The sequence below is a fragment of the Psychroflexus salarius genome (assembly GCF_900129035.1).
Classification (GTDB): domain Bacteria; phylum Bacteroidota; class Bacteroidia; order Flavobacteriales; family Flavobacteriaceae; genus Psychroflexus; species Psychroflexus salarius.
The window spans coordinates 173,015-283,648 of sequence record NZ_FQTW01000003.1; the positions used below are offsets into that span (position 1 = coordinate 173,015).

Consider the following 110,634-nt stretch of genomic DNA (forward strand, 5'->3'; position numbering starts at 1 on the left):
TTTGAGTCTGAACATTCAGCTATAAGTTGCTCATATTTAGGTAAAGCATCTTCATAATTTTTAACCTTAGCACTTTCATTAAATAGGCTAAGTGTAACCATACAATCTTGTGCCATTGCAGCTACACTAAAAAACACACTCAATAATGTAAATAATAACTTGTTACGTTTCATAATAGCAATTTTAATTAAATTTTGATTTAATAAACCATTTGTCGTTAAAAGAAAAGCTTAAGAAGACACTTAAGTAATTCTCTTCAATTAAATTATTGTTTTTTGTTCCGCGGGTAAAGTATTCAACACCAATATTTGCATTAGTAAATACACGACCAGCTGGTATACCTACACCAAAAGTTATACCAAACTCATTAATATCTTCACCACGATAGTTTAAACCTGTTTCTTCAAAACGAATTCCAGCACGATAGGTTAATCTATTGTAAAAGCGTACAGGATCATTGTAACGCGGTGTAAAAAAGCCGCCTAATTTGAAGGTTTGGGATGCGTTGTAGGACACATCGCTATTAAAATTGAAATCTAAATCGTTAAAATTAGATGCATCTTTTGCAACATAATCAGCACCGATGTACCACTTTCGTGTTTCTCCTAAACCTAAACCAAGTGTTGTTTCAGATGGGATAGTTAAGGTTGAGGTGTTTTCAGGAAGCTTATTTTCATCAATAACAACCACATTATTATTTGTAAATATTTGTACAGAAGCCAAGCGTCTATTAATTGTGGCATCAAGTTCTGCTTCAGGTTGATAACTTGCGGAAGCTCTTAAATAAGTATTCTTAGAAATTTTGAAATCTTTCATCACCCCTAAATCAAAGGTAAAGCCGCGTATTTCATTTTTTATAATTTCACGCGTAGCGTATTGCACTTGTGCTTGTGAGACAATGTTTTGATAATCTAAAGTCCCAAAATTATAATTAACAGAACCACCAATTTTAAAATTGTTAAATAGCTCTGTTCCAGCACTAAAATATACTGAATTCAAGCCTCCTTTACCTTCAAATTGGTTTGAGAATTCAGCGTCTCTAGTTTCAATATTATAACCTACTGAAGTGACAGGCTTTAAACCTACTCCAACACCAAATCGATTAAAAGGAATACCAATGGAAAGGTAATCAAAAGTGGTGTAAGTTTGACTCTCACTTTGAGAATTAGTTTCAGTATTTAAGCTATTTACCGTCATGCTAGCTGCTAAGGCTGTATAGCCTAAATCACCATATGCTGCTGGATTTTGAAGATTAAGGTGAATACTATCTGATGCAGAGGATAAGCCTCCCATAGCTCTATTTTCGGCGGTTCCCTTAAACGAGTCGTTACCAATTCCTAGAAACGAATATGGCGAAAACGTGCCTTCTTGTGCGTAGATGCTGAAGCTTACAAGCAACAAAATAACTGTGCTGAAGTATTTTATCATGAATTTTTATTGTATTCTAAAATGAAATTCAAACCCTTAACTAAAAAATTTGAAGTCGCAAATATGCTATTTTTTAAACGAGTTGACAAGATTTGATGGTCGCCACCTGTTAAAATAACTGTTAAATCTTCATAATCAGATAGATAATCAGTAATAAACCCATCAACCTCTTTAACTAACCCAACTAAAGCACCAACATGCATAGATGTTTCAGTGGTATTGCCAATCAAATCTTTATTTAACTCTTGCTTAGTTAATAACGGTAATTTATCAGTAAACGTATGCATAGCTTTAAATCGCATGTGTAAACCAGGTGATATGGCGCCACCATGATATACTTTTTTTCTATCTATAAAATCGTAAGTTACACAAGTTCCGGCATCAATTATTAAACAATTTTTTTGCGGAAATTCTTTTATAGCCGCGCTTACCAAAGCTAAACGATCTAGGCCAAGCGTTGTCGGTGTTTTATAGTTATTTTTAAAAGGAAACTCACTTTTGTGTGATAAAATATGAAGTTTTGTACGTCTTTCTAATAGTTGAAGCAATTGCGGTTGATCCTGTTTAGTTGAAGCGACGATGCTGTACTTAATAGGGTAATTATTTAGAATCTTTTCTGTACGACTAATTGCTATCTCATAGTTTAAAGTTACGCTTGATATTAACTTATTGTTATTAAAAACAGCCAGTTTAATCAAACTATTACCTGCATCGACAATAAAATTCATAAGTATATGAGTTATTACGCAAAAATACGATTTAAAAAATTTAAAGCTTTTATTTTGGTAGAATGATAAATGCATTTATATTTGCATCCGCAAAACTACCGGTGCCTTAGCTCAGTTGGTAGAGCAAAGGACTGAAAATCCTTGTGTCCCTGGTTCGATTCCTGGAGGCACCACAGTTTTAAAAGCCCCACAATTAGTTGGGGCTTCTTTTTTTTCTGTCGATGCACTTTTTATACATTATATATTCAAAATCACAGGACCGATTTTATGTTGGTGAAACTTCAGACCTAAATTACCGGCTTGAGTTGCATAACACGCATCATTTTAAGGGCAGTTATACTAAAATAGCAAGTGATTGGGCGTTTGTTTTGCAGCATGAATGCTCGAGTAAAACGGAAGCTTTATACTTAGAGCGATTTATTAAGCGAATGAAAAGCAGAAAATTCATAGAAAAAATTATCAATGACCCAAAAATTTTAATGAACATTAGTCAAAGGGATTAATTGTCCCTGGTTCCTCCGATGCTTCGGAGCTGGAGGCACCACAGTTTTAAAAGCCCCACAATAAGTTGGGGCTTCTTTTTTTTCTGTCGATGGACTTTCTATATATTATATATTCAAAATCAAAGGACCGATTTTATGTTGGGGAAACTTCAGACCTAAATTATCGGCTAGAGTTGCATAACACGCATCAGTTTAAGGGCAGTTATACTAAAATAGCAAGTGATTGGGCGTTTGTTCTGCAGCATGAATGCTCGAGTAAAACGGAAGCTTTATACTTAGAGCGATTTACAATAAGATAATTAGGTTAGTATCTATAATTTTAGGTTAGGGTAATTTAAGACTTAATTTTTCTCTTTAAATCAAAACAAAATTAACTACAATATTTTCATTAGAATTATCCATCAAATTTTATTAAAGTATAACTTTATCACATAAATCAGCTGTTTTGACCCTAAAAAGTACGGTTTTTGCTCACTTTTTTTACGGTTTTTGTTCACCAACTTTAATTTTTAGCGATGTATTTTTAGCCTAAAATTTAAAGTTATGTTTAAGGTCTTACTTATTTCTCCTCAACTAAAACCAATAAAGACTCATCTTAACCAATTAAAAATTTCAAATCAGTTTCAATTCATGTATGCTTCAACTGTAAATGAAGGTATTGATTTGGCTATTGATTTCAATTTAAACTTAATTGCCTTTGATATTGATTATTTTAAAGATCAGCTTAGTCAAATTGTACTAGATTTTAATCAATCTTTAATAATTCCACCTAAATTTATTGCTCTTTCATCAACAGAGCATTTGGCATTTAAAGCATTTCAACTAGGGTTTTACGCTTATTTTCTTCAGCCTTTAAGTGCGCTTGATTTTAAAAAATTAGCTTTAAGGTTAAAACATGATTTTCCTGATTTAATTACAGAAACAAAGATATGCTTGCAGTCTCATAAAGACTTTCAATACATTAATACGAATGAAATTTTATTTTTAAAAGCCGATAGCAATACCACTGATATTTATCTTAAAAATGACAAAATAGTAACAGCCTACAAAACACTAAAGGTATTCGAAGAGAATTTACCTATAAATTTCACGCGCATTCACCGAAGCTACATTATTAATAAAAACCATATATCACGTATTAATTTTGGTAAACAACGTTGCACCTTATTAGGAACGGTCATTAAAATCCCTTTTTCTAAAAGTTTTAAGCCAGCCATCCACCAAATTAATCAGCAGCTTTCAGGTTTTGCTTTAAGTGCTTTAAATTAAGTACTTACTCGTATTTTATACCAGTTGACAGCTAAACGTGGTATGTTCACATGATTTTGTTTTTAAGGCCTTTGTCTTCATCACTTTGGCTTTAATTTTACACCTGTCAACAACACAAAAACAAAATTTAATTTAAAACAAGACTTATGAAAACGATTAAAAATTTTGCATTATTAGCCTTATTTACTTTAGGATTAACTGCTTGTACTGAAAACAGTTTTAGCGATACACAAGAACTTAATGATATGAGTGCAGAGCAAAGTGATAATTTTACAGGAGATGAAACTGAAGTTCCTGATGGAAGTAAAGGTTCTCATGACTAAATGATGAATAATTAAATTATAATATTATATTTTTACAAAGTCAGTTGAAATTAATCAACTGACTTTTGTTTTTAATAAGAATTAAGGTTGAAGGTTTTAAGTTTACTTATATTTTTAAGTTTATTTTGGGCTTGCCATAGGCAAGAACCTGAAAAAGTTGTACCTAAAAACTTAGCAGAAGCAATTCAGCAATACCAATCGACTCATGATAAAACTCAACAATTCCAATTATTAAATAAGGCCAAACAACTTATCATTCGTCAACCAGATTCTATTCAAAATCTTTATTTATCACAATTTGCATACGATTATTTAAAATTGGGCAATACGTTTGAATTTAAGCAGCTTAACCAATTAGCGTTTAAAAAAGCGAAAGCAGAAAACAACTGGTTTAAGTTAGGTGATGTTGAGTGGAATTACGCCAGCTATTATAATAACCTACAAGTTTACGATTCTGCATTCTATCATTTTAAAGAAGCTAAAGTCTATTTTACCAGAGCCGACAATCATTATCATGTGGCCCAAATGCTTTACGGCATGGCGTTTATTAAAAGCCGTTTTCGTGATTATAGTGGCACTGAAAATTTAATTTTTGAAGCTTTAAACTTATTAAACAATCAAAAAGAGTATCAATCTTTTTATTACAGTTGTTACTCTTTATTATCGGTCTTATCTAAAGACAAAGGAGATTATCGCCAAGCTTTAGGCTATCAAGAACAAGCCTTAGATTACTTAGATGATTCGTCGGCTTCAAAAAATAAACAAATTGCGAGTTTAAATAATATCGGGATTATTTACCATGAAACAGGTCAATATCAAAAAGCGATTAACCGCTACAAAGAAGCCTTAGCGCATGAAGCCTTACAACTAAACACAAACTTGCATGCTAAATTATTAGATAATTTAGCTTACAGTCAATTAAAACTGGGCGATACCTCTAATGTTCTTAAAAGTTTTAATCAAGCTTTAGAGATAAGAGAAGGTTTAAAAAATGCATCAGGAATTGTAATTAATACGATTCATTTAGCGCAGTATTATGATGTAGTTAATCAGCCTCAAAAAGCAATTTTGCTAGCTGAAAAAGCTAAAGACTTAGCAAAAGACATTGAAAACCCAAGAGATTACCTTGGTGCGTTAAAGCTGTTAGCAAGTTTAGACCAAGAACATGCTAATGCTTACCTCAACCAATATATTAGCTATAACGACAGCATTAATTCAGTTGAGCGTGATAATCAAAACAAGTTTATGCGTATTGCTTATGAAACCGACCAATACAAAGCAAAAACCAAACAATTATCTCAACAAAACTTACAACTTATTATTGTCGGCTTAAGCTTTTTTGTGGTAATTACTTTAGTTTACTTTATTAGAAATCAGTTTATTTTAAAAGAAAAATTAGCCCTTGAAAACGATATACAGAATGCCAATCAAGAGGTTTATTTACTGACTATAAAGCGACAATTAGAGTTAGAAAAAGAACGTTTGCTTGAGCGTAACCGCATTGCCGAAGATTTGCATGATGGTGTTTTAAGTAAGTTATTTGCCACGCGATTAAACTTAAGTTACTTACCTGTAAACCCGAAAGATAACAATTTAGACTTACGCGAAAATTACCTGAACGAGTTACAACAAATTGAACAAGAAATTAGAGATGTTTCGCATACCTTAAGCTATCATTTCAGTGACTCTGAATTGGGTTTCAGTAAAGCATTAGAACTTCTTATAAAAGATAAAGCTAAAATCGCTCAACTAAAAACACAAATTAAAATTGAAGGTCAAGAACAGATTAACCAACTTTCACAAGAACAAAAGGTTAATATTTATCGCATTTTACAAGAAGCGCTTCAAAATATAATTAAACACGCTAATGCTTCTTTAATTTGTATTGAAATTAACTGCAATCTATCTCACTTAGATTTATTGATACAGGATAATGGAAAAGGCATTAATACCAATCTAAAAAATGGTATCGGTTTAAAAAATATGCGCTCTAGAGCCAAAAAAATAAATGGGCAGTTGCATATTGAAAACTGTCGACCAAAAGGAACACAAATTAGCATTTACATAAGACTTTAATTATGCTTAAACCCTACACAATTTTAATAATTGACGACCATCCATTAATAGTTGAAGCCTATAAAACAGCAATTAAACAAGCCGAAACTCAACAAAATCAGTTTCAATTTAAAGTAACTTCAGCTGAAGACGCTGACCAAGCTACAGCCGTGATTAACCAATTTAAACATCAAAATTCTTCACCTGATTTAGTTATTTTAGATATTAAAATTCCGCCTTCTAGCGACGGTAAAATATTATCTGGTGAAGACTTAGCACCAGTTTTAAAGGCTACTTTCAACAATTTAAAACTGATTGTTTCAACCACATTTAACAATAATTATCGGCTTAATAGCATTTTAAAGCAAATCAATCCAGATGGTCTACTGGTTAAAAATGACATCACATCTAAAACGCTTGAAGAAGCGATGATTACCGTTATTAATCAGCCACCTTTTTATAGTAAAACCGTTTTACAGCTTTTAAGGAAAACAGCATCTAATAATTATTTAATTGATGAGATTGACCGGCGTTTATTGTATGAAATTTCTATCGGGACACGCATGAATGAGTTACCAGATGTAATAAACCTCTCTAAAGCAGCACTTGAAAAACGCAAACGTAATTTAAAAGAAGTGTTTAAAGTTCAAAATAACGATGACCGCTCACTCATTATCCAAGCCAAAAAAGAAGGTTACGTGTAATTGAATTAAACAATACTGTAAAAACCGTCAAATTTTTAGCGCTTCCAAATCTTAAAAAAGTCTTAACAAAACCCCAAAAACATAACCTTATCGTGTAAATCAGATGTTTTTGCCCTAAAAAGTACGGATTATGCTTACTTTTTTTACGGATTATGCCTACCGCAAGTTAATTAATAGCTTGTAAGTTTATCGTGTTAATTTAAGTTGTGTCATATTAAAACTAACATAGGGGTTAAAAACGGATTGACCATCCCAAGTCGAAAACTAACGACATAAAAATAATGTAAGAGGAGTATGTGAAAGTTGAAAAGCCTCTTAAGGACATTTTGAGTTACCAAAGTAGCTTAACTTGTTCAAAAAATAGAGTAAACCGAGTTACGAAAATCGAAAGAGTAGAAAAAATTTACTAACTTGGAAAAGTCTATTAAAAATGAAAATGATTTTTCCTTTAAAAATTATAATAATGAAAAATTTATCAAAATTTATTTTAAGTTTAATTGCCATTTTTATTTTCTCTTCTTGTAGCGAAGATAGTGATTCAGTAGTTGAAGATATAACTCTTAAAAATCAAAAAGTAGATTATGGAGAAATGCATAATACTGGATTAAATGCTTACTATAAGCAGAAAGCTGATAAAATTAATTCTAACTTAAATGAATTTTCTCACGAACTAGTAAATATAAACAATTCTTTGTATCCAAAGTATTTTAATAATGTTTCGGATATTAAAATATCCAAATTGTCTCTAAAGTTGTATGGAACAAACGATAAAACCAAGTTTAATTATAGAGAAAGAAGCATATACTTGATTGATGAGTTAGTTGCAGAAAAACAAATCTCAAGAGAATTAGGTAATTTGATAGAGAGTTTTGTTATTTCTAACCCTAATAAAAATCAAATCCTTAATAGTATTTCGCGTTTTAAAAAGAAAGGTGTAATGAAATATAATGACGAAAAGGGACTAGAAATATTTACATCAGTATATTTGGCATCAGATCAATTTTGGACAGAAAGAGAAAATAATTCTTTTGTTTTTAAAAGTGATTGTGATCCTAAAAATCAAGTAAGAATTGCAGACGCAGCTGGTGGCATTTTTGGAGGCTTACTTGGAACAGCTATAGGTGGTTTTGGCGGAATAGTTGGAGCATCAGTTGGAAGTCAAGGATATTCTGCCCTTGTAGAAGAGTTACAAGAAAATAGTGATGGATCAAGAAGTTGTATATAAACTCAATATAAATGAAAAATATTCAAAAAATATTAAATTTTTTAAATAAATACAACTACAATTTTGAATATTATGAAAATCGAAGATTAATTGTAGTTAATTTAGGATTTAATTTATTTTCACATATACAAATTTCAGATAATCAAGAAATAATAAAAATAAGTGATAAATTAGAAGGTTTTAATGGTATTTCAGGGTTTATTCAAACCTCAATTAAAAAATCTATGATATATCAGACAATTATGTTGCTTATAGCCTTTATTATATTAGAATTAACTAAATTTTCTAAATATGATTATGATTATACGTATCTTTTAGTAATATTTATTACAATTAGTTTACTTTGGTTTATTTTTTATTTAGTTAAAAGTGAAATTTTTAAGATGAAAATTGAAAATCTGGTTTAGTAATAAAAAACGTGGTAATAACATAATATAAATTCAATGCCTACAAAAGGTTTAAATGAGTAGCCATTGTTATAGCTAGTTTAATGCGCCACTAAACCTATATTTACAATAACAAAACAATAAACTCAACTTAAATCAATTAAAAGCAGTCTAGATTAAATTCTAGGCTGCTTTTTTAATTTCCTTTTGTTTTACAAAGCTTCTTAAAAAAGTCTTAACAAAACACCAAAAACACAACTTTATCGCGTAAATCAGGTGTTTTTGCCCTAAAAAGTACGGATTATGCTTACTTTTTTTACGGTAAATGACAACCGCAAGTTAATTAATAGCTCGTAAGTTTATCATGTTATTAAAACAAATTGTTATGAACAGTTCATGCACTGCTATTTCCCCAAATGCTTCAACAATGAAAACCGTAACTTACGAAATTTGCGACCCTAGTTTGTTCAATCAAGCAGCCTCAAGTATAAATACTAAACATCAGCTTCATTTTTCGGCAGCTCTTATTAAAAGTGATCAGTCAGACTATTTCACACAACATCAAACACAGCCTCGTATGGGTAGTTTCGTAAGTCTAATCTATCATAATAACCATATAAAAGTTGTAAACGAAACCAATACTTGTTTGGGTTATTTACCTGAAAAATTTCTATACCTCAAAGATTATTTAAAGCTTAAAATAGAATTTGTTGGCATGATTACTTACCAAAATAATAACGACCTTATGGTAGATATTATGCCATTATAAAATAAGCATCGCCCATAGCGGGAACGCCTGTTAAAACAAGATATAAAAGAGGGTACAACAGTCGTCATGACTAAATCTTTGTTCTAACAGGCAATGATGCTTCTTTAAGATGTAAGCTTACACTAAATCTATCTATTTCCTAAGTTGAAATAACTCTTAAACTTCAAACAAAATCTCAAATTTATTCAAAACCTGAGCATAGCATGCAACTTTTAGTTATGTTAATACACGACCAGTTGAAGGCTCTATTAAAATACATCAGTTGAAGTTAAGTTAGCTTCAATCAACTTTTATGGCCTGGAATCTGTCGCTTAACTATTTTAATTGTAAATTTAAAACTTAATTGCATTAAATGTAGACTTGCGTATGACTTCAAAAAACCTAAAAATAATAGGCATTATCATCATCGTATTCGGTTTTTTGGCCTACGTAACTAGCCATTGGTTCGGAAGTACAGCTTGGACATTCATGGGTGGCGCTGGCGGATTTGTGTTGGTTTACATCTTACAAAATAACAAGAAGCCTTAAATAAGCTTTAATTTGTATAATGTTTCAAGCCAAGCGCTTAATTTTGTAACTTCAACTTTTGCCATAAGCTCAATAAAATGACCTATAATTACATTAAAGCCCTACACCTCATTTTTGTCATCACTTGGTTTGCGGGCTTATTTTATATCCCGCGATTATTTATTTATCAAATTGAAGCCAGTTTAAAACCGAAACCAGAATCTAAAATTTTAAGTGAACAATTGAAGCTTATGACTAAACGCTTATGGAATATTATCACTTGGCCTTCAGCTATTCTGGCAACACTTTTTGCTGTTTGGTTATTAATTATTAATCCATATTGGCTTCAACAAGGCTGGATGCATGTAAAACTTGCTTTTGTTATTTTATTGTTTGCTTATCATCTCAAAAATCATTTTATCTACAAACAATTTCAACAAGACGATATTCGTTGGACCTCCAACCAAATGCGTTTATGGAATGAAGGCGCCACGATTATTTTATTTGCCGTTGTATTTTTAGTAATATTAAAAAGCGCTATTAATTGGATTTACGGGCTTGTTGGTTTAGTTGGTTTAGCCGTATTACTCATGTTAGGCATTAGAGCTTATAAAAATTTTAGAAAAGCTAAAGGTGAAGATGTTTAAACGCTCTTTAAGTACACGCATATTTTTATCGATGATTGCTTTGGTCATCGGTGCATCAGTACTTATTGCAATTGTTACAGTTTACCAGTACAAGCAGGAAGCAGAAGATTTGCACCGCGAAAAGCTCAACCGAAAAGAAAATGCCATTCGCGCTAACATCAACTACATTTTAAGAACCACTTATTACACCGTAAATACGGAAAACTTACCACTTATTTTTAAAGAAAAAATTTATGAAATACAAGATATTCACGACACTGAAATTAATATTTACGATACCCAAGGTCACTTATTAAAGTCGTCAATGACCAAGTTTTACCTTGATAGTATATCAACTCAAATGCCCGAAAAAGCATTAATCGCTTTACAAAATTCTTCTAACAAAAAATACGTAAATAGCTTTGTAGAAGACAACCAAAAATACCAATCTTCTTACACTTACATTCTCGATAAATATTTTAAACCTATTGGCATTTTAAATTTACCTTACATAGAAGACGATGGTTTTTTAGAACGTGAGTTAAACGATTTTTTAATCTTATTAGCACAAGTTTATGCCATAATGCTAATAGCCGCTATGGTTTTGGCGTATTTTCAATCTAATTACATCACACGTTCGCTTAAAGCCATCAGTCAAACTTTAAACCAAACCCGCTTAGACCAAAAAAATCCAAAAATTAAAGCTGATAGACTCAGCTCAGAAATCAAGCCGCTCATTCATTCTTACAACGCCATGGTCGACCAGCTTGAAGAAAGCGCAGCAAAACTCGCTAAATCTGAACGTGATGAAGCTTGGCGACAAATGGCCAAACAAGTGGCGCACGAAATTAAAAATCCGTTGACACCTATGCGCCTAAACATTCAAAATTTTGAGCGTCGTTTTAAAGCAGATGATCCAGATATTAAAACCAAACTTAAAGATTTTTCTAGCTCATTAATTCAACAAATAGATACCTTGAGCACCATTGCCTCAGCATTTTCAGACTTTGCGCAAATGCCAGCCCAAAAGTCTGAAACCATCAACCTTGTCGAAACTACTAAGCTGGCCATCGATATTTTTAATGCTAATTATATTCAGCTAACCACAAATCAGTCTGAAATTGATTTGAAATTTGATAAAACTCAGTGGATTCGCATCATTACTAACCTTCTAAAAAACGCAATTCAAGCAACTACTGAGCAATCTGAGCCAGAGATTTTAGTTGAAGTTACCGAACTCGATAATAGGGTTAAAATTTCAGTTCAAGATAATGGTTGTGGCATTTCTGAAGACCATCAACAACATATTTTTGAACCAAAATTTACGACCAAATCAAGTGGTATGGGATTAGGTCTTGGTATGGTCAAAAATTTAGTCGAAAATTATAAAGGCAGTATAAAATTAACCTCTAAACTTAATCAAGGTAGTACCTTTGTGATTTCAATACCTAAAAATTAAAAACTATGAATTTTCAAAACCTAGAACTCAATATTAAAGATGCCATAGCTACATTAGCTATTGCACGTCCCAAAAAACTAAACGCTTTAAATCGTGAAACCATTCAGGAGATTCACACGGCATTTAAACATTTAAAAGACCAAGCTAACGTACGTGTTGTTATTTTAACCGGAAGTGGCGAAAAAGCCTTTGTTGCCGGTGCCGATATTTCAGAGTTTGCAGATTATAATGTTGCAGAAGGCACCGACTTAGCGGCAAAAGGCCAAGAAATTGTATTTGACTATATCGCGAATTTTCCGAAACCTGTGATTGCAGCCATTAACGGATTTGCATTAGGCGGCGGATTAGAATTAGCGATGGCTGCACATTTTAGAGTTGCCAGCGAAAATGCTAAAATGGGTTTACCTGAAACTTCTTTAGGCGTTATTCCTGGTTATGGTGGCACGCAACGTTTACCTCAATTAGTAGGTAAAGGTCGTGCGATGGAAATGATTATGACCGCAGGCATGATTGATGCTAAAACTGCTAAAGACTATGGCTTAGTTAATCACGTTACCACACCAAATGAGTTGCTTGATCTTGCCGAAAAATTAGCGCATAAAATTATGAATAATTCTAGTCAAGCAATTGCCGCAGCAATTAAAGCAGTTAATGCGAATTATGAAGATGGTACCAATGGTTTTGAAACTGAAATCAAAGCTTTTGGAGAAGCCTTTGGCACAGACGATTTTGCTGAAGGAACACAAGCTTTCCTCAATAAACGCAAGCCTGATTTTAATTAAAAAGAAGCTTTTAAAAATGACGATTTTTGTTACAGGTATTGGCACTGATGTTGGCAAAACGGTAGCGGCAGCTATCATTACAGAAGCCCTAAAAGCCGACTATTGGAAACCTATTCAAGCAGGTGATTTAAACAACTCAGATACACATAAAGTCAAGCGCTTAGTGAGCAACGCTCAATCCCAGTTTTTTGATAATGCTCATGCTTTACAAACGCCAATGAGTCCGCATGCTGCAGCTGAAATTGATGAAGTTCAAATTCAATTAAATCAAGTTAACCGTCCAAACACCACTAATCATTTAGTCATTGAAGGTGCTGGTGGTATTTTAGTACCGGTGAATAATACCGAAAATGTAATAAACCTAGCAAAAGAGAAAGACCATATAGTAGTTGTTTCACGGCATTATCTGGGTAGTATTAACCATACATTATTAACTTTAGAATATTTGAAGTCTAAAGGATTTAAGCACATACATTTGCTATTTAATGGTGACGAAAACCCTTCAACCGAGTCGATTATATTAAAGCGATTTCCATTAAATGTTATTGGTAGAATTAATAATGAAGCCGAAATTACAACTGAAGTTATTCAATCTTACGCTAGAACCTTCAGCGAAAACCTGCAACAACTGAAGTCAATTTCATGAATTCGACGCTAGAGCATATCTCAAAATTATTTCAGCCAAACCCATCAATTTCCGCACGTGATGCAAAGCATATTTGGCATCCGTTAACGCAACATAAAACCAGTGGAAAGATGTTAGCGATCAAAAAAGCTAAAGGCGTTTGGTTAACCGATGAATCCGGTAAATCTTACATCGACGGGATTGCCTCTTGGTATACAAGTATGTTTGGGCATTGCCATCCCGAAATTATTGAGGCGGTTCATCATCAAATGCAAACGCTTGATCAAATTGTTTTTAGTGGTTTTACACATGAGCCAGCTGTAAATCTGGCTGAAGCGCTTTTAGATATTTTACCATCTAATCAGCAAAAATTATTTTTTAATGATAATGGTTCAACTGCTACCGAAATTGGTATTAAAATGGCCTTGCAATATCACCACAATCAAGGCCAAAAGCGCCAGGTCATGCTGGCTTTAGAAGAAGGTTTTCATGGTGATACCTTTGGGGCGATGTCCGTCTCTGGCTTATCAGTTTATAATGGTGCATTTGAGGATCATTTTATAGAAGTTGTTCGTATTCCACGTCCTGAAGGCCATAATAACGCTGCTGTTTTAGCTCAGCTAGACCAACTTATTGCAACAGAAGCTATTGCTGGTTTTATTTATGAGCCTATAGTTCAAGGTGCGGCAGCCATGAAAATCTACGATGTCAAAGCTTTAGATGAAATTTTAAAGCGTTGTAAAAAAGCAAATATTATTTGCATTGCAGATGAAGTTATGACGGGTTTTGGTAAAACAGGAACTTTTTTTGCATCAGACCAAGTAAAAACCAAGCCTGATATAATGTGTTTTAGTAAGGCTTTAAGCGCTGGAATGGTACCAATGGGATTAACCTCTTGTACCAAGAAAATTTATAAGGCTTTTTATGATAATGACATTGCTAAGGGTTTATTTCATGGCCATACCTATACCGGAAACCCTTTAGCTTGTGCGGCAGCTATTGCCAGTATAAAATTGCTCAAAAGTGATGCTATTCAAAAGCAAATAGTTGAAATAGCTGAACAGCACAAAGCTTTTGCTTGCCAAATTGAGCAACATCCTTTGGTCAAGTCGGTAAGGCATTTAGGCGTTATTTTCGCTTTAGATCTTAATATAGAAATGTCACGCTATGGAAAAGAACGCAATTGGCTATTTCAATTTTTCATGGAACAAGGCGTTTTTTTAAGACCATTAGGACAAACCATTTACTGTTTGCCGCCTTTTGTCATTAATAACAATGAGTTAGCAAAAATTTATGCTAGTATTAGTAAAGCTTTAAAACTTATACAAGAAAAACGTAACTAAGGTTACATTCAATACTTAATTGGATTACTTTATTTGCAAAAAACCTATAACTATGAATTGGATTTATGAACCTTGGCCTTGGTATATTTCTGGGCCTTTAATTGCCTTAACTATGTTTATTTTATTGTTTTTAGGCAAGAATTTTGGAATGTCATCAAACCTGAGAACTGCTTGTACAATTGGAGGTGCTGGAAAAGTAGCAGATTTTTTTAAGTTTGATTGGAAAACACAACGTTGGAATTTAATAGTTGTGGTTGGTGCTGTAATTGGCGGTTTTTTAGCCAACAATTACCTATCAAATAATTCTGTCAATATTAATGATGATGTTGCTCAAACACTTGAAAGTTACGGTATTGAAAGTGCTGATGACGCCTATTTGCCAAGTGAGCTTTTTTCAGCAGAAGCCTTAAGCAATCCTAAGGTTTTAGCTATTTTAATTGTAGGTGGCTTTTTGGTAGGGTTTGGCGCAAGATATGCTGGTGGCTGTACTTCTGGTCACGCTATTTCTGGTCTAAGTAACCTTCAATTACCATCACTTATTTCGGTGATAGGGTTTTTTATCGGCGGTTTAGTGATGATTCATTTAATTTATCCTTTAATATTTTAAACTATGAAATCAATAATATTTTTAATCGTAGGTGTTTTTTTTGGAATTGTAATGTATAAATCTGAAGCCGCTTCGTGGTTTAGGATTTACGAAATGTTTGAGTTTGGATCTTTTCACATGTATGGCATTATCGGCTCAGCTTTAGCGATTGGTGTTGTAGGTGTTCAACTCATAAAACGTAAGCAAATTAAAGCCTTAAATGGTGCTGATATGCATTTGCAACCAAAAGCAAAATCATTTTGGAGATATATTTTAGGCGGCATTTTATTTGGTTTAGGTTGGGCATTGGCTGGCGCTTGCCCTGGACCGATGTATGTTTTAATTGGCGCCGGATATTTGCCTATTTTATTGGTTGTTGGAAGCGCTATTTTAGGTACATTTGTTTACGGTTTACTCAAAAGTAAATTACCACATTAAACTGTAAAAACAGATAATTTTATAACAAACCAAAGCTTCATTAAGCAATTCAATTTAAAGTTGTAATTTAGGGCAAAACCTAAGAACATGAAAAATTGTATTGCCTTAGCTTGTTTTTTATATTCTGTTTTTTCTTTTCCTCAACAGATTCCGATTAAAGATTCCTTTGCGCATACATTCTCTATTGTTGCGCGTGATGCCGAAACTGGCGAAATGGCCGTTGGTGTTCAAAGCCATTGGTTTTCAGTTGGCTCAGTTGTGCCTTGGGGAAAATCTGGTGTTGGCGTTGTAGCGACTCAATCTTTTGTGAGTGAGCGCTATGGTTATGAAGGTTTACAACTCCTCGAACAGAATTACACGCCTAAAAAAGCGCTTGAAAAACTTAAACAACAAGATCAAGCAAAAGCCTTTAGACAAGTTGCCATTTTAGATGCTAAGGGTGAAATTGCCGTACATACGGGTCAAAAGTGTATCGCTCATGCACAGCATAAAATAGGAGACAACTTTTCAGTACAAGCTAATATGATGCTTAATGAAACCGTTGTTGAAAAAATGTATGAGGCTTTTAAAAATCATAAAAATTTAGCTTTAGCCGAGCGTGTTGTTAAAGCTATGAAAGCAGCGCAAGCCGCTGGTGGCGATATTCGCGGAAAACAATCGGCTGCTTTAATTGTTGTGGGTCCTGAAAAAGCTCAACAGCCTTGGAACGATAAGCGTATTGATTTAAGAGTTGATGATCATAAAACACCCATCAAAGAGCTTGAACGCTTACTTAAAGTTCATCGCGCCTATGATTATATGAATCAAGGCGATGTTGCTATGGAACAAAATAACTTGAAAGCAGCTTTAGAGGCTTACTCAAAAGCTGAAGCCTTAGAGCCCACAAACCTCGAAATGAAATTCTGGAAAGCTGTAGCACTAGCCAATTCAGGAGATGTTAAAACATCAGTCCCAATATTTGAACGCATTTTCGAAATTGATAAAAACTGGCAAAGGTTGTTAAAACGCTTACCAGATGCCGAACTTTTAACAATCGATGAAAAGGCATTAAATTATTTATTAAACCTATAACTTTAACTGAAATGAAAATAATGAAGACTTTACGCCTTAACTTCAACTGTAAACTTTTAAGCTTAATAGTAGGCCTATTTTTAGTGGGTTGTCAAAATTCAGAACCAACTGAAGCTCAATCGTTAAATTCAAATTCCGTAGAAAAAGAAAATGCTTCACAAACATTCGGAATTGCTATTCATGGTGGCGCTGGGACAATTACACGCGAAAATATGACTGATTCTTTACAAAAAGTCTATGAAGCAAAATTAACTGAAGCGGTTGTAGCTGGGCATGAAATTTTAAAGAATGGTGGTAATGCTATTGATGCCGTTCAGGCAAGTATTGTGATTATGGAAAACTCACCTTTATTCAATTCAGCCAAAGGTGCCGTTTTTACAAATGACGAGAAAAACTCATTAGATGCTTCGATTATGGAAGGCCAAACACGAAATGCTGGCGCGGTTGCTGGTGTAGAAACGGTTAAAAACCCGATTAAACTTGCTTTTGAGGTGATGAAAAATTCTCCACATGTTTTGCTTTCAGGAAAAGGCGCTGAGCAGTTTGCCGCTGATCAAGGCATAGAAATTGTTGATCCGAGCTATTTTTTTACGCAAGATCGATTTGATGTTTTGCAACGGGTAAAAAACAAAGAAAAAACAGCTTATACCGATAGTTTTATAGATGATACGAAATTCGGGACAGTCGGTTGTGTGGCTTTAGATCAAAATGGAAATTTAGCCGCAGGAACTTCAACCGGAGGCATGACCAATAAAAAATGGGGTCGCATTGGTGATTCGCCTATTATCGGTGCAGGAACCTACGCTAATAATAAAACTTGTGCCATTTCAGCTACGGGTTGGGGCGAATTTTTTATACGTGGTGCTGTGGCTCATGATATTTCTGCACGTATGGCGTATTTAGGTGAATCTTTAAACCAAGCGAGCCAAAAAGTTATTCAAGAAAAACTTCCAGATTTAGGTGGAAATGGTGGTATTATAGGGATTGATAATACAGGGCAAATGAGTATGGAATTTAATACGCCAGGGATGTATCGCGCCTCAATGAATGCTGAAGGTGAATTGGTGGTCAGAATGTATAAAGACTAAGGCGCATCTTCAACATACTCCAAAATGTCGCCAGGTTGGCATTCTAAAACTTGACATATGTGTTGAAGTGTTGAAAACCGAATGGCTTTAGCTTTACCAGTTTTTAAAATTGATAAGTTAGCTTTGGTAATGCCAATAGCATTGGCTAAATCTACCGACTGCATATTGCGCTCTTTAAGCAACTGGTCTAAATTAATTTTTATGGGCATAGCTTAAATCGTTAAATCTTGTGCTTGCTTGGCTTCAATGGATAATTTCAGCATTTTACTCAGGCGAATAAAACTCAAACCAATTACAAAAAGTAACAAGTTGAGAACAGAATTAGATGGGTCAACTTTTTCCGTAGCAATTTCAATAATATTTGGTGAAGCAAGATATCTGGCCATTAAACTTAAACCTAGAACCACCAAAAATTGCCCACAGCGTTTAAGGTGCTTAACTAAGTTTAAAGATTTAAATTCACCATTGACTATAAAAAGTTGCGCAACTTTTCTTAAATGAAAAGCAACAAACACAAAGGCTATTGAAAATACAAGATTACTTATGAAAAATACAGGATAATCTACAAGAGATTCAGAGGTATGATTAACCGAAAAGACTTCAATTAAACTAAGGATTAAAGTTGAAGCTGTATCAAGAATTACCAAATAAAATAGAATATCAAAAATGAGTTTAAAGCTTGCTTTTTTAAACATTTCGCTATAATTAAATGGTTAATTTTTGGTCGATTTCTAGCGTTCTACCACGATTGATGATTTGAGCTAAAATCAATAAAATGAGCCCCAATGCAAAATGACTTACAAAGGCATGTTCTATATCAAATGCAAGGCTTAGCTCAAATTTACCATGTTCAATTACTTTAAAAACAAAATTTAAAATAGGCGAACCAATTGCATAAATGATTAAAACATAGGCTAAAAAGCGTATTGATTTGGCATTTTCTGGAGCAAAAAAATCCTGATTAAGACAGCGTTTTATAACAGGTACAATTTTATTTAAAGCGCTAAATGCAAATACCCAAAATATAAATACAGGTAAGCTAATTAAGGCAAAGCGTAAATATGATGTTAACATATCATCAATGTCATTAAAAAATAAATAGGTATAAACCACTATACAAGCGCTTAAAACTAGACGTAAAAACTGAACCCCAACATAAAGTAATTTTAAACTTGTTTTCATGAATATTAATTATCGTTTTTCAATAACAAATATATTAATCGTTATTGAAAAACAATAACAAATGAGCAAAAATTAAAAGAAAGCTCTTAACTGAATATTCCCTGTATGAATTGTTGCATTTTGGGGTGTTTTTCTGCCTAAATAGGTAATATTAACATCTAAAAAATTACTCAAACGCTTTTGTAAAAACAATGACCATGTAAAATTATCATCGGGCTGCAAACCTTCTAATAACTGAAAGGCAACAGGAGAATTTGCATTTCCTTCAAAAGCATTTTTTATATACTTCAACTCACCACGAAGACTGTATTTTTGTTGGTTATTGACATTAAAACTTAAACCCAATTCGTGCTGCTCTAAAAGCGCAAATTCTCCTAAACTGGTTTCAGCATTTTTAAAACTATAAAACACATCAAATTGTTTGTTTCCTGCGGGTAAATATGAAAATTTAGGCGAAACTTGGAATCCATCTATTTTAAAATTTCGGTTTTCAAAATTAGCTGAAGCTTGCTCACTTTGAGTAAGTTTTTGATTAAGAGTAAATAACCACAACTCTTTAATTTCATGTTGAAATTGAAGTTCATGTAAACGGTTTAATTGACTTTGCAAACCGACAATTAATAAATTTTTACTTTCGCTGAGGTTGAAGTTATAAGTTGTACTGTATTTGCGCAGACCTCTATTAAAAAATAAGCTATTTCTAATTACATTATTCTGGCCAATTAATTGCTCACCCGATGAAGTAAATGGATTTAATTTGATTCCTGAACCATCGCGTTCTACTTGTTGATCAATAATTAAACTCGTTTGATTATAAAAATGACTTAAAAACTTTAAGGGACGTTCTGTATTAGCAAAGCGCTTAAAATCGACTTGTACTTGTTGGCTAAAACGGTTTCGATTAGTGCGCACAAAATTTTGATTAGGAAGTAAAACTCTAATATATCGCGCTTGGTCTTGAAATTGAGCAACTTCAAACTCGTTTAATTCTTGAATTTCATTAGCATTATAATCAATCCACGTATATTGTCCTTGACCAGGTTCAACTTCAACGTATGTAAAGGCTTGTCGGGCAATGTTTCCACTATTAGTTTCATAAGCTGTGGTTAAATTTAATGCCGAGTTAAACAGACTTTGTGTATAGCGTAAACGACCATTGACAGAAGTTTCGTCAGGAATATTTTGTTGGTTAAATTGTAATTTTCTCCAGCGTCCAAACAGACTTAAATTGGTGTTTTTTTGTTTGATAAGTGTACTTTCAAGACTGAAATTATGAGACGAATTAACACGTTGTAACTTGTTTTGCCGCAAACTGTCATTTTCTCGAAACGTATAAGATAACTTGCTGTAAACTTTAGTACTGTCGCCAACACCAACATAAGCCGAGTAAGCTGCAAAACCTTGACTTAAATTAGAATATTCTTGTGTTTCAACATCAAGTAATTCATTACGTTCAGTATCAAAACTTGTACCTACCCAAGTTTTATTTAAGCTATATTCAGCTGAAGAAAATAAACGAAAGAATTCAGTTTCAAGGGATTGGCTTTCCGTTTCTAAATAACTACCGCGCGCATTAAACTGAAGTTTTTTAAATTGTGACTGAGTTGAAAAGATATGTTTTTGACCATCATAAAACTCACCAAATTGAAGCTTCTCAAAGGCATACCTAGCTTTTAATTGAGCGTTAAAATTGTAAGCACTACCAATTCTATAATAATTTTGGTTGGCATTTAAGGGTGTTTCAATATTCCAATCTCGATTAAACTCAACATTATACAAGCGTTCAATACTCTGGTAGTTTTGGTCTATAAAGTCTATTTGACCTGTTAATTTCAAGTCGTGCGGATTTAAAGAATCAGCTGTTAAAAGGCTTTGATTAAGTTCTACATGAGCCGCAATACCTTCATTATTGTCATCGTCTAAAGTTGAATATAAATTTTCATCATTTCTGCTAGCTGAGAGTTCAAATTTAATGTCCTGATGTTTAAAGGTCTGATAACTTCCGCTAATGTTTCCGATTTGCAATTGTGTAGGCGCAATTAAACGTACAATTGGCTCATAACTACCTTGTGGTATACCATTAACGGGTGCAACATATTCAAAAATTGTAGTAATGGCTTCTTGATCGCTAACAACATAATTACCTTGGTTTTCGCCAACATTCGTAAAGCGAACATTAAAAAGCTCATCTTCTGGGTTATTTGAAAATACATATATAATTTCACCATTTACATTTTCTTGTCTGTATAAAATACGGTTTTCATTGTATTCTGCTGGTGTTGCACTTGGCGCAAACATCAGGCTTTGGTCGTCACCAGCTAGCTGTAAAAAATCAACTTGCGTTTCGGTAAGCGACTGTTGTAGCGGTTGATTTTTAAGATCACTTTCATGATAAACGGATGCTGCTAAACGAAGTTGATTTGTCTCTAATTGGCCGCCAGTTGTAGCAATAACACGTGAATAATTTTGCTCTGCCACTTGATATTCAACGATAATACGCATGCGCGAATCTATTGGGTAATTGGCATTAAAAATGACTTCGCCAGCATTATAATCTATGATGTAGTCGGCATTTTCACCTCGTTTAAGTTTAGTGCCATTTACAAAAACCGATTCGCTTCCAGAAACAATTAAAATGTATTGTTCGCCATTAGTTCCTACAAGTTTATACGGACCTTGATTACCTTCCTGAGCTTGAATTTCGCTACGTTTAAACACGCCGCGAACTAAAGCAGCCGCTGCAAATGCAGCATTAGAACCCTCATCATCAAAATTGGCTTTTATTCTTAAGCCTTGTACACGTTTGGTGTAGGCGGCAAAACGCGATTCAGAATATAAATCAATATCACCAGCGCGAATGGCCCAATTTTTTGCTTCGAGTTCAATAAAAATCTGATCAAATTCATTTAAATTCTGCGTATATCCGCCAGCTTGCGAAGGTAAATTGGCATCTCTAATGGAAGCATTAATTCGTAAATCATTTGCTAATTCACCTGAGATTTGAAGGTCTAATTCAGATTGTACAACAGCATTTTGATTATTGCCAACAATTAAAGAACGTGATAAGTTTCCTGATGTTTGTAAGCCTGAAAACGGATTTTTAAGCTTGGCTTTTGGTGTTTGTAGTTGAAGGTCAACAAGTTTTGTATTTGTATTGGCCGAATTAGGTAAAATATAACTTGAATCTACTGCAGTTGTATTTAGATAAAACAATTTTGGGTATCGTGCATAATAAACATATAATTTTGATGCTTGTTGAATTAAACTAGGCTTTAAACGAAGCTCTGCTTTTGGGAAATCAACTTGATATAATTCATCTGAAACTGTTTCGCCATCTAAGTATTTCAGTTGAAATTGATAAGAAGAAATGCTAACACTATCGAGTTTTACTAATTCTTTAGTTGTAATTTCCTTTGAGAAAAAGCGGTATGAAGTTTCATCTTGTGCGTAATTGGTGCACATGACAAGACTTAAAAGTAAACCTAAAAATAACCGCATTTTAGTTAGCATCGCTTTATGAGAACGAAAATACGGCTTATCAAGTATTGACCGTATAAAAATCAGTTTGAAAAGTTAAGCCTTGATTTAAGTTTCGTTTTTTTTAGTCTTAAAAGCGGTTGCCATTAAATATGCTATGGACTATTGACCGATTGTTGTTTCAAAAAGTTTTAAAATACGTTTATATTCATCTGTCCAACTACTGGGTTGAGTGAAACCGTGGCCTTCAACTGGGTAAACAGCCATTTCCCAATTGTCTTTTTTTAATTCAATTAAGCGTTGTGAAAGCCTCACCACATCTTGAAAATGCACGTTTGTATCTACCATACCGTGAGCGATTAATAATGGATCTTCTAAACCCTCAGCAAAGTAAATTGGTGATGAACGTCTGTAGGCTATTGGGTCCAGATGAGGTTCATTTAATATATTTTTGGTATAGGTATGATTATAATGCGCCCAATCGGTCACCGAACGCAAAGCCGCACCAGCAGCAAAACTTTCAGCTTCGTTAAATAATGCCATTAAGGTGATAAACCCACCATAACTACCGCCGTAGATGCCAATTTTTTCGGGGTTAATATTAAAATTTTCAACTAAGTATTGAGCGCCATCAACTTGGTCACTTAAATCTTTTCCGCCCATGTGACGGTAAATTCCTGTTCGCCAATCACGCCCATAGCCAGCACTTCCTCGATAATCAATATCTAGAACGGTGTAACCTAAATCAGCCAAAAGGTTATGAAACATATATTCTCTAAAATAGCTAGACCACCAATGGTGGGCATTTTGTAAATAGCCAGCACCATGTACAAAAATGACAGCAGCATTATTAGCTTGCTCAGTTTTTGGTTGGTATAATCTTGCGTATGGTTTTTGACCATCTTGCGCTGTGAATTGAATTAACTCTGGTGTACGCCAGTTATAAGCCTTAAATGCATCAGACTGTCCGTTGGTAAGCTTTTTGGGTTTAGCATTAGAGCGATTACGTTTTAAATACAATTCCCAAGGCGTATTTGCATTAGAATATCGAATGGCTAAGTATTTTTCGTCTGGTGATAAGCTCACTTCGTTGCGACCTTTCATTTGGGTAAGTTGTTTTTGTTCTCCACCAAAAACAGGCATTTTGTAATAATGGCGTTCGCCAGGATGTATTTTTGATGAAGTGAAGTACCAATGTTTACCGTTCTTAGAGAGTTTCGGATTAAACACTTCGTAGCGACCTTTGGTTAAAGCGGTTTGTTGTTTGTTGTAGGTATTATGAAGGTATAAGTGTGAAAACCCACTTGCTTCAGATTGATAATAAATGTGTTTGTGGTCTGGTAACCAACCTAAAACGCCACCATTGTAATAGGCATTTATTCCTGGGCCGCCAATCCAAGCCTCATCATGTTGATGGTCTAAGGCTTCTAATTGACCAGTTTTTAAATCAATTAAACTGATGTAACGGTCTTTGTTATCTTGTGTTCTAATATCTACCACGGCTCGTTTTGAGTCACCTGAAAAATAAACTTCAGAATAGGTAACCGATCTTGGTTCTTCTTTCCATTCGCGGTTGGGATATTCTTTTGTGTATTCAGGTAATTGCGAGATTTTAGGTAAGTTAGTTGGGTCTATTTTTGTGACCTCATGTGTTTTGGTATGATAAAGGTATAAAGCTGTTTTACGATCTTGATCGCCAACTTTAGATCGAGCTGGCAGATTTTTAGTATAACCTGAGGCATCAATAAAATCAGGAACTGAAGTCATTTTACTAGAACTTGGCACATAAGTTTGGAAGCTGATGTAATGCCCATCTTTACTGATATTAAAATTATAAGCACGTTCATTTCCTAAATAAAAGGGCTTTACAGAAGTATTGTTTTGTTCACGATAAGTTTTACGAGATTCTTCAGCTTTAACTTGTTGTTGAACTTCAGCGAGTAACTTTAAATTCTCTGATCTTAACCAGGCTTCTTTTTCGTTAAGTTGATCTTGATCTTGAGGCGCTTTTCCTTCAGTTAAAAAACTTAATTGTTGCACTTTAAAGTTCTCTAATTCTAGTTTGTATACATTTCCATCAATTACAAAACCGATGGCGTTTTTGGTTAAAAATTGAGGCGATGAAATGCGTTGAGGTAAGTCTAATAATAATTTTTGTTCATTTTTTTTAATCACATAATGAAACAAATTGCCATTACGTGTAAATACTTTTTCAGTGTGTTTTGCGTTTGAAACAGCGTTTTGTGGTATAAGTTGAGAAGCGTCAGTTGGATTAACTTCAGTAATGGTTTTTTGCTTCAAATTGAACGAATACAAAGAATCGGTTTCATTTTGTTCTGGATTATAGTTGAAGTATATTTTTTCAGATTGTTGTCCCCAATTTATTTGGCTAGGAAAATAGCCCATCCAATTGGGATTTTGAATAATTTTTTCTACGCTTAAAGGTGTTTGCGCTTGGGTTAAACAAACGGCTAAAAGTAAAATGTACCAGAACTGCTTCATAAGTTTTTTATTTAAAATAAAGGCTTAAAAATACGCAAAGCGATTATATTTAAGCAAAATTTAAATTATGACGTCAAAAACAGCTTTTCGTTTAATCTCACTCGTGGTGTTTTGTGTCACTCAGCTAAGTTTTAGTCAGCATAAACAAGCTTATCAGCTTTATAATTCAAATGGTCAAAACCTTGACTATAAAAAAATGATTGATAGTTTAGCGACAGCTGATGTTGTACTGTTTGGAGAATTTCATAACAACGCTATAGCACATTGGCTACAAATTGAAGTGACTAAAGATTTACACCAAAACAACTTAAATATGGTTTTGGGTGCCGAAATGTTTGAAGCCGACCAACAACCTGCCATTGATGCTTATTTAAGCAAAGCATTAAATGTGAAACAACTTAAAGATAGCATTAAGTTATGGCCAAATTTTAAAACAGATTATAAGCCTTTACTTGACTTCGCTCAGCAAAATGAACTTGACTTTATAGCGACTAATATTCCGCGTCGCTTTGCGAGTAATGTTTATAAAAAAGGCGGTTTTTCAAGTCTTGATAGTTTAACTCAACAGCAATTAAAATGGGTGGCGCCACGCCCAATTTTATTTGATCCTGAATTGCCAGGCTATAAAGCTATGCTAGAAATGATGGGCGATCATGCAAGTGTAGATATGGTAAAAGCCCAAGCCATTAAAGACGCCACGATGGCGCACTTTATTTTAAAAAACACCCAAGCTAATCAAGTGTTTTTACATTTTAATGGGAGTTACCATTCTAATAATTTTGATGGAATTTATTGGTACCTCAAACAACATCAACCTGAAATAAACATTCTTACTATTACAACTGTTGAGCAAGCTAAAATTAACCAGCTTGATGCTGAAAACAAACAACTGGCTAATTTTATTATTTGCGTAGATGAAGATGTCACGAAAACTTATTAAAAGTGTTGTTTGATATATTATTTCTAGCGTAATTTTGCGCGCCATCTTTTTAATTGATGGTGTAATATAAATGACAAAATCTTTACTTTCTGAATTAGTTTCAGCTAAAACCAATTCAACTTACGAAGCTATTATTAATGATTTACAATTGAAGCACTTCAGTTGTGTAGACCATTTTTTTAAACCAGAGTTGATCAATCAACTTCGGCAACAGTTACTTGACAAATATCAACAAGACGATTTAAAAAAAGCAGCAATTGGTAATCGCACAAACGAAACGATTATTAACTCTATACGTGGCGATTATATTCAATGGATTAATCACCAATCTAAAAATACCATTGAAGCGGCTTTTTTTAATAAAATTAATCAGTTTATAGAATACCTCAACCGTACTTGTTTTATGGGGATCTTACATCGTGAATTTCACTATGCCGTATATCCTGAAGGCACATTTTATAAACGGCATTTAGACAGCTTTCAAAGTGATCAACGCCGAAAATTATCGATGGTTTTGTATTTAAATGATCATCACTGGAGCATTAAAAATGGCGGTGAATTAGTTATTTATACCCACCAAAACACTACTGAAACAATTATTCCAAAACCAGGAAGACTAGTCGTTTTTGAAAGCCAGTTGCTCGAACATGAGGTTAAAAAAGTTAATAGCGGAAAGCGACTTAGTATTACAGGTTGGCTGAAAACACGTTAAGCATCAAATTGAATTGAGCTTAATTTTTTATACAACCCATTTTCTTGTTGAAGCAAATCTTCATGTGTACCTTTTTCTATAATTTGCCCATTTTCGAGGACCAAAATTTGATCAGCATTTTTTATGGTTGAAAGGCGATGCGCAATAACAATCGAGGTTCGGTTTTTCATTAATTGGTCTAAAGCTTCCTGAACCAATTTTTCAGATTCAGAATCGAGAGAGCTTGTGGCTTCATCTAAAATTAAAAGTTTAGGGTTTTTAAGTACAGCCCTAGCAATGGCAACGCGTTGTCGTTGGCCACCAGAGAGTTGAACACCGCGTTCACCTACTAAAGTGTTGTATTGGTCAGGAAAACCCATAATAAATTCATGTGCGTTGGCACTTTTAGCAGCTTCAATCACTTCATGTTTGCTTGCATTTGGTTTCCCATAAGCAATATTTTCAAAGATGCTGCCGCCAAATAACAACACATCTTGAGGAACTATAGCCATTTGTTGGCGTAATTCATGTAAACCATAATTTGAAGCAGGTTTACCATCAAATAAAATTTCACCGCTTTGAGGTTCATAAAATCGTAAAACAAGCGAGGCTAAAGTTGACTTCCCTGAGCCGCTTGGCCCTGCAATGGCAATCGTTTCACCAGAATTGGCTTTAAAACTAACGGAAGATAGTACCGGAAATTGAGCTCTTGACGGATAAGCAAAATTAACCTGATTGAATTCAATTTGACCCGAAATAATTTTTTTAGTTTCAGTTGAAGTTTCAATAGATTCAGGAATTTCATCAATTAAATCAAAAACACGTTCAGTAGCACCAATCGCTTTTTGTATTTGTGCGTATTGAATGGGTAAACCGCCAATCGATGCACCAACAAAAATGGTATATAAAATAAAAGTGACTAAATCGGCTTGGCTTAAATCGCCTGTATTTTGAAGTTTAACAGCCTGCCAAACCAGTAGTACAATGGCACCAAAAATGCAAAAAATAATAAATGATGAAAATGCACCTCGAGCTAAACCGCCTTTAATGGCTATTGCTTTAATTTTGTTGACCGACTTCTTGTAGCGCTTAATTTCAAACCACTCGTTTGTAAAACTTTTAACGTTGCTAATGCCTTGCAGGCTTTCACCGACAATAGTATTAGATTCAGCCACTTGGTCTTGGGCTGCTTTTGATAATTTTTTGATGAATTTCCCAAAAAAAACGGCGATAATAGCAAAAACAGGAATGGTTGCAAGCATAAGTAATGAGAGTTCTACCGATGTAAAAAACAGCGCCACAATTCCACCAACGACAATAATACTTTGACGTAAAAACTCAGCTAAACCTGTGGTAAATGTATCTTGAATTTGAGAAATATCGGCAGCAACACGTGAGTTTAATTCATTGACTTGACGACTTGAAAAAAATTGCATGGGCATTTTAATCAAGTTATTGTACGTATCTTGTCTAATTGTAGACAACATGTTTTCAGTAACATTAACAAACAAGACGACTCTAAAAAATGAAAAGACAGCTTGAGCTGTAAATAATCCTAGAAGAATTAATCCCATGCGATTAATATCGTCTACAGAAAAATCGGCAGTTTGAATTAAGTCTCCCATTAATTTTGGAAACAATAAGGCGGTAACACCAGTTAGTCCAAGAAAAATCATTCCTATAATTAATTTCCATTTATGTGGACCGATATATGTAAATAGACGCAAAGAGCGTTTAAGATTGCTAGCACTAAGCTTGGCTTTTGGAAGATCGTTCTGAGGTTTGCGTTTCGCCATAAATAAAGCTGCATTAAAACTGCAAATTTAAGTTTTCAGTTCAACTATTAAGATAAAGTACACTTAAAACTTCATTAATCTCTTTTTAATTCTTAATGATTTATTTTTAGTTAAATAAAACAAGATTATCAATTAATAAAGGTGTTAAAATATAAATATTATCAAAATATGAATTTTATTTTAAGTATATTAATAAAAATTAACTTAAAAAATAAAATTTATGGCAATCAAAAATTTTCAAGCGCAACACATCGGTGAAGTTAATGCTAAGGCTGAGAAAATTAGCGTTGCTGATTGTATGACTAAAGCGGTGGTTATTATTGAAGAAGGCCAATCGATTATTGAAGTGGTAGAACAGCTTACAAAACATCGTATATCTGGTGCGCCAGTTGTAAATGAAGATCAACGTTTAACTGGTATTATTTCTGAAGGTGATTGTATTAAGCAAATATCAGATAGTCGGTATTACAATATGCCAATGGAACAGACTAAGGTTGAAAACTACATGACCAAAAACCCAGAAACCATAACGCCTGATGTCAATTTATTTGATGCAGCTCAGAAATTTATTGCTACAAAATTTAGACGATTTCCTGTGGTTGATGAAGGTAAAATTGTGGGTGTTTTGAGTCAAAAAGATGTTTTAAGAACAGCCTTACTTCTCAAAGGTTATAACTGGAAATCTTAATTTAAAACCGGTAGCCTAATAAAAGACCGCCTCTAAAAAAGCTGTCGGGTGTTTTTTTGGTATTAAACGCAAATAGTCCGCCACCCAAATGGACTTGTATAACAATATTATGCTGGGTTAACCATTTATAACCAGCCATAAACCCAAGGCCAAAGTTAGACCAGTTTCCTATTTTTTCACTTTCAGTTAGATTAATAAACCTAAAGCGCTCTCCAAGACTAAATTGACTAAAGGCTTCTATAAAGATACCTGTGTGAGATGTTCTCGGCTGTAGAGAATATAAGTAGTTACGATAAGAAAAGCCTAAAGAAAATTCCTCTTGGTAGTTATTGTTAATCTCGCTATTGAAATTTTTATAAACAAAGGCACCAATACTTTGTTCTTTACCAAGCAAGTACTCGTAATTAAGCTCGGCTGAAGGCGTCACGAGAGCTTCAAAACCATCGAAACTGAGTTCATGAAACTTGGTTTTGTTAACTTCAACCGAAGTAGAGTCTTGGGCATAAAAGTTTATACTCAGTAATAAGCTGCAAAGTCCTAGAACTAATTTGAAATTAAGACGTGTCAAGTTTCACATGATTTAAATTACTTGATACTATAACTTAAAATTCAGGTTATTATTTTAATAATATATATTTTGTGTGATGCGATAGGTATTGGCGTGGGCTTCAATAATATGTTTGATGTCTTTAGAATAGCCGCCGCCCATACTAACTTCTACAGGGATGTTGTGGCTTTTGCATAAGTTTAAAACGTATTCGTCGCGGTTTTTGCAGCCTTGAATACTACAACCGAGTTTCCCTAATTTGTCTGTTGCCAATATATCGACGCCCGATAAGTAGAAGATAAAATCTGGTTGAAGCTTTTTAATGAGTTGAGGTAAGTGTGCTTTTAAAGTAGTTAAAAAACGATCGTCGTTAGTATCGTTTTCTAAAGCAATATCAAGATTTGAAGTTTCTTTCTTGAAGGGGTAATTGCTTTTACCATGCATTGAAAAAGTAAAGACGCGGTCATCGTTTTTAAAAATTTGAGCAGTGCCGTTGCCTTGATGCACATCTAAATCAATAATTAAGATTTGTTTTGCTAAATGGTTGTTTAATAGGTAATAAGCACCAACTGCTTGATCATTAATCATGCAGAAAGCTTCGCCATGACTGCGATAAGCGTGGTGAGTACCGCCTGCAATATTCATAGCAATGCCATTTTTTAATGCAAAGTTGCAAGCTTGAATGGTGCCGTTAGTAATAAGGCGTTCCCGCTCAACAAGTTCTGCCGATAACGGAAAACCAATTTTACGCGCTTGTCGTGGTTCTATATCTAGATTGTAGAGATTTGTAATATAGGCTTCGTCGTGCGCCTGTGTGATATAAATTTCGTTTTCTGGTAATATTTGGGGCTCAAAAAAATGATCCTGTTCGCAAGTTCCTTCGTGTAATAATTGCTTAGGAAGTAAATCATATTTTTCCATTGGGAATCGGTGGCCTTCTGGTAAAGGATGCTTGTATATCGGATGGAATGCTATTTTAAGCATGGTTATTTTTATGTTCAAATTTCATAAAAAAGCGAATTTTAGACTTTTAATTCTTGGTAATTTTATGGTAAAATTTATATTGTTTAAGTAAAATTAACTTAGAAACTCAACCTTAAATTTTAGAAATGCATTGTTAGCATTTAGAAAGTTTTAGCGACTTAATAAAAGAAGTAAAACGATATTTACAAACCTATCTAGAATAACTAATCAATTGTTATGTTGAAAGCCGACGTATTATATGTCGGCTTTTTATGTTGAAACAGGAAAACTGGTTATCTATTTAAATCAAGACTTCATCAGCAGCACCAAGAAGTTCAAAGTCGATGTTACGTTTAATTAAGTCGGCTTTTTTAACGCGAACGTAGACTTCATCACCTAATTGGTACATGGTTTTTGTTCGCCGACCAATAACCGCATAATGTTCTTGGTTAAAGTCGTAATGATCTCCTTTAATGTCTCGTAAACGCACCATCCCTTCGCATTTATTTTCGATAATTTCTACAAAAATTCCAAAGTCGGTTACGCCAGAAATTACCCCTAAGAATTCAGTATCTTCATGGTTTTGAATAAACTTGACTTGCATATATTTAATGGAATCACGCTCGGCATTGGTGGCTAATTTTTCCATTTCGCTGGCATGTTTACACTTATCTTCGTATTCGGTTTCACTTACCGATTTTCCTTGATCAAGATAATGTTGTAATAAGCGGTGAGCCATGACATCTGGATATCGCCTTATCGGAGATGTAAAATGGGAGTAATAATCAAAAGCTAAGCCGTAATGCCCAATATTTTGGGTTGAATAATAGGCCTTACTCATGGTGCGAATGGTTAAAGTATCAACCAGGTTTTGTTCTTTTTTACCTTGCACATCGTTTAATAATTTGTTTAAGGTATTGGCTATATTTTTATGATTTTTAAAATTTAAGTTATAGCCAAATTTAGAAACAACCTTATTTAAGGTTTCAAGTTTTTCGTCATCAGGTTCGTCGTGGCAACGGTAAACAAATGTTTTTTGGGTTTTCTGTTTACCAATAAATTCAGACACTTTTCTGTTGGCTAATAGCATAAATTCTTCAATAAGCTTATTGGCGTCTTTTGAAGTTTTAAAATGAACGCCTAAAGGCGAGTTATCTTCACTTAAATTAAATTTAACTTCAACCTTATCAAATGAAATAGCACCACTACTCATGCGTTTTAGTCGCATTTTTTTAGCGAGTTGATCAAGTTGTAGGATGGCTTCAATAATAGATTTTTCTACCGTGTAAGCTTTTTTAGTAAGACTTGTTTGCGGTGGTATTTGGCCTGATTTTGTTTCAATGATATGTTGGGCTTCTTCATAAGCAAAGCGTGCATCAGAGTAAGTTACTGTTCTACCAAACCATTCATTAACAATTTTGGTATCTGGTGTAATTTCAAAAACAGCCGAAAAGGTATATTTTTCTTCATTTGGTCTAAGCGAACATGCGCCATTAGATAAAACTTCGGGTAGCATTGGTACCACGCGATCTACAAGATAAATAGACGTTGCTCGGTTGTAGGCTTCTTCGTCTAAAATAGTATCGGGTTGTACATAATGGGCTACGTCGGCAATATGAATACCAATCTCAAAATTTCCATTATCTAGTGTTTTGAAGCTCAGTGCATCATCAAAGTCTTTGGCATCAGCTGGGTCTATTGTAAAGGTAAGCGTGTCACGCATGTCACGACGCTTTTTAATTTCTTCAGGGCGAATTTTAGTATCAATTTGGTCTGCAAAAGCTTCAACCTCTGGCGGAAACTTTTCTGGTAAGCCATAATCAGCTAAAATGGCATGCATCTCGGTGTTATGCTCGCCAGGCTTTCCTAAAACTTCAGTAATTTCTCCTGTTGGAGAATCGCTATCTTCTTTCCATTCAAGTAGCCTAACTTTAACCAATAAGCCATCATCGGCGCCGTTAAAATGATCTTTAGACACAAAGATATCAGTATACATTTTTGGATTTTGAACAATAACAAACCCAAAATGGTTCTGTTTTTGAAGCACACCAACAAAGTCGGTTTTATGGCGGTTAAGTATGCCTATAATTTCGCCTTCAGATTTAGATTGCTCTCTTTTTTTAAAGACAAAAACTTCAACTTCGTCACCATCTAAAGCACGGTTCAGGTTTTTTTGTTCAATATGAATATCATGCTCTAGGTCATCTACCATAACGTAGGCATTTCCTCGTGTTGTCATATCAACTTTGCCTGTATATAAATGGTCTTTAGTATTTAAGCTAAAATGGTGATTTTGATCTTGCTTTAGTTGTCCTTTAGCGGTTAATTGCCCTAAAAGTCTAATTAATCGGTTTCGGGTTTTGGTATCTTTTAGGTCTAATAAATCGGCAATTTGGTTAAAGCTGTATGATTTGTCGCGATGTTGGCGAAAAAAGCTTAATACTTTTTGACTAAATTTAGGAGAGTTGTGAGATGATTTTGTTTTTGATCGTCGTTGTTTTTTCTTACTCATAGTTTAATTTAAACGCTGCTAAGTTAGCATTTAATAATTTGATGCTAAACGCACTGCAATAAATCTTTGTTAAGTTAAAAGTAATGGGTAATGATTTGCTAACAATTTATTCATAAAAAGTGTTAAAAATTTTGTAAATTTGATAAAAATTATTTTATGTTAAAAGCTAAAAAAATCTTACTCTTGCTCATCATCATAGCTTTAGTAGGGTTTATAGCCGTTTTTGTCTATCTCAAATTAATCCTCAACCATAGTATCAATTAGCTGAGTTAGGGATTTTTACTTCAATTTTTTTCCTCTTTTTAACTAAATTTAAATCTTGTTTTTAATTAAAACAACGATATTTAAATTATGATTGATTATGTAAAAATTGCAACTTTTACTTATGCTTACGAGTATAGTATAATTCAGCATTTGCTAGAACAAGAAGGAATTAGGTATGTATTTCAAAACGAAACTGTTTTAGGTGTAATGCCATTTTACGCTAATGCTTTTGGCGGAATTTTTTTGAAGGTTCACCCTAATGATGTTCTTGAAGCTAAAGAGATTTTAGAACGCTTTAAGTCGCAGTCGAACTTAGATATTGTTGATTAATATGGAAGATTTATCATTAGCCTACGTGCAAACTGAATTATATTGGGAGCAAGCTGAGCAAAATCGAAATCATTTTGAAGAACTGATAGCAAAACATGCTGCTAAGACTGATATTATTATCTTACCTGAAATGTTTACAACTGGTTTTTCGATGCAAGCTGAAGTCAACGCAGAAGATTTTGAAACACATTTGCGTTGGTTCAATAAAATAACATCAACTTACAATGTTGCTGTTACGGGTAGTGTGATGTGTAAAGTTGGACATCAATTTTATAATCGACTTATTTTTATGAAACCAAATGGTGATTATTCAACTTACGATAAGCATCATTTATTTAGTCTCGCTAATGAGCAGAATGTCTATTCTGCTGGCCATAATATTTGTATGGTTAATTATAAAGGCTGGAAAATTTGTCCTTTAATTTGTTATGATTTACGTTTTCCTGTTTGGTCTAGAAATACACAAGCTTATGATGTTTTAATCTATGTTGCCAACTGGCCTGAAAAGCGTATTTTAGCTTGGGATGCTTTACTAAAAGCACGTGCCATAGAAAATATGAGTTATTGCATAGGTGTTAATCGTATCGGTAAAGATGGTAATGGCGTTAATTATGTTGGGCATTCAGCTGCCTATGACTATTTAGGGCAAGTATTAAGCAAGCATCATCCAGAAGCTGAAAATGTTACACATTTAAAACTGAATTATGAAAGCCAGCAAAATGCACGTCAAAAATTTGCTTTTTTAAATGATCGCGACCATTTTACTTTAAACTGATCCGCTGGACGTAATCAAAAAACGCACGAATTTCAAAAGGTTTTGGCTCATAAAGTACAACTTCAGGCTGTTTAGATTCTAAGTAATTTCCAGAATCCCAAACTCCATTTTTGTTGGTATCATAAATGAGTCTAAAATAATAAGTTCCAGGACTGATGTATCTAAAATTAAAGGTGTTACTGTTAGTATTGTAAAGGGATTTTATTAGTTTACCATCTTGATCAACCAGTTCGCCAATCACAGGAAATGTTATGATACCATCAACGCTTAATTCTAGATTTCCAAAATCAGCATACGAGGCTGTACTTACACGGTAGCTAATCGTATCGTTGGTTTCTTCATAAAAATCGGTAATCGCGCCAGGAAGCAAGTTAATGTTATAACTTGTTTTTTCAACTTTTTCAAAATTGAGTTCTAAAGTATTTTCAGCAGATTTTAGGCGGCTTGAAAAGTTAATTTTGGTTGAATCTTGTGATAAAACACTAATTTTTGAGGTGTCAATAGCTGAAATAGGCGTATTGGCTCTTAGCTTTAAAGCTTCAAAAAAACCAATTGCGCTACTTGGCGATTGACTTAAACGCAGAGAATCAAGCTCAATTTGCTTAGGATTAATTTCTAGCGTGTCAATTAATTGTCCTGCATTTTTAAATGTGAATAATAAACTATCTTTATCGATATAAGGTTTATACCAATATTGTAAAGTATCTTTTTCGGGATGCTTTAAAATGCGTGATTGAAAATTTATGCTATCGTCAAGTTTAGAAATTAATTTAATTTCAGGTGATTCGGGTTGGCCTTTGTATCCAAACTCTAATTGTAAGCGAGAAATTTGTTTTGGTCTGTTGACTTCAACCGGAATAAAGTCTTTAAAAACAATTAAATCATAAGTTTTCTGGGTTGGAATTTGAATTGTATCAGTCAAAAACCCTATTTTATCTGTATCAGATTCAAAAGTATAATTAGCGTTTTTGTCTTTAATGGCGAAGAGTTTATAGCTTCCTGCTTTAATGTTTTCTATTGTAAAAGCTGAAGTTGAATCGGTATAGGCGATATAAGTTGGTGGCGATTGAAACACTGTTGAGTCTGAGTAAGTACTGTCTAATTGGTATAGCACAACCGAAATATTATCTTCAGGTAGTCGCTGTTTAGCATCAAATACGCGGCCGCTAAGTTTCAAAGAATCTAAAATTGGGCCAGTTGAAAACACATATTTGAAATAGGGAAAAACATTAGCTTCATTATAATCTTCAATGCTTGTGCCAAAATTGATGGTGTAAGTTGTATTATCAAGTAAGGAATCGCGAGGCATTTCAATTGTAAATTCTTTACTTGGAGTGCTTGATGGAGTGATAACAGGCTTGTCTGCCAGAGGTGGCGAAACAATAATTTGCTGTCTTGGGTTATTTAGCTGAACAAATTCGTCGAATTTGATTATAACACTTTCATCATTATAATTAATGCTATAATTAGCTGGTTTAGAACTTAAAAATTGTGGTGGTTCTTTATCTTTTGGTCCGCCATCTGGTCTACCGCGTTGGGCACATGACCAAAGTGTGAGTAAAAAAATAAGACTTAAAATTGAGGCAATAATCGGTTTCAATGCGTATTTTTTCACAAAGAAACAATAATTATTTAAGATTTATCTATTCAAAGCCATGGTAGCCAGACTCAATTTGAAATCTGGTATAGGTTTTAGTGCTAAGTAGCAAGACTCTAAAGTAGCACCAGTGGTCGCTAAATCATCAACTAACAAGAGGTGTTTTTCTTTTAAAGTTCGAGTTGAACTGATGTAAAAACTATTTTCAATCATTTCAGTTCGTGCCATGCGATTTTTAAAAACTTGTGTTTTACTGTTAGATCGCCTTAATAATACGTGATCTATATAATTTGCTTTGAGGTGTTTGGCAATGCCTCGGCCGAAACCTTCAACTTGATTGTAGCCACGTTTCCGAAGCCTTTTAGGATGAAGCGGCACAGGAATTACAGCATCGACCGATTGAAAATGCTTACTTTCTTTAAGTAATTCGCCCATCCAATCTCCAAAAAATTCACTTAACTGCGACTGATTTCGGTATTTTAAATTGTGAATGGCTTCTTGTGAAGCGCCATGTTTTTGGAAATAAAACAAACATCGGGCTTGCTCAAAGTTAACACGTCCATAAAGTAAACTTTCAAAAGCAGGTTGTTGTAGTTCAACAGGATATTGTGCTATATTATGAAGGCAATGTGTACACAAAAAGGATTCTCGTGGGTGCAAAATGTGTGTGCATGCCCCACAGATTGTGGGGAACAAAAAGTTAACTAAACTATTTAGCACATCATAAAAGTAACTAAAAAATTAATGCAGCGCAAACCATGGTCTGTATTTTATATTTCTAACTCCTAGAATAATATGGTTTAATTTTTATTCTGCTAGAATAAGTCAATAATTAAAATGGTCTTTTTTAACTAATAATTAATGCGGTATGCCGCTATTTTATATTTTTGTGGCATGGCAAAAGGACAAGACAAATTCAAACAAGTTATTTCGCATGCAAAAGAATATGGATACATATTTTCATCTAGCGAAATTTACGACGGCTTAAGTGCAGTTTATGATTATGGTCAAAATGGTGTTGAGCTTAAAAACAACATCAAAAATTATTGGTGGAAAAGCATGGTGCAAATGCATGAAGAAATTGTAGGTTTAGATGCTGCCATTTTAATGCATCCCAAAACTTGGACAGCTTCTGGTCATGTTAATGCTTTTAATGATCCGTTAATTGATAATAAAGACTCTAAAAAGCGTTACAGAGCTGATGTTTTAGTTGAAGACTATGTTGAAAAATTAGAGCAAAAAGCACAAAAAGAAATCACTAAAGCTAAAAAGCGTTTTGGTGATAAATTTGATGAAGCAGAATTTGTAAGCACGCATCCTCGTGTGGTTAAATACCGCCAGCAGTCACAAGAAATACTTCAGCGTTTAGGGCAATCACTCAACGATGATAACTTAGCCGATGTAAAAGCTTTAATTGAAGAACTTGATATTGCATGCCCGATGAGTGGCTCTAGAAATTGGACCGACGTCAAGCAATTTAACTTAATGTTTGGTACAAAATTAGGCGCTTCGGCCGAATCGGCTTCAGATTTATATTTACGGCCAGAAACAGCGCAAGGTATTTTTGTGAATTTTGCCAATGTTCAAAAAACAGGCCGAATGAAAATTCCGTTCGGAATCGCTCAAATCGGTAAAGCGTTTAGAAATGAAATTGTGGCGCGCCAATTTATTTTTCGTCAGCGCGAATTTGAACAAATGGAAATGCAATACTTTGTTAAGCCTGGTGATGAACTTAAATGGTTTGAGCATTGGAAAGAGATCAGAACCAAATGGCACAATTCATTAGGCTTAGGAGATGATAACTACCGTTTTCATGATCACGAAAAATTAGCCCATTACGCAAATGCTGCTACTGATATCGAATTTAAATTTCCATTTGGTTTTAAAGAACTAGAAGGAATTCACTCAAGAACCGATTTCGATTTAAAAGCTCATGAAAACTTATCAGGAAAAAAACTTCAATTTTATGATCCTGAAATGAAAGAAAGCTATGTGCCTTATGTTATTGAAACCTCTATTGGCCTTGATAGAATGTTCTTAGCAGTTTTTTCAAGTGCGCTTCAAGATGAAGATTTAGGAGATGGTAATTCTAGAACTGTATTGAAGTTGCCAGCTATACTAGCGCCCGTTAAAGCAGCAGTTCTACCATTATTGAAACGAGATGGCTTACCAGAAATTGCACGTAAAATTGTAGATGAGCTAAAATGGGATTTTAATATTGATTATGATGAAAAAGATGCGGTCGGTCGTCGTTATCGCCGACAAGATGCAGCAGGAACGCCATTTTGTATCACTGTTGACCATGACACCAAAGAAGATGGTTCTGTAACAATACGGCATCGCGATAGTATGAAACAAGAACGTGTAAAAATTGAAGAATTAAGCTCAATTATTGCAAAATCAGTCGATTTTAAAACTTGGCTAGGTCAGTCATAATTTATAGCATCTAAAAAGCTGAAGCTATAAAGGCATTTTCATATTTGATTCAACTTTCAGCTAGTTAGGCTTTGCAATAGTTTTTAAGATACTTCAACTTAGCTGCAAATTTTAAAGCTTAAAAAGTTTTTAGTTTCAGCAAATAGTTGATGATTAAAGTTAACTATCAACTTCAGTACATTATATGTTTTATTGTTAAATGAATACTTCAAAATTGCTTTTTTCAGTAGCGGTTGTATATTAAAGGTGCTATCTGTAAGTAGATCCATTTTTTTAACATCATAATAACATATCTAATGTAACAATTGTAACTTTTATCAGTCTTACTATTGCAAGCTAAAATTAAACCTATGATTGAAATTAAAGATTTACACAAGTCATATAAAGTTGGTAAAAACGCATTACATGTTTTAAAAGGGATTAATTTTAGCGTTAAAGAAGGCGAGTTAGTCTCAATTATGGGATCTTCAGGCTCGGGAAAATCGACTTTACTAAATATTTTAGGCATACTTGACGAAGCCGATGAAGGTACTTACCATCTAGATGGTGTGCCGATTAAAAATTTAAATGAACGTATTGCTGCTAATTACCGCAACAAATTTTTAGGTTTTATATTTCAGTCGTTTAACTTAATCAATTATAAATCAGCTTTAGATAATGTGGCTTTACCACTATACTATCAAGGTATTTCTCGTGGCGAACGCAATGATCGCGCCATGAGTTATCTAGAAAAAGTTGGCTTAGCTGAATGGGCAACACATAAACCTAATGAGCTTTCTGGTGGTCAAAAACAACGTGTGGCTATTGCTCGCGCCTTAGCGAGTCACCCAAAAGTATTGTTGGCCGATGAATTAACAGGTGCACTTGACACTAAAACTTCTTACGAAATAATGGATTTAGTCCAGAAAATTAATGATGAAGGTAAAACTATTTTAGTGGTCACACACGAAGAAGATATTGCCCAAATGACTAAACGTATTGTTCATTTAAAGGATGGCGTAATAATTAATGACGAAAAAGTTGAACAAGTAAGAGCAATCGAAAATGTTTAGTTTAGAACGTTGGCAAGAGGTTTTTGAAACCATCAGTAAAAATAAACTCCGTACTTTTTTAACCGGAGTATCGGTTGCTTCAGGAATTTTTATCTTAATTATTTTACTTGGCGTTAGCGTTGGTATGCAAAACGGAATTGAAGAACAATTTGAACGTGATGCTTCTAACATCATCAACATTTATCCTGGTGAAACTTCATTAGAGTATAAAGGTCTAAATCCAGGTCGAAGAATTCAGTTTACCAATGAAGATTACGAACTCGCTTTAAGCAATAAAGAAGAAGTTGAACGTAAATCTTCACTTTACCGAATATGGAATGGTTTAGTTTCATATAAAAAAGAATTTGGTAGTTATCGCGTTGAAGGTGTTTTGCCAGACTATCAATTTCTTGAAAATGCTTCAATAATTGAAGGAAGATTCATCAATCAATCTGACTTAGAAAACTACGAGAAACACATTGTTATTGGCAATCGTGTTAAAAAGGACTTGTTTAAAGATGCATCACCCATAGGCGAATATATATCACTTTCAGGTTTAAATTTTAAAGTAGTTGGCGTATTTACAGATCCAGGCGGCGACCGAGAAGAAGCACGTGTTTATATTCCGTTGCGTACTGCACAAGTGGTTTACGGCGCTGGAAATAATATTCGTTCAATGGGATTTACTTTACCTAAAGTTGATGATTATGAGCAAGCATTAACCGAATCTAAAGAATTTACCGCTAAAATTGAACGCCAACTAAAAGCAAAACTACTGGTTAATCCGCTTGATACCAGTGGTATATTTATTAGTAACAATATAGAGAATACAAAAGAAATTTACCAGCTTATTTCGGCCATGAAAATCTTTTTTTGGTTTGTTGGCATCGCTACATTGTTAGCAGGCATTATCGGTGTAAGTAATATCATGCTAATTATAGTTAAAGAGCGAACTAAGGAAATCGGAATAAGAAAGGCACTAGGCGCTAAGCCTATGTCTATCGTAGGTATGGTTCTTCATGAATCTGTTTTTGTAACAGCATTTTCAGGAATTGTAGGCTTAATTTTAGCGCTAGCACTGCTCGAGTTTATTGGTCCTATGGTTGACTTAGACTTTATGGTTAATCCATCAGTTAATTTCAATATTGCCTTAACAACCGTTGTGATATTGATTGTTGCTGGTGCTATAGCTGGATTTTTTCCAGCTTGGCGAGGTGCTAGAATTAAACCAATTGAAGCATTAAGAGACGAATAATATGTTTAGTAGAGATAAATGGAATGAAGTAATTGAGTCACTGTCATCTAACTTATTTAGAACAGTGCTTACCGCCTTTGGCGTATTTTGGGGAATTTTCATTCTCGTCATTTTACTGGCGGCTGGCAATGGTCTTGAAAATGGCGTTAAAAATATTTTCTCGGGCATTTCATCGAACTCCATGTTTATGTGGTCACAAACAGCTTCTAAGCCCTATAAAGGCTTGCCCAAAGGAAGACGCTATAATTTTGACCTGGATGATGTAACATCAATCAAACAAAAAGTAAATGGCTTAAAATATGTATCACCAAGAAACCAACTAGGCGGTTTTGGCGGTGATAATAATGTTGTTCGTGGTTTAAAAAATGGCGCATTTAATGTTTATGGTGATTATCCAGACATCCAAAATCAAGAGCCTATGAAAATACTTCAAGGCCGTTTCATTAACCAAAATGATATTGAAAATAAACGAAAAGTTGCTGTTATTGGTGAAGGAGTTTTAAGTGAACTTTATGAAATAGATGAAAATCCGCTGGGAACCTATGTTAAAATACAAGGCGTTAATTTTATGGTCATAGGTGTCTATAAAAAACGTGGATTCGGTGGCGGAAATGCTGAAGAAGACCAAAAACAAATTTACACGCCATTTACGGCCTTTTCTCAAGCCTTTAACTACGGTGAAAGAGTTGGCTGGATGGCAATTACAGCAAAAGATAGCTATTCGGTTACCAATCTTAAAGAACAAATTTTTGATGTCATAAAAACCAATCATAAAATACATCCTGAAGATGACCGCGCCATAGGTAACTTTGATTTATACGAGCAATTCTCTAAAATTCAAGGTTTATTTATAGCCTTAAATGCAGTTGCTTATTTTGTGGGGATATTAATTTTACTTTCAGGTGTTATAGGTATAAGTAATATTATGTTGATTGTAGTAAAAGAACGTACTAACGAGATTGGCGTTCGCCGAGCACTTGGGGCAACTCCTTGGAGCATTAGAGGCCAAGTCCTTTTTGAGTCTGTATTTTTAACACTCATCGCTGGTATGGCCGGCATTGCTTTTGCAACAGGAATTCTAGTTATTATTAATTTTGTATTACCTGAAGGTGGCGATATACCATTTGCTAATCCTAGCGTTGATTTACCAACCGTTATTATTGCTTTATTGATATTAATTATTGCGGGATTATTAGCAGGATTTATTCCAGCCCAAAATGCCATTAAAGTAAAACCTGTTGATGCCTTAAGAACTGAATAAAAACCAAAAGACCTAATAATAAATAAAATGAAAAAAGTAGTTACCATTATTGTTCTAATAATCATTGTTGCGCTTTTTGGCGGATCATTGTATTATTTATATCAAAAAAATCAAGAAAGCCCAGAAGTTTTTAAAACAGAACAACCAACTAATGAAACCATTATTAGAAAAACAGTGGCTACAGGAACTTTAACACCTCGTGAAGAAGTAGACGTAAAGCCAAATATTTCAGGAATTGTAGATCAACTAATGGTAAAACCAGGTGATACAGTTGAAGTTGGTGATTTAATTGCACAGCTTAAAGTTGTTCCAAGTATCAATAACTTAAACTCAGCTAAAAACCAATTACGTCAGGCTCAAATTAATTTAGAAAATCAAGAAAAAATTTATAAGCGCCAAAAAGAATTGTTTGATAAAAGCGTTATTTCTGCAAACGATTATGACCTAGCTAAAAATAGTTATGACAACGCTAAGCTTGAGGTTACTTTTGCTCAGGAAAATCTAGAAATCATTAAAACAGGTACAAGTAAAGATGCCGGAAATGCTGCAACCACAGAGATTAAAGCACGTATTACTGGGATGATACTTGATGTTCCTGTTGAAGTTGGAGACCAAGTTATTGAAGCTAACAACTTTAATGAAGGGACTACAATTGCAACTATTGCCAAAGTAGACGACATGATTTTTGAAGGAAAAGTAGACGAGTCTGAAGTCGGTAAAATTGAAGAAGACCTTCCATTAGAAATTAAAGTTGGTGCTATCGAAAATACTACATTTGATGCTGTTTTAGACTATATCGCTCCACAAGGTGTTGAAGAAAATGGTGCTGTTCAATTTGAAATTGAAGGAAGCTTAAAAGATACTCAAGGTATTTTTATACGTGCTGGCTTAAGTGCAAATGCATCAATTATTCTTGAAAAAGCTGAAGATGTACTTGCTATAAAAGAAGCCTTAGTACAATTTGATAAGGAAACTAAAGCCCCTTTTGTTGAGGTTGAAACGGGTGATCAAGAATTTGAACGTCGTGACATTGAGTTAGGATTAAGTGATGGTATAAATGTTCAAGTATTATCTGGTATAGATAAAGATGACAAAATTAAGGTTTGGAACAAGGTTCAAGAACCTATGGCACAAAACCCAAGAAGAAGATAACAAATTTTGAAACTGAAGTTTATGAAACTAATATATAGTCTTGCTTTTGTGTTAGGCTTTAGCTTATTAAGTACACAAGCATTTGCCCAAGAACAACCTGAAGAATGGACGCTAGAAGCCTGTATTGCCTACGCTATAGAAAATAATATTTCGGTAAAGCAATCTGAACTTGACCTTGAAAATGCTGATATCAGTAAACGTGAAGCCATTGGTAATTACTTACCTTCTTTAAATGGAAATATCAGCAATTCATGGAATTCAGGTTTAACCCAAAACGTTACAACTGGTGTTTTAGAAAACCAAGTCACACGAAACTTTTCTCTAAGCACCACAGCAGGAATTACAATTTTTGATGGCCTGCGTAACTTAAAACAATTACAGCGCGCAAAGCTTGAACGTCTTTCTGCTCAATACGCCTTAAACCAAATGAAAGATAACATATCGCTTAATGTGGCCAATGCTTATCTTCAAATATTAGTGAGTAAACAACAATTAGACGTTTTATTAGAGCAAAATCTTGTAACGCAACTTCAAATTGATCAAATAAAAAAACAAGTTGAAGCAGGAACTTTACCCGAAGGCGACTTATATGAAATTGAAGCCACTAATGCGAATGAACAACAACAAATTCAAATCGCTAAGAATGATGTTAGAATTTCGAAAATAAATTTAGCTCAACTTTTATTATTGGAAGATTATCAAAACTTCAATATTGCCGATGATGACTATGAAATTCCGGTGACAGACATTCTATCTAAAACGCCTGAAACAATTATTGCAGAGGCTGAAAAAGAACGTTACGAAGTAAAATTAGCAGAACAAAATTTAGCACTCGCCGATAAAGATGTTGAAATTGCTAAAACTCAACTTTACCCAACTTTATCTGGTTTTTTAAATTATAATACAAGGGAATCAGACCGTCGTAGAACTGTTTCTGCTGGAATAGACCCTAATAATCCGACTCAGCAAATTGGTGTCGTTGAAGGCACAAACCAAGCTGTAGTAGCCCCAAATTTTGCTGTAGAAAGTATTGCTCCTCGAGACTTTATTGATCAACTTTGGAGAAATGATGGTTTATCATATGGGCTTCAATTAAACGTTCCTATTTTTAACGGACTACAAACTAGAAACACCATTGAACGCCGAAAAGTGAATGCAAAACGAGCTGAATTTCAATTAGAGCAAGCTAAATTAGATTTAGAGTCTAATGTATATCAAGTTTATGTTGATGCTCAAGGTGCTGCTAAAACTTATGAGGCTGCTCAAAAATCTGTCGATGCACAACGCATTGCTTATAATTATGCAAAAGAGCGTTATGATGTTGGTGTTTCTAACGCGTTTGATTTAAGTCAATCTAAGTTTAGGCTTACTAATGCAGAGAATAATCTAATCAATGCTAAATACGATTTCATTTTTAGATTAAAAGTTTTAGAGCTATACTTCGGTATTAGAGTAGTTGATTATAATTAAGCAATTTTGAGTTATATACTTTGCATAGAAACGGCAACAACTAACTGTTCTGTAAGCTTAGGTTTCGGAGAGAAGCTGCTAGAGGTAAAAGAATTGAATAGCAAAAATTATTCGCATGCAGAACAGTTGCACCCGTTTATACATAGCTTACTTTCTAATCATGGTATCACAGTAAAAAAGCTTTCAGCAGTTGCGGTTAGTGAAGGTCCTGGTTCTTATACAGGTTTACGCATTGGTGTTTCAGCAGCAAAAGGAATTGCTTATGCAGCAGAAATTCCATTAATTGCGACATCAACTTTACAAAGTTTAGCTTTACAGGTAAAACCCAAATCAACTTCAGATTTAATTGTACCAATGTTAGATGCACGCCGAATGGAAGTTTATACGCAGAGTTTTGCATCTGATTATAAAGCAATAACTTCAGTCGAAGCTAAAATTCTTGACGTTCATTCATTTTCAACTGAAGCCCACAAACGCCATATTCATTTTATTGGTGATGGTGTTGAAAAATTTGCTGAAATATCTTCTTTAACTAATAATGTTAGTTTTATAACGCAAAAACTTCCATCGGCAAGAGAGCAATTTCAACTTGCACGACAGAAGTTTTTAGCGAAAAATTTTGAAGATACGGCTTATTTTGTACCGTATTATTTAAAAGACTTTATTCCAGGATAAACTAAATTGAATTATAATAAGCAATTACACGTCTTAATTGATTTTCAACTTCCTTATCAGATCCTCTAAACTTAAAGTTATTTTCCTTTATGTAATCTTTAACCATATCTTGTTTTTCACCAAAGAAAGAGTCAAGAATGCGGCGTTTGTGGGCTTCTATTTTAATAAAGCTTCGACCACCATCTTTACTGATGTAATAATCAAATTTTGTTTCAAGTTTAGCAGGCTTGTCAGTATCATAAGTGCTAGTCGCTTTTTTGGGCGGCGTATATAATTGGTGATAGTTTTTTAGCAATAATGCTTCCTTACCTTCTTCACTTAAAATTGCCATATAACCGTTGTCAGAACCGCCTTTAAATACAGAACTACTGTTAAATAACTGAAACACTTCGCCGTCTATAACATACTTGTATTGGTTAAATCTTTCAAGCGATTTAACATTATCACTTGATATATTTTCTTTAATTTGAATTTGACCCTTATAGATGTTATATCTTAAAAAGGCATCAAAGCTTTGATTTTTCTTTGTGTCAATTACTTTTCCTTTTACAAATTCATCTTTTAAGTAAGGTGAACCATCGACATTGTCTAAGTTAATGCTTCCATATCTTGTATTGATATTATTATAAACATTAATATCTTGTAATCTTTTTGGATCAAAATTACTTGTGATTTGTGATTGCGCACTAAATGCAAATGACAATATTGTCATCGCAATAATGTTAGTTTTTAAATTCATCTTCATAGCTTATTCATTTTTGTTCATATTATATAAATGCACATCACGCTGAGGGAATGGAAATGATATGCCTTCGTTTTCTAAATCAACCTTTAATTTCTCTATAAAATCAAAGTGTAGCCCCCAAAAATCTTCATTTTTAGCCCAATAACGAACTGATAAATCAACAGAATTATCGCCAAGTCCACCAACAAAAACAACAGGTGCAGGATCTTTTAAAGTTCTATCATCATTACTAAGGATATTAAGTAAAACTTCTCTAGCTTTTTTAATATCACTATCATACGAAATACCTACGGTAACAACATCTCTTCTTGATGATTCATGGCTATAATTAGTTACCTTGTTATTAGATAGCTGTCCATTAGGAATCACAATTCGTTGATTATTTACAGTTGTTAAATAAGTATAGAATATAGATATATCAGAAACTGTGCCAGATTCTCCTTGCGCGTCTATAAAATCACCTACTTTAAAGGGTTTGAGCATAATAATCAAGACGCCACCAGCAAAATTAGATAGAGAACCTTGTAATGCTAAACCAATCGCTAAACCTGCTGCTGCTAGTATAGCCGCAAATGAGGTAGTTTCTACGCCTAGTTTAGAGATGACAAAAATAAAGAGTAATATCTTTAAGACTACGCTTAAAATGCTCAACGCAAAACCTCTAACACCTGGATCTACTTCACGTTTTTCCATTATTTTCTTGATTCTTCCCATGACTAGCTTAATAAGCCACAAGCCAAGAATTAAAATAACTAATGCGCCAATAATGCTTGGTAAATAACCAATTAAAGTATCTAAGCCGTGCTTGGCTAAACTTGTTAAATTTTCTACTGAATTGTTCATAAGTGTTAGGTTGTTGTTTATAATGCTTAAATATATAATAATAAAATTATGAAATTATCATTCCATTGCCAAAATTATTTTCGATGTTCACAAAACTAAGCTTGCCTTTAGCATCAGTTGCCATTAAAATCATACCTTCACTTAATGTCCCACGAAGCTTAATGGGTTTTAAGTTAACAACAACCGAAACTTTCTTACCGATGATGTCTTCTGGCTTAAAGTGTTCAGCTATGCCTGAAACAATAGTTCGCTGGTCTATACCTGTATCTACTTTTAATGCAAGTAACTTTTTAGCTTTTGGCATTTTTTCTGCAGAAAGAATGGTAGCTGTTCTGATATCTAATTTAGAAAAATCGTCAAAACTAACTTCTTCTTTTTGCGGCTCAATTTCTGAATTGCCCAATTGATTGTCTTGCTTGGTTTGTCTTAATTTATCTAGTTGACGTTGGATAGCATCGTCTTCAACTTTTGTAAACAATAATTCAGCGGAATTGATTTGATGATTAGTTGGAATTAATTCATCTAGGCTTGAAATAAGATTCCAATTTAATTTATTTTCAAGTGTATCAAGACTCAACATGTTTTTTAACTTAGTTGAAGTAAATGGTAAAAATGGTTCTGAAATAATGCTTAAACCAGCAGCTATTTGAAGTGCTACATACATGATGCTTTGTGTGCGCTCAGGATTGGTTTTTTGAAGTTTCCATGGTTCTTCATCAGCCAAATATTTATTGCCAAGTCTTGCAATGTTCATCATTTTAGCTTGGGCTTCTCTAAAGCGGTAAAGTTCAATTGATTCAGAAATACCTTGAGTCGATTCCTTTAGTGTTTTTAAAGTGTCTAAATCAACCTTTGTTAATTCGCCCTTTTCAGGAACTTGACCTTGGTAATATTTATTGGTTAATACCACTACACGATTAATGAAATTCCCAAAAATACCAACTAATTCGCTGTTATTACGGGTTTGAAAGTCTTTCCATGTAAAGTCATTATCTTTAGTTTCGGGTGCATTAGCCGTTAAGGCATATCGCAAAACATCCTGCTGATTTGGGAAATCATCAAGGTATTCATGTAGCCAAACTGCCCAGTTTTTTGAGGTTGATAGCTTTTGGCCTTCTAGATTTAAAAATTCGTTAGATGGTACATTATCTGGTAAAATATAGTCGCCATGAGCCTTTAGCATTACAGGAAAAATAATACAATGAAATACAATATTGTCTTTACCAATAAAATGAACGAGTTTAGTATCTTGGTCTTTCCAATAAGGTTCCCATTCTTTTTGCTCACGTTTTGCCCATTCTTTTGTAGATGAAATATAGCCTATCGGTGCATCAAACCAAACGTAAAGCACTTTGCCATCTGCATTTTTAACAGGAACAGGAATACCCCAATCTAAATCGCGCGTTACAGCTCTGGGTCTTAAGCCATCGTCAATCCAAGATTTACATTGACCATAAACATTTGGCTTCCAGTCATTTTTATGGTCATTTAAAATCCACTGCTTCAACCAATCATTATATTGGTCTAATGGTAAAAACCAGTGTTTGGTTTCTTTTAAGGTTGGTGTGTTTCCTGTGATAGCAGATTTAGGCTGAATTAAATCAGTCGCGTTTAAAGAGCTTCCGCATTTTTCACATTGATCACCATAAGCTTCTTCATTTCCGCATTTTGGACAAGTACCTGTAACAAACCGATCGGCTAAAAACTGCTTGGCTTCAGCATCGTAGAGTTGCTCTGTAGTTTCCTCAATAAACTTATCATTTTCATAAAGTGTTTTAAAAAACTCTGAAGCTGTTTCATGATGAACTTCAGCTGAAGTTCTTGAATAGTTATCAAATTGAATTCCGAAGTCTTCAAATGATTTTTTGATGATTGTATTGTAACGGTCTACCACTTGCTGTGGTGTAATGCCTTCTTTTTTTGCTTTTATCGTAATAGGAACGCCGTGCTCATCGCTGCCGCAAACAAAGACCACATCTTTTTCGTTTAATTTAAGGTAGCGTGTGTAAATATCGGCAGGAATGTAAACACCAGCTAAATGGCCAATATGTATTGGGCCATTGGTATAAGGTAAAGCTGCTGTAATGGTATAACGTTTTGGGTTCTTCATGATTATTTATCCGTTTACTAATAGCGCAAAGGTAATTAAACATGATTACATTATATATGAGGAATAATACCTAAATGCATAGAGATTATTTACTAGTTTTGTGAAGTCGTGTACAAAATAGAGATGTGAAAACAACATTAAATACATTTACTTTAATTTTAACCTTAATAATTAGCTTAAATCTTTATGCTCAAATCAGCAATAATGATAAACAAGTTAGTCTTGAAAAATCTATTAACGGATTTCAAACAGGCTTTTTAGGTATTTGGCTTTATAATGAAAGTCGATTATCTCATACATTCGCTTTAAGAAGTCAAATAGGGATTGACTTTAGGTTAGAAGGTGTTGGTCAGTTTGAATCAGTTGGACCAAACGATGATTTTTACGGGATTTTACATTTAAGCTTAGCCCCGAGATGGTATTATAATTTAAAGAATCGATTTAATAAAGCGAAAAGCGTTAAACGTAACAGCGGAAACTTTATAGAATTGTTTGTGGTTGGTAATTTTGAAAATTTATCATTTACTAATAATGAAAGAATTAGAAGTTTAGACCAAATTAAATTTATACCAAAATGGGGTATAAGACGTACAGTTGGTAAACATTTTGTCTATGAAGCCGGAATAGGTTTTGGTTATGAGTACTACCTTAATGAAACTTCAAGATCTGTTGGTATTTTTGGCTCAGGTTCAAAAGGGAATTTTTCAGCTGACATTCATTTACGGATAGGTTTAGATTTGTAAGATTTCCCTATTTTAGTAAATCAAATTGAATCATGTTAAAACCACCACAACTAAATAAAGGTGATAAAGTTGCCATTATAGCGACGGCGCGAAAAGTGGCCTTAGCAGATTTACAACCGGCAATACTGTTGTTAGAATCTTGGGGATTTCAATCCGTAATTGGCACAAGTATTGGTTTAGAACAAGATCAGTTTGCCGGAAGTGATCAAGCACGTGCAGCCGATTTACAAACACAAATTAATAATCCCGAAATAAAAGCAATTTGGTGTGCTAAAGGTGGTTATGGTAGCGTTCGTATTTTAGATTTAGTCGATTTTTCTGTGCTGTTAACTCAGCCTAAGTGGCTCATTGGTTATAGCGATGTCACCGCTATACATGCGCATTTAAATCGATTGGGCGTCATGAGTATGCATGGCCAAATGGCTGTTGGTGTAGACCAAAAATCAGCCGAAAGTATACAAAGTTTAGAGCAACTTTTAAAAGGCGAAGCGCTAGCTTATAAATTTGAATCGAGTCACTTCAACCGAAACGGTAAAGCTAAAGGAAAGCTCATCGGTGGTAATTTATCGGTCATTTATTCTTTATGTGGCAGTAATTCAGCACTAATTCCCGAAAATTCCATCTTGGTTTTAGAAGATTTAGATGAATATCTATACCATATAGACCGAATGATGCAAAACTTGAAACGCAATGGCTATTTTAATCAACTAAGCGCTTTAATAATTGGTGGAATGACTGAAATGAATGACAATTCAATACCTTTTGGCCAATCTGCTGAAGAAATTATTACTGAAGCGGTAGCTAAATTTAATTTTCCGGTTTGTTTTAACTTTCCTTGTGGCCACATTATTAATAATCAAACTTTTATTCACGGTCACCCCGTTTCGGTTGAAGTGACCGATGAAGTAAGTAAAATCTCTTATATGTAATGGCTGCACATAATGATTTAGGCAAACAGGGTGAAAAAGAGGCCGTAGAATTATTGTTAAAAAAAGGCTACAAAATTTTAGAAACGAATTATACTTTTCAAAAAGCCGAAATAGATATTATTGCCAAAACTACTACTGAATTGGTAGTTGTAGAAGTAAAAACCCGAAGCACGCCTGATTTTGGTGATCCTCAAGATTTTGTAAAACCTGCACAAATCAAAAGACTCGTTAATGCAATAGACCACTACATTCAACAAAACGATATTGATTTAGAGGTGCGATTTGATATTATTGCCATTATTAAAAATAGACTAGGAAAACGCATTGAGCATCTCGAAGATGCGTTTTACTTTTTTTAGCATAACTTAAACACTTGTATTGCCTTGTATTTCATAACTTTAAATAAAAAATGAAATCTAAAGGTATCTTTTTGTTGGCGCTATCAACCTTAATTTTAATTACAGTTACAATTTTTGCAAGTATGAACTTGGCATTTTCGTGGGTGTTTTACTTAACCTTAATTGGCCAGGTTGTGTTAATATTTGCCGTTTATCATGTGTTAACTGATAATTATACAACCGAAAAAGTGTTTAATGATTGGTATGAAGACCGACCAGATTTGTCTAAATAAAAAAGCTGTCTAGAGTTAGACAGCTTTTGTGGAGAATATCGGAGTCGAACCGATGACCTCTACGCTGCCAGCGTAGCGCTCTAGCCAGCTGAGCTAATCCCCCAATTCTAAAAGATGAGACAAATATAAATGTATTGGTTAAAAATGAGTCTAAAAATTATAAAAAGTTTAGGGATTAAATACGTTTTTAAAAACTAAATGTTTGAGAATATCGCCCCGAAGCTTCGGGGGAACCGATGACCTCTACGCTGCCAGCGTAGCGCTCTAGCCAGCTGAGCTAATCCCCCAAATTTTATTATTGACAAATATAAGTTTATTGATTAAAAGTTAGAATTAATTTTGATAAATAATTGATAAGCTTTAAATTCAATTTATATCAGTTGTTAATATTGCACTGAAATAGAAGTAAGTTTAATTGATTTAAACTATTCAATAAATTTCAATTTTTTAGTTAATTCAAGAGTTAAATTTTACACCACAAAAAGAAGTTTACAAGTCTAAAGTTAGCCTTAAAACGCTAAATTTTAGCAATAACTTAAATAAAGCTACCATATAAAATGTGAGAATTTTTCATTTTATTTACTTTTACGTTCAAATTCAATTAAATGGAAGATTTTTGGTTATATTTTAAATTAGGCTTTAATCATGTTTTAGATGCTACTGCCTATGATCATGTTTTATTTATCGCCGTTTTAGTGGCAGCCTATTCCCTAAAGCAATGGAAACGCATACTAGCATTGGTAAGCTTATTTACCGTCGGTCATTGTTTGTCTTTAGCTTTAGCGGCTTTTGATATTTTACATTTTGATAAAGCAATAATTGAATTTCTAATTCCTTTGAGTATTGTATTAACTGCCATCTTCAATTTATTTACAGCAGGTAAAGATACTGGTGGAACAAAATCTGCTGTTTTATATATTATTACCTTATTTTTTGGCTTAGTGCATGGTTTTGGCTTTTCGACTTACTTCAATATGTTATCTGAAGGCGCGTCTGATATTGCCTTAATGCTTCTTGAATTTGCTTTAGGCATTGAAGCGTCTCAACTGGTTGTAGTGCTAGTTATTTTAATTTTATCTGGTATTTTTCAAACACTTTTACGCTTTTCAAAACGCGATTGGGTGTTAATTATATCATCGGTTGTATTAGGACTTAGTCTACCTTTATTGTTTGATAATTGGATTTTTTAATTGATGTTTATGACCGATGCCAAACAGCATAAATTCGATAAAGCTTATTTAAGAATAGCTCGTGAATGGGGTAAGCTATCGCATTGTGAAAGGAAAAAAGTGGGTGCAATTATTGTTAAAGAACGCATGATTATTTCAGACGGCTACAATGGCACACCTACTGGTTTTGAAAATTACTGTGAAGATGATGAAGGTTACACCAAATGGTATGTTTTACATGCTGAAGCTAACGCTATTTTAAAAGTGGCAGGATCAACACAATCTTGCCGAGGTGCAACACTTTACATTACCTTGTCGCCATGTAAAGAATGTAGTAAATTAATTCATCAAGCAGGTATCACTCGTGTGGTATATCAAAATGCTTATAAAGACAATGCTGGTCTTAATTTTTTAAAAAAAGCTGGTGTAGACATTAAACAAGTTAGTAATTTAGAAGAATCGATTTAAAAAAGAATAGCATTAATGAATAATTCAACTAAAATTTACTTACCCATAATTATAGCAATAGCTGTTGTTAGTGGCATGTATCTTGGTCAATGGTTGAATTACCCAGAAAAAGCGGCATCTACTTCAGCCAACCAAAAGTTTTCTCGCTTCATTAATTATATAGACCAGTCTTATGTTGATGAGGTCAACACAGATAGCTTAGTTGAAGTCAGTCTTCAGTCGATATTAAAACAATTAGACCCACATTCAACCTATATTTCGAGCCTAAATTACGATCAAGTTCAAGCTGAAATGCGAGGCGACTTTGTAGGCATTGGCATTAGTTTTTTTACCATAAATGATACTATTGCAGTTATTAATACCATTCCTGATGGGCCAAGCGATCTCGCGGGTATTTTGCCAGGAGATAGAATTGTTTCAGCTAATAATAAAAATCTAATTACCAGCACGACAGATTCTATCTTTAGCGTTTTAAAAGGCAAACCTAATACTCAGGTTAATTTAAAGGTGAAAAGAGCTAATCAAAAGCGTTTGTTAGATTTTAGTTTGATGCGAAAACGTGTACCCTTAAAAAGCGTTGATGCGGGTTTTATGCTTAACGACAGTTTAGGTTACATTAAACTTAATCGCTTTTCAGAAACTACCTATAGTGAATTTAAAGCAAAACTTAATCAACTTCAACCTAAAAACCCTAAGGGAATTATTATAGACTTGCGCAATAATGGTGGTGGCTACATGAAAGAGGCAACAGATATTTTAGATGAATTTCTCAGCGATGAAACCTTGATGGTATTTACAAAAAATAAAGATGGTCAAGTTAATAAACGTTTTGCAACATCTTCTGGAGCCTTTGAAGATACAAATGTTTATGTGTTGATTAATGAAAAAACAGCTTCCGCGAGCGAAGTAATTGCCGGAGCCATTCAAGACAACGATCGCGGTTTAATTATTGGTCGTCGATCTTTTGGTAAAGGTTTAGTGCAACGCGAAATGAAGCTTGGTGATGGTAGCGCCTTAAGATTAACTGTAGCACGTTATTATACGCCAACTGGTCGTTCAATTCAACGACCTTATGATGCAGGTACTGATGATTATTATGACGATTACCAAAGTCGCTACGTCAATGGTGAAATGAAGTTTAAAGATAGCATGAGTGTTAATAAAAATCTTCAATATAAAACCCCAAAGGGTAAAATTGTTTATGGCGGCGGTGGAATTATTCCTGACGTTTTTGTCCCAATAAAAGACACTCAAACTGAAAAAGACATCAAATTTATGTTTGAAGGTGGCGTCATGTCTCGTTTTATGTTCAATCAGTTAGATCAACACCGAGATTATTATAATGCCTTATCAGAAAACGAATTTTTGTCGAGTGATTTAATTACTTACAAAATGATTGAAGATTTCGAAAATTATTTAGGCGACTTTAGTATGAGTTATGATTTTGATAGCAGCATCAAACAGCTAAAAATCTACCTTAAAGCTACCATGGCGCAACAATTATTCGACGATAATTTAGCTAATCAAATTATTGCAGATCATGACTTGATGATAAAAAGGCTATTACAACTAAAATCTAATTAGAATCTTCTTCGTACTTCTTTTTTAAATTCTGAGATAAGCGCAAAATTATCAACAAAATAATAGCGGCTAAAGCTATAAATGCAGCTATAACTGAATCAAAACTACGGCCTGTTAAAGGCGAGGAATAATCAATAATAACCAAATTGTAGATTAAAAAGCCCAATGCAAAAACCAATAAAAATCGAATAAAAAACGTCATAAATCTTAAAATAAATCTTGAATATTTGCAGCAAATAATTTAACCGCAATCGCTAACAAAATTACACCAAATATTTTACGAATTACGCTAATTCCTTGTTGACCTAATAATTTTTCAATTTTTTTAGATGATTTTAAGACGATATAAACAATAATCACGTTTATAATAATAGCAACAATAATATTTGGCGTTGCAAATTCAGACTTTAACGATAAAATTGAAGTCATTGTTCCTGCACCTGCCACTAACGGAAATGCTAATGGCACAATGGCAGCTGTTTCTGGTGCATCATCTTTATAAAGTTGTATACCTAGAATCATTTCAATAGCCAAAAAGAATATAATAAAAGCACCTGCAACCGCAAATGAGTTAACATCAATGCCGATTAAACTTAAAATGGTTTCACCAATAAATAGAAATAAAACCATTAGGATCGCAGCTACAACAGAAGCTTTTTCGCTCTGAATGTGACCAACTTTTTTTCGTAAATCTACAATGATGGGAATACTCCCAATAATATCAATCACAGCAAATAAAATCATCCCTGCTGTGAAAATTTCTTTAAAATCAAACAAGCCTAACATTTTAAAATTTTTTGCAAAAGTAATTCTAGAAATTTGAAATGGCATCAATTTAAAGGCACTTTTTCTTTTAATAAATGGTTAAATTTGCGGCATGATTCAAATCGGAAAAACACTCATTTCAGAAGCTATTATCGATACAGAGTTTACCTGTAATTTATCAGCTTGTAAAGGTGAATGTTGTGTGGCTGGTGATGCTGGAGCGCCTTTAGAAGAAAAAGAACTCGCAATTTTAGAGGACATTTATCCAAAAGTAAAACCTTATTTGCGCGAAGAAGGAATTGCGGCTATCGAAGCTCAAGGCACACATGTGATGTCAGATTTTAACGAACCTGAAACACCTTTAGTCAATGGTGCCGAATGTGCTTATGTAACTTTTTCAAAAGACGGTATGGCTTTATGTGGTATAGAAAAAGCTTACCGCGATGGTAAAATTGACTTCAAAAAACCAGTATCTTGTGAACTCTACCCAATTCGAGTACAAAAATTATCTGAACTTGAAGCCGTCAATTATGATAAGTGGTCTATTTGTGATGCAGCTTGTAGTTTGGGCCAAGAATTAGAAGTGCCTGTATATAAATTCACCAAAAATGCGCTAATTAGAAAATTTGGTCAAGATTGGTATGAAGCCCTAGAAAAAGTTGTTTTAAAACTCGAAAACGAGTAGCTTCTTTTTAATCTACTTGTCTACTTTTTAAGTTTAAAAACTTCAACAAATATTAAATTTTTAGGGTAGTAATTTCAAATAGCTTGAATACACTAAGCTTTTCAGATTGTTAATAACTTTGTTGATAACCTCTGCTCAAATCATAGCAAAAAAGCAAACTTATTTTTGATATTTGTTAGCACACTTTTTCAAAAAAACAAACATCAAAATCACTTAGTTATGGCTCAGGTTGAACCTATTTTAGAAGAAAATGAAAACAGATTTGTACTATTTCCTATTAAACATCACGATATATGGGAGTGGTATAAAAAATGTGAAGCAAGCTTTTGGACAGCTGAAGAAATAGATCTCCACCAAGATATTAGCGATTGGAAAAATAAATTAAATAAAGACGAGCAATATTTCATCAAACACATCTTAGCTTTCTTTGCGGCTTCAGATGGTATTGTTAATGAAAACCTTGCCGAAAATTTTGTTAATGAAGTTCAATATACTGAAGCTAAATTTTTCTATGGTTTTCAAATTATGATGGAAAATATCCATTCTGAAACTTACTCGTTATTAATTGATACTTATGTTGATAATGACGCCGAAAAAGACCAATTGTTCAAAGCGATTGAAAACTTCCCAGCCATTAAGAAAAAAGCAGATTGGGCTTTAAAATGGATTGAATCAGATTCTTTTGCCGAGCGTTTAATTGCATTTGCCGCTGTTGAAGGAATTTTCTTTTCAGGTGCATTTTGTTCGATTTTCTGGCTCAAAAAACGTGGCTTAATGCCAGGACTAACGTTCTCTAACGAATTGATTTCACGTGATGAAGGTGTGCATTGTGATTTTGCGGTACACTTACATAATCACCACTTAGTCAATAAAGTGCCAAAAGAACGCATTAAAGCAATTATTGTGGATGCACTTAATATCGAACGTGAGTTTATTACAGAATCACTTCCAGTCAGTTTAATTGGTATGAATGCTAATTTAATGACGCAATACCTCGAATTTGTCACAGACCGCCTTTTAGTCGAACTTGGTTGTGAAAAAGAATATGGAACTTCAAATCCGTTTGACTTTATGGATATGATTTCACTTCAAGGTAAAACCAACTTTTTTGAAAAACGTGTTGGCGAATATCAAAAAGCTGGTGTGATGTCTAAAAACAAAGAAGAAGATAACCAAATTAGCTTTGATGCTGATTTCTAAATATAGAGTTGAATCAGTTTAACTCAACAAAAACACAAAACGCATGTATGTAATTAAAAGAAACGGACAAAAAGAACCGGTAATGTTCGATAAAATTACCGCTAGAATTAGAAAATTATGCTATGGCCTTAACCCATTAGTCGAACCAACCAAAGTTGCTATGCGTGTTATTGAAGGTTTGTATGATGGCGTAACCACAAGCGAACTCGATAATTTAGCGGCTGAGGTGGCTGCAACTATGACGGTCTCACATCCAGATTATGCGCATCTTGCAGCTAGAATTTCGGTGTCTAACCTTCATAAAAATACCAAGAAGACCTTTAGTGAGGTCATGACAGATTTATACGAGTATGTTAATCCGCGTACAGGAAAAAAAGCACCACTATTAGCCGATGACGTTTTTGAAATTATTCAAGCGAATAAAGATTTTTTCGATTCTAGAATTATCTACAGCCGTGATTTTAATTACGATTACTTCGGATTTAAAACACTTGAACGCTCGTACTTGTTGAAGTTAGATGGTAAAATTGCTGAGCGCCCACAACACATGTTAATGCGTGTTTCTATTGGTATTCATAAAGAAGACTTAGAGGCAGCGGTTGAAACTTATGAGTTGATGTCTAAAAAGTACTTTACACATGCAACACCAACCTTATTTAATTCAGGAACCCCAAAACCTCAAATGTCGTCTTGCTTTTTATTAACTACTAAAGAAGATAGCATAGACGGTATTTATGATACCTTAAAACAAACCGCTAAAATTTCTCAATCCGCTGGCGGTATAGGTTTGTCTATACATAATATTCGTGCAACAGGTTCTTATATTGCGGGAACCAACGGAACTTCTAATGGTATCGTGCCAATGTTACGTGTGTTTAACGATACAGCGCGCTACGTAGATCAAGGTGGCGGTAAACGAAAAGGTTCATTTGCCATCTATTTAGAGCCTTGGCATGCCGATATTTTCACCTTTTTAGATTTGAAAAAAAACCATGGTGCTGAAGAAATGAGAGCACGTGACTTGTTTTATGCCATGTGGATTCCTGACTTATTTATGAAACGTGTTGAAGAAAATGGCGAGTGGACACTGATGTGCCCGAATGAATGCCCTAACTTATTCAATATGCACGGTGAAGAGTTTGAAGAAACTTATTTAAAGTACGAAGCTGAAGGTCGCGGCAGACGTACCATTAGAGCACGTGAACTTTGGGAAAAAATACTCGAATCGCAAATCGAAACAGGTACGCCTTACATGCTGTATAAAGATGCAGCCAACCGTAAGTCGAACCAAAAGAATTTAGGGACTATTCGATCTTCAAATCTGTGTACTGAAATTCTAGAATATACGAGTCCCGATGAAGTTGCCGTTTGTAATTTGGCGTCTATCGCACTACCAATGTTTGTAAAAAATGGCGAATTTGATCATAACGAATTGTACAAAATCACCAAACGCGTGATTAAAAACTTAAATAAAGTCATCGATCGTAATTACTATCCTGTTAAAGAAGCCGAAAACTCTAACATGCGCCACAGACCAGTTGGTCTAGGCGTGCAAGGTTTAGCCGATGCGTTTATTCAATTAAGATTACCATTTACTTCAGACGAAGCAAAACAACTTAATCAAGAAATCTTTGAGACGCTATATTTCGGTGCGGTTGAAGCTTCTATGGAGTTAGCCAAAGAAGAAGGTCCATATTCAACCTATGAGGGTTCACCAATAAGCCAAGGTGAATTTCAATATAACCTTTGGGGCTTAAAAGATGCTGACTTAAGCGGTCGTTGGGATTGGGCAAAACTCAGAGAAAAAGTTCAAGAAAACGGCGTGCGTAATTCATTATTACTAGCACCAATGCCTACAGCATCGACTTCTCAAATTTTAGGAAATAATGAAGCTTTTGAACCTTACACCTCAAATATTTACACCAGACGTGTCCTTTCTGGCGAATTTATTGTGGTGAACAAACACCTTTTAAAAGATTTGGTGGCAAGAGATTTATGGAATGATGAGGTAAAAGATGCGATTATGCGTGCCAATGGTTCAGTTCAAGGCATTGATATTATTCCTGATGATATTAAAGAACTCTATAAAACCGTTTGGGAACTGTCTATGAAAGATATTATAGATATGTCGCGCCAACGCGGTTACTTTATAGATCAATCGCAATCGCTTAACTTATTTATGGAAGGTGCAACGATGGCAAAATTAACCTCAATGCATTTCTATGCTTGGAAAAGCGGCTTAAAAACAGGCATGTACTACCTCAGAACAAAATCGGCGGTAGATGCCATTAAGTTTACCCTTAAAAACGATAAGAAAAAAGATAACCAGCCAAGTGAAGCGGCAGCAAAAGCGGCACAAAAGTTTGAGGCTCAAAAGCAAGAAACGAAGCTTGCTACAGATGATTCTTCTTTATCTCCAGAAGAACTAAAAGCTTTAATTCAGCAATCAAAAGAGTCTGAAGGTGACGACTGTTTAATGTGTGGTTCATAATTTAATAACTGTATCAATTTTTAAAAAGCCCGCCAATTGGCGGGCTTTTTTGTTTCAAGATAAAAGCACTCTTTTAATATTGAAAATAGAAGGCGCCTGAATTGTTAAAAAAGTCTTAACAAAACACCAAAAACATAACCTTATCGAGTAAATCATCTGTTTTTGCCTTAAAAAGTACGGATTATGCTTACTTTTTTTACGGATTTTGCCTACCGCAAGTTAAAAACAAGTCTCTATTTTAGCCCTATATTAATTTTAAAAACTAATTTTATGAAACTTTTTCAGAATGCACTTATTATGATTTTTCTTTTTGCTTTTTTTGGCTGCGAAGACCAATCGAATTTTTTAAAACCTAATGTCTACACTTATAATTTTGAGCCAGTGGTATTAATAAAGAAAGGACAACAATCTAATTTCACTAAAAATACTAATAACGATAGTTTGGTTTTAAGTTCTGTTTTAACATCTAACATCAAAATTCCTCAAGACATACTAAATTCTACCAATGAAAGTCAAATTGAAAATTTCTTTCTGAACCATAAAAACATTTTTAATGGAGAACTTACTTTTTACTTTAATGATATTGCTGATAAATCTTTTGAAATCAACTTAAATGGAGAGAATCAAAACGATGCAATTCATCTTAAAAACACAGAATACCCAGGCAGAGATGAATGTTCATATGAAGGTATAAGGCAGTGTGTTCGATATAATATATATGAAGGAATGAACACAATGGGTAAATTAATATGTGCAGCAGCAGGGATGAATTGCATAGCAGAAGAAGCTGCGCAATGCGCTTCAAAAAATTGTTTAGATGATACACCGCCAAATCAAGCAGAATAAATTTTAATGTGATGAAATATATTTTAAACCCATTTGTAAAAATTATAGATATAAAAGGCCGAGCTTCACAAAAAGAGTTTTGGATATATCAAGCTTTTTTTATCTTTTTTATCGGTCCATTAATCGGGTTTCTAAGAGGCCTTGATTCACTAAACGATACTAATGCCTTGATCATCAGGCTTGTATTTCTTATACCGGGGATTACTTTAGGGATGCGAAGATTAAATGAAACCAAATTTAATAAGTGGTTGTTTTTAATCCCTTTTGTGAATTTAATTTTAGCTTCTTTCCCCGCTGAAAAATAATTAATTAACCCTAACATCAACAGCGTTAATCTTAAAAAAGTCTTAACAAAACACCAAAAACATAACCTTATCGAGTAAATCAGCTGTTTTTACCTTAAAAAGTACGGATTATGCTTACTTTTTTTACGGATTTTGCCTACCGCAAGTTAAAAACAAGTCTCTATTTTAGCCCCATATTAATTTTAAAAACCAATTTTATGAATTTAACATGCAACAAACGGTCACAACTGATTAATCTTATCATGTGTACATTTCTCATTGCCTTATTAGGTTGTGAGCAAAACGAGATGTCTCTAACTGAGCATAAACCAAACATAACTTCACAATATTTTAGTTTAGATTAATTACCGCAAAAAGCTAAAGTTATACCTTTAATCTCTAAAGTCTCTCGAACACTTTCAACTCATTTTCAAAAGAAAAGCAATAATGTAGATAGTGTTTTTGTTAATACTGAAGATGTATTGTATGTAGTTCATGCTAACACCCACACAATTACCTTAAAAATTTCTCGTCCACAGGCAGATTATCCACTTGAAAATTTGGTTTTGCATTACAATGTTGACACACAAACTTACGATGAGTATCTTATTCAATATGATATTAGCCTTGAAGAACTAGAGCAAATAGAAAATGGTATAGATTTTGAACTACAAGATAAAAATCAAATGATAGTTAGACAGTTAGAAAACGGAACACTAAATGATATGATGGCTAAATTATGTCAAAATAATTGTACAACAATTGATGTAATGTGCGAAAGTGGTGCACATGCTCCAGGTCAAAGCTGTAATTTAGATGACGGAGATCAACCTTATACCTATCAAAGTTGTTCATTAATTTGCACATCACCCAACATAAATACAATAGACGCTGGTGATTCTAGCTCAGCCGGTGGTAGGACTATGGTGACCAATCCTAATGTGTTAACACCAAGCACGCCACAAATAAGTACTATTTTTCAATTAACTACTCAATATTTAAGTGCAGTTCATAGTTGGTGGTGGGCTAGTCAAGCAACGCCATCCCAAAAAAGCGCTATTGAAACATTTCTTGATAACTCACAAGATTCTCAAGGCTATTACAGCCAAGAAGCTTTAGCTTTTGTAAAAGAAGCTATTCAAGTACTTTTGAATAATCCTGATGCTGAGGTGGATTGGGATTTAACTAATTATCCTGGAATTGATGAAGGTCTGCCGTTTGGATGGTGGAATAATGAAAGTTTTATCGAAAATAATTTCACTTTTAATTTAGACGATGAAGGTTTTGGTGATTTAACAGAACAAGAAGAATTATTAATAAAACTATTTCCTTTGCATGCTTTAATAATAAAAGCGAATGTAGATGAGGCACATACAGAAACCGAAAATAGATATGGAAATAGTGCAAGAAATGATAAATCCGATGCTTTTAGGCATGCTTTTTTTAATGCAATGAATTCAAACGATGCTGGTGATACAATTGCAAGACTATTTTCAACAGCCCACGAGAGTGAAGTTCCAGCGCATCTAATTTTAGAAGTTCAGATGGATTTGCATAACAATGATATTGGGCATTTAATAGGTGATAATGCGAGTTTTTTTGTTTCAGACCAAGATCTTTCCGATTCAGTTTATACAGAATTACTAAATGGTAACCTTAGATATTTATCACCATTAGGTCCGGTTATTCCACCAAACTTCGGAATAAATCCTTCTACTCAATTAACTCCTACAAATCAATAAAATGAAACCTAATTTAATGTTTTTGATTGTGCTATGTTTTTTATCCTGTACAAGTGATAAACAAACTAAAATTTCAATAAATAATTCTACTAATACAATTATCGATAGCCTAAAACTAACCTATGGTACTGAAAAAGAAAGCAAAACCTATAGAGCGATTCATATTGATTCGAAAGAAAAACGTCATCTAATATTAGATATGAACCTAAAAGGTGTTGATGGCACTTATTTTTTAGAAATTTTTCAAGGTGGAAATAAATTAGAAAAGGGTTTTGGGTACTATTCTAATGCTGTATTCAAAAATTACAATTTTAACTTAAAAATTGAAAAAGATACTTTATTAATAACTAAAAATGAAATGAATTAATTTCGGTCTTATTCAAGCTAAGCTAATGCTTTTGCTTTTTTACTTGGTGCAAGGATTATGCATGAATATGTACATTTTTTGGATAACCTAGATGAGATTGATTATCCTGGTGAAGAAGGTACAATATTTGAAATTAATACATATGGTCAAGATTTAAATGCAGGTTCAGCTCAATGGTTAATCTTAAATAAATATTACTAGACAAGAAATCAATCTTATCTTTATTTTTAATAGCAAACCTTGTACATCAAAATAATAACAAAGAAGAATTGATTTCAAAAATTCTTAACCATAAAGAAGTTTTACATTATGTGGATGATCCAGTAGTTTTTAAAAATAACTTTAGTGAAAACTTTAAAGATCTGCCTTTAACATCTGATAAAGAATATACGGGTGTTTTAATAATCAAAACTTTAAAGAAAATAAAATCTAATAGAGAATTTTACAAAGTTGGCATTTTTATCCCTTTTGAAAATGTTTACATTGAGTTTGAAGGTTTAAGAGGTTTTGATGGATGTTGGGATATCAAAATACTAAGCTCTGTTGAATATTAACTGACATAGACTGAGTTTATGCAAATAAAACAGCAATAGAATGATGCGAAAATGGAAGTCTTTGTAATGATAGTTTCAGGATTGACCCAGCAAATCACAGAATTACAAGAAGCTATGGACGACTTTCCTAATGTTCGTGAAAATTTTGGACCTCATTTTAAACACAAATATAGTATTGAAAATGATACTTGGAACTTTAATTACAATGTAGGTGGACATCAAGATCATATTCATTTTTCAGTAAGATAAATAATTTTAAAAATGAAAATTATAATTATAATAGCATTGTCTCTAATAAGTAATTTGGCAACTAGTCAAAATCTAAAACTTCATGAATACAAAGTAAACGAAGATTTTAGTTATATCTTAGGCAACATCTGGTGGGATAATCTCTACTCTAAAGAATTAAGCGGGTCTTTAGTTGTTGTTTTGAAACAATCTGATCCGCATAATACACCTGAAGGTTTATTTGAAGGATATGGTGGTTCAATATCAAATTTGATAATCTCTGTAAAAAACACAGGTGAGTTTGCGTATTCAAAACTTTATTTTATAAAAGGTTTAATATCACCTTCCGTTTTAAAAGTGGAAGAAACATCTGATTTAAAAAAAATTAAAATTAAAATCAGATACAAAAATAGGCATTTTAAAAAACAGATCCAGACTTTTCTAATACCTTCAATACATTGAAACAAAATGTTTAGAAAACCCTCTACAACCCCAAGTAGAGGTTTTTTCTAAAAACACTGTCTTTAAATCATGAAATTAATACTTCTAATAGCAAGTCCATTAGTCATCCTTTTAATATATATAACTATCAGCAAATTAATTAAAAAATATGGTAAATTAAGGAGTAGGTCTAATCATATCTTAACTACAATATTCAGTACAATTTTAACCTACCTGATTCTATTTTTAGGAATAACTTATATGTATTTTGGTCTTAGAACTCAATTAGATTTTAACCAAGAAGTTTGGATGAACAAGCCTGAAAATAGATATTTAATGCTTGAAAATTTGCTTGAAAGTAAGCAGCTAATTTCCAAAACAACAAATCAAGTAAAGTCTACGCTTGGGAAACCATTAATAGAAAATGATACAGTACTGATATATGAAATATTAGAGATTGGGAAATTAGATTTTTATGAAAATAAATTAATACTACATCATCATAATAGAACTATAAGTCGTGTGGAATTAAAAAAGCAAAAGCTACATTAGCATGATAAATAATTTAATAAATAACCTTACTAATGACTGCTAAATTTAAACTGATAAGTATTTTTTTATTAGCGACATGCTTTTTAAATGCACAAAACTTTGAGCGCGATACTATTTTTTTAGTTTTTAAAGAGAACAAAGCCGATTATCCGTATAATCAAAAATTTATAAAAAATACTACTATATATCTTAATTTAAACAATGGTTTTGCCTTAAAAGCTAATAAAACTCAGACAGACACAATCGAATATGATACCTTTAGCAAACTAAATATAGTCGAACCAAAATTTGTTGAAGATAAAGTACTAGCATTTAGAGAAAAAACCTATGGTAAATATCCTGCTAAAGGTAAAGCTTATCAGGCATACACAAAAAATGATTTGTTTGTAACCTACATTATCGAAAAACTTGCTCATAACAAGTATGCACTTTATAAAGCAGAATGGAGAGAATATTTATTCGGGCATTAACTTTAAGTCATAAACAAATCTCTTAAAAATCAAGATTTAAATGCAGGTTCAGCTCAATGGTTAATCTTAAATAAATATTACTAGACATGAAATCAATATTATCTTTATTTTTAATAGCAAACCTTTTACTTCAAAATAATAACAAAGAAGAATTGATTTCAAAAATTCTTAACCATAAAGAAGTTTTACATTATGTGGATGATCCAGTAGTTTTTAAAAATAACTTGAGTGAAAACTTTAAAGATCTGCCTTTAACATCTGATAAAGAATATACGGGTGTTTTAATAATCAAAACTTTAAAGAAAATAAAATCTAATAGAGAATTTTACAAAGTTGGCATTTTTATCCCTTTTGAAAATGTTTACATTGAGTTTGAAGGTTTAAGAGGTTTTGATGGATGTTGGGATATCAAAATACTAAGCTCTGTTGAATATTAATCAAGCCTATCAACAATATATTTTTACAACGACAAATAATTGTCCAAACTAGCTAATATGAAAAACTATATAACCCTTATTGTATTTATAATGCTTGTGAAGTGTGCTTTTTCGCAATCTATTTCAAATAGCCTTTTTTTGGTTGTTGATAAAAAGACAGATTCTATTACAAGAGGTAGTAAGGATTCAACCAATTTTAAATATTTTCATACTAATGAAAAAAAGAATTGGGGAATAAGTTTGTCTCATATTTATGTATCTGGGGCAGATCAGAATAATTTCAGGTATTTGTTACCAAATGAAATGATTCCAGAACTAGAAAGAAAAGGAAACCTTGAAGATATTAAGCCTTTTATGACTAAACTGAACAACTATAATAACAAGGAAGTATCACAATTTTTCAGCAAACATTATTCTTATTATTATGAGTATTTGCATAAAAGCAGAAAAAAGACCTACAAGCGTTACAATATTTTTATCATTTTTAAATCAGACCTTAACAAAACTTTTGTGCCGTGTTATGAAATGTCGTTGATACAAACAAGAATCACAGAAATTTAATTGTTGTTTGATTTATTGCGTTATGAATTTACAGGTGTTTGTTTTGCCGCGATTTAACTCAATGAAAAAGAGAGGTACTATTCCCTATGAAACGTCTTCATGGGGAATAATTCTTTTAAACTCCTGACACAGCTACCTGTACCAACAACACAATTTAGTTTTCAATTAGAGCAGGAATTTCACAAAAAGGATTTTTAAAATGTTTGAGCCCAATCACGCCACAATACCGTATTTTTGAATCAAATTATTTTCCGCATGGCAAACTGGGAACAACTTTTATCACTCAAGCGTTTCGGCGACAAGCATAAACGCATCCGTAAAGAACAAGACGATACACGCTTAGGCTTCGAAGTCGATTACGACCGCATTGTGTTTTCATCAGCTTTTAGAAGCTTGCAAGATAAAACCCAAGTGATTCCGCTATCCGAAACCGATTTTGTACATACCCGATTAACACACAGCCTAGAAGTCTCCGTCGTTGGGCGCTCCTTAGGCCGAAATGTGGGCAAGGCCATCTTAAAAAAATACCCTTATTTAGCAGCCACACACGGCTTTCATTTTAACGATTTTGGTGCCATTGTTGCCGCGGCAGCCATTGCTCATGATATTGGCAATCCACCTTTTGGGCATTCTGGTGAAAACGCTATGAGCGATTATTTTAAAAATGGCGCAGGCCAACGCTTTCAATCTCAAATCTCGAAACTTGCGTATCAAGACCTTACCCATTTTGAAGGTAATGCCAACGGCTTTAAATTACTCACCGAAACACGCGATGGCTCTGTAGGCGGTTTACGCTTGTCTTATGCAACCTTAGCTAGTTTTACGAAATACCCTAAGGCATCTTTACCTCACAAACCAACCAACCAAATCGCCCATAAAAAATACGGTTATTTTTCCCAGCAAGCTGATTTTTTTGATGAGGTAGCTAGAGACGTCGGATTACCAACCTCAACCCACGAACATGGCCAAAGTTATGCACGTCATCCCTTAGCGTTTCTAGTTGAAGCTGCCGATGATATTTGTTACACCATTATCGATTTTGAAGATGGCATCAACCTCGGTTTAATTCCAGAAGATTACGCCTTAGAATATTTATCTAAACTCATCAATCATAAAATAGATGTCGATAAATACGCCAAACTCAACACCACTAAAAATCGGGTGGCTTATTTACGCTCTTTAGCTATTGGGACTTTAATTCAAGAAACAGTCGACATATTCATGGCGAATGAAACCGCTATTTTAAATGGAGATTTTCATGTAGACTTATTGTCTCAGTCGCGTTATAAAGCCCAAATTAAGGATATTATAAATATCAGTATTAAAAACGTTTACCGCAGTCAAGAGGTCATGGATAAAGAAATTGTGGGCTATAAAGTCTTAACAAGTTTGCTACATGAGTTTACCACCGCCGTAGAGCATCAACTCAACGGGCAATCAACATCTATCGACCGTTTAATTTTAGCCAACTTTCTGCCTCATTTTAATGCTGAGCAATCACCTACCGAAGATTGGCTGATAGATATTAGCTCTCATATCGCTGCCATGACAGATAGTGAAGCTTTACGCACTTATAAAAAACTTACGGGTATGGCGCTTTAGTCTCAGCTTAATTGGTCTAAGCATTTCAGAAATTGGACTTTAAAAAGCAGTATTAATAAAGTGCTTTCAATTGCGTTAAAGCTTCTTCAACTGTGTTTGCTGGCTGCTGACAACTTTGGTCAACACAAACAAAAATTTGATTATAATCGGTTTTATCCTTCATCAGCGCTAAGTCTTCAGTTGTACCGCCTAAAAAGATGGCATTAGGGTTATAATGTTGTAGTAAACTTTTATGCTTTTGGGCATAATCACTTCCGCAGGTCACCACTTCAGCAAAAGGATGTGTTAAGTAACCCACAACAATGGCCCAATGAGCCAAATACGGACCAGATTTATGAAGTTTTGGAGAGACTTTAGCTAACATTTTTTGTACAATATGCTTATAGCTGCTGGCATTGTAGAATTTGTGCAGTTTGAATAACGCCTGCAACATCACCGAATTTGAAGATGGAATAACGTTGTCATTGACTTCAATTTTACGCGCAATTAGCGCTTCGGCTTCGGTTGAAGTGTAGTAAAATAAACCTAAATCCGCATCGTAAAAATCGGTAATGCTCTTATCAACTAATTGTTTAGCTAGCTCTAAATAGCTTACAGTTAAAGTGGCTTCGTATAGACTAATTAAAGCCAAACTTAACCACGCATAATCTTCTAGAAATCCGGTAATACTAGATTGCCCATCTTTAAAATTTCTGAACAACTGCTGGTTTTCACTTAAAAGTTCTTTCTGAATAAAAGCAGCATTAGCTTCAGCTTGATCAAGGTAGGCTTGATGTCCCAAAGCTTGGTAGGCATCAACATAGGCTTTAAGCATCATCGCATTCCAGCTGCATAAAATTTTCGTATCAATTTCAGGCCGTGGTTTTGAGTTGCTTAAGGTTTTGATTTTAGAACGAATAAGATTCAATTTTCCTACTAACTCATTTTCAGATAAGTTATACTCTTCGGCTATTTTTGAAATTGATTGAGCGGTGTAGAGAATATTTTGTCCTTCTTCCCAGTTGCCTTTTTGCTTTAAATTGAAGTAGCTTTTTGCTATTTCAAATTCATCTGAAGTTAAAGCTTCTTCTAATTCATTATAGCTATAGGTATAAAATGCACCTTCACGACCTTCAGAATCGGCATCAACCGCCGAATAAAATCCGCCATTTGTATCGCTCAGCCAATTGTCAACAAAGTCAAGGCTTTGTTCAATCGCTATTTCATAACTTGGCTTTTGGGTAATTTTATAAGCATTGGCCAGTAAACTAATCATTTGTGCATTATCGTAAAGCATTTTTTCAAAATGCGGAGCAAACCAGCGTTCATCGACAGAGTAGCGCGCAAATCCACCGTGAATTTGGTCATAAATGCCGCCAGCAATCATATGGTCAAGTAAATTGAGGCATTGCTCTAAGGCTTCTTTATTTTGAGTCAGCTCATGGTATTGTAATAAAAACTGCCAACTGCTGGGCATCGCAAATTTTGGTGCACCTTTAAAGCCACCATATTTAGAGTCAAAAAAGCGCTGCCAACTGCCAAACAAGTCTTGATAATCGGTTTTGCTAAAGGTAATATCTTGATCATTTTCAGTAAAATCTAAGCGGTCAATATCTTGAATTCCACGTGTTAACTTTAAAGCTGTGTCTTTAAGTTGTTCTTGTTGGGTATCATAAGCTTTTGCTACATTTTTAAGCACTTTTAACCAATTCTCTTTAGGGAAATAGGTGGCCGCATAAAAGGGTTTGCCATCTGGAAATGCAAAAGCATTAAGTGGCCAGCCGCCACGACCAGTTAAGATTTGTGCCGCATCCATGTAAATTTGGTCAATATCAGGTCGTTCCTCACGATCAACTTTTATACAAATAAAGTGAGCATTCATGACTTCAGCGACCTCTTGGTCTTCAAAAGATTCGTGTGCCATGACATGGCACCAATGGCAGGCGGCATAACCAATACTTATAAGTAATGGTTTATTTTCTTTTTTAGCTAAAGCCAAGCTTTCTGCATTCCATTCGCGCCAATGCACTGGATTGTCTCGATGTTGTAATAAATACGGACTTGAGGCTTTGTGTAGTAAGTTCAATTTAATTTTGCTTTAGTAATTGCGAAATTTCGTCTAACTGCGGTGTGAGTACCACTTCAATACGCCGGTTTTTAGCTTTACCAGACTGCGTTGTATTTGGCGCCACTGGCGCATATTTTCCACGTCCGGCTGCAGTTAAGCGTTCAGGCTCAATATTTTCGTTTTGTAAAAGTAATTTTAAAACTTCAGTAGCACGTTTGGTGGATAAATCCCAATTGTCTTTTAACTGTCCGCTACCATTGTAAGGTACATTATCGGTGTGGCCTTCAATTAAAACCGCAATATCTGGATTATCCGCTAAAACCTTACCGAGTTCTTGAACAGCGGCTTGGCCTTCAGCACCAACCGTCCAACTTCCAGATTTGAATAAGAGCTTATTTTCCATAGAAACATAAACTTTACCATCACGTTGTTCTACGCTTAAACCGCGGTCTTCAAAATTAATGAGTGCACTAGATAATTTGTCTTTTAGTGCTTTCATTTTTTCTTTGTTGGCAACAATCATTTGTTCTAACTCATCAATTCTTTGGGCTCTGTAGTCTAAATCTTTTTGTAATTGCTCCAAGCGTTTTTGTTCTTCTGCCAGTGCCGTTTTTTTAGTTTCTAACTCTTTTAAAAGTGCTCTGTTTTGTTGTGCATTTTCGGCTAAGACTTTACTACTGTTGGCTTCAAGTGCATTGTAAGATTGTGAAAGTTGATTGTATTCGTCTTGTTTTTTTGCTAACGCTTTTTCAATTTCTTTTTTATTTTTTTCGAGTGCTTCAACCTGAGTAGCTAATTCTTGCCGCTCAGTTTTTATAGCTTCTAATGCGTTTTGGCAGTCGTTTAATGTTTTCGACTGGTTATTGAAATCGGCTTGTAAATCTTCAAATTGGCGTGTAAGTGCATCAAATTTTTTCTGACTCACGCAAGCGGTTAAGCTTATTGAAATCAAGCTTAAAAGAAATATCTTTTTCATATCTTATAAAATAAAATTAATCAAGTTCTAATAAAACGGGACAATGGTCACTATGTTTTGCCTCTTGCAAAATTAATGCCCGTTTTAATCGCGGTTTTAAATCTTGTGTAATAAGTAAATAGTCTAATCGCCAACCTTTATTACGTTCACGAGCATTGGCGCGATAACTCCACCATGAATATTGTTCTTTTTCGGGATGCAAATGCCTAAACGAATCAATGAGACCTAATTCAAGAAAGTTGGTAAGCCATTCGCGTTCTATAGGTAAAAAGCCTGACACATTTTTAAGTCGAACAGGGTCATGAATATCAATCGGTTCATGACAAATATTATAATCGCCACAAATCACCAGGTTTGGATATTCTTTTTTTAGATGGTTTACATAAGTTTTAAAATCGGCCATATATTGCAACTTAAACTCAAGGCGAGCATCATTGGTGCCTGATGGTAAATATAAACTCATGATTGAAAGCCCATCAAAATCGACCCGTAAATTACGGCCTTCACGATCCATATAATCAATACCTGTTCCGTATTCTACATGTTTTGGTTCGTGTTTTGAAATAATGCCAACACTGCTGTAGCCTTTCTTTTCAGCCGAAAACCAATAACAATGTTTGTAACCTAAGTCATGAAAAAGCTGATCATCAATTTGTTCGGGTTGGGCTTTGGTCTCTTGAAAACAAACCACATCTGCTTCAGCGGCAGCTAACCATCCGAGTAAATCTTTTTTTAAGGCGGCACGTATGCCATTTACGTTATAAGAAATAATTTTCATGACGTCGTTTTAAGTCTTTCAAAGTTATGAAATTGAGGCTAGTTTTGCTTTTAAAAGTGCTAAAACTCGCTTAATTTCTTGGGGTGAATTATCGGCATGAAGGCAAAAGCGAAGCCGTTCTTTTCCTTTAGGAACCGTTGGTGATAAAATAGCGCGCACATCAAATTGTTCTTTTTGAAGTGCCTCGGCGATGCTTTTACATGCTGAATTTCCTGAAATGATGCAGGATTGAATAGCTGATTGACTGGTAATGAAATAATCTTCTAACTGAAGCTGTTGTACTTGCTCTAAAAATAAAGCAATATTAGTTTGAAGCTGATGTGCTAGGCTAAGATTTTTTTTAAATTCTTGATGAGCGGCCCAAATTAAGGCGGTTTGCTGTGTTGAAATAGCCGTGGTGTAAATTAAACTCCGACTGAAGTTAACGAGATAAGATTTTAAAGCTTCGCTCCCTAAAATAACAGCGCCGTGTTGTGCAAAACTTTTCCCAAAGGTAATCACGCGTGCTAAACTATTAATGTTTTGAAACGACAAACCTTCTTTGCCTAAAACGCCAATGGCATGAGCTTCATCAAGAATAAAATGAGCATTAAACTGCTTACAAAGTGCACTGATTTTTTCAACAGGTGCTTGGTCGCCATCCATAGAAAAAACACTTTCGGTAATCACGTAAATACTGTCAAATTCATGGGCATATTGTTGTAACTTTCGTTCTAAGTCATCTAAGTTATTGTGTTTAAATTTATAGCTCTTGGCTTGTGCTAAACTGATGCCATCACGAATAGAAGCATGCACAAGCTCATCAAATAAAATTAAACTTTGCCGTAAACCAATTGCTGATATTAAACCTAAGTTAGCCGTATAACCTGAATTGAATAATAAGGCTGATTCAGCTTGATAAAAATCGGCTAAATAATTTTCGCAATCGTAGTGTAATTGAGAATTCCCGGTGAGTAATCTTGAGCCAGGCTTGGCATCAACTGGATATTGTTGATGAATTTTTTCTGCGGTAACTTCAACCGACGTAAGTTGACTCAGACCTAAATAATCATTTGAAGCAAAATCGGTTAATGATGGGAACGTGGTTTTGAGTTCACGAAGACTCTCATTTCGCAGGCGCTGATCTAGTTTTAATTGTAATGCCTTTGGTAATTTAGGCATTGCGATCTGTTTTTGAATCCTGTTTTGAGTTGTTTTCTTCTACTTGTTCTGGGTCACTTTTTAGCTCGTGTGTTGATTTATTGTAACGATCTTTTAAGTCGTCAATTACAGAGCCATCCCAAAGTTTATTACCTAAAAAGTAAGATGTTCGCCCAATGAGGTGTGCGCCCACAGGTGCAGTGAGTAAAATAAAAATAACAATGGCTTGCACACGTGTGGTGACTGAAAAGTCATAAAAATAAACAGCGGCTGCACCGAGTAATAATCCTACGCCTAATGTAGCGGCTTTGGTATTGACAGATATCCGTAAGTAAGTATCTGGCATTCTAATAATTCCGATAGCTGCAAGTAAGGCAAATAAGGTGCCTAATGTGGCGAATATGTAGATTAATACATCAGTCATTTTTGTTTCGTTTTTCAAGGTAATAAGAAAAGGCAACGGTACTTAAAAACGCTATGAGTGCTAAAATCATGGCGATGTCTAAGAACGTAGGTTGGTTGTTGATGATGCTATAAATTGCAATAATTCCGATACCAATGGTAATCAGTAAATCTAAGGCAACAACGCGATCTATAATGCTTGGACCTTTGATGAAACGTATAAACACAAGAATTTCAGCTAAAGATAGCAAGGGTAATATTACGTAGTATAAATAGTCGTTTAAGGTCATCTTAATATAGCTAATAATCGCTTTTCAAATCCGTTTTTAATATCGTCTATAAATTCTTGTTTGTTGTGAACGTACATCGAATGTACATATAAAACTTTGCGGTCTGTAGAGACGTCAAGGCTTAATGTTCCAGGTGTTAAAGTAATCAAGTTAGCTAAAAAAGTAATTTCAACATCAGTTTTAGCATCAAGTGGTACACTAACAATACCTGGCTTCATATTGTGCGTTGGTGTAATGACTTCAATGGCAACTTGAATATTAGCTTTAATCATTTCCCATAGAAAAAAGAAAAAAAAGCCAATAATTCGAGGCAATATTTTATAATATTTATTTTGATCGGTTTTTCGGGAAATAATCCACAAGATTAAAAAGCTCAATATAAACCCGAAACTGAAGTTTTCAAAGGTATAGCTACCTGTTAAAAACACCCAGATGAGCATAAGTAATATGTTAGATAAAAACTGTGTTTTCATAATTATGGGTTTAACACGGCTTTAATATATAAATCTTTATTAGTGATTTCTTCAGCAATTCTTACCGAAAGTTCCTGAATGTGATTAGCGCCAAATCCAATATATAAACTTACAAAAGTTAACAGCATAATAGGCATGATAAACTGTAATTTTTGAAATGGTCGAAGTTCATAAAAGTATATAAACTTACGCTCACGTTTAAATTCAGGTTGGTCTTTCCAAAAAGCCTTAGACCACAATCGCGCAATGATGAATAGCGTGATAAAACTCCCGAAAATCAAGGCGCCAAAATACCAATATTGCGCTTCGCTAAAACTTGCTAAAATAAGTGATAGTTTCGGCCAAAAGCCTGATAATGGCGGCACTCCAACTAAAGAAAATAAAGGGATGGCCATCAGCAAACTCAATTTAGGATAATTGGCATATAAACCACCTATTTTATTCATATTCGTGGTTGCTTTAATCCGGTAAATTACACCAGCAATTAAAAATAAATTGGTTTTAACGATAATGTCGTGAATGAGGTAAAATACAACACCAGTTAGGGCAACTTTTGTGAATAAGCCAAGACCACCGATCATAAAACCAATGTGACAAATGATTAAATACGAGAAAACTTTCCGAATATTTGTATGGGTTAAAGCGCCAATACCGCCAGAAAAAATGGTTAAAATTCCAAGTCCAATGAGTAAGTTTTGAAGGAACACGTCTATTTCAAAAATCATTGAAAACACACGAATTAAGGCATAAACGCCAACTTTAGTTAATAAACCAGCAAAAATCGCCGAAACTGCTGATGGTGGCGTGTGGTATGATGCGGGAAGCCAAAAATATAAGGGAAAAATAGCCGATTTAATACCAAAACCAACTAAAAATAAAACCGCACAAACATCTACTAAAGTGCGATTTTCAATGCTTTGAACCTTGCCTGCTAAATCGGCCATGTTTAAAGTTCCTGCCAAACCATACAAAACGCCTAAAGCGGTTAAAAATATCATTGAGGCGAAGAAGTTGAGTGCAAAATATTTCACAGCACCTTCAAGCTGATTTTTCTCACCGCCAATACTGATCAGCACAAATGAGCTAATAATAATAATTTCGAACCAGACGTATAGATTAAAAATATCACCGGTTAAAAATGCCCCATTAAGTCCTAATAACAAAAACTGAAATACACTAAAGTAACCAAATCTTAGGCGCGCATTAATAACTGAAATGCTGGAGAAAATAGAAACCGCTAAACCACTGATAGCAGTTAATAGCACCAAAGTCGCAGCTAACATATCACCTACAAACACAATCCCAAAAGGGGCTTCCCAATTACCAGCTTCAACCACTTGGGTACCATTTTGGTAGACATGTGTAAACACGTAAATCGCTACACCCAAACCAATAGCATTACCAATAACGCTAAAGAGTTTTTGGAAATTAATGTTTCGCCAAAAAAACATCAATATGATGCTAAATAGCAAATTAACAATTAAGGGTAATATGATCACGTGGTTTGTCATGAATCTTCGTCTGTGGTGTTAAGTTGATCGAGATCGTCTGTTTTTAATACTTTATAAGCACGCTTAACCAAAATAATGGCAAAGGATTGTAAACCAAAACTGATAACAATGGCGGTTAAAATAAGTGCTTGTGGAATAGGATCGGCAAAAATACCTTCTAAAATTTTATCGCTATCTGAAATAATAGGTGGTTCACCTTTAGTGATACGTCCTAATAAAAAGATAAGTAAGTTAACGCCATTACCCAACAACACAATACCTAAAATTAGCTTTACAATGCTGCGGCGCATAATCATATAAATGCCTGCTGCATAAAGTAAACCGGTTATAATGGCTAATAATAATTCCATATTAAGCTGATTCTGATATGGTGAAAATAATAGTTAAAGCGGCACCAATCACCACCAAATAAACGCCAGTGTCAAAAAATAATGCCGAGCCTATTTTACCTAAAACAGGAACAGGTTCATGCGCCCAAAGGCCTGTCATAAGCGGTAAGTCTGCGAATAATATAGGAGAAATAGCGCTTAAAAAGGCAATAGCCAAACCCACAGGCATAAAAAATCCAGGGTGAATTTTGAGCACTTGTTTCGTGTTTTGTAGGCCGTTTGCAAAAGCATCAAGTACAAAAGCAATTGCGGCTACTAAGCCACCCACAAAACCGCCACCAGGTAAATAATGTCCTCGTAATAATATAAATACAGAGAACAGCAATAATACTGGCAGTAAATAATTCGAGGCTGTTTTTAAAATTATGGTTTTCACTTGCTTTATTTTTTATCTTTTGTTTTTAATCGTAATTTCAGTAAACCAAAAACGCCTAAAGCAGCCACGACCAAGACAGAAATTTCAATCATGGTATCAATGCCTCTAAAATCGACTAATATAACATTCACAATGTTTTTTCCATGGGCTAATTTATAGGCATTTTCTGCATAAAAATCAGTAATTTCTGTGTTTTTGGGTTCGTTGAGTACCTTAAGAATTAATATAGTAATTAGGCCACCTAAGCTCAACGATAAAATACCGTGCTTTATTCTGATTTTATCATTGGTTAATTTTAAATAGGTTGGGAGTTTGTATAATACTAACACAAACAAAATAACCGTCAAGGTATCAACTGAAAATTGCGTCATCGCTAAATCGGGTGCACTGTAAAATAAAAAGAATAGACTAAACGCAAAGCCAACAACTCCCATAGCGGCAACAGCAGCTAAACGTGATTTTGTAAATACAGTGAAAATAATCGCGATGACCATCATCAGCACAATCGCAATTTCATAAACGGTAATTCGGGCTAAACTGGCATAATCAATATCTAAATCAAAATCGAAAAGCAACAAATAGCCTAATAACAAAATAATAAAGCCAACAACGATCGATAAATAATGTCTTAAATAGCCATTTTGAAAATAGCCCGTCCAAATATGTCCAAACCACTCAAAGCCATCTGAAAGCTTCAGCGTTAAATCTTTTGGGGCTATAAAATTAAATTGACTGATAAATGTTTCTTTTTGATGCGTTGGCTTCAATAGGAAATACAAAATCGTTCCAACGGCTAATGTTAAGGCACTTAGCCCAAGCACAAGGTTAAAGCCATGCCACAATTTTAAATGAACGTCTTCAGCTGAAGTGAACATAACATTAACTATTGGTTGGGCAAAAGTCGTTTCAACTAAACCTGGCGCAATTCCGAAAATTATACCAGCTGTGACCATAATTAATGGCGGCAACCACATTAACGGACTTGGTAAATGAATCTTTTCAAACTTTTTTGGTAGTTGACCCATAAATGGCTTAACACCAGCTACAAAACCGCCGTAAAATAGTAAAGCGTTTGTGGCAATGGCTAAAACGGTAAGTAAAACTGCATTATTCGAGTGTAAAGTTGCTTCGTAAATTAAATCTTTACCCACAAAACCAATACTTGGTGGCACGCCACCACTAATCAAAGCCGCAATAAAACCTGCAATGGCCACGGGCAAAAGAACTTTGCGTAAACCCGTAAGTTTTGTGATGTCTCGTGTTCCCGTTTCATGGTCTATGATTCCTGTAATTAAAAATAATGAGGCTTTATATAAAGCGTGTACAACAATAAAAACAGATGCGGCAATCAACGCAGCTTCGGTGCCAATGCCAATTAAAAACACCAAAATTCCTAAGGCCGAAATAGTAGAATATGCTAAAATACCTTTTAAGTCAGTTCTAAAAATAATATGTATAGCAGAGTATAACATAGTGATAGCACCAATACTAATGAGTGTGGTATGCCATAATTCAGTTTGACCTAAAACAGGTGAAAATCGAAATAATAAATAGACGCCAGCTTTAACCATGGTCGCCGAATGTAAGTAAGTTGATACAGGTGTTGGCGCTTTCATCGCACCAGGTAACCAAAAATGAAATGGAAATTGAGCCGATTTTGTAAATGCAGCACCAAACATTAAAATCGCCGCTAAAGCATAGTAAGGATGCTGCGTAATAACGTCGCTTTGAGTTAGCATTTCAGAAATTTCATAAGTGCCAGAAATAAAGCCTAACAATAACGCACCACCAAGAAGTAATAAACCACCTAAGCCTGTAATTCCTAAAGCAACTAAGGCCGACTGTCTAGAGGCTTTAGAGTCGTTGTTAAAACCAATTAAAAAGAACGACGAAATGCTGGTTAATTCCCAAAACACAAACATTGAAATTAAGTTGTCAGATAAGACTAAACCAAGCATAGCTGCCATAAACAAACTCAAATAGCCATAAAACCGGTCTAAATACTTATGTCCTTTTAAATAGGCAGCCGTATATAGAAACACCAAACTACCAACGCCTGTAATCATTAAACTAAAAAGCAGCGATAAGCCATCGAGTTTAAAACTAAGATTTACCCCAAAACTGGGAATCCACCGATAGCTTTCATAAATAACATCTCCAGCTGAAATACCACCGATATGCCATAAAAAGTAAACAAACAGTCCAATAGGAATTAATGCAGAAACCACGGCAATAGGCCCACGAAACCAACGGCCAACAAAAACCAAGAGAATTGCAAATATAAAACCGACTAAAACTGCTTCTAACATAATTAATTGATAGGATGCACAAATATAAATTTTATTTTAACGCTCACGAATCTGTTATAACTATAGATGATGTCTTTAATCATAGTTTAACAATTAAGATTCATAAAAACCATTAAAATTTAAGAGAAATTTATTTTAAATCTTGTTATTATTTATTTTTTATCGCAGCTTATTTCAATCTTCAACCAATAATTAATAGATGCTGAGGCCTAACTTTTTTGGTGTAGCAGAAAAATCCCTAAACTTGCTATAAATTAGCACCATGTATTTGCAATTACAAAGCCACCTTCTTAAAGATGTCGATTTCAATCCTGAAGAAATTAAAGCCTTCACCAACTTGTTAAGTCGTCAAAAATTTAATAAGAAGACGCTTTTGCTTCAACCAGGCGATAAAGTAACTAAGGAATATTACGTGTTAAAAGGTTGTTTAAAAGCCTATTATATAGATGAAGCTGGCCAAGACCATATTATTCAATTTGCCATTGAAGATTGGTGGATAAGTGATTTTGAAGCCTTTTTTAATGCTAAACCTGCTCAATTATATGTTGAATGCTTAGAAGATAGTGAGATACTTAGTCTAGATAAATTAGACCTAGAACAACTCTACCAAACCATACCAAAATTCGAACGATTTTTTAGATTAAAAGTTACTAAAGCCTTTGTAGCACTAAGAAATAGAGTGCTATCTGGACTACAAAACGATAGCAAAGCGCGTTATAAAGAGTTTTGTGAGCAATATCCTGACTTAGAAAAAAGAATTCCTAATTATAACATTGCTAATTACTTAGGCATGTCGCCTGAAAGTTTAAGTCGCATTAGAAATAGCATTTAAACCTTTAAATGTTTTATTGAAGTCACGACAGAATTAAAATTCATAAAAACTGAATTTTTTGCCTAACATATAATTAACAGGTCATCTTGATATACATCAATTTTTAACCAGGAACTCAGGCCTACATTTGTAAAAAAAAACAATTATGAAAAAAATACTCTTTGTGATAACAAGTAACGATCAACTTGGTACAACAGGTCATAATACAGGCTTTTGGATTGAAGAATTTGCCGCACCTTACTATAATTTAAAAGATGCAGGCTTTGAGCTTACATTAGCCTCACCAAAAGGCGGCCAACCACCAATTGATCCGAATTCTGAAACTGAAGATGCCCAAACCGAAGCCACACAGCGATTTGATAAAGATCAAGAGGCAAAGAAACTTTTATCTCAAACCCATCAATTAAGTGATGTTGATGCGGCAGATTTTGATGCTGTATTTTATCCAGGCGGTCATGGTGTACTTTGGGATCTTGTTGAAGATAAAGATTCCATTAAGCTTATCGAATCCTTTAACGCAGATAAAAAGCCAATCGCTTTTGTTTGTCATGCGCCAGCAGTATTAAAACATCCCAAAAAATCTGATGGTAAAGCTTTAGTTGAAGGAAAAAAAGTAACAGGTTTTACCAACCAAGAAGAAGCAGCGGTACAGCTAACCGAAGTGGTGCCGTTTTTATTAGAAAATATGCTTGTTAAAAATGGCGGTATTTACACAAAAATAAAAGATTGGCAACCATTTGCCGTAGAAGATGGAAATTTAATAACTGGTCAAAATCCAGCTTCATCTGAAAAAGTGGCTGATTTATTAGCACAACAGTTGAAGGCATAAGAATTAAAGGTTTCAAAAACATGCTCACCATGTTTTTGAAACCTGTTTTTATTCATAAGTTTAAAACCTAGACCAAACTTAGTCAATTCCTTTTGGGATGGCAGCAATTAATTCTTTCGTGTAGTTTTGTTGAGGGTCAGCATAAACCACATCAGCATTTCCGTGTTCAACAATTTCACCATCACGCATAACCAATAATTGGTCGGCCATGTATTTAACGACGGCTAAATCGTGTGAGATAAATAAATACGTAAAATTAAAATCAGCTTTTAAATCGTTGAGTAAATTGAGCACTTGAGCCTGAACCGAGACATCTAAAGCCGAAACAGACTCATCGCAAATCACGATTTTTGGTTGTAAAGCAATCGTTCGGGCAATACCAATACGTTGGCGTTGACCACCACTAAATTCATGCGGATAGCGATGAAAATGCGCTGCGCTTAACCCAACACGCTCTAAAAGCTCACAAGCAGTTTGTTGGGCTTGAGTTTTTGAGTGCGCAATACCATGAACTAACATAGGTTCTACAATAGCTTCACCAATGCTAAGCCGCGGATTTAAACTTGAAAAAGGGTCTTGAAATATCAACTGAATATCACTGCGTAAATGTTTAAATTGTTTTGATGAAAGTTGAGTGATATCTTGGCCTTTATACCATACTTCACCTTTTGTAGCTGGCTCAAGTCCTAATAAGACTTTACTTAAAGTTGATTTACCGCAACCAGATTCACCAACCAAACCCATATTTTCTCCTTCATAAAGTTCAAAATTTACGCCATTAACAGCTTTAACTTCAGTCGAAGCTGATAACCAGCGACCAGCTTTAACATAAGTTTTATGTAAATCCTTAACGATTAACAGCGGCGGATGCCCATAAATATTTTCATGTCTTTTTTCGCGTTCGGCACGGCTTTCTTTGTCTAAATTAAGCTTGTCTTGCATCACATCAGCAACAGTTGGTAAACGCTTTAAGCGATATTTTAAAGGTGGTTTAGTTGCTAGCAAAGCTTTGGTGTAAGCTTGTTTGGGTTGTTTAAATAATGTGGCAGTCTCATTAACTTCAACCAATTCACCTTGGTACATCACCGCCACACGATCGGCGAGTTCTGAGACTAAAGCTAAGTCGTGAGAAATAAATAAGATGCTCATGCCGGTTTCTGCTTGAATCGATTTCAGCAGTTCTAAGATGGTTTTTTGAACAGTAACATCAAGCGCGGTTGTGGGTTCATCTGCAATTAAAATCTTCGGCTGGCAAGCAATAGCCATGGCAATCATGACACGCTGTTTCTGGCCACCACTAATTTCGTGAGGATAAGCCTTATAAAGTTGTTCAGTCCGTGGAAGTTTAACTTTTTCAAATAAACGAATCACTTCAGCTTGAATCGATTTATGAGAACCTTTGGTGTGTTGTTTTAAAATTTCAGCTACCTGAGTTCCGCAGCGCATCGACGGGTTTAATGAACTCATAGGTTCTTGAAAAATCATCGAAATTTCACGACCTCTTAATTGCTGAAATTCTGCTTCAGAATATTGATTTAAATCATTACCTTCAAATATTAACTGGCCTGTGATTTCGGCTTTTTTATCCAGCAGTTGCATGATGGCTTTTGCAGTGACCGATTTACCTGAGCCTGATTCGCCAACTAAGCCTAAAATTTCATTGGGCTGAAGACTTAAATCAACCGATTTTACAACGGTATTAGACTGAAAAGCGATAGATAATTGCTGAAGTTCTAGCATTGCATTTAAATTGATGACAATTTAAGAAGCTTTCCTTAAATCTGACGCAAAAAAACTGTTTTTATAAGTTTGGCATCACTTAAACGAAAGCTTGAATTTATTTCTATTTCAACATTTGTGAGGAGTCAATTATAAATCAAGACTTCAATAAATAACTTAAAATTTAACAGCTCGGCTGAAGCTTTGTTCTAGGCAAATAAAAGTTTCAGTTCTTGCAACGCCATCAATACGCTGTAATTTTCCACTTAAAACTTCGGTTAAATGCTGGTTGTCACGACAAATCACTTTTACTAATAATGAAAAATTACCTGTGGTATAATAACATTCCACCACTTCATCAATAGCTAATAAGGCTTTTTTTACAGGTTGATACATATTAGCCCGATCGAAGTAAATGCCAATAAAACTTTGGGTTTGATAACCCAGTTGGTGCAAGTTAATCTCTGATTGTGAACCGGTTAACACACCTTGGTCTTCGAGTTTTTTCAATCGCAAATGAACGGCAGCGGTGCTTAAGTGGCAAGCATCGGCTAAGGTTTTAAGCGAGGCTTTAGCATTGGTACTTAAAATATTTAAGATAATTTGGTCTGTAGTATCCATTTGCTTAAAAATAATTAGTTTAATTCAAAAATAGTAAATAATATATGTTTTTAAACCAAAAGTATTGATTATTATTTAGCTATATTAGTTATTTGCTGTAAATAATTTTAAAAACAACCAAAATGTGCGGAATTTTTGCAGCTATAGAGACCCAACAAAGTGCTCAAGACTTATTTAAGCAGTTCATGAAAATTAAACATCGCGGTCCCGATGCAACCGATTTTAAAGAAATTAAACCCCAAACTTACTTTGGCTTTCACCGTTTAGCGATTAACGGTTTAAGGCCGGAAGCTAACCAACCTATGTATAAACACGGCGTGTATTTAGTGGCCAATGCAGAAATTTTTAACTATCAACAACTCGCTAAAGTCCATCAACTTCAACTAAAAACAGGGTCAGACTGCGAGGTAATCATTGACCTTTACCGGTCTATAGGAATTGAAGCTACACTAAACGCCTTAGATGGCGAATTCGCCTTTGTGTTGTTTGATGAAACCACCGATGAATTTTTTGCTGCAAGAGATCATTTAGGAGTGCGCGGAATGTATTTTGGTCGATATAAGTCTGAAGTTTACATCGCTTCAGAAAGTAAAGCGCTAACCTTTTGTGAACAATTGAATCAATTTCCACCAGCACAGTATTGGTCGTCTAAAACAGAGGAGTTTAAAGCTTATTTTACACATGATTATCAGACTAAAGAAACGCCAGTTGAAGTCTATACTCAAACCATAAAAACTTTATTAACACAAGCGGTTGAAAAACGAATGATGAGTGAGCGCCCTGTGGGCTGTTTGTTAAGTGGTGGCCTAGATAGTAGCTTAGTAGCAGCATTATTAGCTAAAGCTTATCGCGCTAAAGGGCAACAGTTGCAAACCTTCTCCATCGGTTTAGAAGGAAGCCCCGATTTAATAGCCGCACAAAAAGTGGCGAAACACATCGGTAGTAAACACCACAGCATTGTGGCTTCTGAATCAGAATTTCTAGCCGCATTAGAAGAGACAGTTTACATATTAGGAAGCTATGATGTCACCACCATTCGCGCCTCAGTAGGGCATCAATTAGTGGCCAAATACGTAGCCAAAAACACCGATGTTAAAGTTCTTTTTTCAGGAGAAACAGCCGATGAATTTGGGTCTTATTTGTACTTTCAAAATGCACCATCAGAAGCCGAATTTCAAGCAGAAGCGATTCGTTTATTAAAAGATATTCATTTTTTTGATATGAAACGAGGCGACCGATGTATTTCAAATGCAGGGCTCGAAGCGCGTGTGCCTTTTGCAGATAAAACTTTTGTGCAATATTATATGAGTATACCACCTAAAGAACGTCAGTTTAATGACGCTAAAATTGAAAAGTATTTGATAAGGAAGGCTTTTGCTGAAGATGCATTATTGCCAGATGAGGTGCTTTGGCGACGAAAAAATGGGTTTTCAGATAGTGTGAGTGCGCAATCAAAATCTTGGAGTAGCATTATCAAAAGTCATGTCGATTTAATTGTTTCAGATAAAGCTTTTGAACTTCAGAAGCACCAATTTTCACCTGTTCCATCAACAAAAGAAGCCTTTTATTACCGTCAACTTTTTGCCAAGTATTACGCAAACCACCATCAATTAACACCATACCAATGGTTACCAAAATGGTGTGGTGATGTAATTGATCCTTCAGCCCGTGTTTTAGAAATCTACCAAGCAGATTAAATAGAGTTAATTGATTTATATTTTTAAAAAGTCATATAATATATTACATTTGAACCCAACTAACACATCATCATGCTAACCAAAACGAAGTTATTTAGTTTGGATTTTTGTAAATCCTATTTCCCCAACCTTATCTTAATAGCAGAATAGCGATAACTTCAGTTATGGCGTGAAGTTTAATAGTATGATGCCTATTTTTTTGGAGTCATGAGCGACCCTCTAATGGGACTCGCCATGGCGAAGCCGTGCTTTTTCTTAATAGTCAGTTTTTAGTGAGTTGTGAATAGCGAACCGTGAATAGTGAGCCGAAAACAGAACGCTAACATGCAAATGTGTCAATTAATAAAAAAGCCTACAAGCGAAGAAAGGTCTATTGAAAAAATATTGAAAAATTAAAGAAGTGTCGAAAAGCTTAAAAAACTGAATTATAACGTAAACCGACTAATTTCCAGAAATAATTGTGGTATTTGCGGAAGTGCATCACGCAGTGATAAGCATGCAGCAAAACTACCAGCAATGGTTTTGCAGAGCCCAGCGCCGCAAAAATTTCCTTAAATTAGTCTTGTCCCGACCCTTCGGGATTGGTTCTCCCGATGTTTCGGGATTGTGTCAAGACAAAATGAAGAAGTAACAAACATCAATATCGTATGAATTTAACAGAATTCGAAAGTTTAAATAACAAAAAAATTTTAGTAACAGGAGGTGCTGGGTTTATAGGAAGCAACCTCTGCGAAACACTTTTAAAAATCGGTGCAAAAGTGACAGCACTTGATAATTTAGCAACTGGGCACAAACACAACATCGCTCCTTTCCTAAAAGAAGAAAACTTCAGTTTTATCGACGGCGATATTCGCGATTTAGAAACTTGCCAAACCGCTTGTAAAGGAGTAGATTTTGTTTTGCATCAAGCCGCTTTAGGTTCTGTTCCAAGATCAATTAACGATCCAATTACTTCCAATGAAGTTAACATTAATGGGTTTTTAAACATGTTAGTGGCTGCAAAAGATCAAAAGGTTAAACGTTTTGTCTATGCGGCGAGTTCGTCAACTTATGGCGATTCAACCAAATTACCAAAAGTTGAGCATGAAATAGGCAAACCCTTATCACCTTACGCCATCACCAAATACGTTAACGAACTCTATGCCGATATTTTCGGAAAAACCTACGGACTCAATTGTGTGGGTTTACGTTACTTTAATGTCTTTGGTCGCCGTCAAGACCCAAATGGCGCTTATGCCGCGGTTATCCCAAAATTTGTGATGCAATTCATGAAACACGAGTCGCCAGTAATTAATGGCGATGGCACTTATTCAAGAGATTTCACCTACATCGATAATGTCATTCAAATGAATTTATTAGCGATCACCACCACTAATCAAGCAGCTTTAAATGAAGTGTATAACACAGCCGTTGGCGATCGCATTACTATTAAAGCTATGGCTGAATTATTAAGAGATGAACTAAGTCATTACGATTCTAAAATAAACGAAGTCCCTATTAAAAACGGACCCAATCGTCAAGGCGATGTACCACACTCCTTAGCGAGCATCGAAAAAGCACAAGAAAAACTCAATTATAAGCCTACCCACGAATTTAAAAGCGGACTTAAAGAAGCGGTAAAATGGTATTGGGAGAATTTGTAAATAGTAAACCGGTGAACCAGTAAACCAGTCAACCAGTGAACTAGTCAACCAGTCAACCGGTAACCAGTCAACCAGTAATTAGTAAAAGAAATAAAATGAAAACACATAAAGATTTGAGGGTATGGAATGAGGCTATTGAATTTGTCACTCAAATCTATAAAATGACCGACGGTTTCCCAAAATCTGAAATGTATGGTCTCACTAGTCAATTAAGACGCGCTTCAGTTTCTGTTCCATCTAATATAGCTGAAGGTTCGGCAAGACGAGGTGTTAAGGAGAGAAGACAATTTTATGCTATTGCACTAGCAAGTAATTCTGAAATTGAAACTCAGCTGATGATCTCTAAAAACCTTAGGTTTATAAGCCAAGATGAATTTGAAAAAATGGAATCTCTAAGTGCTAAAGTCGGCAAGCAACTCGTAAAACTAATACAATACTTAAGTCAGTGATCTGTGAACCAGTGACCAGTGACCAGTGAACCAGTCCACAATGTCTTCAGAATCTCAAAACAAAATAAAACGCACTACAATAGTGCAAAAAATAAAAATAAACGCACCCTATCGGTGCAAATTATGATATATTTGTGTAATTAAATGGCGCATGGAAGGTCTATTTCAATATTCTAATCAGTTAATTAAACAGGTTGATACTTCATTTACTCGCTATGTGTATAATGAAATCAATTGGAACAATAGATTAATTGGACTCATCGGTTCACGTGGGATTGGGAAAACAACCCTGCTACTTCAATTCATAAAAAATAACTTAAATCCGCAAGAAACACTTTATGTAACCGCAGAAGATTTTTATTTTGCTAAAAACAGATTTACTGATTTAGCAAGTGACTTTGTAAAAGCAGGCGGTAAATATTTATTTATAGATGAAATACACAAATATCCAGACTGGTCTAAAGAACTAAAATTAATTTACGACTATCATCAAAACTTGAAGGTAGTATTTACGGGTTCTTCAATTTTAGATATCAAAAAAGGAAGTTCAGATTTAAGCAGAAGAGCGGTTATTTATGCTATGCAAGGCCTGTCTTTTCGCGAATATTTAATGCTATTTCATCAGATAAAAGCACCACGATATGCTTTAGATGAAATACTTAACCATCAAGTCAATGTTCCAGAAATGAAACACCCATTACCACTTTTTAAAGAATACTTAAAAAGTGGTTATTATCCTTTTGCAACAGAAAATGAGTTTGATTTAAAATTACAACAAGTTGTTAACCAAACTTTAGAAATAGATATTCCAATTTACGCATCAATGAATGTTTCAACAGGAAGAAAGTTAAAGCAATTATTAGCCGTTGTGGCACAAAGCGTTCCTTTCAAACCGAATATGAGCAAAATAGCTGAACTATTAAATATCAGCAGAAACAACATTGCAGATTATTTGCTTTATATAGAAGATGCAGGAATGATTGCACAGCTAAGAAGTCAAACTAAAGGTATTCGTGCCTTAGGAAAAGTAGAAAAAGTATATTTAGAAAACACCAATTTACTTTATAACCTAGCTGATGAAAACCAAAACAAGGGAAATCTAAGAGAGACGTTTTTCTTTAACCAATTAAAAGCAAAATACAATGTTTCTGCTTCAGCAATAGCCGATTTTAGAATTGATAAGCTCGATTTTGAAGTTGGCGGAAAAAACAAAAGCTTGAAACAAATTAAAAATGCAAAAAATGGCTTTGTCGTTAAAGACGATATCGAAACAGGTTTTTTAAACACCATACCACTTTGGCATTTCGGGTTGATGTATTAAAACAGTGAACCAGTGAACCAGTATACCAGTGAACCAGTCAATCAGTCAATCAGTCCACCAGTCCACCAGCCAACCAGTCTTTCAAATAAAATGAAAACACATAAAGACCTTAAAGTTTGGAATGAAGCTATCGATTTTGTAACGCAGCTTTATAGATTAAGTCAAAAATTAAAAGCCTAGTGCCTACAGCCTACAACAAATCCGCAAATTATAAACAATGCTAAACCAAGTTAAGCTATTAAAACTTCCGAAGATTGAAGATGACCGAGGTAACCTAACTTTTCTTCAAGAAAATACACACATTCCTTTTCAAGTAGAACGTGTGTTTTGGACCTACGATGTGCCAGGCGGAGAGCAACGAGGCGGTCATGCCTACCATCAACAAGAAGAAATTATTATTGCACTTTCAGGTAGCATTGATGTAGTTATTACTAATAAAAGTGGTGAAAAAGACACCTATCAGTTAAACCGTTCTTATAATGCCATTTACATTCCGCCAAAAACCTGGCGACATATAGAAAACCATTCGACTAACGCCGTAACTTTGCACCTATCGAGTCATAAATTTGATGCGGAAGATTATATTAGAAATTTTAGCCAGTTGTAATGAGTAAAAGCACAAGTATACAAGATTGCCAGCTTATTGAGATTAATCAAATTGGTGACCGCCGAGGACATATTTCTGTGATTGAAAATAATAGAGAAGTTCCTTTTGAAGTAAAACGTGTGTTTTATTTATATGATATTCCTGGAGGTGAATCTCGCGGAGCACATGCCCATGTAGAGTGTCATCAATTATTAATTGCGGCAAGTGGTGGTTTTCAAGTTGAAGTTAACGATACTAAAAATAAACATGTTTTCTCATTAGGTAGACCTAATCAAGCCTTGCATGTTCCACCAGGGATTTGGGCATCTGAAATTAATTTCACCTCGGGAGCCATTTGTTTGGTTTTAGCATCCCATGAATATGATGAACAAGATTATTTAAGAAATTATAACGACTTCTTAAACTTTAAAAATGCTTAAACAAAAAGCATTAGGCGGTGTAGCTTGGAGTGCCGTAGAGAATTTGTCAAGCCAAGTGATTACTTTTGGCGTTGGTATTATTTTAGCCAGATTATTAACACCTGAAGAATTTGGTTTAATTGGGATGATCACCATTTTTATAGGTATTTCTCAGGTCTTAATAAATTCAGGAATTAGTGATGCTTTAATCAGAAAGAAAAATCCTGATGACGATTATTATAATACCGCTTTTTTATTTAATGCCGGAGTAAGTATTACACTCTATGCTGTTTTATACTTTACAGCCCCATTCATAGCTGAGTTTTACGAAAAACCAATACTAACCGACATTATTCGCTTATTATCATTTACCTTAATTATTAATGCACTAACCTTAGTGCAACGTGCCCAAGTAACAAAGGCCATTAACTTTAAAGCTTTAGCGAAGCTCACCTTATTTTCCTCTTTACTTTCAGGTGGTGTTGCTGTGGTCTTAGCCTACTTAGATTATGGCGTTTGGAGTTTAGTATGGAAAAATATTATTGCAAGCTTATTGACCCTTTTAGCTTTTTGGCACTTAACCAAATGGTTACCAAGTTTACGTTTTGACAAGGAGTCCTTTAAAGATATGTTTGGTTTTGGGAATAAACTGATGTTTTTAGGCTTAATTGATACCGCTTATAAAAACATGTATTTTTTAATTATTGGTAAATATTTTTCAGCTGCAGATTTAGGCCAATACACACGTGCAGAAACTTTTAAGCGTTTACCTTCTTATACGTTGACTCAAATTATCCAGCGCGTCACTTACCCGGTTTTAAGTGAAATACAAGATGATGACAAAAGATTAAAAAACGCATACCAGCAAATCTTAAAAGCGACCATGTTGGTGTCTATTACAGGCATGTTTTTATTATCCTTTATTGCTAAAGATTTAACAGTAGTTTTAATGGGTCAGCAGTGGGAATTAGCTGGAGAATATTTAAGCATTCTCTGTTTTTCTGGTTTGTTTTATCCATTAGATGCGCTTAATTCTAATATTTTAAAAGTCAAAAAACAAAGTGGTAAAATTCTTAAAATAGGGATTTACCGTAAGTTTTTAGCAATACCCTTGATTGCAACCTTAATTTTTTATGGTATCGAGCCTTTTTTATATGGTTTAATTTTATACGAATTTTTCTGTTTTTTGCTGATTAGTAGTTATAGCAAAAAGTTAATCGACTATAGCTCCGTTCAGCAGTTGAAAGATATATCAATAATTTTAATTATTAATACTGTGGTTTACTTTTTTGTTTTTGTTAATTTTTCTGATATAGTAGTTTATTCCTTAATTTATAAATTAGCTTTTTACTGTTTTATTTTAACTATACTACTTGGAGTTTTTTTTAAAAAAGATATTTTAGCTTTTAAAGCAATTATTAAAGATGGAAAAAAGAAACATTCATAATCTCTCAGATGTAAACTCAAAAAGTATAGGTAAAAACACAATCATTTGGCAATTTACGATTATACTTGAAAGAGCTGTAATTGGTGATAATTGTAACATTAATTGCCACGTTTTTATTGAAAACGATGTTATAATAGGTGATAATGTAACAATAAAGCCTGGGGTTCAAATTTGGGATGGTTTAAGAATTGAAAATAATGTTTTTATTGGTCCAAACGTTACTTTTATTAATGATAAAACTCCTAGATCTAAGCGTTACCCTGAATCATTTCAAAAAACACTTGTAAAATCTAACGCTTCAATTGGAGCAAATTCAACTATAATGGGAGGATTAGTGCTAGGAGCTAATTCAATGGTAGGTGCTGGAAGTGTTGTGGTAAGAGATGTGCCAGATAGAGCCTTAGTCGTTGGAAATCCAGCGAAAATAATAGGTTGGTTGAATCAAGATGGAACTAAAATGAAAAGGAAAAACGCTAAAACTTTCATAGATAAAAACAGAAAAGAGTGGGTTATTGTTAATAATCAATTAATACAAAATGATTAAGTTTTTAGATTTACAGCAAATAAATAAAGAATACACGGAGACTTTTCATACCCAATTAGACGATTTGCTAGATTCTGGTTGGGTGTTAATGGGCAAGCACTTAGAGAGTTTTGAAACTAATTTTGCCAAGTATTGTAAGGCAAAACATTGTATAGGTGTAGCCAATGGTTTAGAAGCGATTACGATTATTCTTGAAGCTTATAAAATCGCAGGTCAGCTTAAAGAAGGTGATGAGGTGATTGTCCCTTCCAACACTTATATCGCCACTATATTAGGAGTGATTAATGCAGGTTTAAAGCCAGTTTTTGTGGAGCCTGATGAAGATTTTAACCTATCAGTTTCAAACGCTAAAAAAGTAATCACAAGTCGAACTAAAGCTATTTTTACAGTTCATCTATATGGTCAAGCTTCAAATATACCAGCCTTAACAAAACTTGCTAGTGAGAATGGCTTGTTATTGTTTGATGATGCGGCGCAAGCACATGGCGCAAAAGATTTGAAAGGTCAGGTAGTTGGTGGGTCAACCCATGCCACAGCTTTTTCGTTTTATCCAGGTAAAAATCTTGGTGCCTTGGGTGATGGTGGCGCAATCACAACTAACGATTCAGAAATGGCTGAAATTATTAAAGCTTACCGAAATTATGGCTCTCATCAAAAATACCACAACAAATACAAAGGCGTCAACAGCCGATTAGATGAATTACAGGCGGCATTTCTAAATAAAAAACTTGAAAACTTAGACCGTGATAATAAAAAACGCCAAGATGTAGCCAAATTATATGTAGAGCAAATTAAAAATAAGTATATACAATTGCCCATTGTGCATGATATAGAAAAACATGCCTTTCATTTATTTATATTAAGAATTAAAGAAAGCCGAAGAAATCATTTTCAAGAATACCTTGCAAAACATAATATTCAGACAGTCATTCATTATCCCATACCGCCACACCACCAATCGGCTTTAAAAGAATTTAAACATTTAAATTTACCTGTAGCTGAACAAATGCACGACGAGGTTATCAGTATTCCAATAAGTCAGGTCATTACTAAAGATGAAGTCAATACCATAATTAAAACCATTAATGACTACCGATAAATTAAAAGTTTTTCATGGCTTGGTTAATTATGGAACACAGGCCGGACTTTTGTCTGAAGCACTGAGAAAAAAGGGAGTTAAATCAATTTCGGTTGTTACAGGCGATAAGTCAAAAAGAAAAGTGGATATCGAGTTATTACATGGTGGTAGCATCCTATCAAAAGTTGTTAAGCATACCTGGAATAACCTTAGAAAACTATATTGGTTCTTTGCCTTTAACACCTTTCATTTTTATTTTGGTAAAACCTTGTTTAAAAACCAAATTGACTTACCTTTTTATAAGATGTTTGGTAAAAAAGTAGTTATGGAGTATTTAGGAAATGATGTAAGGAACTACGCAGACTTAATTTATCGATATAAGTTGCCACAAAATCACCCTTTTTATGTTAATCAGAAAAAACATGATTTTAAAACAAAGAAGAGATTAATTAATGAGCAAAAATATTTGAATCATAGTTTCTGTTGTCTACCGTCTCATTTTTATTTTGCTAAGCAATTTGGAGTTCAGATAAAAAATTTACTTCCTTTAGCAATCAATTTGAATAATTATAAATATGAAATAAAAGAGCCTTTAGTCGAGAGATTAAAAATACTACATGCGCCTACTTCAAGAGCATTTAAGGGAACTGAAATTATAATATCAGCTATAAATAAATTAAAACTAAAATATGATTTTGAATTTAAAATTGTAGAAGGTGTTACTCATAAAGAGCTTTTGGAAGAATACAAAACTTGCGATATATTTATTGATCAAATTTCAGTTGGATGGTATGGCACTGCAGCATTGGAAGCGATGGCATTTGGTAAGACAACGATGGCGTTTATTGATGAAATTTATTTTGAAAATATAGATTACTCAGATGAAATACCTGTGATTAACATAACCAAGCAAAATATAGTCACTCAAATTGAAGACCTACTAGATGACCCTGAGCAACTAGAAGATATTAGTAAAAAAAGTAGGCTTTTCGTAGAAAAGTATCACGATGCAAATAATGTAGCTGAATTAGCTCTAACCTACTACAAACAAATCTGGAAAATAGAAGCTAATGCCTAAAAAAATACTCATCATATCACGTGCGTTTTACCCGATGAACTCACCACGTTCATTCCGAACAACAGAGTTAGCAAAAGAATTGGCGAGGCTAGGGCATGAGGTTGAAGTCTTGCTGCCTGAGAATTCAAAATCAGAGCAACAGTTAGACTACGCTAAAGGGCACAGCATTAAAATAAAATATTATGGGTCGCTTCAATGGAAGCAATTAGGGCAATCAAAATTGATTGGTGACTGGAAACGCAAATTTGGAAGACTTTTATTTTTATTGTTTGAGTACCCTAACATCGAAATTTACTTTAAGCTACCAAAGTATTTAAAACATCTAAAAAAGCAATACGATTTACTGATCAGCATCGCCGTGCCCCATGAAAACCATTGGGCTATCGCTAAGTTGAGATCAAAGAAAAATCCTATTGCCAAAACTTGGGTCGCAGATTGTGGAGATCCATTCATGGATAATCAGTTAGAGCGTATACCGCCACCCTTTTATTTTCGCTTTCTTGAAAATAATTTTTTAAAAAAAGCAGATTACATTTCAGTGCCTACAAAAGGTTCTATTGCAGGATATAACAAAAAATACCATCGCAAATTCAAAGTAATTCCACAGGGTTTTAGTTTTGAAAATATTAAGATTGTAGACAGATTTTCACCCAATACACCTATCGAGTTTGCTTACGCTGGTGGTGTTTCTGCAAGCGGTGTTAGAAGTCCACACCAATTAATCAAGTATTTATTAAGTTTAAAACAGGAATTCAGATTTCATATTTATTCCAATAATAGTTCTGATTTAAAGCATTTAGCAGAACAATCTAAAGGACGCATAATTTTACACCAACCAATCCCGCGATCAGAATTGTTATTTGAGTTAAGTAAAATGGACTTTTTAGTCAATCTTGATAATGGGGTTTCAATTGTAACACCAAGTAAACTAATTGACTATACCCTAGCAAAGCGGCCAATTTTAAATATCTTACCAGAAAATATAGATAGAAATTTGGTTAATCAATTTCTAAATCAAGATTACTCCAATGCTAAAGTAATTAATAATATTGATGACTACAATATAATAAACGTGGCTAAATCATTCTTAGAATTAGACTCAGGTGAATAGTAGATTAATATTAGACATTAAAAGGACTAAATTCCTGAAAAAAAATCTTTTTATAATGTTTTTATTCTGGCCATTGATGGCTGTTGTAAAAGCAGTAGAGAATTTTGACAAACCATTCAGCAAAAAAATTATCATGGCTTTTTTTGCCTTATATGGCTTTTGTTTTGTGATAGATTCTAGAATGGATGGAGAGCGATATGCAGAAAGACTAGAGTTAGCTTATACAAAACCCTTTTCAAGCTTTTTCGACCAACTTTTTGACTTATACAATACATCTTTAGATTTTTTACAGCCCTTAATAACCTATATCATTTCTAGATTCACAGACTCTCACCATGTGTTGTTTGCGGTATATGCCTTAATTTTCGGCTTTTTTTATTTAAAGTCAATAGGCTTTGTTATGAGTAAAATAAAACCTAGCCAATCTTTAACCAGTAAACTTTACATAGTGCTTTTAGTCGTCTTAATACCTATATTTAATATTAATGGGTTTAGAATGTGGACAGCTGCTTGGATATTTATTTTAGGGGCTCTACATGTGGTGTGGGATAGAGACTATAAATATCTATTGTTATGTGTTTCAGCTTGTTTTATGCATTTCTCGTTTTTAGGTGCTAATGTTGTATTAGTAGCTTGGATATTTGCGGGTAATAGGCCATGGCTCTATTTAATGATGGGCTTGGTTACCATGACAGTTTCAGAAATCAATTTTCAAAGTATCCAAAATATTGCAGAGCAAATTAGCCCAGCTTTTGATGAAAAAGCCTCGGCTTATGCTAGCGAACAATATGCAGATAAAGTTTCAGAACAAAAAGCACAAGCAGTATGGTTCATGAAATTAAGCCCAATTTTACTTAAGTCAATTTTGATTTTTAATAGCATTTTGTTGATGTTTAAATATTATAAAAACGACCGATTAAGAAAAGCTGAAGTTAATATACTGTCTTTTAGCTTACTATTTTTAAGTTATGCAAATATAGTGAGCTTAGTACCTTCAGGCGGGCGCTTTTTATCAGTGTTCTACGTGCTTAGTGTCATAAATTCTTTAATTTTAATCAAATATTGGCAGCCAAAGATTACTTCAATCTATTCAACTTTTAGCCTTGCCTTTATGGCATTACCTATCATTATTAGCTTAAGAGTAGGCTTTTCTACGCTGAGTACAGTAGTTTTATCGCCGAGTATTGTTATTCCATTTGGTTATGATTTAAATTGGTCTTTTTTAGATGTCATCTTATAATGAAAAAATTACTAAAAACAATTTCAGCTAAACTCGGTTACCAAACCGAAAAAAAACTAATTCTGTTGATGTCAGACGATTGGGGTTCTTTACGTTTAAAATCAAAACAATCCCGAGAAAGACTAAAAGATTTAGATGTATTAGGCAACAACCGCTTCGACCAATATGATGCTCTAGAAACCAATCAAGATCTGGAAGAATTATTTAATGTATTAATCAAGTACAAAGATTATAAAGGAAATCATCCCATCATTACGGCAGTTACCAATCTTGGGAATCCTGACTTTAAGAGAATACAAGCCAGTGATTTTAAAAACTATGAGTTTGAGACCATTGCGGAGACTTATGATAGATATCAAGACTCAAATAGAGTTTTAGAACTCATCAAACAGGGGCAAAACAAAAACATATTCGTTCCAGAGCTTCATGGCCGTGAACACCTCAAATGGAATTGGTGGTTGGAGGATTTACAAAATAAGAACTCAAACACAAGAAAAGCATTTGAAGAAGAGTTTTTCTTTTTACCACCCGCTAAAATTCAATCTAACTATAGAGCTTACGGGGCTGCTTTTGATGTCATGAATACTAAAGATGAAACGCTTAACTTAGAGACATTAAAATCGTCTGTAACTATTTTTCAAGAGTTATTCAGTAAAACACCAAATTCTTTTACACCACCAGCCATCAGTTTTTCTAATCACCTGGAAAGAAGAGTTTCAGGTGAAGGAATAAAATACTTAGATGTACCACGCTTTTTTAAGATGCCTAAACCAAATGGAAAAACCACACTGCGTTTTTTTATTTTAGGAAAACAAAAATACGGCCTACGGCACTTGGTTAGAAATACAGTGTTTGAAACCAATATGTCAGAAACCAATAATGGCGTAGAAGACTGTCTAAAAGGGATTGAAGAGGCTTTTCAATTAAAACAACCAGCCATCATCTCAAATCATAGGGCATCTTTTGTAGGAAGAATAGATCCAAAAAACAGAGAAAAAGGTTTACGAGCTTTAGATGAATTATTAAAGCAAATCTTAAAGAAATGGCCAGAGGTTGAATTTATAAGCGTTAAAGATTTATGATTCAAAAACTGAAATCATCTTTAGGATTTATCAAAAACTCCTATAAAGATTGGTCAATCAATCGCAAAATTGTGGTGATAGAGTCCGATGATTGGGGTAGTATTAGAATGCCATCTAAAGAGTCTTTTAATGCCTTACTGAAAAAAAACATTGAAGTTGATAAATGTCCTTTTTTAAAATACGACAGTTTCGAAAATCGTGAAGATTTTGAAGCAATTGAAAATATCTTTTCGAGCATTTATGAACAAACAAACAAAAGGCCTGTAATTACAGCAAACTATATACTCTCAAATCCAGATTTTGAGAAAATTATGGCTTCAGACTTTAAAAAGTATTATAGAAAGTTTTTTTGGGATCATTTGAGTGAACGTAGCCAACTAAATGAATACAAGAATTGTGTCAATTCGCTTATGAAAAAGAAGTTTTTTTATCCTCAACTACACGGTATGGAGCATGTGCAAGTTCCTTATTGGTTACGTAATTTGAAAGATAGAAAAGAAGAAAGTTTAGAGGCTTTTAGGCACGAAGTTTACGGAATTAGTACAAATGTTTCAAAAGAAAAAAGAGATACGTATTTAGCGACATTAAATTACTACGATGATAAAGAACTCGATGATTTTATGCTGCCAAGTCTTAGCTTAGCATCGCAAAAATTTCAGTCATTTTTTGGTTATAAATCAAAATCATTTATCGCACCAAATTATGTTTGGTCTTCAAATATTGAAATTAAGTTAAATGAAGTAGGTGTTGACTTTATTCAGTCTTCACGTTCACAAATGCTTCCAAAAAAGTATGGTGATAGAAGTATTATCAAAAGAATTGGAGAACAAAATAGCTTGGGTCAAATTTACTTAGTGAGAAATAGCATTTTTGAACCAAGTACATCAAATGAAAAAAAGAAAATGAAGGATAAATGCTTAGAACAGATAAACATGGCATTCCATCTAAACAAACCAGCAACAATCAGTATGCATAGGCTTAATTTTATGGGCGGTTTTGTTGAAAGTAACAGGGATGAGAATTTGCTGCTCTTAAAGGAAATTTTATTAAAAGTGATAAAAAAATGGCCTAATGTAGAATTTATGCATAGCGAAGAATTAGGGCGATTAATTAAAGATTCAAAAAAACATGCTTAAATTAAATATCGCTGGAGACTTTTTTTTGGCTCCCACATTTTTAGATCAGATTAAAGGTAGTGAAATAGTAGATTCAGATTTACAGAAAGTATTTACTCAAGCTGATATTAATATCGTTAATTTAGAAGCGCCAATCGTTGATAAGTTTACACCTTCAGAAAAGTACGGGCCTAGTTTACATACAGATGCCAGATGTTTGGAAATTTTAAAAAACTTAAATATCAATTTTGTTACCTTAGCCAATAACCACATATTAGACCATTCCGCAGAGGGTTTGAAGAGTACTATTAAATACTTAACTCAAAATAATATTGATTTTGTTGGAGCTGGTAAAGATTTGTCAGAGGCATCTGGACCTTTTATAATGAATAAGGAAAATCTAAAAATAGGTATTCTAAACTTTGCCGAAAATGAATTCTCAAATACTGATGGGAACTATCCTGGAGCATCACCTTTAAATATAATAGATAATACAATTCAAATTCAATGCCTAAAGTCTGAAGTAGATAAAGTTATTGTTATTATTCACGGTGGCGCAGAACTGCATAAGTACCCAAGTCCGAGATTCAAAAAACTTCTGGAGTTCTTTGCCAATCAAGGAGCGGATGCGGTAATTGCACATCATACGCATGTGTATAACGGCTCTCAGGTAATAAACAATATCCCTATAGTTTATGGTACTGGAAATTTTATTTTCCCTAAGAAAAATGCTGATATATCATGGAATTTAGGAGTTATTTGCCAATTAGAAATTGAAAAAAACCAACCAATAAGACTTAAAGAAATACCAGTAATACTTGTTGCTTCTAATGCAATAAAACTTAAAAGTTTAAATGAGACAGAAATAAAGCATTTTTTAGAAATGAGAAAAAAGCTAGCTAAGGTAATTGCCTCTGAAAAACTTATTAAAGAGGAGTATCAAGAATTTGTAGGTAAAGTTGAAAAACAATATATACATTATTTGCAACCTTACACATCAAAGTATTTACATAAATTGTTATCAATAGGCTTATTACCTAACTTCTTGAATAATAAAGTAAAAAAGAAGTTATACTTAAATATAATACGATGTGAAGCACATAGAGACATCCTATTAAACCTGTTAAGTAGATGAAAATAGCCATACATAAATCATCTTGGGGATTTTCACCCATTTGGATCAATTACTGTAAAGAACATAATATTCCCCATAAAATTGTGTCTTGTTATGATAATGATATCATGACGCAATTAGAAGATTGTGATGTATTATTGTGGCATCACCACCATACAGATGCTAAAGATGTATTGTTTGCCAAAGGACTATTATTTGCATTAGAGCAGGCTGGAAAAAAAGTGTTCCCAGAATTTAATGCTAACTGGCATTTTGACGATAAAGTCGGCCAAAAATACTTGTTAGAAGCCATAAAAGCACCAGTGGCTAAATCTTATGTGTTTTATGAAAAAAAAGAGGCTTTAACCTGGGCAAAACAAACCACTTATCCAAAAGTGTTTAAACTAAGAGGTGGTGCAGGTTCTACCAACGTGAAATTAGTCCGCTCTAAAAATGAAGCCATAAGTAAAATTAACAAAGCCTTTGGTAAAGGTTTTGCAGCCTACGATGGCTGGAATGACATTAAAGAACAATTCTTACGCTTCAGGCAAAAGAAATTGAAGTCTGTTGACTTCCTTAAAAGTATTCGCCGTCTGTTGGTATCTACAAGATTTGCAAAAACAGTAGGCCCACAAAAAGGCTATGTGTATTTTCAAGAGTTTATACCAGCAAACAATTTTGACATACGAGTAATTACCATTGGAGATAAAGCCTTTGCCATAAAACGAATGACAAGACCCAATGATTTTCGTGCTTCTGGAGGAGGTGCCATTAAATTTGACATAGAATTAATAGATACAAGGTGTATACAAATTGCGTTTGAAACATCTGAAAAATTGGATGCTAGTTGTGTTGCTTACGATTTTGTATTTGATCGAAATAATAAACCGTTAATTGTGGAGATTAATTACGGTTTTGCTCACGAACCTTATTTAAAATGTCCTGGCTACTGGGATAAAGATTTAAATTGGCACGAAGGTAAGTTTAATCAAGTTGAGTGGATTATGGAATTATTTAAAAACTAATCTAATATATTTATAATGAATTTAATTTTTGATTTAGGAGCAAATGAAGGTGGTAATCTTAAATATTACCTTTCGAAAGCTAGTAAAGTTGTTGCCGTTGAAGCCAATCCTAAATTGTGTAATATTATAAAAAGTAATTTCAAGGATGAAATCGATTCTGGAAAATTAATTCTTGTTGAAAATTGTCTTACAATAAATTATGAAAATAAACCAGTAACTTTTTATACTAACAAGTACGAAACAGGCTTAGGACGATTTACTATACCTGATAACAACCTGATGGATTATGAAGAAATTATTGTTAAATCAATTTCTTACAAAAGTTTGATAGATCAATTTGGTCATCCTGATTTTGTAAAAATAGACCTTGAGGGTTATGATAAAATTATTCTAAATTATTTAATTGAAAAAGAACTTTTACCTAAATATTTACAATTTGAAAATCAAGGGCTTGACTATCTTAAAAAAATTATAAGTCTTGGAATTTATAAATCCTTCAATATAGTTTCATTTTATAATTTTTCTAAAATTTATAATGCTACAAAATTAAGGACTGCTGGGCCTTTCGGTTTAGATGTTAAAAGCCCATGGATTTCTAAATCAAAAATTTTAAAATTATATCAGTCTTTACCACACTCTTGGATTGATATTCATCTGTCAAATGAAAATTTAATTTATAAAGATGAAATTGATTTTAAGTTCTACAAATACAGACCAAGTGTTTTAACTTTAATAAAACGATCTATTCCTTCAAAATTTAAATCAAATATAAAAGCCTTAATAAACTATAGGAATAATTAAAATGAACTTACAATACGGCTCGTTTTTTAAATACCCACGTAAGGCATTCAAACATTTATTAAGTTCGATCTACCCGCTGATTATCAAATTATACCCGCTCCCGAAAATCAAAAGTATTCCTGAAACTATAGATAAAATCTTAGCTGATCAATGTTCAATATGCCGTTTTGGGGATGGAGAATTACTATATGTGTCAGAAAAACGTTCATTACCTTTTCAAAAACAAGATACGAGATTAAGAAACTATTTTATCGAATTGCTAAATTCAGACCATAAACATATTTTGATTGGCTTACCTGTAGGTTTCTATTCGCTTAGCAATTTAAAATCTGATAGCAAAACGACGTGGAGAGCAATTATTTCTTGGACCTACCCTGGGGTGAGAAAGTACTTAAATCCATCAAAACAATACTATAATGCAAGTATGACAAGATTGTATATGGATTATCAAGACACCTCTCATTCCAGTGCATGGTTTAAAAAAGTGCGTTCCATTTGGAATAAACGAGATATTTTATTAATTGAAGGAGAAAAAAGTCGTTTAGGTGTTGGGAATGATTTATTTAATAATGCAAACTCTATAAAACGGGCGTTAGGGCCAGCGCAGAATGCCTTCGATCAATTTGATAACTTATTAAATTTTGCATCGCAACAAGATAAGAACAACCTGGTTTTACTGGCTATGGGGCCAACAGCAAAACCATTGTGTTACGAATTGGCATTGCAAGGTTTCCAAGCTATAGACATAGGAAATTTAGATGTGGAATATGAATGGTTTTTAAGAGGGGCAACGGAAAAAATTAAAATACCAGGGAAATATACAAGTGAAGCTAAAGAAGGTAGAATAGTAGATGATGTCCAGGATGAAAAATATAAATCGCAGATTATAGCTAGGTTTATCAATGAAAACTAAACCTAAAGTGTTTTTTATAGCACCTGCATTGTCTATGGGTGGTATGGAGCGTGCCTCTGTAAACACAGCGAATGGTCTTCATGACCAAAATTGTGAAGTGATTTTTCTGAGCTTATTCAAAAAAGAACACTTCTTTAAACTAAACCCAAAGATTAAATTAATTGAGCCTGAAGGATTTAACATAACTAGCCTATCCTTTATGAAATCAATTTCTTGGATTAGAAAAGAAGTGAAGGCGTATAAACCTGATTCTGTTATAGTCTTCAATAAGTTATACGGTGCACTTGTAGCATTAGCTCTTAAGGGTATAGATATCCCTTTTTATTTATCAGAACGTTCAAGCCCATTATTTCATTGGAAATTTCCGTTTAATATCATCAATAAGGTAGCTTATGAAATTAACCCACCTCAAGGGGTAATAGCACAGACTCAGATTGCGGCAGATTATCAAAAGAAATATTTTAAAAAATCTGAGGTAAAAGTGATACCAAATATTCTTCGTAGCATAGAAGTGTTCCCGGAAATTCAACGGGAGTATCATATTCTTGCCGTAGGACGATTAAATGATTATTTGAAAGGCTTCGATTTATTGTTGGAAGCCTTTACATTACTAAATAATCAAACCTGGGAGCTACATATAGCTGGCGGTGATGAAAATGGAGAAGCGCTTAAACAACAAGCCTCAAAACTAGGTATTAGCGATAGAGTGAAATTTTTAGGAAAAGTCAAAAACATAGATCCTGTTTATGCAAAAGCAGGTTTGTTTGTAATCCCATCACGAAGCGAAGGCTTTCCAAACGCCCTTGCTGAAGCAATGGCGGCAGGTTGCTGTTGTGTTGCGTTTGATTTTATAGCTGGTCCTAGAGACATGATTACTGATAATAAAAATGGAGTGATTGTCCCTGAAGGAGATATAAGAGCTTTAGCAATAGCTATGGATGACTTGATCAAAAATGCCAATAAAAGGCATACACTTGGTGAGAATGCTCAACAAATAAAAATTAAATTAAATCAAAAGGTAATAATTGAAAGAATCAAACAATTTATTAATGCAAAATAAGCCATTAATTTCGGTTATTGTGCCAGTCTATAATGTAGAAAAATATGTTTCAGAATGTATTGAGTCGATACTAAGGCAGAGTTATAAAAATGTTGAAATTATAATTATTGATGACGGATCGACAGATGGGTCTGGAAATATTTGTCAAGAATATGCTAGCTCAAACCTAAGAATTAAACTTTTTAGATTAAAAAATAGTGGTGTAGGTATGGCAAGAAATTATGGCATTAATCAAGCGACCGGAAATTATGTATATTTTTTAGACGCAGATGATTTTATTGATAAAAATTTATTTCAAGACTTATTTCGCTTTATTCATAAAGATTATGATATTATACTTTTTGGTTACAATAAAATAAGTGAGAAAGGAAAGTTTCTCAGATCACAAAACCCGAAAAGTGAAGAAACTGATAAACTTCAAGATAATAAAGACTTATTGGCTCAAAACATGCTTTATGGTTGTGGTTTAGCAGTTTGGGATAAGATTATAAAACGATCACTTATAATTAAGAGCAATATTTATTTCGATAGAAAAAAAAGAGGACAGGATTTTACGTTTGTAATTAAATTATATGCTAAAACAAAATCAATAGTTTCCATCAACAAACCACTCTATAACTATCGGATTATATTTGGAAATAAAAATAAGTTCGATAAAGATATTGTTATCAATCACATAAAAAACTTTGAACTACTTTCTAATTTCTTTTCAGATAATACAGAAATTCAAAATAGATTTTTATCTAAAATTTTTTCAACTTGGTTTTTTAAGGTTGTTCCTATGCATATTTCAAAAACTCAAAAAATACCTTTTGAAACTAAAATATATTTTATGACCAATATGTTTAATAATGAAAGCCTTATAGAGTTTTTAATAAAAAACAAAATGAAATCAAAATTTGAAAATGTAATGAAGTATTTTTTTTTAAAACAAAAACTTACCCCATTTTTTTTATTCGGTATATTATTTGGTTTTGCTCGAGTATTAAAATATAATAAATAATGTGTGGAATTTTCGGTTTTATTTCTAAACAATCATCTCAAGCTGAGCTCAAACAGACCACCAGTTGTTTAACTCAACGCGGTCCTGATGCTTCAGGCTATTATTATTCAAGCCCTGTAGGTTTAGGGCATCGCAGGCTTTCTATTATTGATTTGGAATCTGGTGCTCAACCCATGCATAGTGCCGATGGCCAGCAAGTCTTAGTGTTTAACGGAGAGATTTATAACTTCTTAAAAATTAAGCAGGAACTCCAAGATTTGAACTTTGAATTCACGACCACAAGTGATACCGAAGTGATTCTAAAAGCTTATCAGGCTTGGGGTTTTGAAGGCTGTTTAGAAAAGCTGGAAGGTATGTTTGCCTTTGCGCTTTGGGATTACAACATAAAAAAACTCTTGATAGCTCGAGATCGCTATGGAGAAAAACCATTGTATTACATAAAAAATGAAAAAGGAGTCTATTTTGCCTCGGAGTTAAAAGCTTTAAAACCCTTTGCCGATATAAAAGCCATCAGTAAAAAAGGCTTGAACTTATTTTTTAGCTTGTCATACATTCCAGCACCTTTTACAATTTATGAAAGTGTATCTAAGCTCGGGGCTGGAGAATACATGGTCGTTGATTTAGAAGAAAGAGTTTCCATAAACAACTATTATAATTTAAAAGCTGTGGTTAAGTCTGGGAGATCAAAACAAAACTCAGATTATGAGCAAGCCAAAGCTCAACTGCGTCAACTTTTATTTGAATCAATAGAAAAGCGAATGATTTCAGACGTTCCTTTAGGCTCGTTTTTAAGTGGTGGCATCGATTCCAGTATTGTGTCTGCTATCATGGCAAAAGTGTCCAAGACACCTATTAAGACATTTTCTATTGGCTTCAAAGAAAAAGCCTATGATGAGAGTGAAAGGGCTGCCTTAGTTGCCAAACACATTGGCGCAGAGCATACGCTACATGTATTAGGACATGAAGATTTGTTAGCAGTCGTTGACGATACGCTCAACTATTTTGATGAACCCTTTGGTGATTCATCCGCCATCCCTTCGATGATGGTAGCCAAAAAAGCCAAAGAAAAGGTAACAGTCGTTCTGACGGGCGATTGTGCTGATGAGTTATTTGGAGGCTATGAAAAATACTTGGGTAAACATTATGCTGATAAGTACAAAACCTACCCTAAGGTGATGCAAAATATGTTGAAGTGGGGCGTTAATAAAATTCCACACACCAACGCAACTAACCATACACTCAGAAAAATCAAGAAAGTCATCCAGTCAGCGGAGGTTTCACCCGAAGAACGCTATTTAAAATTAGCATCATTGGGCTTTTCACCTACGTATAAAAAGCAGCTCTTGACAAAAGAGTTGAATGCTGAGATTTCAGATGATATCCTCAGTCATTTTAAGAACTTAGGGGAACAAGATGAGCTCTTGCAAACATTTTATAGTGATGTTAAATTAGTCTTGGAAGGCGATATGTTGACAAAAGTAGATCGAGCATGTATGATCAATTCCTTAGAAGCTCGTGTCCCTTTTTTAGATTCTAAAATTGTCAACTTTTCCTTTCAATTACCCCACGAGTTCAAAATCAAAGGCATCAACAAAAAACGAATTTTAAAAGAAACTTTTGCTGACCTACTTCCTGAAGAAACAATGAGTTTCAGTAAAAAGGGCTTTGGAATTCCCATTCGTTTGTGGTTTCAGAATGAATTAAAATCAGAATTACTAGAATTGCTAGAAGATTCATTCATTGAAGAGCAAAACTTGTTTAATAAAAATTATATCCATCAACTTATACAAGAACACATGTCGAATAAAGAGAATCATTCGTCTAAATTATGGCAGTTGTTCACGTTTCAAAAATGGTATAAAAGTAATTTTAATGCGTAAAAAACTTATTTTAGGGGTTACGGTAGGTGGTAGTTCTCGTTTATTAGATGGTCAGGCAAAATATTTTAAAGATCTTGGCTATGAAGTCTATTTAATATCTCAAGACCATTTCAAAGAACCTATTTTTTGTCAAAAAGAAGGCATAACGCATCTACCTGTAAAAAGTTTAATGGCCGATATTCATCCGCTAAAAGACATCAAAGCATTATTTCAAATTATCAAACATTTTAAAAAAGTAAAACCTGATATAGTAAATCTAGGCACACCTAAAATAGCCCTTTTAGGAATGTTGGCTGCTAAATTGTTAGGAGTCAAAAAGAGAGTATATACCTGTAGAGGTCATCGCTTTGAAACAGAAATGGGCTTTAAACGTAAAATACTCCTAATGATGGAAAAGCTCACAGTTTGGTGTGCACATGAGGTCATTTATGTAAGTAAATCATTAAAAGAAAAAGCCAAACAAAACGGATTAGAAAATCCAAAAAAATCGAATTTAATTGGCTTGGGGAGTAGTAATGGTGTAGATGTATCCGCATTTAACAGAGACGCAATTAGCGAGTCTGATAGAAATAAACTTATAGAAAAATATCAACTTCAAAATAAATTATGTATTGGCTTTGTTGGCCGAGTAAGTTTACACAAGGGCGCTTATGAATTGGTAGAAGTATTTGATAAGTTATATAAAAAGAATAAAGATATACGACTGATTATGATGGGGCATCGAAAATGTGATCCTAAATTTGATGATTATATTCAGAACCATCAAGGTATTGTGTTGATTCCTTTTCAAGATAATGTGCCTTTGTATATGTCTTTATTTGATATTTTTGTCCTACCATCTTGGCGCGAAGGATTTCCGAATGTGCCTATTCAAGCGGCCGCTATGGGGTTACCTGTTGTGGTGAGTGATGCAACGGGCTGCGTAGATGCTGTAAATCTAAATGTAAATGGATATATATTTAAAACTAAAGACAAAACAAGTCTATACAACATGTTGAATCATCTTGTCTATAATCAAAAAGAAAGACAATTACTTGGGGTAGAAGGTGAAAAATGGGCTCAGAATTTTAATCAATTAAATGTCTGGTCAGGTATAAATAAAATATACTCAAAGTAATGCTTATATTTGGTGATTTAGCTGTTCCAAATGAATTTCATTCAAATAAGTTACAAAGCTTTTTTGATAAAAATGAAGCTTTATTTAAGGGGAAAGCTAAAGTGTTTAACCTTGAGGGTTTGCTTTCAGATACCCGTTCAGAACTAGATACTGAGGTAGTAATATACAACCATAGTTCTGTTGTTGATGTATTGGCATCAAATCAAACTAAAGTAACCTGTCTTGCGAATAATCATACCTTAGATATACCAAACAACTACGATAAAACACTTAAAAGTTTAAAGGCTAAGAATATACAAACAGTTGGTTCAACAGATCAAAATTTGAATACTAAAAGTTCATGGGTTTCTTGGTGGGAAGATGGTAAACAAGTTTTTCTTCATAATTCCTGTTGGAGTTTTTTGCTTTATCATCAAAAAAATCCGGCAGACAGAGGTATCTATATTAATGAAATACAAGAAAATAAAATAATTCAGGAAGCGAAGAAGATTAAATCTAAGTATCCAGAATCTGTTTTAATAGCTTATTTTCATTGGAGTTTTGATCTTGAAGTATTACCATTTCCTTCTTACAGAAAGTTTAGTCATAAGCTTGTTGATGTCGGTGTAGATTTAGTTGTAGGTTGTCATTCGCATTGTATTCAACCAATTGAAAAATATAAGGGGAAAACAATTGCTTATGGGATTGGTAATTTTTATTTTCCTAACGGAACCTATATGAATGGAAAGGTTGTATTTCCTGAATGGTCACAATACTCACAAGTTATCGATTTTAACATAAAAACAAAAGAAATAAAAATTCACCACTTCAAAGGTGTAGGTATTAATAAAGAGTACAATTTAAAGTACCAAAGTTCTTATAGTCCAAATAACGTCAGGCAAAACCAAAATTTAAGTCATTTCACTGATAAAGAGTATGCTAATTATTTTAAAATAAATAGAAGGAAATCCAAATTAATGCCTATTTTTTATGAATATGATAATAATTTAATCAATAAAATAAAATATACATACTTAATCTATAGAGCTAAACTAGCAAGGAAACTTGCTGAAATTGGTCTCAGAAAATGGCAGAACTAATCAGAAAATGAGAAACTATATTTTAAAATCTAAGGATAAACTACTTAACAAAGGTCGTATTTTCTCTAAAGTTGAAGAGTTAAAAAGTTACTACAATTCGTCTAATTTTAATAACCATAAAAACGATAAACTTAATGCATTATTAAGATATGCAGTAACTAATTCAAGCTTTTATACATCTTACGCTAAATATAAAAATTTTGATGAGATACCCGTCTTAAAAAAAGAGCATATAAAGGAAAACTATGAAAAATTTATCTCAAAAAACTTTGAGAAATCAAAGTTATATACTGGAAGTACAAGTGGTTCAACAGGCTCGCCACTGAGGTTTTTTTATAGTCAACAAAAAAAAGATATCAGGCAAGCGGAATTGATATTCTTTAATAAATGGGCTGGTTATGAAGTTGGTATGAAGCACGCTTTAAATGCGATAGGCTCATACAAAAGTAAGTTAAAACTATTCCTGCAGAATGAATATTTGATAGATCCTTCAAAAATTGACAAGCATTTTTTAATAGCTTTCAAAAAGATAATTGTTGATAAAAATGTTAAATTTTATATTGGCTATCCTTCAGTAATACGTGAAATTGCTTCATATTGTCAGCAACTTAAACTTACACCTAAAGATTTTAGATTAAAAGGAATAATCTCAACCGGTGAACCGCTAGATGAATATACAAGGGAATTAGCACAAAATATATTTGGTTGTAAAGTCTTAAGTAGATATTCTTCCCTAGAGTTTGGCGTACTAGCTCACGAATGCAGTGAAGAAAATAGCTTTCACCTTAATGATGTTGACTACCATATTGAAGTCTTTGACTTAGAAAAAGATATACCTTTAGAAAAACCTGGTGTAGGTCGTTTAATTATTACAGATTTATATAATTATGCATTTCCTCTTATTCGTTATGAAATAGGTGATTTAGCAGAAATTAGTAAATTAAACTGTAAATGCGGGAAAAATGGTAGAGTATTAAAATCATTAAATGGGAGAATTGTAGATAGTCTTATAGATTCAGAAGGCAGAAAACTATCATATGGTCATATCAATATGCTGATGTTTCCTTTTCAGGATAAAGTTGAAAGGTTTCAGTTTGTTCAAGAATCTTTAACAGAGATAAATCTAAAAATTCAAACTAAAGCTAATCCAAACCAGTTTAATGATCTACGTAGCCATTTAATAAATGAGTTTGGTAAAAAAATTAAGCTACATATTAGTTTTGTTACTTTTATCGATGCTTTTAAATCAGGAAAAAAGCCTTTTATAGTAAACAAGGTTTTAAAGAATTAAATGAAGAATTCTTATAAGAACATTTTAAAGCCTTTAATCGATTTTACAGCAGCATTGTTAGGTGTATTGATATTGAGTCCTGTATTGTTGATTGTTGCAATTCTATTGACGCTCCAAAACAAAGGGACACCTTTCTTTTTTCAAACACGACCAGGCAAAGATCAAAAAGCTTTTCAAATCATCAAGTTCAAAACCATGACCGATGAAAAAGATAAAGACGGTAATTTGCTACCAGATGTGAAACGTATAACCAGCTTAGGAAAAGTGATCCGTAAATTGTCTATCGATGAATTGCCACAACTGATCAATGTTTTGAAAGGAGACATGAGTTTAGTCGGCCCACGACCATTATTATTTAAATATATTCCGTTGTTTTCCAAAACCCAATTGAGAAGACATGAAGTAAGGCCAGGCATTACAGGTTGGGCGCAAGTGAATGGAAGAAATAGCATCAGCTGGACTAGAAAATTTGAATTGGATGTGGAATATGTCGATAGAATATCAATAGGTTTAGACATTAAAATATTATACTTAACAGTATTGAAAGTTGTAAAAAGCGAAGGCGTGAACCAATCAGAAGCCAGACCGATGCAACCTTTTGATGGAACGAATTAAAATATGAAATCAGTACAAAATCAACTTATCATCATAGGCGCAGGTAGTGTGGGAGGACATATCGCTTCCAATCTAAACCTATATTTTAAAGAAGATATTGAAGTTTTATTTTTAGACGATGATAAGTCTAAAATAGGACGAAATTTTTGTGATGCAAAAGTGGTTGGTAATATCAATACAATTACAAAATATCCAAAAGATATAATGGTTGTTGTTGGAATTGCCTTTCCGAAAATAAAAAGAAAAATCATTTCGAAATTAATAACTAAAGGCTACAATAATTTCCCAAGCTTAATTTCAACAAAAGCATGGATTTCAAATAATGTGAAAATAGGAAAAGGGGTTATAATTTACCCAGGTTGTACGATTAATTATGCAACCCAAATTGATGACTATGTTGTGATGAATATGAATTGTGCAATAGGCCATAATTGCATAATAGGCAAATTTGCTAGTTTGTCTCCTAGTGTTAGCTTAGGTGGCTTTACAGTTATTAAAGAGAATGTCGAGCTAGGTATAGGTAGTCAAACTTTGCAAAATTTGACCATAGGGACAAATTCAATCATCGGTGCAGGATCTGCAGTCACAAAATCAATACCACCCAATTGCACCGCCGTAGGCATTCCCGCAAAACCCATTAAGTATCATAATTAAGCAGTCAATAAATAAAACAAAACACGCCTCCTCACCACAGGGATTTTTTATACCCATCAAAAACGAATACCGAGTTGCATTCAATTTATTTTAGCTCAAATGAAGTCAAGATTTAATAAGGTATTTGAACACAACAAAACCATGAACAGATAATACATCATAGGCAACGATTCACGACTCACTACTATTCCACTACACCATTACACGAATAATCGAAACCACAAATAGCCGAATAACCGACTCACGACTCACTGAGAACAGACAACCGACAACACCTCTTCAACACCAGTCAACCAGTTACCTACAACCGAGATCTACCACTATACTACTATTCCACTACACCATTACACGAATAATCGAATCAACAAATAGCCGAATAACCGACTCACAAATCACGACTCACTGAAAACAGAAAACCGATAACTGTTAACAGAAAACGACTCACGCTTCACCATTCACGCTTCACAATTCACTATTCACTGAAAACCGTTAACAGACAACGATTCACGACTCACGCTTCACCATTCACGCTTCACTACTATTCCACTACACCATTACACTAATAAGTAAAAAAGCGCCTAATGTCACTCCCTGATATAGGTTGACCGTTTTAAACCCATTTTAAAGATGATAAAAAGCGGAAAGCGTTTAGGGCCCCGAAAGATTTATTCAGAAGA

115 protein-coding genes and 2 tRNA genes (1 of these 117 running past the window's edge) are annotated in these 110,634 nt (G+C 33.9%); 84 read left to right on the forward strand and 33 right to left on the reverse strand.

Annotated features, from left to right (window positions below):
* The 3 genes in view from BUB82_RS05495 to BUB82_RS05505 are tightly spaced (at most 10 nt apart) and all read right to left on the reverse strand, a layout consistent with a single transcriptional unit that may run on beyond the window.
* Positions 1 to 173 carry the start of a tetratricopeptide repeat protein gene (locus BUB82_RS05495; protein WP_073192605.1) on the reverse strand. The gene continues 1,195 nt to the left of window position 1, outside the view, so only the first 173 of its 1,368 coding nucleotides appear in the window; it begins with the start codon at positions 171 to 173; its stop codon lies off the left edge, out of view.
* Between the two features lie 10 nt (positions 174 to 183).
* Positions 184 to 1,428: a BamG family beta-barrel-assembly machinery protein gene (locus BUB82_RS05500; protein WP_073192606.1), complete on the reverse strand. Its 1,245-nt coding sequence runs from the start codon at positions 1,426 to 1,428 to the stop codon at positions 184 to 186.
* Complete coding sequence (locus tag BUB82_RS05505) at positions 1,425 to 2,156, reverse strand: type III pantothenate kinase (RefSeq protein ID WP_073192607.1); 732 nt, start codon at positions 2,154 to 2,156, stop codon at positions 1,425 to 1,427. The genes BUB82_RS05500 and BUB82_RS05505 overlap by 4 nt, the downstream gene beginning before the upstream one ends.
* A gap of 100 nt (positions 2,157 to 2,256) precedes the next feature.
* Here BUB82_RS05505 and BUB82_RS05510 point away from each other — a divergent pair.
* From BUB82_RS05510 to BUB82_RS05595, 20 genes are all read left to right on the forward strand, one after another.
* Positions 2,257 to 2,329: transfer RNA gene (locus tag BUB82_RS05510), tRNA-Phe, on the forward strand.
* Between the two features lie 48 nt (positions 2,330 to 2,377).
* Complete coding sequence (locus tag BUB82_RS05515; RefSeq protein WP_073192608.1) at positions 2,378 to 2,659, forward strand: GIY-YIG nuclease family protein; 282 nt, start codon at positions 2,378 to 2,380, stop codon at positions 2,657 to 2,659.
* Between the two features lie 89 nt (positions 2,660 to 2,748).
* Entirely contained in the window at positions 2,749 to 2,958 is a 210-nt protein-coding gene (locus BUB82_RS11945) for a GIY-YIG nuclease family protein (RefSeq protein WP_073192717.1), read from the forward strand.
* Positions 2,959 to 3,202: 244 nt separating this feature from the next.
* Positions 3,203 to 3,928 carry a LytR/AlgR family response regulator transcription factor gene (locus BUB82_RS05525; RefSeq protein ID WP_073192609.1) on the forward strand — a complete coding sequence of 242 codons (726 nt, stop codon included), beginning with the start codon at positions 3,203 to 3,205 and terminating at the stop codon, positions 3,926 to 3,928.
* Between the two features lie 146 nt (positions 3,929 to 4,074).
* Entirely contained in the window at positions 4,075 to 4,251 is a 177-nt protein-coding gene (locus BUB82_RS11755) for a hypothetical protein (RefSeq protein ID WP_159432026.1), read from the forward strand.
* Positions 4,252 to 4,338: 87 nt separating this feature from the next.
* Entirely contained in the window at positions 4,339 to 6,327 is a 1,989-nt protein-coding gene (locus BUB82_RS05530; RefSeq protein ID WP_073192610.1) for a tetratricopeptide repeat-containing sensor histidine kinase, read from the forward strand.
* 2 nt (positions 6,328 to 6,329) lie between these two features.
* Positions 6,330 to 7,010, forward strand: coding sequence for a response regulator (locus tag BUB82_RS05535; protein WP_073192611.1), 681 nt, complete (start codon positions 6,330 to 6,332; stop codon positions 7,008 to 7,010).
* Positions 7,011 to 7,473: 463 nt separating this feature from the next.
* Positions 7,474 to 8,235, forward strand: a complete 762-nt coding sequence (locus tag BUB82_RS05540) for a hypothetical protein (RefSeq protein ID WP_143185646.1) — start codon at positions 7,474 to 7,476, stop codon at positions 8,233 to 8,235.
* An 11-nt stretch (positions 8,236 to 8,246) separates the two neighbouring features.
* Positions 8,247 to 8,642 (forward strand): hypothetical protein, encoded by a 396-nt coding sequence (locus tag BUB82_RS05545; RefSeq protein WP_073192613.1) that lies wholly within the window; start codon positions 8,247 to 8,249, stop codon positions 8,640 to 8,642.
* A 364-nt stretch (positions 8,643 to 9,006) separates the two neighbouring features.
* A complete protein-coding gene (locus BUB82_RS05550) occupies positions 9,007 to 9,390 on the forward strand; it encodes a hypothetical protein (protein WP_143185647.1) in 384 nt (127 codons plus the stop codon).
* Between the two features lie 366 nt (positions 9,391 to 9,756).
* Complete coding sequence (locus BUB82_RS11760) at positions 9,757 to 9,918, forward strand: hypothetical protein (RefSeq protein ID WP_159432027.1); 162 nt, start codon at positions 9,757 to 9,759, stop codon at positions 9,916 to 9,918.
* A gap of 77 nt (positions 9,919 to 9,995) precedes the next feature.
* Positions 9,996 to 10,544: a CopD family protein gene (locus BUB82_RS05555; protein ID WP_073192615.1), complete on the forward strand. Its 549-nt coding sequence runs from the start codon at positions 9,996 to 9,998 to the stop codon at positions 10,542 to 10,544.
* A complete protein-coding gene (locus BUB82_RS05560; protein ID WP_073192616.1) occupies positions 10,537 to 11,982 on the forward strand; it encodes a sensor histidine kinase in 1,446 nt (481 codons plus the stop codon). Before BUB82_RS05555 ends, BUB82_RS05560 begins: the two co-directional genes overlap by 8 nt.
* Before the next feature lie 5 nt (positions 11,983 to 11,987).
* On the forward strand, positions 11,988 to 12,764 hold the full coding sequence (locus tag BUB82_RS05565) for an enoyl-CoA hydratase/isomerase family protein (RefSeq protein ID WP_073192617.1): 777 nt from the start codon (positions 11,988 to 11,990) through the stop codon (positions 12,762 to 12,764).
* A 16-nt stretch (positions 12,765 to 12,780) separates the two neighbouring features.
* Positions 12,781 to 13,410, forward strand: coding sequence for a dethiobiotin synthase (gene bioD, locus BUB82_RS05570; protein ID WP_073192618.1), 630 nt, complete (start codon positions 12,781 to 12,783; stop codon positions 13,408 to 13,410).
* The gene (gene bioA, locus BUB82_RS05575; RefSeq protein WP_073192619.1) at positions 13,407 to 14,732 is read left to right on the forward strand and encodes an adenosylmethionine--8-amino-7-oxononanoate transaminase; all 1,326 of its coding nucleotides are present in this window, start codon (positions 13,407 to 13,409) and stop codon (positions 14,730 to 14,732) included. Before bioD ends, bioA begins: the two co-directional genes overlap by 4 nt.
* Positions 14,733 to 14,784: 52 nt before the next feature.
* Positions 14,785 to 15,339, forward strand: a complete 555-nt coding sequence (locus tag BUB82_RS05580; RefSeq protein WP_073192620.1) for a YeeE/YedE family protein — start codon at positions 14,785 to 14,787, stop codon at positions 15,337 to 15,339.
* A gap of 3 nt (positions 15,340 to 15,342) precedes the next feature.
* The gene (locus BUB82_RS05585) at positions 15,343 to 15,756 is read left to right on the forward strand and encodes a DUF6691 family protein (RefSeq protein ID WP_073192621.1); all 414 of its coding nucleotides are present in this window, start codon (positions 15,343 to 15,345) and stop codon (positions 15,754 to 15,756) included.
* 87 nt (positions 15,757 to 15,843) lie between these two features.
* Entirely contained in the window at positions 15,844 to 16,827 is a 984-nt protein-coding gene (locus BUB82_RS05590) for a DUF1028 domain-containing protein (RefSeq protein WP_073192622.1), read from the forward strand.
* 20 nt (positions 16,828 to 16,847) lie between these two features.
* Positions 16,848 to 17,915, forward strand: a complete 1,068-nt coding sequence (locus tag BUB82_RS05595; RefSeq protein ID WP_073192623.1) for an isoaspartyl peptidase/L-asparaginase family protein — start codon at positions 16,848 to 16,850, stop codon at positions 17,913 to 17,915.
* Here BUB82_RS05595 and BUB82_RS05600 read toward each other — a convergent pair.
* From BUB82_RS05600 to BUB82_RS05620, 5 genes are all read right to left on the reverse strand, one after another.
* Positions 17,912 to 18,124, reverse strand: a complete 213-nt coding sequence (locus tag BUB82_RS05600) for a helix-turn-helix domain-containing protein (protein WP_073192624.1) — start codon at positions 18,122 to 18,124, stop codon at positions 17,912 to 17,914. The genes BUB82_RS05595 and BUB82_RS05600 overlap by 4 nt on opposite strands.
* A gap of 3 nt (positions 18,125 to 18,127) precedes the next feature.
* A complete protein-coding gene (locus BUB82_RS05605) occupies positions 18,128 to 18,610 on the reverse strand; it encodes a hypothetical protein (RefSeq protein ID WP_073192625.1) in 483 nt (160 codons plus the stop codon).
* A 10-nt stretch (positions 18,611 to 18,620) separates the two neighbouring features.
* Complete coding sequence (locus BUB82_RS05610) at positions 18,621 to 19,097, reverse strand: DUF2975 domain-containing protein (protein ID WP_073192626.1); 477 nt, start codon at positions 19,095 to 19,097, stop codon at positions 18,621 to 18,623.
* 72 nt (positions 19,098 to 19,169) lie between these two features.
* Complete coding sequence (locus tag BUB82_RS05615; RefSeq protein WP_073192718.1) at positions 19,170 to 22,595, reverse strand: hypothetical protein; 3,426 nt, start codon at positions 22,593 to 22,595, stop codon at positions 19,170 to 19,172.
* 141 nt (positions 22,596 to 22,736) lie between these two features.
* On the reverse strand, positions 22,737 to 25,076 hold the full coding sequence (locus BUB82_RS05620) for a S9 family peptidase (RefSeq protein WP_073192627.1): 2,340 nt from the start codon (positions 25,074 to 25,076) through the stop codon (positions 22,737 to 22,739).
* Between the two features lie 67 nt (positions 25,077 to 25,143).
* Here BUB82_RS05620 and BUB82_RS05625 point away from each other — a divergent pair, with 67 nt between their 5' ends.
* Together BUB82_RS05625 and BUB82_RS05630 are read left to right on the forward strand one after the other, a co-directional pair.
* Positions 25,144 to 26,016: a ChaN family lipoprotein gene (locus tag BUB82_RS05625; protein WP_073192628.1), complete on the forward strand. Its 873-nt coding sequence runs from the start codon at positions 25,144 to 25,146 to the stop codon at positions 26,014 to 26,016.
* Positions 26,017 to 26,086: 70 nt separating this feature from the next.
* Positions 26,087 to 26,728 carry a 2OG-Fe(II) oxygenase gene (locus tag BUB82_RS05630; RefSeq protein ID WP_073192629.1) on the forward strand — a complete coding sequence of 214 codons (642 nt, stop codon included), beginning with the start codon at positions 26,087 to 26,089 and terminating at the stop codon, positions 26,726 to 26,728.
* On the opposite strand, the gene BUB82_RS05635 is transcribed toward BUB82_RS05630, so the two are convergent.
* Positions 26,725 to 28,503, reverse strand: a complete 1,779-nt coding sequence (locus BUB82_RS05635; protein ID WP_073192630.1) for an ABC transporter ATP-binding protein — start codon at positions 28,501 to 28,503, stop codon at positions 26,725 to 26,727. The genes BUB82_RS05630 and BUB82_RS05635 overlap by 4 nt on opposite strands.
* A 220-nt stretch (positions 28,504 to 28,723) precedes the next feature.
* Here BUB82_RS05635 and BUB82_RS05640 point away from each other — a divergent pair, with 220 nt between their 5' ends.
* Positions 28,724 to 29,191 carry a CBS domain-containing protein gene (locus BUB82_RS05640; RefSeq protein ID WP_073192631.1) on the forward strand — a complete coding sequence of 156 codons (468 nt, stop codon included), beginning with the start codon at positions 28,724 to 28,726 and terminating at the stop codon, positions 29,189 to 29,191.
* A 1-nt stretch (position 29,192) separates the two neighbouring features.
* Here the strand turns inward: BUB82_RS05640 and BUB82_RS05645 are convergent, their stop codons facing one another.
* The 3 genes from BUB82_RS05645 to rnr form a co-directional block, all read right to left on the reverse strand.
* Positions 29,193 to 29,759 (reverse strand): hypothetical protein, encoded by a 567-nt coding sequence (locus BUB82_RS05645; protein ID WP_073192632.1) that lies wholly within the window; start codon positions 29,757 to 29,759, stop codon positions 29,193 to 29,195.
* A 54-nt stretch (positions 29,760 to 29,813) separates the two neighbouring features.
* Positions 29,814 to 30,722 carry a histone deacetylase family protein gene (locus BUB82_RS05650; protein WP_073192633.1) on the reverse strand — a complete coding sequence of 303 codons (909 nt, stop codon included), beginning with the start codon at positions 30,720 to 30,722 and terminating at the stop codon, positions 29,814 to 29,816.
* A gap of 280 nt (positions 30,723 to 31,002) precedes the next feature.
* Complete coding sequence (rnr, locus tag BUB82_RS05655) at positions 31,003 to 33,213, reverse strand: ribonuclease R (protein WP_073192634.1); 2,211 nt, start codon at positions 33,211 to 33,213, stop codon at positions 31,003 to 31,005.
* A 351-nt stretch (positions 33,214 to 33,564) separates the two neighbouring features.
* Between rnr and BUB82_RS05660 the strand changes: the two genes are divergently transcribed.
* Together BUB82_RS05660 and BUB82_RS05665 are read left to right on the forward strand one after the other, a co-directional pair.
* Positions 33,565 to 33,807: a putative signal transducing protein gene (locus tag BUB82_RS05660; RefSeq protein WP_073192635.1), complete on the forward strand. Its 243-nt coding sequence runs from the start codon at positions 33,565 to 33,567 to the stop codon at positions 33,805 to 33,807.
* A gap of 1 nt (position 33,808) precedes the next feature.
* Positions 33,809 to 34,582 (forward strand): amidohydrolase, encoded by a 774-nt coding sequence (locus tag BUB82_RS05665; RefSeq protein ID WP_073192636.1) that lies wholly within the window; start codon positions 33,809 to 33,811, stop codon positions 34,580 to 34,582.
* On the opposite strand, the gene BUB82_RS05670 is transcribed toward BUB82_RS05665, so the two are convergent.
* Together BUB82_RS05670 and BUB82_RS05675 are read right to left on the reverse strand one after the other, a co-directional pair.
* The gene (locus BUB82_RS05670) at positions 34,569 to 36,197 is read right to left on the reverse strand and encodes an Ig-like domain-containing domain (protein ID WP_234949763.1); all 1,629 of its coding nucleotides are present in this window, start codon (positions 36,195 to 36,197) and stop codon (positions 34,569 to 34,571) included. The genes BUB82_RS05665 and BUB82_RS05670 overlap by 14 nt on opposite strands.
* 24 nt (positions 36,198 to 36,221) lie before the next feature.
* On the reverse strand, positions 36,222 to 36,818 hold the full coding sequence (locus tag BUB82_RS05675; RefSeq protein ID WP_234949764.1) for a ComF family protein: 597 nt from the start codon (positions 36,816 to 36,818) through the stop codon (positions 36,222 to 36,224).
* Positions 36,819 to 37,073: 255 nt separating this feature from the next.
* Between BUB82_RS05675 and BUB82_RS05680 the strand changes: the two genes are divergently transcribed.
* The 7 genes from BUB82_RS05680 to tsaB all read left to right on the forward strand — a co-directional run bounded on the left by BUB82_RS05680 (position 37,074) and on the right by tsaB (position 45,459).
* Positions 37,074 to 38,615, forward strand: coding sequence for a glycine--tRNA ligase (locus BUB82_RS05680; protein WP_073192639.1), 1,542 nt, complete (start codon positions 37,074 to 37,076; stop codon positions 38,613 to 38,615).
* A 350-nt stretch (positions 38,616 to 38,965) separates the two neighbouring features.
* Positions 38,966 to 39,667: an ABC transporter ATP-binding protein gene (locus BUB82_RS05685; RefSeq protein WP_073192719.1), complete on the forward strand. Its 702-nt coding sequence runs from the start codon at positions 38,966 to 38,968 to the stop codon at positions 39,665 to 39,667.
* Positions 39,660 to 40,901, forward strand: a complete 1,242-nt coding sequence (locus BUB82_RS05690; protein WP_073192640.1) for an ABC transporter permease — start codon at positions 39,660 to 39,662, stop codon at positions 40,899 to 40,901. The genes BUB82_RS05685 and BUB82_RS05690 overlap by 8 nt, the downstream gene beginning before the upstream one ends.
* A gap of 1 nt (position 40,902) precedes the next feature.
* Positions 40,903 to 42,162 (forward strand): ABC transporter permease, encoded by a 1,260-nt coding sequence (locus BUB82_RS05695; RefSeq protein WP_073192641.1) that lies wholly within the window; start codon positions 40,903 to 40,905, stop codon positions 42,160 to 42,162.
* A 27-nt stretch (positions 42,163 to 42,189) separates the two neighbouring features.
* Positions 42,190 to 43,314: an efflux RND transporter periplasmic adaptor subunit gene (locus tag BUB82_RS05700; RefSeq protein WP_073192642.1), complete on the forward strand. Its 1,125-nt coding sequence runs from the start codon at positions 42,190 to 42,192 to the stop codon at positions 43,312 to 43,314.
* Positions 43,315 to 43,335: 21 nt separating this feature from the next.
* Complete coding sequence (locus tag BUB82_RS05705) at positions 43,336 to 44,784, forward strand: TolC family protein (protein WP_073192643.1); 1,449 nt, start codon at positions 43,336 to 43,338, stop codon at positions 44,782 to 44,784.
* A gap of 6 nt (positions 44,785 to 44,790) precedes the next feature.
* Positions 44,791 to 45,459, forward strand: a complete 669-nt coding sequence (gene tsaB, locus BUB82_RS05710; RefSeq protein WP_073192644.1) for a tRNA (adenosine(37)-N6)-threonylcarbamoyltransferase complex dimerization subunit type 1 TsaB — start codon at positions 44,791 to 44,793, stop codon at positions 45,457 to 45,459.
* 1 nt (position 45,460) lies between these two features.
* On the opposite strand, the gene BUB82_RS05715 is transcribed toward tsaB, so the two are convergent.
* The 3 genes from BUB82_RS05715 to metG are packed head-to-tail and all read right to left on the reverse strand — an operon-like array spanning position 45,461 to position 49,157.
* Entirely contained in the window at positions 45,461 to 46,204 is a 744-nt protein-coding gene (locus BUB82_RS05715; protein ID WP_143185649.1) for a hypothetical protein, read from the reverse strand.
* 3 nt (positions 46,205 to 46,207) lie between these two features.
* A complete protein-coding gene (locus BUB82_RS05720; RefSeq protein WP_073192646.1) occupies positions 46,208 to 47,047 on the reverse strand; it encodes a mechanosensitive ion channel family protein in 840 nt (279 codons plus the stop codon).
* A 46-nt stretch (positions 47,048 to 47,093) separates the two neighbouring features.
* Positions 47,094 to 49,157: a methionine--tRNA ligase gene (metG, locus tag BUB82_RS05725; protein ID WP_073192647.1), complete on the reverse strand. Its 2,064-nt coding sequence runs from the start codon at positions 49,155 to 49,157 to the stop codon at positions 47,094 to 47,096.
* A 125-nt stretch (positions 49,158 to 49,282) separates the two neighbouring features.
* Between metG and BUB82_RS05730 the strand changes: the two genes are divergently transcribed.
* The 4 genes from BUB82_RS05730 to BUB82_RS05745 are packed head-to-tail and all read left to right on the forward strand — an operon-like array spanning position 49,283 to position 51,460.
* Complete coding sequence (locus BUB82_RS05730) at positions 49,283 to 49,900, forward strand: hypothetical protein (protein WP_073192648.1); 618 nt, start codon at positions 49,283 to 49,285, stop codon at positions 49,898 to 49,900.
* A gap of 32 nt (positions 49,901 to 49,932) precedes the next feature.
* Positions 49,933 to 50,829, forward strand: a complete 897-nt coding sequence (locus BUB82_RS05735) for a S66 peptidase family protein (protein ID WP_073192649.1) — start codon at positions 49,933 to 49,935, stop codon at positions 50,827 to 50,829.
* Positions 50,829 to 51,188, forward strand: coding sequence for a YraN family protein (locus tag BUB82_RS05740; protein ID WP_073192650.1), 360 nt, complete (start codon positions 50,829 to 50,831; stop codon positions 51,186 to 51,188). The genes BUB82_RS05735 and BUB82_RS05740 overlap by 1 nt, the downstream gene beginning before the upstream one ends.
* A gap of 50 nt (positions 51,189 to 51,238) precedes the next feature.
* On the forward strand, positions 51,239 to 51,460 hold the full coding sequence (locus BUB82_RS05745; RefSeq protein WP_073192651.1) for a hypothetical protein: 222 nt from the start codon (positions 51,239 to 51,241) through the stop codon (positions 51,458 to 51,460).
* A 29-nt stretch (positions 51,461 to 51,489) separates the two neighbouring features.
* On the opposite strand, the gene BUB82_RS05750 is transcribed toward BUB82_RS05745, so the two are convergent.
* Positions 51,490 to 51,563: transfer RNA gene (locus tag BUB82_RS05750), tRNA-Ala, on the reverse strand.
* Positions 51,564 to 52,065: 502 nt separating this feature from the next.
* Here BUB82_RS05750 and BUB82_RS05760 point away from each other — a divergent pair.
* From BUB82_RS05760 to BUB82_RS05770, 3 genes are read left to right on the forward strand one after another with little or no spacing between them, the layout of a single operon-like run.
* On the forward strand, positions 52,066 to 52,650 hold the full coding sequence (locus BUB82_RS05760; RefSeq protein ID WP_073192652.1) for a HupE/UreJ family protein: 585 nt from the start codon (positions 52,066 to 52,068) through the stop codon (positions 52,648 to 52,650).
* Between the two features lie 9 nt (positions 52,651 to 52,659).
* Complete coding sequence (locus BUB82_RS05765; RefSeq protein WP_073192653.1) at positions 52,660 to 53,097, forward strand: deoxycytidylate deaminase; 438 nt, start codon at positions 52,660 to 52,662, stop codon at positions 53,095 to 53,097.
* A 15-nt stretch (positions 53,098 to 53,112) separates the two neighbouring features.
* The gene (locus BUB82_RS05770) at positions 53,113 to 54,681 is read left to right on the forward strand and encodes a S41 family peptidase (protein ID WP_073192654.1); all 1,569 of its coding nucleotides are present in this window, start codon (positions 53,113 to 53,115) and stop codon (positions 54,679 to 54,681) included.
* On the opposite strand, the gene BUB82_RS05775 is transcribed toward BUB82_RS05770, so the two are convergent.
* Positions 54,674 to 54,880 carry a hypothetical protein gene (locus BUB82_RS05775; protein WP_073192655.1) on the reverse strand — a complete coding sequence of 69 codons (207 nt, stop codon included), beginning with the start codon at positions 54,878 to 54,880 and terminating at the stop codon, positions 54,674 to 54,676. The two genes, BUB82_RS05770 and BUB82_RS05775, sit on opposite strands and share 8 nt — an antisense overlap.
* 5 nt (positions 54,881 to 54,885) lie before the next feature.
* Entirely contained in the window at positions 54,886 to 55,509 is a 624-nt protein-coding gene (locus BUB82_RS05780) for a MarC family protein (RefSeq protein ID WP_394331618.1), read from the reverse strand.
* Positions 55,510 to 55,555: 46 nt separating this feature from the next.
* Here BUB82_RS05780 and BUB82_RS05785 point away from each other — a divergent pair, with 46 nt between their 5' ends.
* The 16 genes from BUB82_RS05785 (at position 55,556) to dgt (ending at position 67,903) form a co-directional block, all read left to right on the forward strand.
* Positions 55,556 to 56,128, forward strand: coding sequence for a DUF3109 family protein (locus tag BUB82_RS05785; protein WP_073192656.1), 573 nt, complete (start codon positions 55,556 to 55,558; stop codon positions 56,126 to 56,128).
* A 219-nt stretch (positions 56,129 to 56,347) separates the two neighbouring features.
* Positions 56,348 to 57,328, forward strand: coding sequence for a ribonucleotide-diphosphate reductase subunit beta (locus BUB82_RS05790; RefSeq protein ID WP_073192657.1), 981 nt, complete (start codon positions 56,348 to 56,350; stop codon positions 57,326 to 57,328).
* A 43-nt stretch (positions 57,329 to 57,371) separates the two neighbouring features.
* Positions 57,372 to 59,819 (forward strand): ribonucleoside-diphosphate reductase subunit alpha, encoded by a 2,448-nt coding sequence (locus tag BUB82_RS05795; protein WP_073192658.1) that lies wholly within the window; start codon positions 57,372 to 57,374, stop codon positions 59,817 to 59,819.
* Between the two features lie 270 nt (positions 59,820 to 60,089).
* Positions 60,090 to 60,665, forward strand: a complete 576-nt coding sequence (locus BUB82_RS05800; protein ID WP_143185650.1) for a hypothetical protein — start codon at positions 60,090 to 60,092, stop codon at positions 60,663 to 60,665.
* A gap of 11 nt (positions 60,666 to 60,676) precedes the next feature.
* Positions 60,677 to 60,970: a DUF805 domain-containing protein gene (locus tag BUB82_RS05805; RefSeq protein WP_073192660.1), complete on the forward strand. Its 294-nt coding sequence runs from the start codon at positions 60,677 to 60,679 to the stop codon at positions 60,968 to 60,970.
* A gap of 461 nt (positions 60,971 to 61,431) precedes the next feature.
* Complete coding sequence (locus BUB82_RS05810; RefSeq protein WP_073192661.1) at positions 61,432 to 62,691, forward strand: DUF6973 domain-containing protein; 1,260 nt, start codon at positions 61,432 to 61,434, stop codon at positions 62,689 to 62,691.
* A gap of 1 nt (position 62,692) precedes the next feature.
* A complete protein-coding gene (locus BUB82_RS05815; RefSeq protein ID WP_073192662.1) occupies positions 62,693 to 63,058 on the forward strand; it encodes a hypothetical protein in 366 nt (121 codons plus the stop codon).
* Between the two features lie 78 nt (positions 63,059 to 63,136).
* Positions 63,137 to 63,259, forward strand: a complete 123-nt coding sequence (locus BUB82_RS11895; protein WP_262501837.1) for a hypothetical protein — start codon at positions 63,137 to 63,139, stop codon at positions 63,257 to 63,259.
* Between the two features lie 68 nt (positions 63,260 to 63,327).
* Complete coding sequence (locus tag BUB82_RS05820) at positions 63,328 to 63,612, forward strand: hypothetical protein (protein WP_073192663.1); 285 nt, start codon at positions 63,328 to 63,330, stop codon at positions 63,610 to 63,612.
* Between the two features lie 51 nt (positions 63,613 to 63,663).
* On the forward strand, positions 63,664 to 63,861 hold the full coding sequence (locus BUB82_RS05825; RefSeq protein WP_073192664.1) for a hypothetical protein: 198 nt from the start codon (positions 63,664 to 63,666) through the stop codon (positions 63,859 to 63,861).
* A 12-nt stretch (positions 63,862 to 63,873) separates the two neighbouring features.
* Positions 63,874 to 64,302: a hypothetical protein gene (locus tag BUB82_RS05830; protein WP_073192665.1), complete on the forward strand. Its 429-nt coding sequence runs from the start codon at positions 63,874 to 63,876 to the stop codon at positions 64,300 to 64,302.
* A gap of 69 nt (positions 64,303 to 64,371) precedes the next feature.
* Positions 64,372 to 64,833 (forward strand): hypothetical protein, encoded by a 462-nt coding sequence (locus BUB82_RS05835; RefSeq protein ID WP_073192666.1) that lies wholly within the window; start codon positions 64,372 to 64,374, stop codon positions 64,831 to 64,833.
* Positions 64,834 to 64,865: 32 nt separating this feature from the next.
* On the forward strand, positions 64,866 to 65,303 hold the full coding sequence (locus BUB82_RS05840) for a hypothetical protein (RefSeq protein WP_073192667.1): 438 nt from the start codon (positions 64,866 to 64,868) through the stop codon (positions 65,301 to 65,303).
* Between the two features lie 86 nt (positions 65,304 to 65,389).
* Complete coding sequence (locus BUB82_RS05845; protein ID WP_073192668.1) at positions 65,390 to 65,740, forward strand: hypothetical protein; 351 nt, start codon at positions 65,390 to 65,392, stop codon at positions 65,738 to 65,740.
* A 57-nt stretch (positions 65,741 to 65,797) separates the two neighbouring features.
* Positions 65,798 to 66,301 carry a hypothetical protein gene (locus BUB82_RS05850; RefSeq protein WP_073192669.1) on the forward strand — a complete coding sequence of 168 codons (504 nt, stop codon included), beginning with the start codon at positions 65,798 to 65,800 and terminating at the stop codon, positions 66,299 to 66,301.
* A gap of 255 nt (positions 66,302 to 66,556) precedes the next feature.
* On the forward strand, positions 66,557 to 67,903 hold the full coding sequence (gene dgt, locus BUB82_RS05855) for a dGTP triphosphohydrolase (protein WP_073192670.1): 1,347 nt from the start codon (positions 66,557 to 66,559) through the stop codon (positions 67,901 to 67,903).
* A gap of 52 nt (positions 67,904 to 67,955) precedes the next feature.
* On the opposite strand, the gene BUB82_RS05860 is transcribed toward dgt, so the two are convergent.
* The 11 genes from BUB82_RS05860 to BUB82_RS05910 are packed head-to-tail and all read right to left on the reverse strand — an operon-like array spanning position 67,956 to position 78,594.
* Positions 67,956 to 69,968 carry a thioredoxin domain-containing protein gene (locus BUB82_RS05860; RefSeq protein ID WP_234949765.1) on the reverse strand — a complete coding sequence of 671 codons (2,013 nt, stop codon included), beginning with the start codon at positions 69,966 to 69,968 and terminating at the stop codon, positions 67,956 to 67,958.
* Between the two features lies 1 nt (position 69,969).
* The gene (locus tag BUB82_RS05865) at positions 69,970 to 70,926 is read right to left on the reverse strand and encodes an OmpA family protein (RefSeq protein ID WP_073192672.1); all 957 of its coding nucleotides are present in this window, start codon (positions 70,924 to 70,926) and stop codon (positions 69,970 to 69,972) included.
* A gap of 16 nt (positions 70,927 to 70,942) precedes the next feature.
* Positions 70,943 to 71,704 (reverse strand): exodeoxyribonuclease III, encoded by a 762-nt coding sequence (locus BUB82_RS05870; protein ID WP_073192673.1) that lies wholly within the window; start codon positions 71,702 to 71,704, stop codon positions 70,943 to 70,945.
* 24 nt (positions 71,705 to 71,728) lie between these two features.
* On the reverse strand, positions 71,729 to 72,865 hold the full coding sequence (locus tag BUB82_RS05875) for an aminotransferase class I/II-fold pyridoxal phosphate-dependent enzyme (RefSeq protein ID WP_073192674.1): 1,137 nt from the start codon (positions 72,863 to 72,865) through the stop codon (positions 71,729 to 71,731).
* Positions 72,858 to 73,268, reverse strand: a complete 411-nt coding sequence (gene mnhG / locus BUB82_RS05880) for a monovalent cation/H(+) antiporter subunit G (protein WP_073192675.1) — start codon at positions 73,266 to 73,268, stop codon at positions 72,858 to 72,860. Before mnhG ends, BUB82_RS05875 begins: the two co-directional genes overlap by 8 nt.
* Complete coding sequence (locus tag BUB82_RS05885) at positions 73,261 to 73,536, reverse strand: cation:proton antiporter (RefSeq protein ID WP_073192676.1); 276 nt, start codon at positions 73,534 to 73,536, stop codon at positions 73,261 to 73,263. Before BUB82_RS05885 ends, mnhG begins: the two co-directional genes overlap by 8 nt.
* Entirely contained in the window at positions 73,533 to 74,009 is a 477-nt protein-coding gene (locus tag BUB82_RS05890; RefSeq protein ID WP_073192677.1) for a Na+/H+ antiporter subunit E, read from the reverse strand. Before BUB82_RS05890 ends, BUB82_RS05885 begins: the two co-directional genes overlap by 4 nt.
* 2 nt (positions 74,010 to 74,011) lie before the next feature.
* A complete protein-coding gene (locus BUB82_RS05895; protein WP_073192678.1) occupies positions 74,012 to 75,520 on the reverse strand; it encodes a proton-conducting transporter transmembrane domain-containing protein in 1,509 nt (502 codons plus the stop codon).
* The gene (locus BUB82_RS05900) at positions 75,517 to 75,870 is read right to left on the reverse strand and encodes a Na+/H+ antiporter subunit C (protein WP_073192679.1); all 354 of its coding nucleotides are present in this window, start codon (positions 75,868 to 75,870) and stop codon (positions 75,517 to 75,519) included. The genes BUB82_RS05895 and BUB82_RS05900 overlap by 4 nt, the downstream gene beginning before the upstream one ends.
* 1 nt (position 75,871) lies before the next feature.
* Positions 75,872 to 76,285: a Na+/H+ antiporter subunit B gene (locus BUB82_RS05905; RefSeq protein ID WP_073192680.1), complete on the reverse strand. Its 414-nt coding sequence runs from the start codon at positions 76,283 to 76,285 to the stop codon at positions 75,872 to 75,874.
* 5 nt (positions 76,286 to 76,290) lie between these two features.
* Positions 76,291 to 78,594, reverse strand: a complete 2,304-nt coding sequence (locus BUB82_RS05910; protein WP_073192681.1) for a putative monovalent cation/H+ antiporter subunit A — start codon at positions 78,592 to 78,594, stop codon at positions 76,291 to 76,293.
* A gap of 262 nt (positions 78,595 to 78,856) precedes the next feature.
* Here BUB82_RS05910 and BUB82_RS05915 point away from each other — a divergent pair, with 262 nt between their 5' ends.
* On the forward strand, positions 78,857 to 79,426 hold the full coding sequence (locus BUB82_RS05915) for a Crp/Fnr family transcriptional regulator (protein ID WP_073192682.1): 570 nt from the start codon (positions 78,857 to 78,859) through the stop codon (positions 79,424 to 79,426).
* A gap of 145 nt (positions 79,427 to 79,571) precedes the next feature.
* The gene (locus tag BUB82_RS05920; protein WP_073192683.1) at positions 79,572 to 80,255 is read left to right on the forward strand and encodes a type 1 glutamine amidotransferase domain-containing protein; all 684 of its coding nucleotides are present in this window, start codon (positions 79,572 to 79,574) and stop codon (positions 80,253 to 80,255) included.
* A gap of 78 nt (positions 80,256 to 80,333) precedes the next feature.
* On the opposite strand, the gene BUB82_RS05925 is transcribed toward BUB82_RS05920, so the two are convergent.
* Together BUB82_RS05925 and BUB82_RS05930 are read right to left on the reverse strand one after the other, a co-directional pair.
* The gene (locus tag BUB82_RS05925) at positions 80,334 to 81,995 is read right to left on the reverse strand and encodes an ABC transporter ATP-binding protein (protein ID WP_073192684.1); all 1,662 of its coding nucleotides are present in this window, start codon (positions 81,993 to 81,995) and stop codon (positions 80,334 to 80,336) included.
* A gap of 156 nt (positions 81,996 to 82,151) precedes the next feature.
* A complete protein-coding gene (locus tag BUB82_RS05930; protein ID WP_083574479.1) occupies positions 82,152 to 82,595 on the reverse strand; it encodes an Lrp/AsnC family transcriptional regulator in 444 nt (147 codons plus the stop codon).
* Between the two features lie 122 nt (positions 82,596 to 82,717).
* Here BUB82_RS05930 and BUB82_RS05935 point away from each other — a divergent pair, with 122 nt between their 5' ends.
* The 27 genes from BUB82_RS05935 to BUB82_RS06060 all read left to right on the forward strand — a co-directional run bounded on the left by BUB82_RS05935 (position 82,718) and on the right by BUB82_RS06060 (position 109,957).
* Complete coding sequence (locus BUB82_RS05935) at positions 82,718 to 84,292, forward strand: asparagine synthase-related protein (RefSeq protein ID WP_073192686.1); 1,575 nt, start codon at positions 82,718 to 82,720, stop codon at positions 84,290 to 84,292.
* Positions 84,293 to 84,939: 647 nt separating this feature from the next.
* On the forward strand, positions 84,940 to 85,935 hold the full coding sequence (locus tag BUB82_RS05940) for an SDR family oxidoreductase (protein WP_073192687.1): 996 nt from the start codon (positions 84,940 to 84,942) through the stop codon (positions 85,933 to 85,935).
* 95 nt (positions 85,936 to 86,030) lie between these two features.
* Positions 86,031 to 86,384 carry a four helix bundle protein gene (locus BUB82_RS05945; RefSeq protein ID WP_073192688.1) on the forward strand — a complete coding sequence of 118 codons (354 nt, stop codon included), beginning with the start codon at positions 86,031 to 86,033 and terminating at the stop codon, positions 86,382 to 86,384.
* 151 nt (positions 86,385 to 86,535) lie between these two features.
* Positions 86,536 to 87,705, forward strand: a complete 1,170-nt coding sequence (locus tag BUB82_RS05950) for an ATP-binding protein (RefSeq protein WP_073192689.1) — start codon at positions 86,536 to 86,538, stop codon at positions 87,703 to 87,705.
* Positions 87,706 to 87,795: 90 nt separating this feature from the next.
* Entirely contained in the window at positions 87,796 to 87,885 is a 90-nt protein-coding gene (locus BUB82_RS11880; protein WP_143185651.1) for a four helix bundle protein, read from the forward strand.
* A gap of 37 nt (positions 87,886 to 87,922) precedes the next feature.
* Positions 87,923 to 88,312 (forward strand): sugar 3,4-ketoisomerase, encoded by a 390-nt coding sequence (locus BUB82_RS05955; RefSeq protein WP_073192690.1) that lies wholly within the window; start codon positions 87,923 to 87,925, stop codon positions 88,310 to 88,312.
* A complete protein-coding gene (locus BUB82_RS05960; RefSeq protein WP_073192691.1) occupies positions 88,312 to 88,731 on the forward strand; it encodes a sugar 3,4-ketoisomerase in 420 nt (139 codons plus the stop codon). Before BUB82_RS05955 ends, BUB82_RS05960 begins: the two co-directional genes overlap by 1 nt.
* Positions 88,724 to 90,157: a lipopolysaccharide biosynthesis protein gene (locus BUB82_RS05965; RefSeq protein WP_073192692.1), complete on the forward strand. Its 1,434-nt coding sequence runs from the start codon at positions 88,724 to 88,726 to the stop codon at positions 90,155 to 90,157. Before BUB82_RS05960 ends, BUB82_RS05965 begins: the two co-directional genes overlap by 8 nt.
* Entirely contained in the window at positions 90,135 to 90,701 is a 567-nt protein-coding gene (locus BUB82_RS05970) for an acyltransferase (RefSeq protein ID WP_073192693.1), read from the forward strand. Before BUB82_RS05965 ends, BUB82_RS05970 begins: the two co-directional genes overlap by 23 nt.
* Positions 90,694 to 91,800 carry a DegT/DnrJ/EryC1/StrS family aminotransferase gene (locus tag BUB82_RS05975; protein ID WP_073192694.1) on the forward strand — a complete coding sequence of 369 codons (1,107 nt, stop codon included), beginning with the start codon at positions 90,694 to 90,696 and terminating at the stop codon, positions 91,798 to 91,800. Before BUB82_RS05970 ends, BUB82_RS05975 begins: the two co-directional genes overlap by 8 nt.
* Complete coding sequence (locus BUB82_RS05980) at positions 91,787 to 92,857, forward strand: glycosyltransferase (protein ID WP_073192695.1); 1,071 nt, start codon at positions 91,787 to 91,789, stop codon at positions 92,855 to 92,857. Before BUB82_RS05975 ends, BUB82_RS05980 begins: the two co-directional genes overlap by 14 nt.
* Positions 92,850 to 93,968 (forward strand): glycosyltransferase family protein, encoded by a 1,119-nt coding sequence (locus BUB82_RS05985; RefSeq protein ID WP_073192696.1) that lies wholly within the window; start codon positions 92,850 to 92,852, stop codon positions 93,966 to 93,968. Before BUB82_RS05980 ends, BUB82_RS05985 begins: the two co-directional genes overlap by 8 nt.
* A gap of 55 nt (positions 93,969 to 94,023) precedes the next feature.
* Positions 94,024 to 95,208 carry an EpsG family protein gene (locus BUB82_RS05990; protein ID WP_083574481.1) on the forward strand — a complete coding sequence of 395 codons (1,185 nt, stop codon included), beginning with the start codon at positions 94,024 to 94,026 and terminating at the stop codon, positions 95,206 to 95,208.
* Positions 95,208 to 96,290, forward strand: coding sequence for a hypothetical protein (locus BUB82_RS05995; protein ID WP_073192698.1), 1,083 nt, complete (start codon positions 95,208 to 95,210; stop codon positions 96,288 to 96,290). The genes BUB82_RS05990 and BUB82_RS05995 overlap by 1 nt, the downstream gene beginning before the upstream one ends.
* Positions 96,287 to 97,426 carry a hypothetical protein gene (locus BUB82_RS06000; protein WP_073192699.1) on the forward strand — a complete coding sequence of 380 codons (1,140 nt, stop codon included), beginning with the start codon at positions 96,287 to 96,289 and terminating at the stop codon, positions 97,424 to 97,426. The genes BUB82_RS05995 and BUB82_RS06000 overlap by 4 nt, the downstream gene beginning before the upstream one ends.
* A complete protein-coding gene (locus BUB82_RS06005; RefSeq protein ID WP_073192700.1) occupies positions 97,419 to 98,540 on the forward strand; it encodes a CapA family protein in 1,122 nt (373 codons plus the stop codon). Before BUB82_RS06000 ends, BUB82_RS06005 begins: the two co-directional genes overlap by 8 nt.
* Positions 98,537 to 99,544 carry an ATP-grasp domain-containing protein gene (locus tag BUB82_RS06010; protein WP_073192701.1) on the forward strand — a complete coding sequence of 336 codons (1,008 nt, stop codon included), beginning with the start codon at positions 98,537 to 98,539 and terminating at the stop codon, positions 99,542 to 99,544. The genes BUB82_RS06005 and BUB82_RS06010 overlap by 4 nt, the downstream gene beginning before the upstream one ends.
* A 15-nt stretch (positions 99,545 to 99,559) precedes the next feature.
* On the forward strand, positions 99,560 to 100,345 hold the full coding sequence (locus tag BUB82_RS06015; RefSeq protein WP_073192702.1) for an FkbM family methyltransferase: 786 nt from the start codon (positions 99,560 to 99,562) through the stop codon (positions 100,343 to 100,345).
* Position 100,346: 1 nt separating this feature from the next.
* Positions 100,347 to 101,258 carry a GT-D fold domain-containing glycosyltransferase gene (locus BUB82_RS06020; protein WP_073192703.1) on the forward strand — a complete coding sequence of 304 codons (912 nt, stop codon included), beginning with the start codon at positions 100,347 to 100,349 and terminating at the stop codon, positions 101,256 to 101,258.
* Entirely contained in the window at positions 101,248 to 102,318 is a 1,071-nt protein-coding gene (locus BUB82_RS06025) for a glycosyltransferase (RefSeq protein WP_073192704.1), read from the forward strand. The genes BUB82_RS06020 and BUB82_RS06025 overlap by 11 nt, the downstream gene beginning before the upstream one ends.
* Positions 102,284 to 103,321, forward strand: coding sequence for a glycosyltransferase family 2 protein (locus BUB82_RS06030; protein ID WP_073192705.1), 1,038 nt, complete (start codon positions 102,284 to 102,286; stop codon positions 103,319 to 103,321). Before BUB82_RS06025 ends, BUB82_RS06030 begins: the two co-directional genes overlap by 35 nt.
* Positions 103,321 to 105,201 (forward strand): asparagine synthase (glutamine-hydrolyzing), encoded by a 1,881-nt coding sequence (asnB, locus tag BUB82_RS06035; RefSeq protein ID WP_073192706.1) that lies wholly within the window; start codon positions 103,321 to 103,323, stop codon positions 105,199 to 105,201. Before BUB82_RS06030 ends, asnB begins: the two co-directional genes overlap by 1 nt.
* Positions 105,194 to 106,318, forward strand: coding sequence for a glycosyltransferase family 4 protein (locus BUB82_RS06040; RefSeq protein WP_073192707.1), 1,125 nt, complete (start codon positions 105,194 to 105,196; stop codon positions 106,316 to 106,318). The genes asnB and BUB82_RS06040 overlap by 8 nt, the downstream gene beginning before the upstream one ends.
* Positions 106,318 to 107,397 carry a CapA family protein gene (locus BUB82_RS06045; RefSeq protein ID WP_073192708.1) on the forward strand — a complete coding sequence of 360 codons (1,080 nt, stop codon included), beginning with the start codon at positions 106,318 to 106,320 and terminating at the stop codon, positions 107,395 to 107,397. The genes BUB82_RS06040 and BUB82_RS06045 overlap by 1 nt, the downstream gene beginning before the upstream one ends.
* 7 nt (positions 107,398 to 107,404) lie before the next feature.
* A complete protein-coding gene (locus BUB82_RS06050; RefSeq protein WP_143185653.1) occupies positions 107,405 to 108,688 on the forward strand; it encodes a phenylacetate--CoA ligase family protein in 1,284 nt (427 codons plus the stop codon).
* A complete protein-coding gene (locus BUB82_RS06055; protein ID WP_073192710.1) occupies positions 108,689 to 109,303 on the forward strand; it encodes a sugar transferase in 615 nt (204 codons plus the stop codon).
* Positions 109,304 to 109,306: 3 nt separating this feature from the next.
* Entirely contained in the window at positions 109,307 to 109,957 is a 651-nt protein-coding gene (locus tag BUB82_RS06060; protein ID WP_073192711.1) for a NeuD/PglB/VioB family sugar acetyltransferase, read from the forward strand.
* Positions 109,958 to 110,634 lie beyond the last annotated feature (677 nt).

Coding starts and splice junctions, on each gene's coding strand:
- BUB82_RS06015 (WP_073192702.1), top strand. CDS start 99,560: ATGAATTTAATTTTTGATTTAGGAGCAAATGAAGGTGGTAATCTTAAA.
- BUB82_RS06005 (WP_073192700.1), top strand. CDS start 97,419: ATGCTTAAATTAAATATCGCTGGAGACTTTTTTTTGGCTCCCACATTT.
- BUB82_RS05995 (WP_073192698.1), top strand. CDS start 95,208: ATGAAAAAATTACTAAAAACAATTTCAGCTAAACTCGGTTACCAAACC.
- BUB82_RS05770 (WP_073192654.1), top strand. CDS start 53,113: ATGAATAATTCAACTAAAATTTACTTACCCATAATTATAGCAATAGCT.
- BUB82_RS05895 (WP_073192678.1), bottom strand. CDS start 75,520: ATGACAAACCACGTGATCATATTACCCTTAATTGTTAATTTGCTATTT.
- BUB82_RS05590 (WP_073192622.1), top strand. CDS start 15,844: ATGAAAAATTGTATTGCCTTAGCTTGTTTTTTATATTCTGTTTTTTCT.
- BUB82_RS05685 (WP_073192719.1), top strand. CDS start 38,966: ATGATTGAAATTAAAGATTTACACAAGTCATATAAAGTTGGTAAAAAC.
- BUB82_RS05735 (WP_073192649.1), top strand. CDS start 49,933: ATGTTAAAACCACCACAACTAAATAAAGGTGATAAAGTTGCCATTATA.
- BUB82_RS05920 (WP_073192683.1), top strand. CDS start 79,572: ATGAAAAAAATACTCTTTGTGATAACAAGTAACGATCAACTTGGTACA.
- BUB82_RS05865 (WP_073192672.1), bottom strand. CDS start 70,926: ATGAAAAAGATATTTCTTTTAAGCTTGATTTCAATAAGCTTAACCGCT.
- BUB82_RS05695 (WP_073192641.1), top strand. CDS start 40,903: ATGTTTAGTAGAGATAAATGGAATGAAGTAATTGAGTCACTGTCATCT.
- BUB82_RS05615 (WP_073192718.1), bottom strand. CDS start 22,595: ATGCGGTTATTTTTAGGTTTACTTTTAAGTCTTGTCATGTGCACCAAT.
- BUB82_RS05500 (WP_073192606.1), bottom strand. CDS start 1,428: ATGATAAAATACTTCAGCACAGTTATTTTGTTGCTTGTAAGCTTCAGC.
- mnhG (WP_073192675.1), bottom strand. CDS start 73,268: ATGACTGATGTATTAATCTACATATTCGCCACATTAGGCACCTTATTT.
- BUB82_RS05830 (WP_073192665.1), top strand. CDS start 63,874: ATGAAAATTATAATTATAATAGCATTGTCTCTAATAAGTAATTTGGCA.
- BUB82_RS05825 (WP_073192664.1), top strand. CDS start 63,664: ATGGAAGTCTTTGTAATGATAGTTTCAGGATTGACCCAGCAAATCACA.
- bioA (WP_073192619.1), top strand. CDS start 13,407: ATGAATTCGACGCTAGAGCATATCTCAAAATTATTTCAGCCAAACCCA.
- BUB82_RS05660 (WP_073192635.1), top strand. CDS start 33,565: ATGATTGATTATGTAAAAATTGCAACTTTTACTTATGCTTACGAGTAT.
- BUB82_RS06050 (WP_143185653.1), top strand. CDS start 107,405: ATGAGAAACTATATTTTAAAATCTAAGGATAAACTACTTAACAAAGGT.
- BUB82_RS05885 (WP_073192676.1), bottom strand. CDS start 73,536: ATGACCTTAAACGACTATTTATACTACGTAATATTACCCTTGCTATCT.
- BUB82_RS05875 (WP_073192674.1), bottom strand. CDS start 72,865: ATGCCTAAATTACCAAAGGCATTACAATTAAAACTAGATCAGCGCCTG.
- BUB82_RS05990 (WP_083574481.1), top strand. CDS start 94,024: ATGTTTTTATTCTGGCCATTGATGGCTGTTGTAAAAGCAGTAGAGAAT.
- BUB82_RS05980 (WP_073192695.1), top strand. CDS start 91,787: ATGACTACCGATAAATTAAAAGTTTTTCATGGCTTGGTTAATTATGGA.
- BUB82_RS06025 (WP_073192704.1), top strand. CDS start 101,248: ATGAAAACTAAACCTAAAGTGTTTTTTATAGCACCTGCATTGTCTATG.
- BUB82_RS05955 (WP_073192690.1), top strand. CDS start 87,923: ATGCTAAACCAAGTTAAGCTATTAAAACTTCCGAAGATTGAAGATGAC.
- BUB82_RS05785 (WP_073192656.1), top strand. CDS start 55,556: ATGATTCAAATCGGAAAAACACTCATTTCAGAAGCTATTATCGATACA.
- BUB82_RS05605 (WP_073192625.1), bottom strand. CDS start 18,610: ATGTTTAAAAAAGCAAGCTTTAAACTCATTTTTGATATTCTATTTTAT.
- BUB82_RS11880 (WP_143185651.1), top strand. CDS start 87,796: ATGAAAACACATAAAGACCTTAAAGTTTGGAATGAAGCTATCGATTTT.
- BUB82_RS05700 (WP_073192642.1), top strand. CDS start 42,190: ATGAAAAAAGTAGTTACCATTATTGTTCTAATAATCATTGTTGCGCTT.
- BUB82_RS05965 (WP_073192692.1), top strand. CDS start 88,724: ATGCTTAAACAAAAAGCATTAGGCGGTGTAGCTTGGAGTGCCGTAGAG.
- BUB82_RS05900 (WP_073192679.1), bottom strand. CDS start 75,870: ATGGAATTATTATTAGCCATTATAACCGGTTTACTTTATGCAGCAGGC.
- BUB82_RS11760 (WP_159432027.1), top strand. CDS start 9,757: ATGACTTCAAAAAACCTAAAAATAATAGGCATTATCATCATCGTATTC.
- BUB82_RS05630 (WP_073192629.1), top strand. CDS start 26,087: ATGACAAAATCTTTACTTTCTGAATTAGTTTCAGCTAAAACCAATTCA.
- BUB82_RS05915 (WP_073192682.1), top strand. CDS start 78,857: ATGTATTTGCAATTACAAAGCCACCTTCTTAAAGATGTCGATTTCAAT.
- dgt (WP_073192670.1), top strand. CDS start 66,557: ATGGCAAACTGGGAACAACTTTTATCACTCAAGCGTTTCGGCGACAAG.
- BUB82_RS05595 (WP_073192623.1), top strand. CDS start 16,848: ATGAAGACTTTACGCCTTAACTTCAACTGTAAACTTTTAAGCTTAATA.
- BUB82_RS06020 (WP_073192703.1), top strand. CDS start 100,347: ATGAACTTACAATACGGCTCGTTTTTTAAATACCCACGTAAGGCATTC.
- BUB82_RS06040 (WP_073192707.1), top strand. CDS start 105,194: ATGCGTAAAAAACTTATTTTAGGGGTTACGGTAGGTGGTAGTTCTCGT.
- BUB82_RS05765 (WP_073192653.1), top strand. CDS start 52,660: ATGACCGATGCCAAACAGCATAAATTCGATAAAGCTTATTTAAGAATA.
- BUB82_RS05850 (WP_073192669.1), top strand. CDS start 65,798: ATGAAAAACTATATAACCCTTATTGTATTTATAATGCTTGTGAAGTGT.
- BUB82_RS05515 (WP_073192608.1), top strand. CDS start 2,378: ATGCACTTTTTATACATTATATATTCAAAATCACAGGACCGATTTTAT.
- bioD (WP_073192618.1), top strand. CDS start 12,781: ATGACGATTTTTGTTACAGGTATTGGCACTGATGTTGGCAAAACGGTA.
- BUB82_RS05760 (WP_073192652.1), top strand. CDS start 52,066: ATGGAAGATTTTTGGTTATATTTTAAATTAGGCTTTAATCATGTTTTA.
- BUB82_RS05640 (WP_073192631.1), top strand. CDS start 28,724: ATGGCAATCAAAAATTTTCAAGCGCAACACATCGGTGAAGTTAATGCT.
- BUB82_RS05950 (WP_073192689.1), top strand. CDS start 86,536: ATGGAAGGTCTATTTCAATATTCTAATCAGTTAATTAAACAGGTTGAT.
- BUB82_RS05665 (WP_073192636.1), top strand. CDS start 33,809: ATGGAAGATTTATCATTAGCCTACGTGCAAACTGAATTATATTGGGAG.
- BUB82_RS05930 (WP_083574479.1), bottom strand. CDS start 82,595: ATGGATACTACAGACCAAATTATCTTAAATATTTTAAGTACCAATGCT.
- BUB82_RS05625 (WP_073192628.1), top strand. CDS start 25,144: ATGACGTCAAAAACAGCTTTTCGTTTAATCTCACTCGTGGTGTTTTGT.
- BUB82_RS05890 (WP_073192677.1), bottom strand. CDS start 74,009: ATGAAAACACAGTTTTTATCTAACATATTACTTATGCTCATCTGGGTG.
- BUB82_RS05545 (WP_073192613.1), top strand. CDS start 8,247: ATGAAAAATATTCAAAAAATATTAAATTTTTTAAATAAATACAACTAC.
- BUB82_RS06060 (WP_073192711.1), top strand. CDS start 109,307: ATGAAATCAGTACAAAATCAACTTATCATCATAGGCGCAGGTAGTGTG.
- BUB82_RS06000 (WP_073192699.1), top strand. CDS start 96,287: ATGATTCAAAAACTGAAATCATCTTTAGGATTTATCAAAAACTCCTAT.
- BUB82_RS05975 (WP_073192694.1), top strand. CDS start 90,694: ATGATTAAGTTTTTAGATTTACAGCAAATAAATAAAGAATACACGGAG.
- BUB82_RS05805 (WP_073192660.1), top strand. CDS start 60,677: ATGAAATATATTTTAAACCCATTTGTAAAAATTATAGATATAAAAGGC.
- rnr (WP_073192634.1), bottom strand. CDS start 33,213: ATGAGTAAGAAAAAACAACGACGATCAAAAACAAAATCATCTCACAAC.
- BUB82_RS05550 (WP_143185647.1), top strand. CDS start 9,007: ATGAACAGTTCATGCACTGCTATTTCCCCAAATGCTTCAACAATGAAA.
- BUB82_RS05560 (WP_073192616.1), top strand. CDS start 10,537: ATGTTTAAACGCTCTTTAAGTACACGCATATTTTTATCGATGATTGCT.
- BUB82_RS05715 (WP_143185649.1), bottom strand. CDS start 46,204: ATGAAGATGAATTTAAAAACTAACATTATTGCGATGACAATATTGTCA.
- BUB82_RS05740 (WP_073192650.1), top strand. CDS start 50,829: ATGGCTGCACATAATGATTTAGGCAAACAGGGTGAAAAAGAGGCCGTA.
- BUB82_RS05720 (WP_073192646.1), bottom strand. CDS start 47,047: ATGAACAATTCAGTAGAAAATTTAACAAGTTTAGCCAAGCACGGCTTA.
- BUB82_RS06055 (WP_073192710.1), top strand. CDS start 108,689: ATGAAGAATTCTTATAAGAACATTTTAAAGCCTTTAATCGATTTTACA.
- BUB82_RS05985 (WP_073192696.1), top strand. CDS start 92,850: ATGCCTAAAAAAATACTCATCATATCACGTGCGTTTTACCCGATGAAC.
- BUB82_RS05835 (WP_073192666.1), top strand. CDS start 64,372: ATGAAATTAATACTTCTAATAGCAAGTCCATTAGTCATCCTTTTAATA.
- BUB82_RS06010 (WP_073192701.1), top strand. CDS start 98,537: ATGAAAATAGCCATACATAAATCATCTTGGGGATTTTCACCCATTTGG.
- BUB82_RS05970 (WP_073192693.1), top strand. CDS start 90,135: ATGGAAAAAAGAAACATTCATAATCTCTCAGATGTAAACTCAAAAAGT.
- asnB (WP_073192706.1), top strand. CDS start 103,321: ATGTGTGGAATTTTCGGTTTTATTTCTAAACAATCATCTCAAGCTGAG.
- BUB82_RS05690 (WP_073192640.1), top strand. CDS start 39,660: ATGTTTAGTTTAGAACGTTGGCAAGAGGTTTTTGAAACCATCAGTAAA.
- BUB82_RS11945 (WP_073192717.1), top strand. CDS start 2,749: ATGGACTTTCTATATATTATATATTCAAAATCAAAGGACCGATTTTAT.
- BUB82_RS05600 (WP_073192624.1), bottom strand. CDS start 18,124: ATGCCCATAAAAATTAATTTAGACCAGTTGCTTAAAGAGCGCAATATG.
- BUB82_RS05620 (WP_073192627.1), bottom strand. CDS start 25,076: ATGAAGCAGTTCTGGTACATTTTACTTTTAGCCGTTTGTTTAACCCAA.
- BUB82_RS05940 (WP_073192687.1), top strand. CDS start 84,940: ATGAATTTAACAGAATTCGAAAGTTTAAATAACAAAAAAATTTTAGTA.
- BUB82_RS11755 (WP_159432026.1), top strand. CDS start 4,075: ATGAAAACGATTAAAAATTTTGCATTATTAGCCTTATTTACTTTAGGA.
- BUB82_RS05650 (WP_073192633.1), bottom strand. CDS start 30,722: ATGCTTAAAATAGCATTCCATCCGATATACAAGCATCCTTTACCAGAA.
- BUB82_RS05525 (WP_073192609.1), top strand. CDS start 3,203: ATGTTTAAGGTCTTACTTATTTCTCCTCAACTAAAACCAATAAAGACT.
- BUB82_RS05800 (WP_143185650.1), top strand. CDS start 60,090: ATGAAACTTTTTCAGAATGCACTTATTATGATTTTTCTTTTTGCTTTT.
- BUB82_RS05505 (WP_073192607.1), bottom strand. CDS start 2,156: ATGAATTTTATTGTCGATGCAGGTAATAGTTTGATTAAACTGGCTGTT.
- BUB82_RS05610 (WP_073192626.1), bottom strand. CDS start 19,097: ATGAAAACAAGTTTAAAATTACTTTATGTTGGGGTTCAGTTTTTACGT.
- BUB82_RS06045 (WP_073192708.1), top strand. CDS start 106,318: ATGCTTATATTTGGTGATTTAGCTGTTCCAAATGAATTTCATTCAAAT.
- BUB82_RS05840 (WP_073192667.1), top strand. CDS start 64,866: ATGACTGCTAAATTTAAACTGATAAGTATTTTTTTATTAGCGACATGC.
- BUB82_RS05540 (WP_143185646.1), top strand. CDS start 7,474: ATGAAAAATTTATCAAAATTTATTTTAAGTTTAATTGCCATTTTTATT.
- BUB82_RS05535 (WP_073192611.1), top strand. CDS start 6,330: ATGCTTAAACCCTACACAATTTTAATAATTGACGACCATCCATTAATA.
- BUB82_RS05960 (WP_073192691.1), top strand. CDS start 88,312: ATGAGTAAAAGCACAAGTATACAAGATTGCCAGCTTATTGAGATTAAT.
- BUB82_RS05555 (WP_073192615.1), top strand. CDS start 9,996: ATGACCTATAATTACATTAAAGCCCTACACCTCATTTTTGTCATCACT.
- BUB82_RS05745 (WP_073192651.1), top strand. CDS start 51,239: ATGAAATCTAAAGGTATCTTTTTGTTGGCGCTATCAACCTTAATTTTA.
- BUB82_RS05635 (WP_073192630.1), bottom strand. CDS start 28,503: ATGGCGAAACGCAAACCTCAGAACGATCTTCCAAAAGCCAAGCTTAGT.
- BUB82_RS05925 (WP_073192684.1), bottom strand. CDS start 81,995: ATGCTAGAACTTCAGCAATTATCTATCGCTTTTCAGTCTAATACCGTT.
- BUB82_RS05790 (WP_073192657.1), top strand. CDS start 56,348: ATGGCTCAGGTTGAACCTATTTTAGAAGAAAATGAAAACAGATTTGTA.
- BUB82_RS05945 (WP_073192688.1), top strand. CDS start 86,031: ATGAAAACACATAAAGATTTGAGGGTATGGAATGAGGCTATTGAATTT.
- BUB82_RS05585 (WP_073192621.1), top strand. CDS start 15,343: ATGAAATCAATAATATTTTTAATCGTAGGTGTTTTTTTTGGAATTGTA.
- BUB82_RS05815 (WP_073192662.1), top strand. CDS start 62,693: ATGAAACCTAATTTAATGTTTTTGATTGTGCTATGTTTTTTATCCTGT.
- BUB82_RS05780 (WP_394331618.1), bottom strand. CDS start 55,509: ATGCCATTTCAAATTTCTAGAATTACTTTTGCAAAAAATTTTAAAATG.
- BUB82_RS05845 (WP_073192668.1), top strand. CDS start 65,390: ATGAAATCAATATTATCTTTATTTTTAATAGCAAACCTTTTACTTCAA.
- BUB82_RS05935 (WP_073192686.1), top strand. CDS start 82,718: ATGTGCGGAATTTTTGCAGCTATAGAGACCCAACAAAGTGCTCAAGAC.
- BUB82_RS05870 (WP_073192673.1), bottom strand. CDS start 71,704: ATGAAAATTATTTCTTATAACGTAAATGGCATACGTGCCGCCTTAAAA.
- BUB82_RS05680 (WP_073192639.1), top strand. CDS start 37,074: ATGGCAAAAGGACAAGACAAATTCAAACAAGTTATTTCGCATGCAAAA.
- BUB82_RS05795 (WP_073192658.1), top strand. CDS start 57,372: ATGTATGTAATTAAAAGAAACGGACAAAAAGAACCGGTAATGTTCGAT.
- BUB82_RS05705 (WP_073192643.1), top strand. CDS start 43,336: ATGAAACTAATATATAGTCTTGCTTTTGTGTTAGGCTTTAGCTTATTA.
- BUB82_RS05775 (WP_073192655.1), bottom strand. CDS start 54,880: ATGACGTTTTTTATTCGATTTTTATTGGTTTTTGCATTGGGCTTTTTA.
- BUB82_RS05565 (WP_073192617.1), top strand. CDS start 11,988: ATGAATTTTCAAAACCTAGAACTCAATATTAAAGATGCCATAGCTACA.
- BUB82_RS05910 (WP_073192681.1), bottom strand. CDS start 78,594: ATGTTAGAAGCAGTTTTAGTCGGTTTTATATTTGCAATTCTCTTGGTT.
- BUB82_RS05580 (WP_073192620.1), top strand. CDS start 14,785: ATGAATTGGATTTATGAACCTTGGCCTTGGTATATTTCTGGGCCTTTA.
- metG (WP_073192647.1), bottom strand. CDS start 49,157: ATGAAGAACCCAAAACGTTATACCATTACAGCAGCTTTACCTTATACC.